We start from the raw sequence: 101810 nt of genomic DNA, 5'->3' as shown, positions 1-101810 counted from the left end.
GCTGACACTCTCATCATCGGGTCACCCCTAGAGAGCCGATATACAAGCTGCTTCGGTCGAATGACCAAACCGCCCGCATATCCCTTCAGATATCTCGCAATGTCAAACAGCAGAGAGAACAAACCAACCGTAGCCGCCAATCTTACTTGGCGAACAACAGCCAGGCCATCCCAAAATTCAGCGCCTCGTTTCCAAGGCAGGAACCCTACCTAGCGATCCCACAACACCCCGTCAAGCCCAAACCTGACAACCGCCGCAGACCACCGAGGCCCCTTCCGGTTCCGCCGCTTCCGGCTTCCCCGTCCCTCGCAGCGTTCCCGCCGTTCGGTGAAGCGGTATCTAGGCCGCGATTTCCGACCTCGCAACAGGAAAATACGATCTCCGTTAATAAATCTTATAAGTAACTGAAATATATATATAAATATCAGAGACGCCTTCGGTGCCCGCCCTGCCCTGCCGCCGACTCGACCTCGTCCAGGCCAGAATCACCGCCGCCAAGACCCGGAATCACCCGCCACGATTCCCCGCCCCCCGAATCCCGAAAACGAAAAAGGGCGCAGCCGAAGCTGCGCCCTTGCATCCGTCGATTCGAAGCCTGCTCAGCGCTTCGAGAACTGGAACGAGCGGCGGGCCTTGCGGCGGCCGTACTTCTTGCGCTCGACCACGCGCGGGTCGCGGGTCAGGAAGCCGGCGGCCTTCAGCGCGGGGCGCAGCCCCGGCTCGTGCAGCTGCAGCGCCTTGGAGATCCCGTGCTTCACCGCACCGGCCTGGCCCGACAGCCCGCCCCCGGCAACGGTGGCATAGACGTCGTACTGGCCGGCGACACCGGCGATGTCGAAGGGCTGGCGCAGGATCATCTGCAGCACCGGGCGGGCGAAATATTCCGCCATGTCCTTGCCGTTCACCACGACCTTGCCCGAACCCGGCTTGACCCAGACGCGGGCGACCGCGTCCTTGCGCTTGCCGGTGGCATAGGCGCGGCCCAGCTCGTCGCGCTGGGGTTCGCGCAGGACCTGGGGCTGCGCGGGGGCCGAGACGCCGGCATCGGCGACCGCAGCGGCGGCCCCGGCATTGGCAGAGACCGCTTCCTTCAGCTGGTCCAGCGACTTGATATCTTGGGCCATGATCAGGCGCTCCGCGTGTTCTTGGTGTTCATGGACTTGACGTCCAGCACTTCGGGCTGCTGGGCCTCGTGCGGATGCTGGTCGCCGGCATAGACGCGCAGGTTGGTCATCTGCTGCTTGCCCAGCTTGTTGCGGCTGATCATGCGCTCGACCGCCTTGATCACCACGCGCTCGGGGTGGGCGCCTTCCAGCACCTGGCGGGCGGTGCGGTGCTTGATCCCGCCCGGGTGGCCGGTGTGCCAGTAATAGCGCTTGTCGTCGCGCTTGTTGCCGGTCATCTGCACCTTGTCGGCGTTGATGATGATGACGTTGTCGCCCATGTCCATGTGCGGGGTGAAGGTCGGCTTGTGCTTGCCGCGCAGGCGGCTGGCGACGATCGTGGCAAGGCGGCCCAGAACGACGCCCTCGGCGTCGATCAGGATCCACTTCTTCTCGATCTCCGCCGGTTTCGCGGTGTAGGTCTTCATCGGTCGTCCCTTTCGGGGGAGTGTGAATTCGGATTGCGGGTCTATGCCTTTGCGGCGCGAAAAGGTCAACGGCAGCGCGTGCCGTTTTTCCGTTTGCAATCAACGCGGTGCGAGATAGGTAATATAATACCCTGCGGCAGCACCCCGATTCAGCATCACTTCGGCGGAATCGAATAGGTCAGCGCCGCCCGCGCCACCGGCTCGTCCTGCCCGTCGCTGCGGATCAGCACCTCGCCCACGGCCAATACCCGGCCCAGCTTCAGCAACCGGCAGTCGGCCAGCAGATCGCGCGAGGGCGCGGGCTTGCGCATGAAGTCGATGTTGCCGCCGGTGGTCACCGCCAGCGCCACCTCTCCGATCCGCGACAGCACCGCGGCATACATCACCAGATCAGCCAGCATAAACATGGTCGGCCCCGACACCGTGCCGCCCGGCCGCAGGTGCCGGTCCTCGATCGCCAGCCGCATCTGCAGGCCGTCGGGCCGCATCTCGGTCACGCTGTAGCCGCTGACCTGCGGAAACTCGCGCGCCAGGAACGACTCGATCTCATGCGCCTGCATCATGCTTTCCCCCCATGCCGTTGCGCCCTACAGTCTGGCCCAGGGGATACGGAGGATACAATGGCAGAGAGCTTGATCCGGCAGGAAAATCATGGGGCTGTGGCGCGGCTGGTGATGACCGGCGGCGCGAATTACAACGCGCTGTCGGTCCAGATGCTGGCGGCGCTGGGGCAGGCGCTGGACCGGATCGCCGCGGATGACAGCGTGCGCGCCGTGATCCTGGCGGCGGAGGGCAAGGCATTTTCCGCCGGCCACGACCTGCGCCAGATGCAGGCGGCGCGGGCCGACGCCGACGGTGGCCGCGCGGCCTATGAGGAACTGTTCGCCGATTGCGCGCAGGTGATGCAGAAGATCGCCGCCCTGCCCCAGCCGGTGATCGCCGAGGTGCAGGGCGTGGCCACCGCCGCCGGCTGCCAGCTGGTCGCCAGCTGCGACATGGCGGTCGCGGCCGAGGGCGTGCGCTTTGGCGTGAACGGCATCAACATCGGGCTGTTCTGCACCACGCCGATGGTCGCCCTGACCCGCGCCATCCCGCCCCGCGCGGCTTTCGAGCTGCTGGTGACGGGCGAGTTCATGGATGCGGCCCGCGCCCGCGAACTGGGGCTGGTCAACCGCGTCGTGCCCGCGGCCGAGCTTGCCGAAAGCACGATGGAACTGGCGCAGCTGGTCGCCTCGAAACTGCCCAGCGCCGTGCGTTTGGGCAAGCGCGGCTTCCGCGAACAGCAGGGGCTGTCGCTGGCCGATGCCTATCAGCGCGGCGGCGCCATCATGTGCGAAAACCTGATGCTACCCGAGACCGACGAGGGCATGGCCGCATTCCTGGAAAAACGCCCGCCCTCCTGGGCGAACTGAGCGGGCGGGGCGGGCCGGCCTAGCCGATCTGCCCCAGCGCCGGGAACGTCTCGAGCAGCCAATAGCTGATCACCCCCATCCAGCCGGTCAGCAGCAGCAGGCCCACCGCGATCAGCAGCACGCCCGACACCCGCTCGATCACGCCCATATGGCGCTTGAGCCGGTTCATCAGCCCCATCGAGCGCTCGATGAAGATCGCCGACAGCAGGAACGGGATGCCCAGCCCCAGCGCATAGGTGCCCAGCAGCGTGGTGCCGCGCGCCGGGTCGGTCGCCGCCAGCGTCAGGATCATCGACAGTTGCGGCCCGATGCACGGCGTCCAGCCGAACGCAAAGGCCAGCCCCAGGAAATACGCCCCCAGCGCCGAGCCGCCCTTGTCGCCGGTGTCCAGCCGCGCCTCGCGGTCCAGGATCGGGATGCGGAACACATGCAGAAAATGCAGCCCCAGCAGGATCACGAAGATCCCCGAGATCGTCACCAGCCACGGCTGGTACTGCAGGAACGCCCGTCCAAAGGCCGAGGCCGCATAGCCCATCAGCAGGAACACCGTCGACAGGCCCAGCACGAAGAACAGCGCCGGCAGCACCGCGCTGCGCTGGCCCTCGCGCAGGTCCGAGACCTTCACCCCGGTCATATAGGCCAGATAGGGCGGCACGATCGGCAGCACGCAGGGCGACAGGAAGGACAGGATCCCGGCCGCCACCGCGACAAGCATGGCGGGCAGGATGGCGGCATCGACGAGTTCAATTCCAAACATGGCGGCACCTTGGCGAAAACTTCGGGGCCGGGGAAGACCCCGGCCCCGCAACGAATGGTCACAGTGGCGTCATGTCCGCAGCGGCCCGATCAGCCGGCCGACCACCAGCCGCGGCGCTTGGGCCGCGCAGCCTCTTCCGGCTCGGCGGCGACGGGCTCGGGCTGGGCCTCGGCCGCAGCGAGCTCGGCCACAGGCTCGGCCACGGCTTGCAGTGCCGCGGCCTCCGCGTCGCCCTCGACCTCATCCTCAGCCTCGGCTTCCGCAGTCGCGGCTTCCACCGCTTCCGGGGCAGTTTCGGGGGCCGCAACCTCCACAGCCGCCTCGGCGGGCTCGTCCTGCGACAGCGACACGGCGGGCTCGGCCACAGCCGCAGCAGCCTCCCCGTTGCCATCACCGTCCGTCTCGGCGGCCTCCGCCTCAACGACCTCGGCCGCGTCGTCGCCGGCCGAGCGGCCCAGCAGATCATCGGTCAACCCGTCGGCATTGGCCGGGATGCCGCCGGTTTCGACCGGCACGCCTTCCCCAGCCGGGGCGTCGCGGCTTTCGTCGATCACCGTCGGGGTCGGGTTCTGACCGTCGGCCTCGCCCTCGCCATTGCCATTGCCCCGATCCTCGCCACTGCGCCGCGACCGCGAGCGCGAGCGGGACCGGCGCGAGCGTCCCGAACCCGTGGCCTCCGGCGCGGCTTCGCCCGCCCCGGCATTGGCCTCGGCCGCAGCGGTTTCACCGCTATCCTCAGCCTCGGATTCCCCATCCTCGCCCGACAGCGTGGCGTAATCCTCGTCCCCCGACTCCTCGCCGTTGCGCCGGCGGCGCCGGCGACGGCGGCGGCGGGTCGAGGAAGCCGCGTCCTCGCCGTTGCCCTCGTCCGGCGCGGCGGCAGATTCGGTCGCGGTCGCCTCGACCACCTCTGCCTCATCCTCGACCGAGCTGTCGGATTCGTCGATTTCCGCCATCAGCCGCGCATCCACCGACAGCGCCGCGGTCGATTGATCCGGGATCGCCCGCGTGGCGGTCTTGAACTTCTCGAGCGAGTAGTCGGGCGAGATCAGCGCCGGATCCGCCTCGATCCGCACCGACAGCCCATAGCGCGTCTCGATCCGGGCGATATGGTCGCGCTTCTGGTTCATCAGGTAGTTGGCGACCGCCACCGGCACTTTGACCAGAACCTCACGCGACCGCTTGCGGGTGCCCTCTTCCTCGATGGCGCGCAGGATGGTCAGCGCCATGGAATCGTCGGACCGGATCAGCCCGGTGCCGTGGCAATGCGCGCAGGGCTGGGTGGTCGATTCCAGCATCCCCGGCCGCAGCCGCTGGCGCGACATCTCCATCAGGCCAAAGCCGGAAATCCGCCCGACCTGGATCCGCGCCCGGTCGTTCTTCAGCGCCTCCTTGAAGCGTTTTTCCACGGCGGCGTTGTTCTTGCGCTCGTCCATGTCGATGAAATCGACGACGATCAGCCCCGCCAGGTCGCGCAGCCGCAGCTGCCGCGCGATCTCGTCCGCGGCCTCGCAGTTGGTCTTGAACGCGGTCTCCTCGATCGAGCCTTCCTTGGTGGCCCGGCCCGAGTTCACGTCGATCGCCACCAGCGCCTCGGTGATGCCGATGACGATATAGCCGCCGGATTTCAGCTGCACGACCGGGTTGAACATGCCGGCAAGGTAGCTTTCCACCTGATAGCGCGCGTAGAGCGGCGTCGAGTCGGTGTAATGCTTCACGTTGCGGGCGTGGGTCGGCATGATCATCGCCATGAAGTCGCGGGCGGTGCGATAGCCGCGCTCGCCCTCGACCAGCACCTCGTCGATGTCCTTGCTGTACAGGTCGCGGATGGTGCGCTTGATCAGGTCGCCTTCCTCGTAGATCGGCGCGGGGGCGATCGACTTGAAGGTGCGTTCGCGGATCTGTTCCCACAGCCGCATCAGATATTCATAGTCGCGCTTGATCTCACTGCGGGTGCGCTGGCTGCCGGCGGTGCGGATGATCAGCCCGGCGCCCTGCGGCACCTCAAGCTCGGCGGCGATCTCTTTCAGCTTCTTGCGGTCGGCGACATTGGTGATCTTGCGGGAAATCCCGCCGCCGCGCGCGGTGTTCGGCATCAGCACGCAATAGCGGCCGGCGAGGCTCAGATAGGTGGTCAGCGCGGCGCCCTTGTTGCCGCGTTCTTCCTTGACCACCTGCACCAGCATGATCTGCCGGACCTTGATGACCTCTTGAATCTTGTAGCGGCGGGCGCGGGGCTTGCGCGAGGGGCGGATTTCCTCGGTCACGTCCTCTTCGGCAATCGATTCGATATCGTCGTCCGAATCGCCGTGGTCGTCGCCGTGATCCTCGGCCTCTGCCGCAGTCGTATCACCTGCAACGTCCGCGGTTTCGACCGCTGCCCCGGCTTCCGGGGTCGCCACCGTGGTGCCCTGATCGGCCTCCGCACCACCCGCAGCCGCGGCGTCGTCAGAGCCGGCGTCGATGATCTCCATCCCCGGCACATCATCCGAGCGGCTCACCGCATCGTCCTGCACCGCCCGCTCGGCACGTTCCTCGCGGGCCCCGTCCCGACTGCCATCGCGCGAGCCGTTACGGCCCCGGCCCCGGCTGCGCGAGCTGCGGCGTTCCTGCGCACCCTCTTCGGCCTCGGCCTCGGCGGCGGCGGCGCGATCCTCTTCGATCAGCGCGGCGCGGTCGGCGGCGGGGATCTGGTAGTAATCCGGGTGGATTTCCGCAAAGGCCAGGAACCCGTGGCGGTTGCCGCCGTAATCGACGAAGGCCGCCTGCAGCGAGGGCTCGACCCGCGTCACCTTGGCCAGGTAGATGTTCCCGGCCAGCTGGCGCTTGTTCAGAGTTTCGAAATCAAAGTCTTCGACCTTGGTTCCGTCCGCCACGACCACCCGGGTTTCCTCGGGATGGGTGGCGTCGATCAGCATCTTCTTTGCCATGTAATGTTCTTTCACGCAGCCCGTCCGGACCTGTCACGCGACAGGACGACCGGGCGGGGCTGCGACATGATGCGGACGCCATGGTTGCGGCAGAACAGGCGGCACCCCCAACGGGTATGGGGGCGGACAGGATCGATTCCCGCCGCCCCCTTGCGTCACCTTGCCTTGCGCGATCCATCGCGTCTGTTTCCTTTTGGCCGCATGCGGACCCGCAGGGCCCGCCGCGACGGCTGATATTCAGGCCCGACGCACCAAGAGGATACGCCTGAGGACCGGCTTTCTTCCGCGCGGCCCGACCTGCTGCCCCCAAAGGGGTCCACGGCCGGCACCACGCTGCGAAACTGGCTGCGGCGCATGGTCGCCAGATCGGACGACCGCACCCGCATGGGGTGAACATAGGGGCATGGCATCTTGGATTTCAATGCGAAACTGTCGCGTCCCGCATCGAACTGCGCCCCGGGCGCCGCGATCAGCGGTTGTCCTGACAGGTTTCCGGGCTGAGCAGGCAGACGAACACGCCCAGAACCGCCCCCGTCCGGGCAAGGTCGTTCATGGTCGATTCATCGCGCGAGATCAGCCGATCGGCCGACACCCATTCCGACACCCCATCCGACATTCGCCGCACCTTCACTCGTCCGTTCGCCTGGTCGATTTCCTGAATGATCGAAGGTGAATCGCTGAGGATTCCCTGCACATGCACCCCGTCCCCGACTGCCAGCCCCCGCACGGTCGGCGGTCCGGTGTAAGCCGGCGGCGCAACGGGAACAGGTGCAGCCGGAGCAGGGGCGGCCGGAGCAGAAGGGACGCCAGCCGAACCCTGTCCGCGCCATGCCTCGAAACGCGCCAGAACCGCCGGCCGGTCCCGCTCTGCCACCAGCGCAAAGGAAACACGCTTTGTTTCAGGGGCAGCGAGGTGTCGGGCCAGATCCTCAAGATCCGACACCTTGGTCGGATTCGGCGGCTGAACCCATTCCACATGGGTGCTCCCGAACGAAAACGGGAAATACTGAAATCCTTGGCTTTCGCTGCCCGCGCTCGCTTCGGCCGGTGCCATGGCAACATAGGTGCGATCGGGAAAACTGGTGGACCCAAGCACGGCAATGATCGTGGCCGCCATGGGCGGCCATCCCTGCAATTGATAGCCCAGCGCGGCCTTGTCCGGCCCGACGACCAGCGCCAGGATGGCATCCTGCTCGGCAGTCTGGAACAGATATTCACCCTCGGGGTAAGCGCCGGTCACCGAATAGACAGAGGCCGCCGGCCTCAGGTCTGCAGTGCTTTCGTATCGACACCCGGCCAGCACCAGGGACAGCATTGCCAGAGCGATTCGCATCTGCATGATCCCCCTCCCGTTTCCCTGATGATAACAGAAACGAGAGCGCCACGGTCATGTTCCGGCCTGTCTTTTCGACGGGGCCACCGTTTTACAGGTAATCGCCGCGGCTCAGCCCGTATTTCGCCATTTTCTCGTTCAGGGTGCGGCGCGGCAGGCACAATTCGTCCATCACCGCGCTGATCGAGCCCTTGTGGCGGCGCATGGTGTTGTCGATCAGCATCCGTTCGAAGGATTCGACATATTCCTTCAGCGGCTTGCCCTCGGTGGTGGTGGCGTCGGTCTGCGCCTCCTCGCCGTCCCCCAGCAGCAGCGAGGTGATCGAGCCGGTGCCGCGGCGGTTCTGCAGCACCGCGCGCTCGGCCACGTTGATCAGCTGGCGCACGTTGCCCGGCCAGGGCGCCTGCAGCAGCTGCGCGGCCTCTTGCGCGGTGATCTGCGGCGGCTCGCAGCCGTATTCGTCGGCGAACTGCTCGGTCATGCGGGTGAACAGGGCCAGGATATCCTCGCCCCGCTGGCGCAGCGGCGGCAGGGTGATCTTCAGCGCCGACAGGCGATAGAACAGGTCCGGGCGCAGGCTGTCCTCGGCCCGCCGCCCCTCGCCGCGGGCGTTGGAAATGGCGATGATCCGGGTTTCGGCCGGGCTGCCCTGATCGGCGATAAAGGCCAGCAGCCGCGCCTGCAACGGGTCCGACAGCGCCTCGATATCCTCGAGGCACAGCGTGCCGCCGCGGGCTTCCTCGACCGCGGGCAGACCGTCCTCGACCGGGCCGAACAGCCGCGTCGCCAGCGCCTCATCGTTGTAGGCGGCACAGGAGATCGGCACGAACTTGCGCGAGGCCCGCGGCCCCACCGCGTGCAGCGCATGCGCGACCAGGGTCTTGCCGGTGCCGGTCTCGCCGTCGATCAGCACATGGCCGTCGGCCTGCCCCAGGTCCAGGATATCCTCGCGCAGCCGCTCCATCGCGGGGCTGGTGCCAACCAGCTTCGACATCACCTGCTGACCCTCGGACAGATCGCGGCGCAAAGCGCGGTTGTCCAGGGTGATCCGCCGCGCCTGCAGCGCCTTTTTCGCCAGCTCGGTCATGCGGTCGGGGTTGAAGGGCTTTTCCATGAAATCCATGGCTCCCAGCCGCATCGCCTCGACCGCCATCGGCACGTCGCCGTGGCCGGTGATCATGATGACCGGCAGCGCCGAATCCTGCCCCATCAGCCGCTTGAGAAACGCCATCCCGTCCATGCCGGGCATGCGAATGTCGGTGATGACCGCGCCGGGCCAGTCGGGGCCGATCACCTTCAGCGCCTCTTCGGCGCTGGCGAACACCTCGGTGGTGAAGCCCGACAGCGTCAACCACTGGCTGATCGATTCGCGCATGTCCGGTTCGTCGTCCACGATCGCCACGGTCATCGTCTGCGTCATGCCATTATCCTTTCGTCACTCGGCAGCCAGCGGCTTGGCGCCATGCCGGGCAGGTTCGTAAAGCGGCAGGTCGACGTCGAACACCGCACCGCCGCCCTGGCGGTTGTGCGCGGTCAGCCTGCCGCCGAAATCGGCCACGATCCCGGACGAGATCGCCAGCCCCAGCCCGGTTCCCTCGCCGGGGCTCTTGGTCGTCCAGAAGGGTTCAAAAAGTTTTTCCAGATCGTCTACGCCGGGGCCATTGTCCCGGACAGACAAATGCGCGTGTGACAGCTTGTTGACCACCAGCTCGATCGAGGCGTCGCGCACGGTCTTGGTGGCGTCCAGCGCGTTGCGCACCAGGTTGATGATGACCTGTTCCAGCCGGATGCGGTCGCAGAACACCATCACCGGCTCGGACGGGACGCTGCGCTGCAGCCGCACCCGCCGGGTGCGCAGCTGCGGCTCCATCATGGTCAGAGCGCTGGACAGCGCGGCGCGCAGGTCCACCGGCTCGAACGCCTCGCCGCCCTTGCGGGCATAGGATTTCAGCTGCTTTGTGATCGCGCCCATCCGGTCCAGCAGGTCGTCGATGCGCTGGAACGAGGTCATCGCCTCGGTATCCCGCCCCCGTTCCAGCAGCAGCCGTGAGCCGGCCAGATAGGTCTTCATCGCCGCAAGCGGCTGGTTCAGCTCGTGGCTGACGCTGGCCGACATTTCCCCCAGCGCCGCCAGTTTCGAGGCCTGCTGCACCGTCTGCTCGGCCACGCGCAGCTCGCGCTGCACCCGCTCGCGCTCGGCGATCTCGCGGGTCAGGCGGGTGTTCAGCGCCCGCAGGTCGGCGGATTCGCGGCGGTAGCGGGCGGACTGCACCCGGGCGCGGCGGGATAGCAGATAGAACCCCAGCGCCAGCAGGATCGCGAACCCCATGATTTCCAGCGCCAGGAAGGTGTTCACCCGGTCGCGGATCGAATCATAGGTGGTGAACAGGGTCATCCGCCAACCGCGGAACGGGATGCGAGTCTGGGTCTGCATCACCGCCTTGCCGCCGACATAGGCGTCGGCCGGGCGGTTGGTCCAGTCGGCGGTGACCTGATAGGCCCGCTCGATCGCCGAGGGGGCGGATCGCACCGCCAGCGCATCATCCAGCGTGCGCCCGCGCCAGCGCGATTCGGTCGCCAGGATGATCTGCCCCGAGCTGTCGGTGACTGCGACCGCATCCTGCACCCCGCCCCAGGACCGCTCCAGCCGCCCCAGATCGGCGCCGACCACGATCACCCCCAACGAGCGTCCCTCGCTGACCACGGCGCGGGAATAGGCGAACTCGAACCCGCCGCTGTCGGCAGGCGACACGGTGAACACGGTGTCGTTGGTGCGCAGCGCCTCGACGTAGAACGGCGACAGCACGTAATTCGCGCCCAGCAGCTTGCGGTCGGTGGCCCCCACCACCCGGCCCGAATTGTCCAGCAGCCGGATCGAGGCGACGGCGATTTCCTTTTGCGCCGCGATCAGCCGGGCCGAGATCGTCGCATAGTCCTTGTTGCTCAGCGACCCGATCAGCGCCGGGTCGCGCGCCAGCAGCAGCGGCACCACCGAGGTGCGCTGCAATTCCGACAGTAGGTTGCCGGTGAACAGCGCCGAACGCAGTTCGGCCCGCACCCGGGTGCTTTCGGAAAACCGGTCGGTCAGCCAGACGTTCGTCCACCAGATCGCGCCGATGGCGGCAATCAGCAGCCCCAGGATGCCGATGCGATTGACCAGACGCGCGCCCGCCGTCGCCCGGACACGTTGCGCGGCGGGATCGGTCGGTTCTTGCTCAATCTCTCGGCCGCTGGCTGCCATGGTAACAATCTAGGTAAAACCGGCTGGCCGCTCAAGCGGTTGCAGGGCTGCCGCGCCCCCCGGCGACAGCCCGCAGCGGCCAGAGCGCAAGTCGCGGCTCAGACCGCGACCGTGGAATCGATCAGGCCGCGGAACAGCCGCGCCCCGTCGGCGCCGCCATGCGCGGTCTCGGAGGCGCGCTCGGGGTGCGGCATCATCCCCAGAACCCGGCGGTTTTCCGACAGCACCCCGGCGATATCGGCGACCGAGCCGTTCAGTTTTCCCCGATAGGTCAGGGCGATACGCCCCTCGGCCCGCAGCCTTGCCAGCCCCTCGGGGTCGATCTGGTAATTGCCGTCGTGATGGGCGACGGGCAGGCTGATCTCTTCACCCTCGGCAAAGGCCGACAGGAAATCGTTCTCACGCGAGGCGACCCGCAGCGGCGCATCCTTGCAGATGAAGGTCAGCCCGGCGTTGCGCATCAGCGCGCCCGGCAGCAGCCCCAGCTCGGTCAGCACCTGGAAACCGTTGCAGACCCCCAGCACATAGCCGCCCCGCGTCGCATGGTCGCGGATCGCGCGGGCGACGGGCGAGCGCGCGGCGATGGCGCCGCAGCGCAGATAGTCCCCGAACGAGAACCCGCCCGGCACCGCCACCAGATCGGTGCCCTCGGGCAGGGCGTCGTCCTTGTGCCAGACCCGCGCCACCTCGGCACCGGCGGCCTCCAGCGCCACCGCAAGGTCGCGGTCGCAGTTGGAACCGGGAAATGTGATGACGGCTGCTTTCATCGGGCGCGCTCCACTCTGGCCATGGGATGCAGATAGCGTGTGCGGCCCTCCGGGAAAAGGGTGGCCGGGGAACTCGGACCGCCGCGCCGCGGTTTCCGCAAGCGGAGTTCCAGCCAAAGGACGACCCCATGGACCTGAATCGACGCCAGACCCTGGCCGGCGCGCTGGCCTGCACCGCCGCCGCCGCGCTGCCCGCGGCACTGCGGGCGCAGGCAGCAGCCCCAACCCCTGCCGCCGCGCCCGGTTTCCTGACCCCCTTCGAACATGCCAGCCTGATGCTGACGCTGGGCGGGCAGAATATCCTGGTCGACCCGGTGGGCGGGGCCGACCGCTATGCCGCGGCCGGGCCGATGGCCGCGGTGCTGGTCACCCATGAACACGGCGACCATTTCGACCCCGAGGTGCTGGCCGCGGTAGTGACCGACGGCGTGGCGCTGGTGGTGAACCCGGCGGTGGCCGAAAAACTGCCCGAAGACTTGCGCGCCCGCGCCACCGTCATGAAGAACGGCGACAGCGGCGAGATCGCGGGCATCAAGATCGAGGCGGTGCCCGCCTACAACATCACCCCCGAGCGCACCCAGTATCACCCGCAGGGGCGCGACAACGGCTATGTGCTGAGCTCGGCCGAACACGGCCGCATCTATATCGCCGGCGACACCGAGGCGACGCCCGAGTTCATGGCCCAGCAAGACATCGCGCTGGCCTTCGTGCCGATGAACCTGCCCTACACCATGAGCATCGACCAGGCGGTCGAGGGCGTGGCCGCGATGGCGCCGCGGCTGGTGATCCCCTATCATCACCGCGGCAACGACCCGGCCGAGTTCGCGGAAAAGCTGCGCGCTGCCGGCTCGCAGACGCAGGTCGCCATCGTGGACTGGTATCCCGGCAGCGACGACCCCAAGGGCCCCGCCGATTGAAACGCAAGACGGCCGGGCAATTGCCCGGCCGCCTGTCGCTTTTTGCCCGCCGGTCTCAGCCAGCCAGCGCCTTGTTCAGGTATTCGTCGACCTTTTCCAGGTAACCCATGGTCGACAGCCATTTCTGTTCCGGGCCGACCAGCAGCGCCAGGTCCTTGGTCATGTGGCCGTCCTCGACCGCCTGCACGGTCACCCGCTCCAGCGTTTCGGCGAACCGCATCAGCGCGTCGTTGCCGTCCAGCTTGGCGCGGTGCTTCAGCCCGCCGGTCCAGGCGTAGATCGACGCGATCGAGTTGGTCGAGGTTTCCTTGCCCGCCTGATGCTGGCGATAGTGGCGGGTCACCGTACCATGCGCGGCCTCGGCCTCGACGGTCTGCCCGTCCGGCGTCATCAGCACCGAGGTCATCAGGCCAAGCGAGCCGAACCCTTGCGCGACGGTATCGGACTGCACGTCGCCGTCGTAGTTCTTGCAGGCCCAGACATAGCCGCCCGACCATTTCAGGTTCGAGGCCACCATGTCGTCGATCAGCCGGTGCTCATAGGTGATGCCGGCCTTCTTGAACTTGTCCTCGAACTCGGCCTCGTAGACCTCCTGGAACAGGTCCTTGAAGCGGCCGTCATAGGCTTTCAGGATGGTGTTCTTGGTGGACAGGTAGACCGGATAGTTGCGCAGCAAGCCGTAATTCATCGAGGCGCGGGCAAAGTCGCGGATCGAATCGTCCAGGTTGTACATCGCCATGGCCACACCCGAGGACGGGGCGTCGAACACCTCGTGCTCGATGGTCTCGCCATCCTCGCCGACGAACTTGATCGTCAGCTTGCCCTTGCCGGGGAAGCGGAAATCGGTGGCCTTGTACTGGTCGCCGAAAGCGTGGCGGCCGACGATCACCGGCTGGGTCCAGTGCGGCACCAGCCGCGGCACGTTCTTGCAGATGATCGGCTCGCGGAAGATCACCCCGCCCAGGATGTTGCGGATGGTGCCGTTCGGCGACTTCCACATCTTCTTCAGGCCGAACTCTTCGACCCGCGCTTCATCCGGGGTGATGGTCGCGCATTTCACGCCGACGCCGTATTGCTTGATGGCGTTGGCGGCGTCGATGGTCACCTGATCCTCGGTCGCGTCGCGATGCTCGATGCCGAGGTCGTAGTATTTCAGGTCGATGTCGAGATAGGGCAGGATCAGCTTCTGCTTGATGAAATCCCAGATGATCCGGGTCATCTCGTCGCCGTCGAGCTCGACGACGGGGTTGTCTACCTTGATCTTGGTCATGTGGCGCCCCTTGCAGTGGAAGTCGGTCTGCGGCGCCTATAGCCCAGAACTTGCGCGAGGGGAAGGCTTGTATGCCGTGGTATACATTTATGCCGCAGCCCGTCGCGGCATGGGCCCGGGCAGGCGGGCGGCGCAACCTTGGGCTGCGCCGCCGCCGGTCCTCAGCGGGTGGTCTCGGTCAGCCGCCGCCGCACATAGGCCTGCACCGAATCGATCATCGGCTTCATGTGCGCCTCATCGTCGCGGAAGAAATGATCGGCGCCTTCGATGGTCTCGTGGGTGATGGTGATGCCCTTCTGCTCGCGCAGCTTGCCGACCAGCCCTTCGGTGTCCTTGGGGGGCGCCACCCGGTCGGCAGTGCCGTGGATGATCAGCCCCGAGGCCGGGCACGGCGCCAGGAAGCTGAAATCATACATGTTCGCCGGCGGCGCCACGCTGATGAAGCCGGTGATCTCGGGGCGCCGCATCAGCAGCTGCATCCCGATCCAGGCACCGAAGCTGAACCCCGCCACCCAGCAGTGTTTCGAGTTCGGGTTCATCGCCTGCAGGTAATCCAGCGCCGAGGCGGCATCGGACAGCTCGCCCACGCCCTGGTCGAATTCGCCCTGGCTGCGGCCGACGCCGCGGAAGTTGAAGCGCAGCACGGTGAAGCCCATGCGGTGAAAGGCATAGTGCAGGTTGTAGACCACCCGGTTGTTCATCGTGCCCCCGAACTGCGGGTGCGGATGCAGCACGATGGCCAGCGGCGCATCGGGCTTGGGTTGCGGATGGTAGCGGCCTTCCAGCCGACCCTCGGGACCGGGAAAGATAAGCTCGGGCATGACACTCCTAATCGGCTGGTCGCCGCGTGGACGGGGTGCGATCCGCGACCCGCCCGGTTTCCTTGACGCAGCAGAACGCAATCATTAGACCGCAATCTGGTGTGCGCGACCGGTTTTCGCAAGAAACGGCCCCAAGGGCTTAGCGCAGGCTCCGCGCAGGCGTCAACGCCCGCCCCCGGCCTGCGGCGGGGATCGGTCGGGCGGGGACTGGTAGTCGAGGGGGCGCCGATGAAGCTTTCCACAAAAGGCCGCTATGCCATGGTCGCGCTGGTGGATCTGGCCACCAGCCCGGGCAATCTGACGACCTTGGCCGAGATCTCGCGGCGGCAGAACATCTCGCTGCCCTATCTCGAACAGCTGTTCGTGCGGCTGCGCCGGGCGGGGCTGGTCGAAAGCGTGCGCGGCCCGGGCGGCGGCTACCGGCTGGCGCGCACTCCCGAATCCATCCGCATCGCCGATGTGCTGGGTGCGGTGGACGAGACCGTCAGCGCGCTGCATGTCGGCGCCGGGGCCTCGGGCGGCAGCAGCGGGACGCGTGCACAATCACTGAGCAACCGGCTGTGGGAGGGGCTGTCGGCGCATGTCTACGTGTTCCTGCACAGCAACACCCTGGCCGACGTGGCGGGCAACACCCTGCTGCCCTGCCCGGCCGTGCCCGCGATCCTGTCGGTCGAGGACGAGGCCGACGCCCCCGCCTGACCGCGCGCCCGGCCGCGGCCCCCGGCCGGGGGTGCAAGGATGCCACGCCCCGGCCGCAAGCGCGCCGGATCACGCAATCCTGCATTTGAAGCCCGGCGCGCAGCCCGATAATCGGGCGGAAGTTTCAAGGACGGATGCACCAAGATGACCAAGCTGACCCTTGCCGCCGGCATCGCGCTGATGATGACGCTGTCGGCCTGCGCCATCGCGCCCCCGCCCCAGATCGGCCCGGACGGCCAGCCGATCCCGACCGCCTATCGCATCACCCCGATGGATCAGGCGCAGATCCCGAACCGGGTGCTGACCCAGATCAACCTGCTGCGCAGCCAGCAGGGGATGCAGCCGCTGACCCTGAACCCGCAGCTGGCCGCCGCCGCCATGGCCCATTCCCGCGACATGTCGGCGCAGAACCGGGCTTGGCATTTCGGTTCGGACGGGTCGTCGCCGCTGGACCGGGTGCGGCGGCAGGGCTACGCCGGCTCGTTGCTGGGCGAGGATATTTCCGAAACCTACGAGAACGAGATCGCCACCCTGAACGCTTGGATGCAGACCCGCGACACCCGCGACCTGATCATGGACCCGGCCGCGCGCGAGCTGGGGATGGGCTGGTTCCAGGAGCCGTCGAACAAGATCTGGTGGACGATGCTGATCGGGGCCTGAGCCGCCCGCTTACGGCGGCGCCCGACCGGGGCGCGGCCCCGGACCCCGGGATATTTGGGCAAGGAAGAAGCGCGAAGCGTCAGGCGTTGCCCTTGCGGCGGCGGGTTTCCCAGCCTTTCTTCGCGGCTTTCGAGCGTTCCTCATGCGTGGACGAGCGGCCCGAGCCGGATTTCTTGCCGCCGCCGTCCTGCTTGTTGACCGTGGCCCAGGCAATCTCCTCGGCCCGTTTCTCGGACGCGCCGCGGTCCTCGTAGCTTTCGGCGATATGCTCGGCCTTGCGCTTCTGCTTGTCGGTATAGGCGTCCTTGTCTCCGCGTGGCATGGATGGTTCCTCCTGCTGCGGGCGGCATCTGCCGCCTGCGGGGGAAACCATCCGCCCGGGGGCGCGGTTCCGGCCTAGATGGTGACGTTCAGCGCGCCGCCGTCCAGCAGCAGGTTCTGCCCCACGATGAACCGCGCCTGCTGCGAACACAGGAAGGCGCAGGCGGCGCCGAAATCCTCGGCCCTTCCATAGTCGCGGGTCGGGATGGTGACCTCGCGCCGGGCACGGGCCTCGGCCGGAGTGATCCCCTGCGCATCGGCCACCCCCTGATCCAGCGAGGTGGCGCGATCGGTGTCGTGGATGCCGGGCAGCAGGTTGTTCACGCAGACGCCCTTTTCCGCCACCTGCCGCGACATCCCCGCCACAAAGCCCGTCAGCCCGGTGCGCGCGGTGTTCGACAGCCCCAGCTGCCCGATGGGCGAGCGCACCGCAGCCGAGGTGATGTTGACCACCCTGCCCCAGCCGCGATCCATCATCCCCGGCACCAGCGCCTGCATCAGCGCGATCGCCGACAGCATGTTGGCGTCGATGGCGCGGATGAAATCCTCGCGCGACCAGTCGGTCCAGTGGCCGGGCGGCGGGCCGCCGGCGTTGGTCACCAGGATGTCGGCCTGCCCGCCCAGCGCCTCGAGCACCTGCGCGCGGCCCTCGGGGGTGGTGATGTCGGCGGCGACCGGGGTCACCCGCACGCCATGCGCCGCGGCGATCTCCTGCGCGGTGCGGGCCAGGTCCTCGGCGCCGCGGGCGTTGATGACCAACTCGACCCCCTCGGCCGCCAGCGCCTCGGCGCAGCCGCGGCCCAGCCCCCTGGACGCCGCGCAGACGAGCGCCTTCCTGCCCCTGATCCCCAGATCCATCGCCGGTTCCCCCTTGTTGCGGTCGGTGGCACCCAAGCGCCGCGCCTTGCCGGGGTCAAGCCCCGGCGGGGGCGGCGTCAGAAACAGAGGATCTCGGCCTCGGCCTCGGCCCGGTGCAGCTCGGCCACCAGCGCCTCCATCACCGGGCTGCCGCGGAACATGGCGCTGCGCTCGCCTGTGGTCTGGCGCATCCGCAGCACGGTTTCCGCCTGCACGTAGGAATCATACGGCAACACATCGGCGATGGCGTCGATGGCGCAGGAACAGCGGCGCAGCGATTCGGGGGTTTCGCCGTTCACCGCCATGCAGGCCAGCGCGTATTCCACGCGCGTCTCGGTCGGGTAGTCGTTGACCGCCTGCGCGTGGGCGGGCAGCGCGGGCCAAAGCCCCGGCGCAGCCAGCAGGCAGGCGAAAAGCAGGTTGCGCATCATCATTCCAGCACCATGGCGTGGCGATAGGGGGCGGGGGCGATCGGCTGCGGCGCCATCCCCTCGGGCGGGACGGCGGCGACCGGGCCGTCGGTTTCGGCCACCAGCTCGCGGATCGGGTCGGAGGGGTCGTCGCCCAGGCGGAACCGCAGCCGCAGCGTCTCGAACCCCTTCATGCGGTCGCTGGCGGGGTCGCCGTCAAAGGGGCGCAGCTCGATCGAGATCCCGTCGTCGCCGCTTGTCGGCGGCCCGGCCTTGGCCAGCGCGTCCTTGATGCGGTTGCGGATATAGAACGGGCTGCCGCCGGTCAGCGTCGCCATGTCGCGGGCGGTGTTTTCCAGGAAGATCACCACCACCGGATCGGCCATCGAGACCGGGAACCGCCCCAGCAGCCGCGTTTCCTCCCCCGCGGTCTGGCGGACTTCCAGCAGCTTCTGCCCGTCGGCGGGGTCGGTGGTCTCGGCCAGCGTGACCCGCCCGTCGCTGATCTGCTGGAAGGCGGGCGACTCGGGGCCCTGATGGTCCAGCCGCCAGTTCAGCTCTTGCGCGCCCAGCACCCAGGGGCCGCGGTCGGTAAAGATCAGCTCGGCCGATTCGCCTGCCGCAGCCGGCGCCAGGGGCAGGGCCGCGCCCAGCGCCAGCACCAGCGCCAGCCGCCGGGCGATCCGCAGCGTCCCGCCGGCAATCGGGCCGGATGCGGGAACATTCCGAAGTCGTGTCATCCGCTCTCCTCTCTTTGCGGCAGCATGGGCGGGGCGGCGGCGCCTGCCAACCCCGGGCCGCCCCGCCTCGGCCATCAGGATGAGATGGCGCGCAGCAGGATCGCGCCCAGCTCGTCGGCACGCACCGGCTTTTCGACCAGCGGCACCCCCAGCGCGGCGCTGGCGCGGGCCGGGCCGGGGCCGCGCTGCGCCGTCACCATCACCGCGGGGATATGCTGGCCGGCGGCGGCGCGCAGCGCCTCGATGGCGCCGATGCCGGTGTCGCCATTGTCCAGGTTGTAGTCGGCCAGGATCACGTCGGGCGGATCATCCTGCCCCATCGCCGCCAGCGCCTCGGCGATGCCGCCGGCGGCGCGCACCACCATGCCCAGCCGGTCGCCCAGCATCAGCTCATACCCCCGCCGCATCGCCGCGTCGTTTTCGACGATCAGCGCCACCCGGGCACGCAGCCCGTGCAGCGCCACCTGGCGAAAGCCGTTCTCGGCCCCGCCCGGCGCTGCCGGGGCCAGCCCGACGCGGAACACCGTGCCGCCGCGGGGCCGGGCCGCGACCTCGAGCGGGTGGCCCAGCTTGGCGCAGGCGCGGCGCACGATGGACAGGCCCAGCCCCATCCCCTGCGGCCCGCCCTCGCGCACGGCGCGCTGGAACTCGTCGAAGATGCGGGCGCGGTCGGCTTCGCCGATGCCGACGCCGCTGTCGTGGATTTCCAGCCAGACCAGCCCGGCCCGGCGGCGCACCCCCACCACCACCCCGCCGGTCTCGGTATATTTGATCGCGTTCGAGACCAGGTTCTGCGCGATCCGGCGCAGAAAGGTCGGGTCGCTGTCCACCACCGCCGAGGTCGGGACAAAGCTCAGCCGCAGCCCCGCGGCCTCGGCCATGGGCGCGTATTCCGCGCCCAGCCGCCGGAACAGCGCGTCCAGCTCGACAGGCTTGCGGTGGAACTCGATGCGCTGGCTGTCCAGCCGGCTGATGTCGAGCACCGCGTGCATCAGTTCCTCGACCGATTCGAAGGCGCCGGCCAGCCGCCCGGCCAGTTCCTGCTGCAACGGGTCCAGTTCTGTATCCGACAGCGCCGACAGGAACAGCCGCGCCGCCGACAGCGGTTGCAGCAGATCGTGGCTGGCCGCACGCAGGAAGCGGGTCTTCGAGCGGTTGGCCTCTTCCGCGGCGGCGCGGGCCACGGCCAGGTCGCGGTTCTTTTCCGACAGGTCGGCCAGCGCCTGTTCCAGGTCGCGGGTGCGGGCCAGCGCCTCTTGTTCCAGCGCGACGGCCGCCTGGAACATCGACCAGGCCGAGCCGCGCCGTTCTTCCAGCCGGTCCACCCGGTCGATCAGCACCGAGACGATGCGTTCCAGCCTTGCGGCGCGGCGGGCGGGGTCTTCGTCGCGGGTCAGCATCAGGCGGCAGGGTCCGGTTCCATCAGCGCCAGCCCGACGAAGGTCTGGTTGACATGCATCGCACCCAGCTGCTCGCCGAAGGTGTTGAAGCCGAAGATGCGGTAGCGGTCGAACAGCTCGGCCATGGCGCCGGTCATGCCGGCCTGCTCGACCGCCAGCCGGCGCAGGATGCAGTCGAAGCCCAGCACCATCAGCGGCAGCCGCGGCAGCGCGTCCAGCGTGTCGGCGAAACCGGCGGTCACGTCGCCGGCCTGCCCCAGCGTCAGCACCGCGCCGGTCTCCACCGCCGACATCAGCTGCAGAGCGCCGCCCTGCCCCACGCCGCTGATCGCGCGGACATGGTGGCGGCGCCCGGTCTTCAGCAGCAGCGGATGGCGGGCGAAATCGGCCCGGCCCAGCCGCGCCGGGTCCAGCCCCGCCAGCCGCGCATATTCCTGCGCCGCCGGCTCGGCGTTCAGTTCGTGGATCACCCGCCCGCCGGGGTCGGCGCTGGTGACCACCGCGCGTTTCTCGGTGGGGGTGAAATGGGCAAAGCTGACCTCGGACACCGCCAGGCTGGTTTCCACCAGCACGAAGATCGCGGCGCCGGGGATCACCGCCCCGTCGAGGATCTGGCAGCTCTGCCCGAAATCCACCCCTTCGCCGGCCGAGCCGCCGACCACCGGCACATCCGGCAGCGCCGCATCCAGCGCGGTAACCAGCACATCCTCCTGGCTTGCGCTGCCGTCGGCCAGCAGGATGCCGAATTGCGACCAGCCGGGGCGGGGCGGAAACTCGTCGCGCAGCTGGCGCAGCTGCGACAGCCAGGCCGACACCGGGATCAATCGCTGATTGCGCAGCGCCACCGCGCCCACCCGGAACGAGCTGCGCGGAAACCCGACGGCGACCACGGTGTCGCGCTGATACCCCGCGGCGCCGATCTCTCCGGCCGAGGAACAGCCGGCGATCCGCACCCCCGCCAGCCGGTCGCCCAGCCGCTGCGCGATCGGCCCCAGCGCGGCGCGGGGCGAGCCGAACAGCAGCACCAGCGCCGGGTCGCATTCCGCCAGCCCCGCGACCAGCGTGTCGGCGCCGGCGGCATCCTCTGCCGCCACGCTCAGCGCCACCGGCGCCTGCGAACCGCCCGGCCCCGCGTCCTCCAACGAGGTTTCCGCCACGTCAGCCCGGCTCGAACAGGCGGGCGCTGTTGGCCAGCAGCACCGCCTGGGTGCGGCGGCGGGCGTTGATCTTGGACATGATCGCGGTGATGTGGGTCTTGACCGTGGCCTCGGCGATGGACAGCTCGTAGCTGATTTCCTTGTTCGCCTTGCCCTGGCAGATCAGCCGCAGGATCTTCATCTGCTGCGGCGTCAGCGTGGCAAAGCGGCGGGCCAGCTCGGCGCGGGCGTCCTCTTCCGACCCGGCGGCCTCGGGCTCGTAGCCCTCGGGGGTGACGCGCTCGCCCTCCCACATGCGGCGCAGGCTGTCGACCAGCGCCTCGCGGCCCAGCGACTTGGCGATATAGCCCTGCGCCCCCGCCGCCATCGCGGCCGAGATCATCGCGTTTTCCAGATCAGCCGAGATCATGGTGATCGGCACGCCCGGCAGCTGCCGGCGCAGGGTCACGATGCCCTCGGCCCCGCGGGCGTCGGGCAGGTTCAGGTCCAGGATCACCGCGTCGGGGGCGCCGTGGGTGCGGATCTGCTCGATCGCGGCGGCCAGGCTGCGGGCGGTGCGCACGGTCTTGCGCCCGAAGCTGATCTTGAGCGTCAGCGCCAGCGCGTCGCACATCAGCGGGTGGTCGTCCACGATCAGGATGTCCTGCACCTGATCGGCGGAACGGCGCGGCGCGGCTGGGGTTACGGCGGGCTCGGCGCCTTCGGCCCCGGCCGCCGGTGCCCGGATGGGTGTGGTCATGATGTCGTCCTCCCACCAAAGATGCGACACCGGGCCGCATCCTGGTGCCCCCAGTCTACGACCAAAGCCCCGTCGCGCAAGCCGCTTGCCGGTATAGACTGCCCCGGTGATTGCCAGCCCGGCGGGATGCTGCCACGCTGGTCCCGCCGCCACCCGCCGGAGGTTCCGCCATGATCCCGCTGCGCCGCATCGCCCTGTCCGCCTGCCTGGCCCTGGGGTTTTCGCTGCCCGCCGCCGCTGAAGAGCCGCTGCCCGAACTCACCGTCGGCACGCTGGAAGGCGGCACCGTGACATGGGAGCTGGAAACCATCCGCTCGCGCGGGCTGGACCGCGCCCACGGGTTTTCGCTGAAGCTGCTGGCGCTGGCCGGCAACCCCGCGACCCATGTGGCGATGCACGGGGCCGAGGTGGACAGCATCGTTTCGGACTGGCTGTGGGTGGCGCAGCAGCGGGCGGCGGGGGCGGATTACGTGTTCCTGCCCTATTCCACCGCGGTCGGCGGGCTGATGGTGCCCGGCGACAGCGCGGTGCAAAGCCTCGCCGATCTCGAAGGCCAGACCATCGGCGTCGGCGGCAGCCCGGTCGACAAGAGCTGGCTGATCCTGCGCGCCTGGTCGATGAGCGAGCACGGCCGGAATGGCGGCCGCGACCTCGCCGACACCACCCGCCAGCTGTTCGGCGCCGCGCCGATCATCCTCAACGCCTTTGAATCGGGCGAGGTCGCGGCGGCGGTGAACCTGTGGCATTTCCAGGCCAAGATGGAGGCGAGGGGCGCGCGCGAGCTGGTCGACGTGGTGACCGCGGCCCGCGACCTGGGGCTGGACCCCGACACGCCGCTGCTGGGCTATGTGCTGCGCGAAAGCTGGATTCAGGCGAACCCGCAGGCTGCGCGCGGGCTGGCGGAAGCCTCGGCCGAGGCCAAGCGCATCCTGTCCACCGACGATTCCGCGTGGGAGGCGCTGCGCCCGATCATGAACGCCGAGGGTGACGCCGAGTTTACGGCGCTGCGCGAGCGCTGGCGCGCCGGCATCCCCTCGGGCCGCGGCGTCGACCCCAAGGCGGCGCAGCAGATGTTCGCGGTCATGGCCGAGTTGGGCGGCGAAGAGCTGACCGGCGGGCTGACCGAACTGCCCGAGGGGCTGTTCTGGACGCCGGACCCTGCGTCTGAGTCTGGGTCTGAGCCCCTGCCCGAACCCGAAGCGAACCCCGACGCCAAGCCTTGAGCGACCGGCCGCCACCTGCCCCAACCGCCCCCGCCCGGCGCCCCCGCTGGGCGGCGCTGGCGCCCGGGCTGGTCTCGGCCGCGCTGGTGCTGGGGCTTTGGGCGGCGCTGGCCGCGATCGGCGACGATCCGCGGCGCCTGCCCTCGCCCATGGTGGTGCTGGAACGGTTGTGGGCGCTGGCCGCCAGCGGCGAGCTGTGGTTCCACACCGGCATGACTCTGGCGCGGGTGCTGGCGGCCTTTGCCGTGGCGATGGTCGCCGGCGGCGCGCTGGGGCTGTGGATGGGACGTTCCGCCACCGCCGACCGCTGGCTGAACCCGACGCTGGTGGTGCTGCTGAACCTGCCCGCGCTGGTGGTGATCGTGCTGTGCTATATCTGGATCGGCCTGAACGAGACCGCCGCGATCCTGTCGGTCGCGCTGAACAAGATCCCGGTGGTGGCGGTGCTGCTGCGCGAGGCCGGGCGGGCGCTGTCGCCCGATCTGGACGACATGGCGCGGGTGTTCGGGATGCGGCCGCTTTCGCGGCTGCGCCATGTGGTGCTGCCGCAGCTGGCCCCCGCCATCGCTGCCGCCGCCCGTTCCGGCATCGCGCTGATCTGGAAGATCGTGCTGGTGGTCGAGTTCCTGGGCCGCTCGAACGGGGTCGGCTTCAAGCTGCACATGCATTTTTCCAATTTCGACGTGGCGCGGGTGCTGGCCTGGGCGCTGGCCTTCGTCGTGGTGATGCTGCTGATCGACCTGATGATCCTGCGCCCCTGGCAGGACAGCGCCAACCGCTGGAGGCAGGATGCGGCTTGAGCTTGCCGGAAAGCAGTTCGACGGCCGCCCGGTGCTGGGGCCGATCACGCTGGAGCTGGCGCCCGCGCAGCGGGTAGCGCTGCTGGGGCCATCCGGCGTTGGCAAGACCACACTCATGCGGATCATCGCCGGGCTGGACACGCGGTTCCAAGGCCGCCGGCAGGTGCCGGAACGGCTGGCGATGGTGTTCCAGGAACCCAACCTGCTACCCTGGCGCACGGCGTTGCAGAACATCACCCTGCCCACCGGCGCCACGGCGCAGGCCGCGCGGGCGCTGCTTGCACAAGTGGGTCTGGCGGGGCGCGATGCCGCCTGGCCCCGGCAGCTGTCGCTGGGCCAGCAGCGGCGGTTGGCGCTGGCCCGCGCCTTTGCCGCGCGCCCGCAGATCCTGCTGATGGACGAGCCCTTCGCCTCGCTGGATGCGGACACCGCCGGGCGGATGCTCGACCTGACCGCCCGGCTGCTGGACGACAGCGGCGCCGGGCTGGTGCTGGTCACCCACGACCCGGCCGAGGCCGCGTTCCTGCGCGCGCAGCCGCTGCTGCTGCGCGGCAATCCGGCGACGCTGGGCGCGGACGAAGCGGGGGCGCTGCCCCCGCACCCCCGGGATATTTGAGCACCAAAGACGGGGCATGGCGGCGCAGTTACGCCGCCGGCCGGGTCAGAGCGCGGTCCAGCCGCCGTCCACGGAAATCGTGGTGCCGGTGATCTGGGCGGCGGCGTCCGAGCACAGGAACACCGCGGTGCCGCCGATCTGTTCGACCGTCGCGAACTCGCCCGAGGGCTGGCGCTGCAGCATCACCTTGGCGACGACTTCCTCGCGGCTCATGTTGTGGGTCTTCATCTGGTCGGGGATCTGCTTTTCCACGATCGGGGTCAGCACGTAGCCCGGGCAGATGGCATTGCAGGTGATCGGGTCGGTGGCGGTTTCCAGCGCCGTGACCTTGGTCAGCCCCACCACCCCGTGCTTGGCCGCCACATAGGCGGATTTATAGGGCGAGGCCGTCAGCCCATGCGCCGAGGCGATGTTGACCACCCGCCCCCACCCCGCCTGGCGCATCATCGGCAGCGCCACCGCAGTGGTGTGAAAGGCGCTGTTGAGGTTGATCGCGATGATGGCGTCCCATTTCTCGGCCGGGAAATCTTCCAGCGGCGCGACATGCTGGATGCCGGCGTTGTTCACCAGGATATCGCAGCGCCCGGCCTGCTGAATCAGGCGGCGGCAGTCGGCGGGCTTGCTCATGTCGGCCTGGATATAGCGCACGGCGACGCCGTGGTCGCGGGCCAGGCTCTCGGCCAGCGCGTGATCCTCGGGCGCATCGGTGAAGCTGTTGATCACCAGATCCGCCCCGGCCGCGGCCAGCGCCTGCGCCACCCCCAGCCCGATACCGCTGTTCGATCCGGTCACCACCGCCGTCTTGCCGGCCAGGATTTTCTCGACCATCTGCACGCCCCCTTCGTGTTGCTGCGGGGGCAGGATAGCGCGGCGCCGGCGGCTGCGCCAGAAACCGGCAGGCCGACCCGGGCGGGCAAAAAAAAGGCGCCCGCACAAGGCGGGCGCAAGTCATGAGGCAGGTTTCATACAGGCAAGAAACCTATCGAGCAGTGCCTTTGGTATACGCCCAAGCCGCCACGAGTCCAAGGGCCGAGTTTGCGTCAGGGTGAACGCATGGGTAGTCTTTTGCGACAGAACCGGGCCTGAACCCGGACGAAGCAGGACAGGCGCCCCCATGCGAATCTTCAAAATCGTTAACGATTCCGCGATTACGACCATGCTGCGCGTGATCTTTCTGGGGGCCGCGACTGTTGCAGGGATGCCGCTCACAAGTGCGGCGGAACCCTCTCATGCCCTTGCAATGTTTGGAAAACCCGCCCTTCCGGCGGACGCTGCACAGCTGCCCTACACCAATCCCGACGCCCGCAAGGGGGGGATGATTCGCTTTGCCGAACCGGGCAGCTTCGATTCGCTCAAACCTTGGGTGCTCAAGGGCAACCCAGTTTGGGCAGTAGGGGTCCATATTGCCGAACCGCTGATGCTCAGATCGCTCGACGAGCCGTTCACGCTTTATTGTCTGTTGTGCGAAACCGTCGAGACTGACGAGGACCGCAACTGGGTCGCCTTTACCCTGCGTCCCGAGGCGCGGTTTTCCGACGGCACCCCGGTTACGGTCGAAGATGTGATCTGGTCGTTCGAGGCGCTGGGGACCCAGGGCCACCCCCGCTACGCCGGCGCCTGGGGCAAGGTCGCCTCGATCATCCAGACCGGCGAGCGCGAGCTGCGCATCGAGTTTTCCGAGCCCGACCGAGAGCTACCGCTGCTGATGGGGCTGCGCCCGGTGCTGAAGAAGGCGCAGTGGGAGGGCAAGGATTTCCGCGCCTCGGGGCTCGAGGTGCCGATCGGCTCCGGCGCCTATGTGGTCGATCGGGTCGACCCCGGCCGCTCGATCAGCTTCCGCCGCAATCCCGATTACTGGGGCCGCGACCTGCCGCTGCTGCGGGGCGTCTATAATTTCGACGTGATCCGCTATGATTATTTCGCCGACACCAACGCCATGTTCCAGGCGTTCAAGGCCGGCGAGGTCGATGTCTGGCGCGAGACCAGCGCGGTGAAATGGGCCACCGAATACGATTTCCCGGCCATCACCGCCGGGCGGGTGGTCAAGTCGGAAATCCCCCATCGCCGGCCCTCGGGGATCATGGGGCTGGTGATGAACACCCGCTCGCCGCTGTTTCGCGACTGGCGGGTGCGCGAGGCGATGATCCTCGCCTTCAACCACCAGTTCATCAACGCGACGCTGACCGGCGGCACCGACCCGCGGATCACCAGCTATTTCGCCAACTCGGAGCTGGCGATGCGCCCCGGCCCGGCCTCCGGGATCGAGGCCGAGCTGCTGGCCCCCTTTGCCGACCAGCTGCTGCCCGGCACGCTGAACGGATACGCCCTGCCCGAGGGCGCGGCAAAGATGCTGGACCGCGATTCGCTGCGCCGGGCGGTGGCGTTGCTGGAAGAGGCCGGCTGGACCGTGCAGGAGGGCGTGCTGCGCAACGCCGACGGCGCAGCCTTCGCGCCGGAAATCCTGCTCAACCAGTCCGGCAGCGCCATGCGCGCGGGCAGCGAGATGCAGCAGATCGTCGACATCTACGTGCAGGCGCTGCGGCCGCTGGGGGTGGTGCCGCGGGTGACGGTGCTGGACAGCGCGCAATACATCCAGCGCACCAACCGCTTTGCCTTCGACATGACCTGGTACGAACGCGGGCTGTCGCTGTCGCCGGGCAACGAACAGGCGCTGTACTGGGGCAGCGCCAGCGCCGGACAAGAGGGATCGCGCAACTGGATGGGGGTGCGCGAGCCGGCGGTGGACGCGATGATCGCGGCAGCGGTGAACGCGCCCGATGATCAGACCCATGTCGCGGCGGTGCGGGCGCTGGACCGGCTGCTGACGGCGGGGCGCTATGTGATCCCGGTCAGCTATTCGCCGCTCAGCCGCATCGCCCATTCCGCCAGGCTGCATTACCCCGACACGCCCACCGCCTACGGCGACTGGCCGGGGTTCCTGCCCGATCTGTGGTGGGAACAGCCCCCGCGCCCCGACTAGACCCGGCCCAGATTGTCGCCGTCGTCGGGATATTCGTCGTCATCCCCGAAGCGGGCATCATCGGCATATTCGTCCTCGCCCTCGGAGACGTATTTCCCCGACAGCGCGATCGAGTGGTTGTCATGCGCCGGGTCCATCACGACATCGGCAGGAATTTCGCCGGCGAGCCATTCCTTGATCTCGTCGCGGGCCTCCGAGATGTCCTGCTCGGTCACTTCGGCGATATAGCGGACAAAGGCACGCTGGTCGCCGTCGATCTCGTCCAGCATTGCCTCGTCGACCTCTTCCCATTTTTCCTGGATCGCCTCGTAGAAGGCGCTCCAGTTCGCCTGGACATGTGACCATTTCATATTGCCGTCTCCTGCATCGCGAGCCTCTGGCCTATTCTACTGCCTCAAGCGACCGGCAGGGAACAGGGTTCCGATGACGCAGGCGACTTCGGCGCGGTTGCGTCAGACCGGCCGGATCAGCTTGCGCTCCAGCACGCGCAGCACCACCGCCAGATCGTGGCCGCGGCGCAGGATCTGCCCGTCCATGCCGACCACCGCATACATGCCCTGCGCATTGCGCAGCCGCGGCCGCTTTTCGATGCGGTAGAGCGGATGTTCCGCCGCGCGGCGGAACACCGAAAACACCGCCATGTCGCGCAGGAAGGACATGCCGTAGTCGCGCCACTCTCCGGCCGCGACCATGCGCCCGTAAAGCGACAGGATCACCGCCAGCTCGCGCCGGTCGAAGGCGACGACATCGGGGGCGGAAAACGGCGGGGCGGCGGGCTGGATCGTCATGGGGCCAGCGTGACACCAGCCAGGCCCCCGATCAACGGGCAAAACGCAGAGATGGGGGCGCTGCCCCCGCCGCGCTGCGCGCGGCTCCCCCGGGGTATTTTTCCAGAAAGAAGCGCGCCGCCTTGGTGACTTCTTTCTGGTCCAAATACCCATACGGCGGCGACGCCGGGCGGGCGCGGGCAGTTCATGCGCCGCCCGGAAGCGGGTCCGTCAGTAGCAGGCGACCCGGGCGATATTGCCGTCGGCGCCGATCTCGATGTTCAGCCGGTCGCGGCGCAGGTCGCGGGTCACCGGATCGCCCGGATTGATGATCCGCGTGCCCGCCGGCAATTGCATGGTTCGGGCGACCTCGGCCGGCTGGCCGACCAGCCCCGCCAGCGCCGCGGCGCCACAAAGATCGTCGTCGTCGGCGGCCGGCGACGGCGCCGTCTCGATACAGGCGGCCAGTGCCAGCATGGGCAGGGCGCGCAGCGCAAGTCGGGGAAGCTTGGTCATGGGGCGGTCCTTGGTCCAGCGGGCCCGCGCCTTCCCGAGCCTTGCCGGGAAGGGGCGGGAATTGCGTCAGTAGCAGCCGATCTTGGCGATGCGGCCGTCGGTGCCGATCTCGATGTTCATCCGGTCGGGGCGGAAGTCCATCGTCACCGCATCGCCGGGGTTGATCACCCTTGTGCCCGCGGGCAGCAGCATCGTCTTCAGCACGGTCGAGGGCTGCCCGATCAGCCCCGACAGGGACGAGGCGTTGCAGGCGTCGGCATCGGGCGCCGGGGTCACCGGCTCGGGCTGGACGCAGGCGGTCAGCGCTACCAGCGGCAGCGCGGCCAGGGCGAGTTTCGCAGAGATGGTCATGGCAGGCGGTCCCTTTCGATCAGCCGCAGTCAATGTTCTGGATGTTGCCCGCCGCATCCAGCCGGAACACGATCCGCAGCGGGTCGTATTCGGGCGGCTCGATTCCGCGGTATTCCACGACGCGGTAGTCCCGCGTCACGCCCAGCGAGGGGATGGCCGTGCCCGGCTGCCCCAGCGCGTGGCGATAGCTGCCGGCGTGGCAGGCGTCCGGTTCCCGCGACTGCAACCCGGCGATGCCGGTCACCTGCACCGGCGCCGGATCGAACACCGGGGCGGCGGCGGTCTGCGCCACGGGCGCGGTCTGCAGCGGGATCGCCATGCAGGCGCCAAGCGCCAGCGTGGACAGGGCAAGTGCGGTCAGTCTGATCATCGGGCAACCGTTCTTGAATCGAATGTCCTTCAGCGGGCACGGGGTTCCGCGCGTCTGAACTGGCCGCATCATAGGCCTGGCCGGCGCGCACGGAAAGCCGTCGCCGCATTGAAGCGCAAGCCCGGGGAAATGTCACCGCGCCACGGGTTCCCTGGCGATCACGTTCCCGCCAAGCCGCTGAAACCCCGGGACTTGTGCGGGTGCAGCAGCCCCCCGCGCCCGGGTCAGCGCAGGATCGGGACCGGCATGTCCTTGCGCGATCGCGGGCGCGGCGCGGCGGGCGCATCCTCGGCCGGGGCCTCCGGCGCGTGTTCCCAGGCCGCCATCGGCTGCATCCCCAGCCGCGCCAGCAGCTGCATGTCCCGGCCCTCCGAGGGGTTGGCCGCGGTCAGCAGCGTATCGCCCATGAAGATCGAGTTCGCGCCGGCAAAGAAGCACAGCGCCTGCATCTCGTCCGACATCCCGGTGCGGCCCGCGGAAAGCCGCACATGGCTTTGCGGCATCATGATCCGGGCCAGCGCGATGGTGCGCACGAAGTCGATGGGATCGACAGGGGCCGCGCCCTCCAGCGGGGTGCCGGGAATCGCGATCAGCATGTTGATCGGCACGGAATCGGGCGGCTCGGGCAGGTTGGCCAGCGTCACCAGCATCTCGACCCGGTCCTGCTGCTCCTCGCCCAGCCCCAGGATGCCGCCGGAACAGACCTTGATGCCGCTACCCCGCACCACCGCCAGCGTGTCCAGCCGGTCGGCATAGCTGCGCGTCGTCACGACGCTGGAATAATGCGATTCCGAGGTGTCGACGTTGTGATTGTAGTAGTCCAGCCCCGCGTCCTTCAGCCGCCGCGCCTGCCCGGCGTCCAGCATCCCCAGCGTCATGCAGGTTTCCATGCCCAGCGCCTTGACGCCCTCGACCATGGCGATCACGGCGTCCATGTCGCGTTCCTTCGGGCTGCGCCAGGCGGCGCCCATGCAATAGCGGGTAGCCCCGGCCTCCTTGGCCTTTTTCGCCTCGGCAATCACCCGCTCGACTTCCAGCAGCTTCGAGGCCGACAGCCCCGAGCCATGGCGGGCGGACTGGCTGCAATAGCTGCAATCCTCGGGACAGCCGCCGGTCTTGATCGACAACAGCCGCGACAGCTGGATGCGATTGGGATCGAAGTTCTGCCGGTGCACCGACTGCGCCAGATACAGCAGCTCCATGAACGGCAGTTCCATCACCTTGCGGGCCTCGTCGGCGGTCCAGCGGATGCGGCCGGTCGCGGCGGCAGGGTCGAGGTCTTTCATGGCGGTCTCTCAGCTCAGGATGTTGCCGGGCGAGTTTGCAACGGCGGTTAGCAGCGTTGCAACCACCTGTCCACGCACGGCCCCGGCGCCGCCCGCCCGGCCGGGCCGCACCTGGGCGGCAAATACCCGCCCTTTCCGGCAATCCGCCGCGCAAACCGGGCAAACCCGCAAAATCTTGTGGTTTGCCGTGACATTGCCCGGGCGGCGCTCTATATGATGCGCATCAATCGCAGGATACCAAGACGTATGAGCGCAGCCACCGCGCAGCCGGTCGAATACGGCGCCGACTCCATCAAGGTTCTCAAGGGCCTCGAAGCCGTCCGCAAGCGGCCCGGTATGTATATCGGCGACACCGACGACGGATCGGGTCTGCACCACATGGTGTATGAGGTCGTGGACAACGGCATCGACGAGGCGCTGGCCGGTCATGCCGATTACGTCCGCGTCACCATCCATTCCGACAGCAGCGTGTCCGTGCGCGACAACGGCCGCGGCATCCCGGTGGACATGCACCCGACCGAAGGCGTGTCCGCGGCCGAGGTCATCATGACCCAGCTGCATGCGGGCGGAAAGTTCGATTCCAACAGCTACAAGGTCTCGGGCGGCCTGCACGGGGTCGGGGTGTCGGTGGTCAACGCGCTTAGCGACTGGCTCGAGCTGCGGATCTGGCGCAACGGCAAGGAACATTTCGTCCGCTTCGAAGGCGGCGAGACGGTCGAGCATCTGCGCGTGGTCGGCGACGCCGAGCCGGGCGAAAAGGGCACCGAGGTGCGGTTCCTGGCCTCGAGCCGTGCCGATGGCGGCACGGGGACGTTCTCGAACCTCGACTATCAGTTCAAGACGCTGGAAAACCGGCTGCGCGAGCTGGCGTTCCTGAACTCGGGCGTGCGCATCCTGCTCGAGGACGAGCGCCATGCCGAGCCGCTGCGCACCGAGCTGTTCTACGAAGGCGGGGTGCGCGAGTTCGTGCGCTTCCTCGACCGCTCGAAATCGGCGTTGATCCCCGAGCCGATCTTCATGACCGGCGAACGCAGCGGCATCGGGGTCGAGGTCGCGATGTGGTGGAACGACAGCTACCATGAAAACGTGCTGCCGTTCACCAACAACATCCCGCAGCGCGACGGCGGCACCCATCTGGCCGGTTTCCGCGGCGCGCTGACCCGCGTGATCACCAAATACGCGCAGGACAGCGGCATCGCCAAAAAGGAAAAGGTCGATTTCACCGGCGACGACGCGCGCGAGGGGCTTACCTGCGTGCTGTCGGTCAAGGTGCCGGACCCCAAGTTCTCCAGCCAGACCAAGGACAAGCTGGTGTCCAGCGAAGTCCGCCCGGCGGTCGAGAACCTGGTAGGCGAGAAGCTGTCCGAGTGGTTCGAGGAAAACCCGGCCGAGGCAAGGATCATCGTCGGCAAGATCGTCGAGGCGGCGCTGGCGCGCGAGGCCGCGCGCAAGGCCCGCGAGCTCACCCGCCGCAAGACCGCGATGGACGTTGCCTCGCTGCCCGGCAAGCTGGCCGACTGCCAGGAAAAGGACCCGGCGCTGGCCGAGCTGTTCATCGTCGAGGGCGATTCGGCCGGCGGCTCTGCCAAGCAGGGGCGGGCGCGGCAGAACCAAGCCGTGCTGCCGCTGCGCGGCAAGATCCTGAACGTGGAACGCGCGCGTTTCGACCGGATGCTGTCCTCGGACATGATCGGCACGCTGATCACCGCGCTGGGGACCGGGATCGGGCGGGACGAGTTCAACCTGTCGAAGCTGCGCTACCACAAAATCATCATCATGACCGATGCCGACGTGGACGGCGCGCATATCCGCACACTGCTGCTGACCTTCTTCTTCCGGCAGATGCCGGATCTGATCGAGGCCGGGCATCTCTATATCGCGCAGCCACCGCTGTATAAGGTCGCGCGCGGGCGCTCCGAGGTCTATCTCAAGGACCAGGCCGCGCTTGAGGATTACCTGATCCAGCAGGGGGTCGAGGGCACCACGTTGCGGCTCGGCTCGGGCGAAGAGATCACCGGCGCCGACCTGGCCCGGGTCGTGGAAGAGGCGCGGCTGGCCCGGCGCATCATCCAGGCCTATCCCACCCATTACCCGCCCCATATCACCGAACAGGCGGCGATCGCCGGGGCGCTGCTTCCCGGTGCCGTCGATGCCGATGCGGCCGGGGTCGGCGCGGCGGTGGCGCAGCGGCTGGACCTGATCGCCGCGGAATACGAACGCGGCTGGACCGCCCGCCCCACCCAGGACGGCGGCATCCGCCTGTCGCGGGTGCTGCGCGGGGTCGAGGAATCGCGGCTGCTGGACGGGCCGATGCTGCGCTCGGCCGAAAGCCGGCGGCTGGGCCAGATGACCGACGCCCTGCGCGAAATCTATGCCGGCCGCACCCTGCTGGTCCGGCGCGACCGCGAACAGCCGGTCTCGGGCCCGCTGGCGCTGCTGGAGGCGATCTTTGCCGAGGGCGAAAAGGGCCTGTCGCTGCAACGCTACAAGGGCCTGGGCGAGATGAACCCCGAACAGCTGTGGGAAACCACGCTGGACCCCGATGCCCGCACCCTGCTGCAGGTCCGGGTCGAGGATGTGGCCGAGGCCGACGACATCTTCACCAAGCTGATGGGCGACGTGGTGGAACCGCGCCGCGACTTCATCCAGCAGAACGCGCTGAGCGTGGAAAACCTCGACGCGTGACATTCCGGCAACAGGAACGTTTCCGCGGATAAATGAAATTTTACCGGCGTAAATTCAACCTGTTGCCGGAAGTCGCGCGACTTTTTCCTTTTTAAGCCCGCAAAACGCCCGCCCATCCCCGCCATGTCGGCAGGGCGGGCGACGGCTTTGTCGCCGCATGTGCGCCGCTGGCGTTGTGAAATCGCGATTTCTGTGCAATTTTATATTTGTTAACAGGCGGAAGCCAGAAAACCACTGCATTTCTCGACTCGAGGTCCAACGTGCGTATCCAGTTCATCGCAGCCGCTGCCGCTGCCACCGTTTTCACGATTTCCGCGGCCCATGCCGGCGGCTATGTCGCCCCGGTGATCGAGGTCGAGCCGCTGGTCGCCGCCGCCCCTTCCTGGCAGGGCGCCTATGTCGGCGCGACGCTGGGCTATGCGTTCGGCGGCGACGACCGCATCGGCAACCGCCCGCCGGGCGCGGATCTGGGCAAGGCCGAGCTGTCGGGCGCCAATCTCGGGCTGCGGCTGGGCTATGCCTGGCAGCGCGACCGCTGGGTCTACGGGCCGGAACTGGGCATCACCGGCGGCAGCATCAAGGATTCCTTCGATTTCGGCAGCTACCGCTTTGAATCCAAGGTCAACCACATGCTCGCGCTGCGGCTCAAGGCCGGCTATCTGGTTCAGGAAGACCTGCTGGTTTACGGGATCGCCGGCTGGCAGCGGGGCGATTTCACCTATGATGTCGGCGGAACCGACGTCGATTACGACGCCGACGGCTATGTCATCGGGCTGGGCGTGGAAAAGCGCCTGTCCGAGCGCTGGTCGGTCACCGGCGAATATGAATACGCCAATTTCGGCAAGACCGACGTGACCCTGCCCACGACGACCGTGCCCTCTGGCGGGGTCTCGGTTGCGACGCCCGAACATTCCAACATCAAGCTGGGCGTGAACTACCGCTTCTGAAGCGGGCTGTCCGCGTTGCCACGGGCCGTCGGGACCATCCCGGCGGCCCGTTTTCCATTCGCTCAACCGCCGGAGGTGACGGGAATCGCCTCGGTCCGCGGCACCCGCGCCAGCTGCACCATCAGGATCCCCGCCGCCACTACGGCCGAGCCGATCACGTCCGACCAGCCGAAGCTCTCCTCCAGCCACAGCGCCGCGATGGCGACGCCCAGCGGCGGCGAAAGGAAATGGAACGCCGCCGCCCGCACCGCCCCGATGCGGGTGACCAGCCGGAACCAGATGAAGGTGGCGAAAATCCCCGGCACCAGCACCGAATAGGCCAGCGCGCCGATCAGCCGCCCGCTCCATTCCCACGGCCGGCCCCATTCCAGCACGGCCGAGGGCAGCGCCAGCGCCGCCGCCCCCACCGCCATCTGCAGCCCCACGATCATCAGCACATTGGCGCCGCCGCCGGCGTTGCGCACCGCCATCGTGGCCACCGCCAGCGCCACCACCGCCGCCAGGCACATCAGCAGCCCGACCAGATGCATTCCCTGCGACAGCCGCACGCTCATGATGATGACGACGCCGATCACGCCCACCACCAGCCCCAGCGCCGCCTGCCGGCGCAGCGGCTCGCCCAGCACCGCCCAGCCGGCAAACGCCACCATCAGCGGCATCATCGAGGCGATGATCGAGGCGGCCGAGGCCTCGACCCACTGCATCGCGGTCCAGTTGAGCCCCAGATACAGCGCGTTCTGGCACAGGCCGAACACGATCACCGTGCGCCACTCGGCCCGGCTCAGCCGCAGCGACTGCCCCATCGCCCAGGCCAGCCCCATCGCGATCACGGCCGAGGCGCCGAAGCGGATCACCAGCGCGAGAAGTGGCGGCATCTCGATCACCGCGATCCGCGTCGAGGTGAAGGCCGAGGCCCAGATCGCCGCAAAGCCCAGGCCCATCAGGGCGGATTTCAGGTCCATCGTCGGGCTTTCGTCATCGGCTCGGGGTCACGGCGTACCGGCCAGCATCGCGCGGGCGGTTTCCAGATCGGCGGGGGTGTTGATGTTGAAGAACGGATCCGCGCCCGCGGGTCCCGCCGGGAACTCGACCCGCGCCGCGCCCTGCGCGTCCATCCAGCCGCGCATCCGCCGCGTCCCCGCCAGCAGCGCCGCGCGCAGATCCTCGCGCAGCTCCACGTCCCAGGCGGCAAAGGCGGGGTGGTCCTGCCCGCCGCAAGTCGCCATCGCCACCGGCGCCTGCGTGCCCGCCAGCCGGCCGGCCAGGTCGGGCGGGAAAAACGGCGTGTCGGCGGCCGCGGTAACGATGCGCGCAATGCCCCGCGCCGCCGCCCAGTCCATCCCCGCCAGCACCCCGGCCAGCGGCCCGGGCCAGTCCGCGATGCTGTCAGGCAGCACCGCAAGCCCGAACCCCGCGTAGCGCGCCGGATCGCCGTTGGCGCTGATTGCCCGCGCGCAGCCCAGCCGCGCGATCACATGGCCGATCAGCGGCTGCCCGCCAAGGTCCAGCAGCCCCTTGTCGCCGCCGCCCATCCGGCGCGACTGCCCCCCGGCCAGCACGATTCCCGCAATATTCCCGTCCATGCGCGGCACTCTGCGCCGGGGCCGCGGGGGCTGCAAGCGGCTGCGGCCTCGCGTCCGCTTGCCGTGCCGCGGGGCGGGCCGTAGGATCGCCGCCATGCTGGGCTATGTGATCCACGACGATACCGACGGCAGCGACCGCATGGCCGCTCTTGCCCGCCTGCTGGCGGCGCGCGGGCTGCGGCTGGGCGGTGCGGTTCAGGTCAACAGCACCGGCGGCGATTGCACCATGGATCTGGCTGTGCTTGGCACGGATGCGGCCCCGATCCGCATCTCGCAGGCGCTGGGGCCGGGGTCGAAGGGCTGCCGGCTGGACCCGGATGCGCTGGAACGCGCGGTCGGGCTGGCGCTGTCGGCGCTGGCGGGCGCGGATCTGGTGCTGGTCAACAAGTTCGGCAAGCAGGAATCGCTGGGCCGCGGCTTTCGCGAGCTGATCGCCGAATCGCTGAGCCGGGGCATCCCGGTGCTGACCGCGGTCGCCCCCGACTACCTGCCTGCCTTTCACGATTTTACCGGCGGCGACGCCACCCTGCTGAACTGGGACGACGCCCCCGACTGGTGCCTGCGCCCCCGCGGCGCCGCGGCCTGAGCCCCCATGCCTGATCCCGTAACGACCCCCGACCCCACGGCCCGGATCGACGCCCGCCACCTGCTCTGCCCTCTGCCGGTGCTGCGGCTGCGCCGGGCGCTGCAAAGCGCCGCCCCCGGTGCGGTGGTGGCGCTGGAGGCGACCGACCCGGCGGCGGTGCTGGACGTGCCGCATTTCTGCGCCGAAGCAGGACACCAGCTGCTGTCCTCGGCCCCCCTGCCCGACGGCGCCCGCCGCTATCTGGTCCGCCGCGGCTGATCTTGCACCCGCGCGCGGGGAATGGTTCTGTGCGCCACCAAGTGACGGCCGAGGCGAAGGAGGGAACGCCATGCTGGCGATCTTTCTGCAGACCCTGCCGTTCTTTGCGCTGATCGGCACCGGCTGGGCCGCGGGCCGGATCGGCATGTTTTCCGAACCCGCCACCGCGGCGCTGACCCGCTTCGTGTTCTATTTCGCGCTGTCGGCCATGCTGTTCGGCTTTGCCGCGCAGCTGGACATCGCGGCGCTGTTCGACCTGCGATTCGCGCTGGCCTATGTGGGCGGCTCGGCCGCGGTGTGGCTGCTGGTGGCGGCGATCGCCCGCAACCGCGGCGCGGGCCCGGCGGAATCGGCGATGCTGGCCCATACCGGGATGATCGGGAACACCGGCTTTCTGGGGGTGCCGATGCTGGTGGTGCTGCTGGGGCCGGCGGCGGTCGGGCCGGTGCTGATGGTGCTGACGCTGGACCTGGTGGTGTTCTCGACCCTCATCACCCTGATCGTCGCCGTCGCGCGGCACGGGCGGATCGGGGTGGGGATGCTGCTGCCGGTGCTGCGCGGCATCGCCGGCAACCCGATGATCGTGGCGATGGCGGCGGGGCTGGCCTGGTCGGGGCTGCGCCTGCCGCTGCCAGAGCCGGCGGCGCAATACATGTCGCTGCTGGGGGCGGCGGCGACGCCGGGGGCGCTGTTCGCCATCGGCGCCTCGCTCGCGCATCGCCCGGCGCGGCGGGTCGGCCCGGCCGCGTGGCTCAGCGCCGCCAAGCTGGTGCTGCACCCGGTCATGGTGGCGCTGGCCGCCTGGGCGCTGGCGGTGGACCCGATCGCCGCGGGGGTGATGGTCGCCGCCGCCGCGCTGCCGGTGGCGGGCAACGTCTATATCCTCGCCCATCACTTCCAACTGGCCGAGCAGCGGGTCTCGGCCGCGATCCTGATCTCGACCGCGGTCAGCATCCTGACCATTCCCTATGTCATCCACCTGATTCCGAAAGGCTGAAACCATGCGCAACCTGTCCGATCTCAAGCTTGAAAACCTGGCTGTCACGGTGGACGACGACGGTATCGCCACGGTGTCGCTGAACCGCCCGACCAAGCGCAACGCGCTGGACGCCGCCACCATCGAAGAGCTGGTGGACGTGTTCTCGCTGCTGCCCCGCGCCGGGGTGCGCGCCTGCGTGCTGCGCGGCGAGGGCACGCATTTCAGCGCCGGGCTGGATCTGGTGGAACACTACCACGCCGACCGCAGCGCCGCGGATTTCATGCATGTCTGCATGCGCTGGCACGAGGCGTTCAACAAAATGGAATACGGCGGCGTGCCGGTGATCGCGGCGCTCAAGGGCGCGGTCGTGGGCGGCGGGCTGGAACTGGCGTCCTCGGCCCATATCCGGGTCGCGGACCAGACCACCTATTTCGGCCTGCCCGAGGGCCAGCGCGGGCTGTTCACCGGCGGCGGCGCCACCATCCGCGTGGCCGACCTGATCGGCAAGGCAAGGATGATCGACATGATGCTGTCGGGCCGGCTCTACCGCGGGCAAGAGGCGGTGGACGTGGGCCTTGCGCAATATCTGGTCGAGGATTCCGAGGCCAAGGCCTATGAGATCGCCCGCGCCGCCGCCCAGAACCCGCCGCTGTCGAACTTTGCCATCTGCTCGGCCATCAGCCACATGCAGAACATGAGCGCGCTGGACGCGGCCTATGCCGAGGCCGTGGTCGCGGGCGTGGTCAACACGCAAGAGGCCGCCAAGGCCCGGCTGGAGGCATTCGCCAAGGGCACCGCCGCCAAGGTCAAGCCGGAATGAGCATGGCCGGGACCGTCGCGCAGATCGCCGACTGGGACGACGCCTATGCCAATATCGCCCATATCCCGGGCGGCGCGGGGTTTCCCGATGCTTGGGCGCAGGCGGCCGCGGATTTCCGGGAGCGGCAGCGTGGAACCGGGGGCCAGCCCCCGGGCCCCCGGGATATTTTCGGACAGAAGAAAGAGCATCGCGATGCCGAGTTCTACCTGCCCGCCGGCCAGCCGCGCGGGATGATGGTGTTCGTCCATGGCGGCTACTGGATGAAGTTCGGGCCGTCGTGGTTCTCGCATCTGGCCGCGGGCGCGCTGGCGCTTGGCTGGGCGGTGCTGCTGCCCTCTTATCCGCTGGCGCCCGGCGCCGGCCTGCGCGAGATGCGGGACCGCATCGCCGCACAGATCGCGGCAGCGGCGGGCGAGGTTTCCGGGCCCATCGCGCTTTGCGGCCATTCCGCGGGCGGGCATCTGGCGGCGCGGCTGGTCTGCGGCGACAGCCCCCTGCCCGCGCCGGTTCTGGCACGGGTGGCGCGCTGCCTCCCGATCTCGGGGCTGTTCGACCTGCGCCCTCTGCAGCTGACCGCGATGCGCGGCGACCTGGGGCTGGACGATGCGGTGGTCCGCGCGGAAAGCCCCCTGTTCCACCTGCCGGCTGCGGGGTGCGAGCTGCATCTGTGGGTGGGCAGCGACGAACGGCCGGTGTTCATCCGCCAGTCGCAGCTGCTGCAGGCCGCCTGGGCCGGGATTCCCCGGCGCACGACCCTGACCGTCGAGCCGGGCCGCCATCATCTGGACGTGATCGCCGGGCTTGCCGACCCCGCACATCCGCTGACCGAGGCGCTGCTGGGCGGGTTGTGATCGGGGGCGCCGCAGCGCCCCCTTTTTGCCCCTGGTTCAGCCGCGGGCGGCGCGGATCGAATCTTCCAGAATCCCGAGCGCCTCGTCGAACACCGCGTCGGGCACGGTCAGCGGCGGCAGGAAGCGGATGACGTTGCCGTAGACCCCGCAGGTCAGCAGGATCAGCCCCCGCTCAAGCGCCTCTTCCCGCACCCGGTTCGTCATCTCGGGGTTCGGGCGGTCGCTGCCGGCCACGTTGAACTCGACCGCGTTCATCAGCCCCGGGCCGCGGATGTCCACGATTTCCGGCACGTCGTCGCGCAAGCTTGCCAGCCGCTGCTTGAGCCGCTGGCCCAGCCGCTCGGCCCGGTCGCACAGGCCCTCCTCCTCGATGATGTCCAGCACCGCATGGGCCGCGGCCACCCCCAGCGGGTTGCCGGCATAGGTGCCGCCCAGCCCCCCGGGGTTCGGTGCGTCCATGATCTCGGCCCGCCCGGTCACCGCCGAGATCGGCAGCCCGCCGCCCAGCCCCTTGGCCATGGTGGTGATGTCGGCGCTGACGCCGTGCAGCTCCATCGCGAACAGCCGGCCGGTGCGGGCAAAGCCGGTCTGCACCTCGTCGGCGATCAGCAGGATGCCGTTGTCGTCGCAAAGCGCCCGCAGCTTCTGCATGAAGCCCGAGGGCACCGGATAGAACCCGCCCTCGCCCTGCACCGGCTCGACGATGATCGCGGCGACGCGGGCGGGGTCGACATCGGCCTTGAACAGCTTGTCGAGCGCCGCCAGCGCGTCGTCCTGGCTGACGCCGTGCAGCTCGTTGGGGAACGGCAGGTGGAAGACGTCGGGCATCATCGCCCCGAAGCCGGCCTTGTAGGGCTGGACCTTGCCGGTCAGCGTCATCCCCATGAAGGTGCGGCCGTGGAACGCGCCGGTAAAGGCGATGATCGCGCTGCGCCCGGTGGCAAAGCGGGCGATCTTGACCGCGTTTTCCACCGCCTCGGCGCCGGTGGTGGCGAAGATGGTCTTTTTCTCGAAATCGCCGGGGACCAGATCGTTCAGCCGCTCGGCCAGGGCCACGTAGTTTTCATAGGGCACGACCTGGTGGCAGGTGTGGGTAAAGCGGTCGAGCTGGTCCTTGACCGCCTGCACCACCTTGGGATGGCGGTGGCCGGTGTTCACCACCGCGATCCCGGCGGCAAAGTCGATGTAGCGCCGGCCCTCGCGGTCCCAGATCTCGGCGTTTTCGGCGCGTTCGGCATAGATCTGGGTGGTCATTCCCACCCCCCGCGAAATCGCGGCGTTCTTGCGGTCGGTCATGGTGGTCATGGCGGCTCGGCCCTCCTCCGGCTGGGGTACACGCGCCATGTTTAGAACACCTGCCGGGTTGCACAACAGCCCCCTGCCGTGACACTCAGGCGCAGCGCCGCCCGGACCCCGCAGCACCATGTTCCCGATCCGCGACCACAACCCTTCGCAAAGCCGGCCGGTGGTCACCATCGCGCTGATCCTGGCGAATGTCGCGATATTCCTGCTGACCCTGCCGCTGGACGAGGCCGGGGCCCGGCTGTGGACCGAACTGGCGCTTTACCCCGCCGCGGTCGCGCAAGGAGAGCTGCTGTGGGGGCTGCTGACCCACATGTTCCTGCACGCCGGGCTGCTGCACCTGGCCGGGAACATGCTGTTCCTGTGGATCTTCGGCGACAATCTCGAGGATCAGTTCGGGCGGCTGGGGTTCCTGCTGTTCTACCTTGCCTGCGGGCTGGCGGCCGCAGCGGCGCAGATCGCGGCCGAGTCCGATCCCGGCGTGCCGATGGTCGGCGCCTCGGGGGCGATCGCCGGGGTGATGGGCGGCTATCTGCTGCTGTTTCCGCGGGCGCGGGTGGATGTGCTGGTCATCGTAGTGGTGCTGGTGCGGGTGGTCACCCTGCCCGCCTGGCTGATGCTGGGCGTGTGGTTCGTGCTGCAGCTGGCCTCGGGCTACGCCATGGCCGGGGTGGGACCGGGCGTCGCCTATTGGGCCCATGCCGGCGGGTTCGCCGCCGGGGTGGCGCTGACGCTGGCGCGGTTCCTGTGGCTGGGCGGCCCGGGCTACTGGCGCCGCACCCACGGACAGCCGCCGCATCCGCCCAGCCAGTTCGCGCCCAGCCGCATCCCGCCGGTGCGCCGCCCCTAGCGCAGGATGCCGCGGCTCATGTGGCGCTTGCCGGCAAAGCCGGAGCTACGCGCAACCTCGAACCCGGCGGCCGCCAGCGCCCGGCGGACATGGCCCGCGGCGGTATAGGTCGCGAAGCTGCCGCCCGGCGCCGTGTGGCGGCCGATCTCGGCCAGCAGCGCATCCGACCACAGCTCGGGGTTGCGGGCGGGCGAGAACCCGTCCAGGAACCACGCATCGGCCCGCCCCGGCCACGCAGGCAGGGTTTCGCGGGCATCGCCCAGGATAACCTCGGCCGTGACCTGCCCGACCTGCAGCCCCGCCGCACCCCAGCCGGCACGCAGCTGCGCCGACAGCGCGGCAAGCTCGGGGAAGGCCGCATGGGCGCGGGCCAGCTCGTCCACCCCCAGCGGGAAAGCCTCGAAACTGGTGAAGCGCACCGGCACCTCGGCCACCTGCGCCAGCGCCAGCAGGTTCAGCCCGGTGCCGAACCCGGTCTCGGCCACGTGGAACCCCGGGCGCAGCCGCTGCGGCAGCTCGTTGCCGGCCAGGAACACATGCCGCGTTTCCGCCAGCCCCCCGGCCAGGCTGAAATACGGGTCGTCGAAGCCGTTCGAGACCGGGACCGCGCCCCGCCATTCGATCCCGCCCTCACGGGGCATCTTTTCGTCGCCGCCCATAAGCGTTACCCCCTCGTGCCGACAAATCCTGATGACGGGGGACGACGGCCATGGCAAGACATCTGACGGTGGTCGGCGCCGGCATCTTCGGGCTGTGCTGCGGCTGGGAACTGGCGCGGCGCGGGGCGCGGGTGACGGTGATCGAGGCCGAGCGTATCGGCGCGGGCCCCAGCGGCGGCACGGTCGGCGCACTTGCCCCCCATGCGCCGGGGGCGTGGAACCCCAAGAAACAGACCCAGCTCGAGGCGCTGATCGCGGCGGAAAGCTGGTGGCAGGCGGTGCGCGATGCCGGCGGTGCCGATCCCGGCTATGCCCGCAACGGGCGGCTGCAACCCGTGGCCCCGGGCGCCGAGGATCAGGCACGCGCCCGTGTCGCGGCCGCGGCGCAGGACTGGCCCGCGCCCTTCCGCATGACGCTGACCGATGCACCGACGGGGGCGCTGGTGCCCGACAGTGCCTCGGGGCTGTGGCTTGCCGACAACCTCACCGCCCGGCTGTCGCCCCGCGCGGCCGGCGCTGCGCTGGCTGCCGCGATCCGCGCCAGCGGCGGCGAGATCATCGAATCCGCCGGCCGCCAGCGCCCCCAGGATCTGCCGCAGGGCGCGATCTGGGCCACCGGCGTGCAAGGGCTGGCGGATCTGGGCCGCGACCTCGGCCACAAGGCCGGCGACGGGGTCAAGGGCCAGTCGGCGCTGCTTGCCCACGCCGCCCCCGATGCGCCGCAGGTGTTCGCCGAGGGGCTGCATGTGGTCCCGCACGCCGACGGCACCACCGCCATCGGCTCGACCAGCGAGCCGGGACACGAGGATACCGCCACCGACGAGCAGCTGGATACGCTGATCGCCCGCGCCCGCGCGCTGTGCCCGCAACTGGCCGGGGCCGAGGTGCTGGAACGCTGGGCCGGCATCCGCCCCCGCGCCGCCAGCCGCGCGCCGCTGGTCGGCCCCTGGCCCGGCCGCCCCGGAAATTTCATCGCCAACGGAGGCTTCAAGATCGGCTTCGCCATGGCCCCCGCCGTCGCCGAGATGCTGGCCGATCTGATCCTCGACGGCACCGACCGCATCCCGACAGGCTTCCGCCCCGGCTGATCCGGCAAGGGCTTCTTTCTGGCCCAAATACCCGACTTGGGGCACCGCACGGGCCGCCCGGCACCACCGCCGGGCCCCCGCACGAATGGGCCTCACATCGCCCGCAGCTGCTCCAGCGCCGCGCGGGTGCGGGCGATTTCCTCGTCCAGCGCCGCCAGCTTGCCGCGGGTCTCCTCGATCACCTCGGCGTCGGCATTTTCCACGAAGCGCGGATTGCCCAGACGGCCGCGCAGGCCGCCGGCGTCCTTTTCGCTGCGCGCCAGCGATTTTTCCAGCCGCGCCGCCTCGGCACTCGCGTCGATCACCTCGCCGATGGGCAGCGCGAAGGACGCGCCCGGCGCCGCCACCGCGATCATCCCGCGCCCTGCCGTGCCGTCCACGGGCGCATTCACCCGCGCCAGCCGCTCGATCAGCGGCGCGTTCGCCGCCAGCGCCTCGCGCGCGGCCGCATCCGCCTGGGTCACGATCAGGTCGAGCCGTGCCGCCGCCGGAACCCCCATCTGCGCGCGGGCCGAGCGGATATCCTCGATCAGCCCGATCACCCAGTTCATCTGCCGGTCGGCACCGGTGTCGATCAGCTCGGCGCCGTATTCGGGCCAGTCGCCATGCACCAGCATCCGGTCGCGGGTGCCGGTCAGCGCCCAGATTTCCTCGGTCACGAACGGCATCACCGGATGCGCCATGGTGATCGCCTGCTCGATCACCCAGCGCATGGTGGCGCGGGTTTCCTCGGCGTGTTCGCCGTCGAACAGGGGCTTCGCGAACTCGACATACCAGTCGCAGAGCTTGCCCCAGATGAAGCCGTAAAGCCCCTGCGCCGCCTCGTTGAAGCGATAGCCCGCCAGCGCGTCGTCCAGCGCGATCCGCGCCCGCGCGGTCTCGCCGATGATCCAGCGGTTCACGGTGTGGGCGGGCTGCGGCCGGCCTGCGGGCGCGGCGAACACCCCGTTCATTTCCGCAAACCGCACTGCGTTCCAGATCTTGGTGACGAAATTGCGGTTCGCCTCGACATGCTTCGGGCCCAGCTTGGGGTCGCGGCCCATCGCGGCCATGCTGGTCAGGGTAAAGCGCAGCGCGTCGGCGCCATAGGCGTCGATCAGCTCCAGCGGGTCGATGACGTTGCCCTTGGACTTGGACATCTTGGCGCCTTTTTCGTCGCGCACCAGCCCGTGGACATAAACGGTGCGGAAGGGCACCTCGCCCACCACCGCCAGCTGCATCATCATCATCCGCGCCACCCAGAAGAAGATGATGTCGAAGCCGGTGATCAGCGTGTCGGTCGGAAAATATTTCCGCAGCTCTTCGGTATCCTCGGGCCAGCCCAGCGTGCCGATCGGCCACAGCCCCGAGGAAAACCACGTATCCAGCACATCCGGGTCGCGCCAGACCGGATAGACCAGCCGGGTCGGGTCCTGCGTCAGGTTATAGTCGGCCAGCGCCTGCGCGAAGGCATCCACCGCCGCCTCGCGGTCGGCGACCTCGATCACGCGGCAGACCTGCAGCGGATGCGGCAGCCCGGCGATATCGGCGCGGAAGGCCTCGACCAGATCCTCGAAATGGGCGGCGGCGTGATGCAGGTCGCCCGCCCTCACCAGCTGGTCGTCATTGAGCAGCCGCAGCAGCTCGATCGGGCTCAGCGCGTCGTCGCCCTCGTCGTCGGTGAAGCTGTCGGCGGCCAGGTTCAGCCCGTACCACACGGGGATCTGGTGCCCCCACCACAGCTGGCGCGAGATCGTCCAGGGCTCGATGTTTTCCAGCCAGTGGAAATACACCTTTTCATGCTGTTCCGGCAGGATGCGGGTGCGGCCGTCGCGCACGGCGTCGATGGCGGGCTGCACGATGGCGGCGGTGTCGACGAACCACTGGTCGGTCAGCATCGGCTCGATCACCACGCCCGAGCGGTCGCCAAAGGGCTGCATGATCTTCTTGCGCTCGACATAGGGGTTGCCGTCGGCGTCGGTGACCGCCAGCCCCTCGGCGTTGATCGCGGCGACCACGCGGGCGCGGGCCTCCAGCCGGTCCAGCCCGCGCAGATCCTCGGGGACGAGGTTGACCGCGGACACGTCGCCCACATTCACCCCGGCCGCGGCGCGGGTCGCGATGGCGGCGGATTCCGCATAGGACAGCCCATCGCTGCGCATCCGCGCCCGCCCGTCCATCAGCGCATACAGCGGGATGCCATTGCGCAGCGCCACGCCATAGTCGTTGAAATCATGCGCCCCGGTGATCTTGACCGCGCCCGAGCCGAAATCGGGGTCGGGGTAATCGTCGGTGATGATCGGGATCAGCCGGCGATGCGCCTGCGGCCCCACCGGAATCTCGCACAGCTTGCCGACGATGGGGGCATAGCGGGCGTCACCCGGATGCACCGCGACCGCGCCGTCGCCCAGCATGGTTTCCGGGCGAGTGGTGGCGATCGAGATATAGTCCCGGGTCTCGCGCAGGGTCACGTTGCCGTCGGCGTCGCGCTCCACGTATTCATAGGTCTCGCCCCCGGCCAGCGGGTATTTGAAATGCCACATCTGGCCGTCGACCTCGCGGCTTTCGACCTCGAGGTCCGAAATCGCGGTCTCGAAATGCGGGTCCCAGTTGACCAGCCGCTTGCCGCGATAGATCAGCCCCTTGTCGTACATGTCGACAAAGACCCGGATCACCGCGTCGTGGAAATTGCCCTGTTCGCCCGCGGGCGCGCCGGGGGCGCCCGACATGGTAAAGGCATTGCGCGACCAGTCGAGGCTGGCGCCCAGCCGCTTGAGCTGGCCGATGATGGTGCCGCCGGACTGCGCCTTCCAGTCCCAGACGCGGCGCAGGAACTCCTCGCGCCCCATCTCGGCGCGGATGGGGTTGGCGGGGTCTTTCGCAAGCTCGCGTTCGACCACCATCTGGGTGGCGATGCCGGCGTGGTCCTGTCCGGGCTGCCACAGCACGTCAAAGCCGCGCATCCGGTGCCAGCGGGCCAGGATGTCCTGCAGCGTGTTGTTCAGCGCGTGGCCGATATGCAGGCTGCCGGTGACGTTCGGCGGCGGGATCACCATGGAAAACGCGGGCTGCCCCGGCTTGGCGTTGGCACCGGCGGCAAAGGCGCCGCCATCCTCCCACGCTGCCGCGATGCGGGCCTCGGCGGTGGCGGCGTCGAAGGTCTTTTCCATGCTCATGCGTCAGGTCCCCTTGCTTGGTCCACGCAATAGCGTGCGCGCGGGCCGAGGCCAAGGGATCAGGGCAGGTCCGCGGCCGGCGGAATCGGGTGCAGATGCCGCCAGGGCCGGGCCTCGTCCACCGCCCGCGCGACCGAAGGCCGCGCCATCAGGCGGCGGAAATATCCGGCCAGCACCGGCAGCTCTGCGGGGATCGGCTGCAACCAATGCGCATAGAACAGCGCCGGGGCGGCGGCGCAGTCGGCCATGGAAAACCCCGCCCCCGCGGCCCAGTCGCGCCCGGCCAAGCGGGTGTTCAGCCAGCGATAGGTGGTTGCCAGATCCTGCCGCCCGCGTTCCACCCGCGCCGGGCTGCGCTGGTCGGGCGGTGCCAGCGCGTCGGCGACCGCCGCCTGCATCGGCCCCTGCACCCACAGGTCGAACACCCGGTCCATGAACCGCAGTTCCAGCGCGTCCGGCGGCACCAGCGGCGCCGGTCCGGGATGGGCGCGGTCCAGATACTCGATGATGATCGAGGATTCCGCGATTACCCGGTCCCCATCCTGCAGCACCGGGAACCGCGCCAGCGGCCACAGCTCGGCCAGCGCCGCGCGCTCTTCGGGCAGTTCCAGCCGCACCAGCCGCGGCTGGAACGCGGTGCCGTTTTCGTAAAGCGCGATCAGCACCTTCTGGCAGAAGGACGAAAACGGGTGCATCCACAGGGTCAGGGTCATTCCGGCGCCCCGTCCTGGGGGGCGAAATGCGCCATCTGGGCAGCGTGGGCGCGGGCGAATGCAGGCCGCGCGGTTGCCCGCGCCACATAAGCCGCGAGCGCCGGATATTCAGCCAGCGCGCCCGCGTCGTTCACGATGCGCAGCACGTCGGCCATGATCAAATCGGCGGCGCTGAAGCCTTCGTCCAGCAGCCAGTCGCGGCCGGCCAGCACCGTCTGCATCTGCCCGAGCCGCACGTTCATCTGCGGGACCGCCTTGCCGGTAGCGGCCTCGTCGCGCTGAAAACGCGCGATCAGCCACGGAAAGATCCAGCTCTCGACCGAGTTCAGCGCCGCGATCACCCATTGCGTGACCTCGGGTTCGCGGTCTTGCGGCATCAGCACCGCCGAGCGCCCGGCCAGATACAGCACGATGGCGCCGCTTTCGAACAGCACAAGCCCGCCGTCACGCAGGATCGGCACCTGCGCAAAGGGCTGGCGCGCGACATGATCGGGCGTGCGCGGGTCCAGTGGCACGGTCTCGACGCGATAAGGCAGCCCGGCTTCCTCGCAGGCCCAGCGGACCCGCAGGTCGCGGACATAGCCGCGCGCCGCCTGCGGCACGCGGTCAAAGGTGGTGATGGTCAGCATCCCGCCGCCTCAGCGTGGCCCGACCACGGCGAACCATGCGCCCTGCGGGTCGGTCGCCACCGCGATGAAGGCGCCGCCGGGGACCTCTTGCGGGCCATGGGCCACCCGCCCGCCCGAGGCGGTGATGCGGGCGATGGCGGCGTCCACGCCGTCGACGCCGAAATAGGGCAGCCACGCCGGCTGCGGCGCCTCGCCCAGGCCCATCACCGCGCCGATGTCGGTGCCGCCGCGGCGGAACAGCTGGTAGATGCCCATCTCGCCCATGTCCATCGCCTGCCCCTTGGTCCAGCCGAACAGGGAGGAATAGAACTCGAACCCCGCCTCGGGGTCCCGGGACATCAGCTCGATCCAGTTGCCGTGCCCGGCCTTGCGCTGGTTGAAGGCGCCGCCTTCGCGGGCCTTGCGCAGCTCGGCCTCGGACATGCTGCTCATGTCGGGTTGCAGGATGCCGAACACCGCCCCCTGCGGGTCGGTGGCGACGGCAAAGCGGCCGGTGCCGGGGATGTCGGCCGGCCCCTTCAGCACCGTGCCGCCGGCGGCGGTGATCAGCTCTGCGCTTTGGTCGCAGTCGTCGACGGCAAGGTAGATGGTCCAGTTCGGCGGCGGCGCGCCCGCCTGCCGCTCCAGCGCCATCATCCCGGCCACCATGTCGCCATCGGCCTGCGCCAGCAGATAGGTGAAGCCCTCCATCCCCGCATCGGCGATCTGCCAGCCCAGCACCTCGGCGTAAAAGCGCCGGGCGCCGTCCAGATCGCCGGTGCCCAGCTCGAACCAGCAGGGGTTTCCGTGAAAATCCGTCATGGTGCCCCCCTCAACCGCGGTCGCTGTCGAAGATCGGGGCAAAGCCGCCCCATATCATCCGCTGCCCGTCAAAGGGCATGTCGGGCATCTCCTGCCCCTGCATGGAGGCCTCCATCGCCTTGCCCGCGGCCTCGCAGGTGGCGCGGTCGGGCCAGGCGGTCCAGGAAAACACCACCACCTCGCCGTCCTCGGCCTCGACGGCGCGATACATGTCGGTCAGCTTGCCGCGGAGCACGTCCTCGCCCCAGGTCTCGAACGTGCCCATGCAGCCGTTGGGGGCGAACATCTGCTCATGCGCCTCGCGGGCCATGCTGGCATAGGCCTCGCGCTTGTCGGCAGGCACCGCCAGCAGGAAGCCCTGGAACCAGCCCGCGCCGCGGTCGGTGCCGTCGGCGGTCAGCGGTGCAAAGCCGCCGAAGATCATGCGCTTGCCGTCGAACGGCACCTCGCCCATCCGCTCGGGGAAGCTTTCGTCCGCCATCATCCGCTGGAATGCCGCGTCGCAGGTGGCGCGGTCGGGCCATTCCATCCAGGAAAACACCGGCACCTCGCCCTCTTGCGCCTGCACGGCGCGATAGAAGTCGGTGCGTTTGCCGTGGGGGACGTCCTCGCCCCAGGTCTCGACCATCCTGGTGACGCCCTGTTCGCGCATGAGCGGCCATGCGCGGCGGACATGTTCCAGATAGGCGTTGCGGTTCGCGGCCGGAACCGCAGCCACCGAGCCGCTGTAATAGGTCATGGCTGGTCCTCCCTTTGTCTTTCTACGCTGCCACAGTGCTTGCATTTTGCAAGCGAGAAATTGTAAAGCAGAACAAGAGAGAAAGGGGACCGGCAGGAAATGGCTGACCGCAAGACCTATGGCGAAGGCTGCCTGGCCGCCCATGCGCTGGACCTGATCGGCGACCGCTGGGCGCTGTTGATCGCGCGCGAGCTGATGCTGGGCCCCAAGCGATTCGGCCTGATCCGCGCCGGGCTGCCGGGCATCGCCACCAACATGCTGGCCCGCCGCCTGGAAGAGATGGAAGCCGCCGGGCTGCTGACCCACCGCACCCTGCCCGCCCCCGCCAACGCCCCGGTCTATGAGCTGACCGCCCACGGGCTGGGGCTGCGCCCGGTGCTGCTGGCGCTGTGCCAGTGGGGGGTGGCGGTACCGGGCCACGACCACCGGCTGCCGATCAGCCCGACCTCGCTGATGCTGTCGATGGAATCGATGCTGCGGCCCGGGCCGGGGGACCTGCTGCACGCCGGGTTCGACATGGGCGCCGAGATCTTCTCGACCACGCTGACGGGCGCCGGAATGCACACCCGCCGCAGCGACCGCCCCGAGGGCGATGCGATCTTTCGCGGCCCCGCCAACGCCATGGCCATCGCCGTCTATGGCCCGGCGCCGCTGGCGCAGCTGGTGGCGCAGGGGCTGATCGGTTTCGACGGCAACGAAGCACTGGGGCAGGCGGTCATCGACCGTTTCCGGCTGGGTCCGCCGGGCGAGGGCTAAAGCGCCCGGTCCAGCTTGGTCGACAGATGCACCAGGCTTTCCGACGACCGCACCCCGGGCAGATTGCCGATCCGGTCCAGCACCTCGTCCAGTTCCGTGGTCGAGGCGCAGCCCAGCTGCAGCAGCAGATCCACCCGGCCGCTGGTGGTATGCACCCGCTCGACCGCCGGCATCGCCCGCAGCCGCGCCAGAATCGCCGGCTGGGCGCGCGGCTCGATCGTCAACATGCAGGTGGCGCGGATGCGGGTGACGCGCGCGGCCTCGCCCAGGCGCAGCGTGTAACCCGCGATGGCGCCCGAGCTTTCCAGCCGTTCCAGCCGCGCCTGCACGGTGGAACGCGCCAGTTTCAGCCGCCGCGCCAGCACCGCCACCGACATGCGCGCATCCTGTCCAAGCTGCGCAATGATCGCGCGGTCGGTGTCATCCATGGTTTTCGTCGTCTTTTCGCCGGTGGTTCCGGTCATTTTAACCGAGCCCACGCGACAATCCATCCTTTCAATCGCAATATTTGCGCCCCATAGGGCGCGTCTCGCGTTGTGCGGTGGTATACCCCGGTCAGGGAACGAAAGGATTGCGCATGGGACTGAGCGAAGGCCAGCTGGCCGTGACCGTCTGGGACAACCCCGCCGAGATCATCCGCAGCCTGCAACCGGAAAACCCGGTGCTGGTCTTTGCCCCCAGCGTGCTGCAGCAGCGCGCGCGGGAATTCATCGCCGGCTTCCCCGGGCTGGTGACCTATGCGGTCAAGTCGAACCCCGACGCGGCGGTGATCCGCAATCTGGTCGCCGCAGGGATCACCGGCTTCGACGTGGCCTCGCCGTTCGAGATCGACCTGATCGGCCGGCTCGCCCCCCACGCAGCGCGGCATTACCACAACCCGGTGCGTTCCCGCGCCGAAATCGCCCATGCGGTCGCCGCCGGCATCAAGGCGTGGTCGGTGGACAGCCGCAGCGAGCTGGACAAGCTGTTCGAGCAGGTCCCCCCCGAGGGCTGCGAGATCTCGGCCCGCTTCAAGCTGCCGGTGCCGGGCGCGGCCTATGATTTCGGCTCCAAGTTCGGGGCCACGCCGGAACTGGCGGCCGAGCTGCTGCGCGAGGTGGCGGCGCGCGGCTATGTGCCGTCGCTGACCTTCCACCCCGGCACGCAATGCACCGACCCGGCCGCCTGGGAACAATATATCCGCACCGCGGCCGAAATCGCCGCCATGGCCGGCGTGACCCCGCGACGGCTGAACGTCGGCGGCGGGTTTCCGTCCTGGCGGGTGCGCGGGGTGGAACCCGACCTGCGCGCGATCTTCGACCTGATCCGGCGCACCACCGCGCAGGCCTTCGGCCATGACGCGCCCACGCTGGTGTGCGAGCCCGGCCGCGGCATCTGCGCCGACGCCTTTGCCATCATCACCCGCGTCAAGGCGGTGCGCGACGGGCAGGCGGTGTTCTTGAACGACGGCGTCTATGGCGCGATGAACGAGCTGCCGGTGATCGGCAACCTCGACCGCATCGAGGTGCTGACGCCCGAGGGCGAGCCGCGCGGCGAGAACGGCCCCGGCCGGGTGGTCTTTGGCCCGACCTGCGATTCGGTGGACCGGCTGCCGGGCGAGGTCTCGCTGCCCGAGAACATCGCCGAGGGGGACTACGTCATCTTCCACGGCGCCGGCGCCTATTCGGTGGTGACCAACACCCGCTTCAACGGTTTCGGCGAGCTTGCCCAGATGACGGTGCGCCGCTTCTACTAGGGCGCCCGGAATTGCCGCTCGGGTAAACCGAATCGCAATCTTCCGGGTTGATGATGGGATCATGCCGCTGCACCGCCCGCCCATCGCCCATGTCGTCCTGCTGGACGGAACCCTCGCCTCGCGCCGCGGGCGGCGGGCGACGCATATCGCCACGATCCGGCGGCTGGTGCTGCGGGCCGGCTCGCAGCGCGGGCCGGATGCCGGGCCGGGCAGTGGACTGGGCGGCGAACCGGGCGGACAGATGCCGGTGCGGGTGCATTACGGGCGCGGGCTGCAATGGGACGACTGGCGCTCGGTGATGACCGGCCGCGGGATCGAGGATCGCATCGCCACCGCCTATGGCTGGCTGGCCAGCAGCTGGCGTCCGGGCGACCCGATCTTCGTCTTCGGCTATTCGCGGGGCGCGTTCGCAGCGCGGTCGCTGGTCGGGATGATCGCCCGGGTGGGGCTGCTGCGCCCCCGCCATGCGACGGAACGCAACATCCGCGTCGCCTGGCGCATCTATCGCGACGGAGCCTCGGACGCGGTGCGCGCCGGGCTGCGCCGGCGCTGCCACCCGCAGGTGCCCGTCGACATGCTGGGGCTGTTCGACACCGTGGCAGCGCTGGGGGTGCGGCTGCCGCTGCTGTGGATGCTGACCGAGGGCAGCCACCGCTTTCACAACCACGGGCTGGCGCCGCATGTCCGCTTTGGCGCCCATGCGCTGGCGCTGGACGAAACCAGGGCGGCGTTCTTTCCGATCCTCTGGGCCGACCACCCGAAAGGGCGGGTCGAGCAACGCTGGTTCCGCGGCTCTCATGCCGATATCGGCGGCCAGCTGGACGGGTGCGAGGAATGCCGGCCGCTGGCCAATATCCCGCTGATCTGGATGCTGGAAAAGGCTGCGGCGCAGGGGCTGCCGCTGCCGCCGGACTGGCGCGAGGGGCTGGCGACGGACGTCACCGCGCCCTCGATGGGGACCTGGTATCGCTGGGGGCGGGTGTTCCTGCTGCGCGCGCCGCGCACCGTCGGCACCGCAGGCGACCGGCTGCACGAATCGGTGCCGCTGCCCTATGGCGGCCCGGCGCTGGTCATCGACCCCGAACGGATCCGCCGCAGTCCGCGCGGCGCGCCCGAGCGCGCGCGCACCCGCTTCGGCGGCCGGCTGCGGGCGATGCGCCACCGGCTGCGGCGCCGGTCCGGGGCAAAAGCGGCCGAGACCGCCGCGCCCTCGCCCGATCAGGCGACCTGAGCCTGCCGCGCCTCGATCCCCAGCGCCTTGCAGACCGCCAGCGTCATGTCGGGGCGGTTGACGGTGTAGAAATGCAGCCGCTCCACGCCGCCCTCGATCAGCCGCCGGCACAGCCCGGCCGCCATGTCGATGGCCAGCGCCCGCTCGCCCTCGGGGCCGGCGGCGGCAAAGGCCTCGTCCGCCCATTGCGGGACCGAGGCGCCGCAGCGCGCGGCAAAGCGTTTGGCGCCCGCCCAGCTTTGCACCGGCAGGATGCCCGGGATGATCGGCGCCGCGATCTCCGCCGCGTCGCAGGCGTCGCGAAAGCGGAAATACACGTCCGCGTCAAAGAAGAACTGGGTGATGGCGCTGCTGGCGCCCGCGTCGATCTTGCGCTTCAGCCAGCTCACGTCGGCGGCGGTATCCGGGCTTTCGGGATGCGGCTCGGGGTAGGCGCCGCAGCGGATGGTGAAGCCGCCGCGCGCGGCGATGGCGCCGATCAGCTCGACCGAATCCGCAAAACCCTCGGGGTGCGGGCGAAAGCGGTCGGCCCCCTGCGGCGGGTCGCCGCGCAGCGCCACGATTTCCGTCACACCCGCGGCGGCATAGTCGTCGACGATTTGCATGGTTTCGGCCCGGGTCGCCTCGACGCAGGTCAGATGCGCCGCCACGTTCAGCCCATAGTTCGACGCCAGCGCCGTCACCGCCTCATGCGTCAGTTGCCTTGTGGTGCCGCCCGCGCCATAGGTGACCGACACGAAATCCGGCCCCAGCGGCGCCAGCGCATTCGCGGTTTCCCACAGCTTGAAGGACTGGTCGAGGTTCTTCGGCGGGAAGAACTCGAAGCTGATGCGGGGGGCGGTGAGGGTCATGGGCGGGCTTCCTTTCGCAGCCCTTGTGCCACGCGGCGATGCGTGAGACAAATTCAACTTACACAAGTTTCACATGAATCCGATGCATCTTGAACTGCGCCATCTGCGGACGATCCGCGCCATCCATGACCAGGGCGGGCTGGCCCGCGCCGCCGAGGTGCTGAACATCACCCAGTCGGCGCTGTCCCATCAGGTGCGCGCGCTGGAGGAACAGGCCGGCACCACGCTGTTTCTGCGCCAAAGCAAGCCGATGCGCCTGTCCCCCGCCGGGCTGCGGCTGCTGGCGCTGGCCCGGCAGGTGCTGCCCATGGTCGAGGCCGCCGAGGCCGAGATCCGCGGCGTGACCCAGGGCCGCGTCGGCCGGCTGCATATCGCCATGGAATGCCACGCCTGTTTCAACTGGCTGCTGCCGGCGCTGGACGCGTTTCGCCACGGCTGGCCGCAGGTCGATATCGACGTGCGCGCCGGGCTGGCCTTCACCGCGCTGCCGGCGCTGGTGCGGGGCGAGGCCGATCTGGTGATCTCCTCGGACCCCGAGGAATTGCCGGGGGTGATCTTCGAGCCGCTGTTCGACTATCAGCCGCTGTTGGCGGTGGCCGCCGCCCATCCGCTGGCCGGGCGCGACTTTGCCGAGCCCGCCGATCTGGCGACCGAGACCCTGATCACCTATCCGATGGACCGGGCGCGGCTGGACGTGTTTTCCCATTTCCTCGGCCCCGCCGGGGTGCAGCCGGCGGCGGTGCGCGAGATCGAGCTGACCGACGTCATCCTGCTGCTGGTCGCCTCGGGGCGGGGGGTGGCGGTGCTGCCCGACTGGGTGATGCAGCGCGAGGTCGATAACCCCGACCTTGCCACCCTGCGCCTGGGCCGGCACGGCGTCACCCGCCGGCTTTATGCCGCCATCCGCGAGGAAGACCGCGACCAACCCTTCATGCAGGACATGCTGCGACTGGCGCGCGGCGCCCGGGGGGAAGCGTAGCGCCGGGGGTTTTCCACCCCCGGCCACTGCCGTGGCCTTCCTCGCTGAAAACAGTCCACCGGACTGTTTTCCGGGCGCTCGGAAGCCCGCGGGATATTTAAGCAAGGAAGAAGCTCCGCAGGCCCCCGCTTCACTTCCCCCCCGCTTCGGACTAAAGGGGCCTGCCCCAGATAGGACCGGACCGATGGCCAGCGCCAACCTCAACGTCATGATCAAGGCCGCGCGCAAGGCCGGCCGCAGCCTCGTCAAGGATTTCCGCGAGGTCGAGAACCTGCAGGTCTCCTCCAAGGGCCCGGGCGATTTCGTCAGCCGCGCCGACCGCGAGGCCGAGCGGATCATCAAGGAAGAACTGCGCGGCGCCCGCCCGAACTACGGCTGGCTGGGCGAGGAAACCGGGATGGAGGCGGGCGAGGATCCCACCCGCCGCTGGATCGTCGATCCGCTGGACGGCACCACCAATTTCCTGCACGGGCTGCCGCATTGGGCGGTGTCGATCGCGCTGGAGCACAAGGGCGAGATCGTCGCCGCCGTGGTCTATGACCCCGCCAAGGACGAGCTGTTCACCGCCGAAAAGGGCGACGGCGCCTTTGTCAACGACCAGCGGCTGCGGGTGTCGGGGCGGCGCGACATGGCCGGCGCCATCTTTGCGACCGGGGTGCCCTTTGGCGCCGGCAAGACCCTGCCCGCCACACTGAAGGACCTGGCGCGGCTGATGCCGGTCTGCGCCGGGGTGCGGCGCTGGGGCTCGGCGGCGCTCGACATGGCCTATGTCGCGGCCGGGCGCTACGACGGTTATTGGGAACGCGGCATCCGCGCCTGGGACGTGGGCGCCGGCATCCTGCTGGTGCGCGAGGCCGGCGGCTTCGTCGAGCCGCTGCGCCCCTTCGACGGCCCCATCGCCGACGCCGGCAACATCGTCTGCGCCAACCCCGCCCTGTTCGAGGGCTTCGCCGGGATCGTGCGCAGCCGTGACTGAGCCGGCGCTGCGCCCGGGCGCTTGGCGCCGATGGGCGACTTTTTTGCGCTGACCGCGGATTGGTGAACGGCGCGGGACTCGACTGCCCGGAGGACGTCGAGGCGGTCCCGCCTCGGCTCTGCTCCAAAGCGGGCCGCTTCTCCGCACGGACTGCGGATCGTTCGGCGTCGCGAGGCGCGACTGCCCGGAAGCTGTCGAGTCGGGCCCGCGTCGGTCAATGTGGGCGACTTCCCCCGTTCCGTCTTCAATGCGGACGATTTCTCTGCACTGACTGTGGATCGTCAAGCGCCGCGGGGCGCGACTGCCCGAGAGGCGTCGAGGCGGCCCCGCCTTGGCTCAGTTCCAAAGCGGGCCGTTTCTCCGTACCGACTGCGGATGGTTGGACGCTGCGGGAGTCGGCTGCCGAAGCGACGAGGCAGACTCGCCCGGTTCCGTTTCAAAACGGGCGGCTTCTCCGCACCGACTGCGCCTCGTTAAGCACCGCGGGGCGCGACTGCCCGGGGGCTGTCGAAACGGTCCCCGCCCGGTTCCGCCCATGTGGGCGGTTTCTCTACACCGATTGCGGATCATTGAACGCTGCGGGACTCGGCTGCCGAAGGCAGTCGAGGCGGTCGCGCCCTGTTCCGTTCAATGCGGGCGACCTCCCCGGGCGGACTGCCGCGCAGAGCCCGCCGCTGCCCACCCCCGGTGCCCGGCCAGCACCGCCGCGCCCGCTTTGCGCGGCGCGCAACCGGGCGCAGAGTTGCACGACTTCGGTCGTAGCTGCCGCAATCGAGCTTGACACCCCCTCGGCGCGGGGCGAGTCGCTGGGCGTGCGCCCGGATTCGTCCCGGCCAGTCCCCCCTGTCCCGCGGTGGTTCCAGATGCCTCACTCCGCCTCTTTTCCGCCTGCCGCCGTGCCGGCCCCGGCCGCGGTCTCGCCTGCGGGGCGTAGGGGCGACCGGCCGGCGCTGGCGATCCTGCTGATGATCCTGGTCAGCCTGATCTTTTCACTGCAGGACGCGCTGTCGCGGTATCTGGGGTCGAATTATCCGCCGGTGCTGGTGGTGATGCTGCGCTACTGGTTTTTTGCGCTGTTCGCGATCGCGCTGGCGGCGCGGCAGCCGGGCGGGCTGCGCGCCGCGGTCCGCACCCGCCACCCGTGGTTGCAGATCGCGCGCGGGCTGCTGCTGGTGACGGAAATCCTGGTGATGCTGGTCGCCTTCGTCAAGCTGGGGCTGATCGAGTCCCACGCCGTCTTCATCGCCCATCCGCTGATCATCGTCGCCCTGTCCGGCCCGGTGCTGGGCGAGCGGATCGGCTGGCGCCGCTGGGCGGCGGTGGCGGTGGGGTTCGTCGGGATCCTGATCATCCTGCAGCCGGGGGTGCGGGTGTTTTCCCCCTGGGCGGCGCTGCCGCTGCTGTCGGCGCTGATGTTCGCGGTCTATGTGCTGCTGACCCGGATGGTCTCGGCCAAGGATGACGCCACCACCAGCCTGTTCTGGACCGGCATCGCCGGGGTGGCGGGGATCACCGTGGCCGGGCTGGGGCAGATGCAGCCGCTGGCCCCGGCCGACTGGCTGCCGATGGCGACGCTCTGCGTGACCGGGGTGGCGGGGCATTACCTGCTGATCCGCGCCTACTCGCTGGCCGAGGCGTCCAGCCTGCAGCCCTATTCCTATACGCAGCTGATCTGGGTGTCGCTGATCGGGCTGCTGTTCCTGGGCGAAACCGTGGGGGCGAACGTCGTGATCGGGATGATCATCATCGTTGCCGCCGGGCTGTTCACCTGGTGGCGAGAGCGCCAGAAGCGCGCACAGCTTCCGCCGGCCTGAGCCGGTCCGGGACCGGCAGGATCGCCTCTGGCCGCTGGGGCGCGGCGGGGGATTGCGCTTCCGCTGGCGGGGCTCCGGTCGGGACAGCGGCAGAGGACGGCGGGGCGGGCGTGACAGTCGCGGCAGTTCCGGCCTCGGCAGTTCCGACGCGGGCAGCTGCAACCCCGGCAGCGGTTGTCTCGGCGCCAGCGGTGGCAGGCTCGGCCCCGGCAGTCAGGGCGGTCTCTGCACCAGCAGCAGCAGGAGCGGCGGTTGCAGCCTCGGAAACAGCCCTCGCGGCAGTAGCGGCCGCGTCAATTCCGACGCGAACGGACGCACCGCCGGCAACAGCAGCATCGGCGCCAGCGGTGGCAGGCTCGCCCCCGGCGGTCACGGCTGCCTCGCCATCAGCGGCTGTTCCGTCAGCGTCGGAAGCGGCGGGTTCCGCCTCGGCAGCGGCGGGCCCGGCAGGCCCGACGCCAGCAGCAGCGGCGGGAACGGCAGCATCCTCTCCGGCGGTCACGGCAGTCACGGCGCCAGCAGCGGTCCCGGTCGCGGCCACGTCAGGCACAGCCCCCGCAGCAGCCTCGCCCTCACCCGGCCGCGCGGGACGGCTGGGCGGCGCGGTCGAGGCCGTGATGGCGGGCGGGCCGATGGCGCGGGCGATCTCGGCGATCTGGGGGCCGGGGCGGGGGGCGTCCTCGTCCGGGGTGCCCGCGGCCTCGACCAGCCGGGCGATCCCCGCCGCATCCCCGTTCAGCGCCAGCTGCACCGCCTGCGCAAAGGCGCCGGTCACCCAGGCGGGCGCCGGGCGCGGGGGCGCCGATTGCGCCAGACCCAGCGGCCCCTGGTGGACCTGCGGGGCGGAAACCCCGCCGCTGAGGTCCCAGCTGGGGACAAAGGGCACGCTGTGGCCGGCGATGCGGGCGCGATAGATCGGCAGCGCCTCGGCCACGCGCATCACGTAGTTGCGGGTTTCGTCGAACGGGATCATCTCGACCCAATCCACCGGATCGGGGCCGCCCTCGGCGCGCAGGTCGCCGAAATCGCGCAGCCAGCGCGAGGACCGTCCCGGCCCGGCATTATACCCCGCCGCCACCAGCGCGATCGAGTTGCCGAAACGGTTGCGCAGCCCCGCCAGATAGGCCGCGCCCAGCCGCGCGTTATAGGCGGCGTCGCGGGTCAGCCGGGGCAGCTCAAAGGCCTCTCCGATCTCGCCGGCCATCTGGCGGGCGGTGTCGGGCATCACCTGCATCAGCCCGCGCGCGCCGACGCGGGACATGACGGTGTGGTTGAACTCGCTTTCCTGCCGGGCGATCGCCATCACCAGCTCGGGCGGCAGGCCGAAGCTGCCGCGTTCCAGCCCGGTCAGCGGGTAATGCAGCGCCGGGTGAACCAAGCCCTTGGCGGCCGCGGCCTTGGACAGGCGCAGCGCATCCCAGGGGCGGTGCATTTCCGCCATCAAGCGGCCCATGCGCAGGATGTCCTGCGGCTCGGCGGTCTGGGCCAGATGCAGGAAGAACCGCTGCGCCTGCGTGCCGTCGCCCGCAGCCAGCAGCCACAGCCCGGCCTGGAACAGCCGGTTGCCCAGCAGCGCCGAGCCGCGCCAGTCGGGCAGCGTCTCGGCCCCCGCCAGCACCAGCGCCGGGTCCATGGGGGCGCCGATCCGCTCGGCCGCGAGCTGGCCGTAATAGGTGGCCTGATGGGCGGCAGCGCGAGCGTAAGCGGCCGTGGCGGCGGCGCGGTCGCCCTGCGCCTCGGCGGCGCGGCCCTGCCAGTAATGGCTGCGCGCCAGGGTGATCCCGGAACGCCCCTCGACCGGCAGCCGGGCGAAATGCACGGCCGCACGGTCGGCAGCACCCGCCCGCAGCGCCGCATAGCCGGCCAGCCAGTCCAGATCGACGGCATCCGCATGGCCCTCGGGCAGGAAGTGGTTGGCGGCCAGCCGCTCGGCCAGCGCCCAGTCGCCGGCGCGCAGCGCCGCGCGGGCATGATCGCGCCGCGCCCCCGCCCAGGCGGCGGGATCGCGCAGCGCCTCGGCCGAGGTCGAGCGTTCCAGCATCAGCGCCCGCGCCAGATCGCCCTGTTTCGCCGCCACCCGCCAGCGGAACCGGTCCAGCGCCAGCCCGGCGTCGTCGCGCTGCGGCTGCGGCAGCGCCAGGATCAGCGCATCCACCCCCGGGCGCTTGGCCTGCACCGCGATGCGGGCGCGGGCCAGATCGGCGTCCGGGCCCGGGGGAATGCGCGGCAGCATCCGCTCGGCCGCGGCCCATTCGCCGGCGTCGAGCAGCGCGGCCAGCCGCGCCACATGATGGGGCGCCACCGCCTTGCCATGAGCGGCGAGGAACGAAGTTTCAGAGGTTTCGTCCAGCGGCAGGGGCTGGGTCCAGAACTGCACCGCGGCGGCGGCACGCTGCTTGCGCGGCTGCGCGGCGATCCATGCCTGCGCGGCGGCGACGGTTTCGGGCAGACGCTCGCCGAACCACGCCAGCACCTCGGCCGCGGGGGCATCGGGGGGCAGTGCAGCCTCGCCCCGGCGATAGAGCAGCTCCATCCCCGGCCAGTCGGGATTGCGCCGGGCAAAGTCGAGGTATTCCGCCCACACCCCCTGCCCGGCCCGCAGCCGCTGCCAGGTCACCAGATCGAGGGCCAGCGCGCCGGACTGTCGGGCGCTCGCCTCGGCGGCCACCCAGTCCTGCGCCCCTGCCGCGGCCAGCGCCCGCGCAACCGCGGCGCCATCCTCGGCCCTTGCCCCGGACAGCGGCGCGGTCACGCCGGCGACCGCCAGCGCCAGCACGGCCAGTCTGAATCTCGCGCGGTCCATGGCGGCCAATCTGGGGGGCGGGCCGCGGCATGGCAACTCACATCCGCGGCAGCCCTGCTTGGCATTGCCTGCGCGCGGTTGTATGCTGCAGGCAAACAGCATCGTCAGGATCGAGTCATGTTCCAAGGATCTCTCCCCGCCATGGTCACGCCGCTGACCGACAAGGGGGCAGTCGATTGGTCGGCGCTCGAGCAACTGGTGGACTGGCTGATCGAGCAGGGCAGCAACGGGCTGGTTCCCGTCGGAACCACCGGCGAAAGCCCGACCCTGACCCATGACGAACACCGCGAAGTGGTCGAGGCGGTGGTCCGCCACGCCGCCGGCCGGGTGCCGGTGATCGCCGGCGCCGGGTCGAACAACACGCAAGAGGCGATCGAGCTGGCCCGCCACGCCTGCGAGGTCGGGGCCGACGGGCTGCTGATCGTGACGCCCTATTACAACAAGCCGACCCAGGCCGGGCTGATCGCGCATTTCACCGCCGTGCACGACGCCACCGACCGCCCGATCATCATCTACAACATCCCCGGCCGCTCGGTGGTGGACATGACGCCCGAGACGATGGGCGAGCTGGCGAAGCTGCCGCGCATCGCCGGCGTCAAGGACGCCACCGGCCGGCTGGAACGCGTCAGTTGCCAGCGCATCACCTGCGGGACGGATTTCATCCAGCTGTCGGGCGAGGATGCGACCGCGCACGGGTTCAACGCCCAGGGCGGCGTCGGCTGCATCTCGGTCACCGCCAATGTGGCGCCGGCGCTAGTCGCGCAGATGCAGGCGGCCTGTCGCGCCGGCGACTATGCCGAGGCGCTGCGGCTGCAGGACCTGCTGATGCCGCTGCATATCGCGATCTTCCTGGAACCGGGGCTGGTCGGGGCGAAATACGCGCTGTCGCGGCTGGGGTGCTGCGGGGAAACCGTGCGGCTGCCGCTGGTGCCGCTGACCGACGCCACCCGCGCCCGCATCGACGCCGCCATGGCCCACGCCGGGCTGGTCTGAGGCACGCCATGGGTTATCCGGTCCTGCTGGTCGCAATCGTGCTCGAGGTGATCGGCACCTCGTTCCTGATGGCCTCGCAACAGTTCACCCGGCTGGTCCCGACCATGGTCATGGCGCTGGCCTATCTGGCCTCGTTCTATTTCCTGTCGCAGGCGCTGCGCTACATGCCGCTGGGCATCGCCTATGCGATCTGGAGCGGGCTGGGCATCGTCCTGACGGTGGCCATCGGCATGGTGGTGTTCCGGCAGGTGCCGGACTGGCCCGCCGTGGCTGGGGTGTCGCTGATCATCCTGGGCGTGGTGGTCATCAACGGGTTTTCCAGCGTCGCCGGGCATTGAGGAATGGTGCGTGCAAAGCACGCACCCTACGGCGCCGCATCGTTTGCCCTGACGCGCAGGGTGCGTGCTTTGCACGCACCACTCACCCAAGCGCGCTGGCGAGCGCCTCGGGCAGCGCCTCGGCAAAGGCATCGAGTTCGCCATCGGGGCCGCAACTGACCCGGATGCAGCGGTTCTGCGGCGCGACCCAGGGCATCCGCACGAATACCCCGCGCGCAGCCAGCCCCTCGACGATCCGGCGGGCGAAATCCCCGTCGCCGCCGCAATCGACCGCCACGAAATTGGTGGCCGAGGGCAGCGCCGCCAGCCCGTTTGCCGCGGCGATCTCCGCGATCCGCGCCCGCGCCGCGGCGACCTGCGCCCTTGTGGCGTCCAGATGGGCGGCATCGCCCAGCGCTGCCAGCGCCCCCGCCTGCGCGACGCTGTTGACCCCGAAATGGTTGCGCACCCGATCGAAGGCCGCGACCAGCGCCGGGACGCCGATGGCATAGCCGATCCGCGCCCCGGCCATGCCATAGGCCTTGGAAAAGGTGCGCATCCGCAGCACCCTCGGGTCGGCCGGGTCGATCCGCGGCAGCGCCGGGGCGAACTCGACATAGGCCTCGTCGAGGATCATCAGCATGTCGGCGGGCAGCGCGGCCACCGCGGCCTCGATCACCTCGGGCGGATGCCAGCCGCCCATCGGGTTGTCGGGGTTGCACAGATAGACCATGCGCGCGCTGGCGCTGGCCGCGCGCGCCACCAGCGCCGCGGGGTCCTGCATGTCGTCGCGATAGGGCACCCGCAGCAGCTGCCCGCCAAAGCCGGTGACGTGGAAATCGAAGGTCGGATAGCCGCCGGCCGAGGTCACCACCGCATCGCCCGCGTCGACCAGCAGCCGCACCGCCAGCCCCAGCAGCCCGTCGATCCCCTCGCCGACCACAATATTTTCGGCCGCGCAACCGCAATGCTGCGCCAGCGCCTGCTTCAGGTCGTGATTCGTCGGGTCGCCGTATTTCCAGACCTCGGCCGCCGCCGCCCGCATCGCCGCGATGGCCTGAGGCGAGGGGCCAAAGCCGTTCTCGTTCGCACCCAGCCGGGCGCGGAACGGGGCGCCGCGACGGCGCTCAAGCGTCTCGGGGCCGACGAAGGGGACCGAATCGGGCAGGCTGGCGGGGATGGGGGCAAGGCGCGGTGTCATGGTGGCAGGGAAAGCCGAAAGCCGCCGCTGCCGCAAGCCCCGCCACAGGACGCCGCCGCCGCGATGGCGGCAGGGTTGCATGGGTATTTGAGCCAGAAAGAAACCCCCGCCGCTTCTTTCTGGCCGAAATACCCCCGGGGTGAGCGCCGCAGGCGCGAGGGGCAGCGCCCCTCCCTGCCTCGCCGCCCCGACCACTGCTTTACACCGGGCGCGGCTCTGCCTATCTCTCGCCGATCATGGCCCAGGCAAAATCCGATCCGAACTACAAGGTGATCGCCGAGAACCGGCGCGCGCGTTTCGATTACTTCATCGAAAGCGATCTCGAGGTCGGGATCGTGCTGACCGGATCCGAGGTCAAGGCGCTGCGCACCGGCCAGTCCAACATCGCCGACAGCTATGCCAGCGTCGAGAACGGCGAGCTGTGGCTGATCAACTCCTACATCGCCGCCTACAAGCAGGCGGGTGTCTTCGGGCATGAAGAGCGGCGCCACCGCAAGCTGCTGGTCAGCCGGCGCGAGCTGGCGCGGCTGTGGCAGGCGGTCGGGCGCGAGGGGATGACGCTGGTGCCGCTGGTGATGTATTTCAACCACAAGGGCCGGGTGAAGCTGAAGCTGGGCATCGCCAAGGGCAAGAAGGCCCACGACAAGCGCGCGACCGAGGCCAAGCGCGACTGGGGCCGCGAAAAACAGCGTCTGCTGAAACAGGGCTGAGCCCACGGCGAGCCCGGCCAGGGTGGGCAGGATGCGGGCACAGGCCGCGACGGGTCCGCGCGGTTGCGCGTGGCGCGTTGCAGGGCCGTGCGCGGCGCGTTAAGGCATCAGGCAGACAGGCGGGCCAGCATACGGAGGAAGCCGTGACCGACGATTCCAGAACGGACGATCCCAGGACGCTGGTGTCCACCGACTGGCTGGCCGCGCATCTGCACGACCCCGACCTGCGCATCATCGACGGCAGCTGGCACATGGAGGCCACCGGCCGCGACGCCCATGCCGAATACATGGCCGCCCACATCCCCGGCGCGCGGTTCTTCGACATCGACGCCATCGCCGACACCCGCAGCCCCCTGCCCCACATGGCGCCGCAGCCGGAAATGTTCGTCAGCCGCCTGCGCGCCATGGGCATCGGCGACGGGCACCAGGTGGTGGTCTACGACAACTCGGACGTCCGTTCGGCGGCGCGGGTGTGGTGGACCTTCCGGCTGATGGGCAAGACCGACGTGGCGGTCCTGGACGGCGGTTTCGCGAAATGGCGGGCCGAGGGGCGCGAGGTCGAGGACCTGCCCCCGATCACCCGCGACCGGCACATGACCGTGCAGCGCCAGGCGGCGCGGGTGCGCGACGTGACCCAGGTCGCCGCCGCCGCCAAGCTGGGCGATCACGTGATCATCGACGCCCGCGGCCCCGGCCGTTTCCGCGGCGACGAGCCCGAGCCGCGCCCGGGGCTGCGCCAGGGCCACATCCCCGGCTCGAAGAACGTCCCCATAGGACAAATTTACAACGCCGACGGCACCATGAAATCCGTGCCCGAGCTGCGCGCCGTGTTCGAGGCCGCCGGCGTCGACCTGTTGCGCCCCGCGATCACCACCTGCGGCTCTGGCATCACCGCCGCCAGCCTTGCGCTCGCGCTCGAGCGGCTGGGCAAGCGCGACTGGTCCGTCTACGACGGCAGCTGGACCGAGTGGGGCAGCTACCCCGACCTCAAGATCGAAACCGGAGACGCCTGAATGTTCGGCACCCTCAAGCCCCAAGCCCCTGACAAGATCCTGGCCCTGATGGGCGAGTTCCGAGCCGACCCGCGGCAGGGCAAGATCGATCTTGGCGTGGGCGTCTACAAGGACCCGACCGGGCTGACCCCGGTCATGCGCGCCGTCAAGGAAGCCGAGCGCCGGATCTGGGAAGCCGAGACCACGAAAAGCTATACCGCGCTGTCGGGCGAGCCTGCGTATCTGGAAGCGCTGTCGGCGATGGTGCTGGGCGGCGTGCGCGACAGCGCCCGCACCGCGATGCTGTCCACCGTCGGCGGCACCGGCGCGATCCGGCAGGCGTTCGAGATGGCGCGGATGGGCAACCCCGACGTGACCGTCCATGTGTCGGACCCGACCTGGCCGAACCATGTCTCGATGCTCAAGTTCATGGGGCTGCCCTTCGTCGAGTACCGCTATTTCGACGGCGCCACCCGCGGCGTTGATTTCGAGGGGATGAAGGCCGATCTCGCCCGCGCGAAAAAGGGCGATCTGGTGCTGCTGCACGGCTGCTGCCACAACCCCACCGGCGCCAACCTGACGTTGGAGCAATGGGCCGAGGTGGTGGCGATCCTGGAACGCACCGGCGCGGTGCCGCTGGTGGACCTGGCCTATCAGGGCTTCGGCGACGGGCTGGACGAGGATGCGGCCGGCACGCGGCTGGTGGTGTCCTCGCTGCCCGACGCGCTGGTGGCGGCCTCGTGTTCAAAGAACTTCGGCATCTACCGGGAACGCGCCGGGCTGCTGATGGTGCAGGTGGCCGATCCGGCGCAAAAGGATCTGGCGCAGGGGGCGCTGGCCTTCCTGGGGCGGCAGACCTATTCCTTCCCGCCCGACCACGGCGCGCGGATCGTGCAGACCATCCTCGAGGACGGGGCGCTGGCCGCCGACTGGCGAGCCGAGCTGGAACAGGTGCGGCTGGGGATGCTGTCGCTGCGCCAGCAGCTGGCGGCCGAGCTGCGCAGCCTGACCGGCAGCGACCGCTTCGACTTCATCGAGCGGCACCGCGGCATGTTCTCGCGCCTGGGCGCCACGCCCGAGCAGGTGCAGAAGATCAAGGACGACAACGCCATCTATCTGGTCGGCGATTCGCGTCTGAACATCGCCGGGCTGAACCGCGACAGCGTGCCGGTGCTGGCCCGCGCCATCGTCGAGGCCGGCGTCTGAACAGGCTGGAACGGCAAGGGCCGGGCCGGGGATCATCCCCGCGCCCGGCCCTTGCCCCCGGCAGCTGCCTTGGGCCTTCATGGTCCCTGCAACCCGACTGCCGTCCCGGCGCCGGGCCGGATGCAGGCATGAAAAAACCGGGGCTCGCACTGCAACCGCGCAGGCGCACCCCGGCTTTTCTGGTTATGCGTGGATCGGCTTAGAGGCCGCGGGCCACGCGCTCGATATCCCCGCGGGTCAGGCCGATATCGCGCAGTTCGCGATCGGTCAGGCGGTTGAGCTCGTTGCGGGTCGCGCGGACATCCGCCCAGTAGCGGAGGGTCGCGGCGATGTTTTCGATGATCCCGGCGGGACGGTTGGCCGGAATGACGCGGATGGTGTCGATGGCCGACATTTTCTTGGAACCTGCTTTATTGTAGCCCGCATCTCAGCGGGCGGGGTACGGAAGTGACTGTGATATAGGCAGGAACTCCGGGAGCGACTACGGATAGGGTCAGGATGCTGCTATGCAGCAATCGCATGACACCGGGGCTCCGGGGCGGTGCTGGCACAGCTCGCAACCGCGTGAGGCTGCGAATATTCGCGCGTCGCCCCCACGCTGCACCGCAGAATATCTCGGCACCCGGCCGTTGCAGGACAGAATCTGTCACAACCCAGGCTTGGGGCGCGACAAGTGCGGTCACTTGTCGCGGGGCGGGTTCCAGTCGCCAAGTACCGCCTGCCACAGGGTCAGCGCCGCCACGGCCGCAGAATCAGCCCGCAAGACCCTTGGCCCCAGGCTGATCCGCTGCACGAAATCGAGCCCCCCGAGTCGCTGCCGTTCCGCCTCTGACCAGCCGCCCTCGGGGCCGATCAGGATCGCCCACGGCCCCCGCGGCAGCCCTTGCAGCATCCGGACCGGCGCCGCGGGTGCCCCCGCCAGCGCCTCGTCGGCCCACAGGATGCGGCGCGCGTGGTCCCAGCCGGCCAGCAGCCGCGGCAGCGCCACCAGATCCCCCACGGGCGGCACGAAGGTGCCGCCGCATTGCTCGGCCGCCTCGACCGCATGGGCCTGCAGGCGCTCGCGCGCGATGCGCTCGGTGTTGCTGTGGTCGGTCTGCACGGGCTGGATGCGGGCCGCGCCCAGCTCGGCGGCCTTTTCCACGATGAAATCGGTGCGCGTCTTCTTGATCGGCGCGAACAGCAGCCAGACATCGGGCGGGTCCACCTGCGGGGCGGTGGGGGCGATCAGCCCCAGCTCTCCGCCGCGCTTGCCCAGAGATTGCAGGCGCGCCGCCCATTCCCCGTCGCGGCCGTTGAACACCGCGATCTCGCCCCCGACCGGCTGGCGCATGACGCCGCCCAGGTAATGCGCCTGCGCCGCGTCCAGCGGCACGGGTTGTCCCGGGGCAAAGCCGTGATCTATGTAAAGCCTGATCTTTCCCATGCTGGCGGACCTTATGCAGTCTGACGATCCCACGCCACCGGTTACGCCATCGGCCGCGGGCGGAACAGCCCGCCCCGCCGCCGCCACGGTCGCCGACGCGCCCGGCGGCAACTGGGTCGACCGCCACGCCCCCCCGGCATGGCGCCCATGGCTGCGGCTGAGCCGCGCCGACCGCCCCATCGGCACCTGGCTGCTGCTGCTGCCCTGCTGGTGGGGGACGGGGCTGGCGATGATCGCCGACCGGCCGCGCTGGGTGGATCTGTGGGTGGTGATCGCCTGCGGCATCGGCGCGCTGGTGATGCGTGGCGCCGGCTGCACCTGGAACGACATCACCGACCGCGACATCGACGCCTCGGTGGCCAGGACCCGCTCGCGCCCGCTGCCCTCGGGGCAGGTGACGCTGCGGGGGACCTATCTGTGGCTGGCCGCGCAGCTGGCGCTGGGGGCGCTGATCCTGCTGACCATGAACGGGGCGGCGATCGCGCTGGGGTTTGCATCATTGGGGCTGGTGGCGATCTATCCCTTTGCCAAGCGCTTCACCTGGTGGCCGCAGGTGTTCCTGGGACTGGCCTTCAACTGGGGGGTGCTGCTGGCCTTTGCCGCCCATGGCGGCAAGCTGCACCCGGCGCCTCTGCTGGCCTATGCGGCGGGGATCCTGTGGACGCTGCATTACGACACCATCTATGCCCATCAGGACGCCGAGGATGACGCGCTGATCGGGGTGAAATCCACCGCGCGGCTGTTCGGCAACGACAGCCCGCGCTGGCTGCTGGGCTTTGCCGCGGGGTCAGTGCTGCTGCTGGCGGCGGCGGTGGCGGCCACGCGCCCCTCGGCGGTGCAGGCGGTGCTGGCGATGCTGGGGATCGCGGGGTTCGCCGCGCATCTGCTATGGCAGCTGCGCCGGTTCGACCAGCACGACAGCACCTCGTGCCTGCGGCTGTTCCGCGCCAACCGCGACGCCGGGCTGATCGTGGCGGGGGCGCTGCTGCTGGCGGGGCTCGCCCAGGTTTGATTGCGGCGCGGTCAGGGCGCACCCATCTGGGGCAGGACCGCTGACGACAAGGAAAGACCCGGCATGGCCGATACGGACCGAAACGCGACCCCCTCTCCCTCCGTCCGCCGCCGCCGCCGCTGGCGGGGACGGCTGGCCGGGCTGGGGCTGCTGGGGCTGGCCGCGGGCGCGGCCCTGGCGGCCGGGCAATGGGCCACCACCCGGATCGAGGACCGGCTGGCCGCAAGGGTCCGGGCCGAGCTGGCCCAGCAATCGCTGGACTGGGCCCGGATCGCGGCCGACGGGCTCGAGGTGCGGCTGACCGGCACCGCGCCGGACGAGATCCAGCACCTGCGCGCCGTCGCCGCCGCCTCGGGCGCCGCTGCCAGCGTCACCGGGCTGTCCCGGGTCAGCGATGCCGTCACCGTCGCCAGCGCCGACCGGCCCGCGCCGCCGCCCTTCCGGCTGGAGATCCTGCGCAACGAACAGGGCACCTCGGTAATCGGGCTGGCGCCCCGCGCCATGCAGCGGCGCCCGCTGATCGAGCGGCTGGGCCGCGCCGCCGGTCCCGCCCGGTTGACCGACCTGCTGGAACTGGCCGACCATCCCGTGCCCGACCACTGGGACGCGGCGGTGGGCTTTGCCGTGGCCGCGGCCGAGCAGATGCCGCGCGCCAAGATCGCGGTCACGCCCGGGCGGGTGGAAATCACCGCGGTGACCAACGGCCAGGCCGAAAAGACCCGGCTGGAACAGGCGCTGTCGCTGGCGCTGCCCGCAGGGGTGGTGCTGGCCACCCATATCACTGCGCCGCGTCCGGTGATCGCCCCCTTCGTTCTGGAAATCGCCCGCGATGCCCAGGGCACCAGCCTGAGCCGCTGTTCCGCCGACACCATCCCCAGCCGCGACGCCATCCTCGCCGCCGCAGCCGAGGCCGGGGTCGCCGGCACCCCGGGTTGCGAGGTCGGGCTGGGCGCCCCCTCGCCGCAATGGTCCGCCGCCGCGGTGGCGGGGATCGAGGCGCTGGCGGCGCTGCCCGCCGGGCGGCTGACGATCACCGACACCCAGGTGGTGCTGGATGCCCCCGCGCAGGCGGCCGAAGATTTCGCCGCCGCCCGCGACCGGCTGGCGCAGGCGCTGCCGCGCAGCTTCGCGCTGACCGCCACGCTGGCCCCGCCCGCGCCGGGCGATCCGGCGGCCGGGGACGGGCCGCTGCAACTGGTGGTCGACACCGGCCCGCAAGGGGTGCGGCTGCAAGGCGCGGTTCCCGACGAGCGCATGGGCGCGGCGCTGGCCAGCCTGGTGGCGGCGCGGCTGGGACCGGCGGATGCGGCCGGGCTGACGGTGCGCGACGACACGCCCCCCGGCTGGGCCGCCCGAGGCATGGCCGCAGTCGAGGCGCTGGACGTGCTCGACCGCGGCACCGCCACGGTGACGCCGGCGCTGATCGCGCTGGACGGCACCACCGGCAATCCCGCCGCCGCCGCCGAGATCGCCGCGCGGCTGGGGATGCGGCTGGGCGCCGGCGCCGCGTATGAGCTGGCGCTCAGCTACGATCCGCGGCTGGATCCGGCCTCTGACCTGCCCGACGGGCAGCAATGCGTCGATGCGCTGAACACCGCCATGCAGCAGGCCGAGATCGGGTTCGAGCCGAACCGCGCCGCCCTGGCCGGCGAGGTCGGCCCCAGCATCGCCGCGCTGGCCGAGCGGCTGGAGCCCTGCAGCGATTTCCGCATCGAGGTCGGCGGCCACACCGACTCGCAGGGCTCGGCCGAGTTCAACCGCAAGCTGTCGGCGGATCGCGCCCGCGCGGTGATCGCGGCGTTGGCCGAGGCGGGCGCCGACACGCGCCACCTGACCGCCGTCGGCCACGGCGCCGACCGCCCGGTGGCCACGAACGCCACCCCCGAGGGCCGCGAGGCCAACCGCCGCATCGAGTTCCGCCTGCTCTCGCCCGAGCCGGTGACGACCGAGCCGCCGGTGCAGATCACCACCCGCGGGGTAACCGTGGCCGTGGCAGAGACGAACGGGGCGGCAGCGCCCGACCGCGGCGCGGAGGGGCAGGATGCCTCGCCAAAGGGTGCAGTCGAAGGTGGGAATGAGGGGACGACGACGCCGGACAGCGACGCGGAGCGGCAGGATGCTCCGCCGGAGGGCGCAGTGGCAGATGGCGGTGACGCGTCACAGGCGCCGCCGGAGGAGACCGCGGAGGGTGATGGGGCAGAGGCGGCGTCGGAAGCTGCCGCGGAAGGTGACGGGGCAGAAGATGCGGCTGGAGCCACGGCAGAGGATACGGGTGGCGCGGCAGCAGATGATGCTCCCAGCGCCACCGGAGACGCAGGCGATACGCCGGACCCCGCAACTACCGCCCTGGCACCCGAGGCTGCATCGGGCGGCTCTGCACCCGAGGATTCTGCGCCGGAAGCCTCGGCAGCGGATGCACCTGCCGGCGAGGCTTCTGCAACAGACAGCCCTCAGCCAAGCGCACCGGAAGACGCCGGAGCGGACGACACCACCCCACCACAAGACAGCGCCGCCGCTGCCGCAACGACAACGCCCGCCGGGGAAGCCGGCGCAGCGGCGGACACCGGAGCAGACGGCACACTCTCACCGCAAGACGCTGCCGCAGCGGCACCCGCAGGAGCCGCGCCGCGGCCGCCGCCCGCGCGGCCATCGCGCTAGAGACCTGCCGCCGGGCCGGACCCCGTCGGCGGGGGTTTGCCGGGGCGGGGCGTCGAGCGGTCTTGGCTCTCGCCCGGCCGCGGCGGGCGGCGTAAGCTCGGGGCATGGACCAGACCGAATTGATGATCGCCATTGCCGGCGGATTGTTCGCGGCTTTTCTGCTGGGCTGGCTGGCCGGCTGGCTGGCGCTGCGGGCCGGCGACTCGGGCGCTGACCGGGAAGTGCCGCCCCCGCCCACGGGCCTTGCCGACATGGAAGCCCGGATCGCCACCGCCGAGGACGCCGCCACCCGCGCCGAGGACGACCTGCGCGTCGCCCAGATCGAGATCGAGGAGCTGCGCAACTATATCGAGCGCAAGCTGGCGCAGACCCCCGGCCAATCCTGACCGGCCGGCAGGCGCGGGAAAGGCGGCGGGCTCAGCCCTCGGCCGGGCGCCCCACCACCAGCGTCGCCCAGTCGCCCAGATCGTCGCGGCGGATCAGCGGCACCCCGGCCGCGGCATAGGCGGCGGCGACCTCATCCGCCTGTCCGGTCAGGATGCCCGACAGGATCGCCCGCCCGCCGGGCGCCAGATGCCGCGCCATTTCGGGCGCCAGGTCGATCAGCGGCTGCTTGAGGATATTGGCAAAGATCAGCTCATACGGTCCCGCGTCATGCAGCAGCGGGTGCGAGAACCCCTCGGCCATCACGCATTCCACCCGCCCGTCCAGCCCGTTGGCCAGCACGTTGGCCTGGGCGGTCTCGACCGCCACCGGGTCGATGTCGGACGCCAGCACCAGCCCCGGCAGCACCCGCGCCGCCGCCATCGCCAGCACCGCGGTGCCGCAGCCGATATCGGCCACGCGCTGCGGCGCCTCGCCCGCCGTCAGCATCCGGTCCAGCGCCAGCAGGCAGCCGCGGGTGGTGTCGTGGTGGCCGGTGCCAAAGGCCATCGCGGCCTCGATGCACAGCGATTCCGCCCCTTCGGGCACGCGGTCGGCGTCATGGGCGCCGTGGACGAAGAACCGGCCGGCCTCGACCGGCGTCAACTCGCGGCGGACATGGGCCACCCAGTCGACCTCGGGCAGTTCGGACACCGCAAAGGGCTGGGCGCCATAGGCGGCGGCCAGCAGCGCCAGCGTGATCTCGTCGGGGGATTCAGTGAAATAGACCCCGACCTCCCAGCGGTCGGAACCGTCTTCGATCTCGAACACGCCGCTGCCGACGGGCTCGGGGGTCAGCATGTCCTCGCACGCCTCGGCCAGCGCCTCGGCGGCGGCGCGGCCCTGGGCATGGGTCAGCGCGGTCCAGGTCGCCATCAGAGCGCCCCCGTCGCCACCGAGGACCCGCCCGCCGAGGAGGACGAGGGTTCCGGGTTCCCGTCGCTTTCGCCGCTTGCAGCCTCGTGCACCGCGGCGGCGCTGGAGGCCTGCACCCCGGTGCCGCGCAGCCCGCAATAGCCGTCGGGCACCTTGTGCAGATATTGCTGGTGATCCTCTTCCGGGGCGCGCCAGAAGCGGTCGAGCGGCGCGATCTGCGTGGTGATGCGCCCATAGCCGTTCACCGCCAGCCGGTTGTCATAGTCGATGCGGCTGGCCTCGGCCGCGGCCAGCTGGCTGTCGGAGGTGGTGAAGATCACCGAGCGATACTGGTCGCCGACATCGTTGCCCTGCCGGTTGCCCTGGGTGGGATCATGGTTTTCCCAGAAGATCTTGAGGATCTGTTCGGTGCTGATCCGGCTGGGGTCGTAGACCACGCGCACCACTTCGGCATGGCCGGTGCCGCCGGCGCAGACCTGGCGATAGGTCGGGTTCTCGGTGCTGCCGCCGGCAAAGCCGACCTCGGTCAGGAACACGCCCTCCTGCTGCCAATAGAGCCGCTCGACCCCCCAATAGCAGCCCATGCCCAGCACGATATCCTCGAACCCCTTGGGCGTGGGGGTGTCGAGCGGGCGGCCGAAAATGGCGTGGATCGGGGCTTGCATGGCGTGCTCCTGTCGGTTGGTCCCTGATCTAGGGCGCGGGGCGGGGTTTCACAACGCCTTGCGCGGCGGTCCGGTTCTGCGACAGGCTGGGGCCGCGGCGAGGCCGGACCGGGGGCCAGCCCCCGGGCCCCCGGGATATTTTCGTAATGGAGAATGGCATGAAGGCAGGACCGTTGAACCTGATTACCGATGTTGCGGGACTGCGGGTCGGCAATGCCGCGGATGCGGCGCTGAAATCGGGGGTGACGGTGCTGACCTCGGACGCGCCATTCGCCTGCGGCGTGCATGTGATGGGCGGCGCCCCGGGCACGCGGGAAACCGACCTGCTGTCCCCGGACCGGCTGGTGCAGGCGGTGGATGCGCTGGTGCTGGCCGGCGGCTCGGCCTTTGGGCTGGGCGCGGCCGAAGGGGTGATGGCCGGGCTGCGGGCGGCGGGGCGCGGCTTTGCGGTGGGGGATGCGCGCGTGCCGATCGTGCCGGGCGCGATCCTGTTCGACCTGCTGAACGGCGGCGACAAGGGCTGGGGCGACAGCCCCTACCCCGCGCTGGGGGGCCGCGCGCTGGAGGCGACCGGGGTCCGGTTCGCGCTGGGGTCCGAAGGCGCGGGGACCGGGGCCTTGACCGCGCAGTGGAAGGGCGGGCTGGGCTCGGCCTCGGCGGTGCTGGAGGACGGCACCACCATCGGCGCGCTGGTGGCGGTGAATGCGCTGGGGTCGGTGACCGCGCCCTCGGGGCAGTTCTGGGCCGCGCCGTGGGAGCTGGGAGACGAGTTCGGCGGGCTGGGCCTGGCGGGCCCCTATGATCCGGGCCATGAGCCCGCGCCGGAAAAGCGGCAGGGCGAGGCCACCACCATCGGCATTATCGCCACCGACGCGGCGCTGGACAAGGCGGCGCTGTCTCGGCTGGCGGTTGGGGCGCATGACGGGTTCGCCCGCGCTATCGTGCCCTCGCACACGCCCTTCGACGGGGATCTGGTGTTCGCGGTCTCGACCGGGGCGCGCAAGGGGGCGGACCCGTTCCGGCTGGGCCATGCCGCCGCCTGCACCATGGCGCGGGCCATCGCGCGGGCGGTGTTCCTGGCCACCCCGGCCCCGGGCGATCTGCAGCCCTGCTGGCGGGCGGCGCGGGGCTGAGAGGCGCGCTTGCGGCGGATGCACGCCCGCGCCCGGTCTTGCGGCCGCCGGCACTGGACAATGGCGGCGGCTGGTGGTCACGTCGCGCCTGACCGATGCCCGGCCAGTCATACCGGAGGAGACCATGACCGCCCATTCGACCGATCTGAAGACCCTGCTGCGCGACCCCTCGCTGCTGGAAACCCGCGCCTTCGTGGCGGGCGAGTGGGTGGAGGCCGACGACGGCGCGACCTTCGAGGTGAAAAACCCCGCCCGCGGCGACGTGATCGCCCGCGTGGCCGACCTGTCGCGGGCCGAGGTCGCCCGCGCCATCGAGGCCGCCCACCGCGCCATGAAGGACTGGGCCGCCCGCCCCGCCAAGGAACGCGCCCAGGTCATGCGCCGCTGGTACGAGCTGATGATGCAGAACCAGGACGACCTGGGCACCATCCTGACCGCCGAACAGGGCAAGCCCCTGCCCGAGGCCAAGGGCGAGGTCGCCTATGGCGCCAGCTTCATCGAGTGGTTCGGCGAGGAAGCCAAGCGCGTCTATGGCGAGACCATCCCCGGCCACATGGCCGACAAGCGCCTGACTGTGCTGCGCCAGCCGATCGGGGTGGTCGGCTCGATCACGCCGTGGAACTTCCCCAACGCGATGATCACCCGCAAATGCGGCCCGGCGCTGGCGGTGGGCTGCGGCTTCGTCGCAAGGCCGGCGGCGGAAACGCCGCTGTCGGCGCTGGCGCTGGCGGTGCTGGGCGAACGTGCCGGGCTGCCCAAGGGGATCCTGTCGGTGGTGACCAGTTCGCGGTCCTCGGACATCGGCAAGGAGTTCTGCGAGAACCCGCTGATCCGCAAGCTGACCTTCACCGGCTCGACCGAAGTCGGGCGCATCCTGCTGCGCCAGGCCGCCGACCAGGTGCTGAAATGCTCGATGGAGCTGGGCGGCAACGCCCCCTTCATCGTCTTCGACGACGCCGATCTGGATGCGGCGGTCGAAGGGGCGATGGCGTCCAAGTTCCGCAACAACGGCCAGACCTGCGTCTGCGCCAACCGCATCTATGTGCAAGCCGGGGTCTATGACGAGTTCGCGCGCCGGCTGGCGGCGGCGGTGGACAAGCTGACCGTGGGCGACGGGCTCGAGACCGGCACCACCACCGGCCCGCTGATCAACGCCGATGCCGTGGAAAAGGTCGAGGAACATATCGCCGACGCGCTGGACCGCGGCGGCAAGGTGGTCGCCGGCGGCAAGCGCCACGAACTCGGCGGGTCCTTCTTCCAGCCGACGGTGGTGACCAACGTGCCGGCCGATGCCAAGGTCTCGACCGAAGAAACCTTCGGCCCGCTGGCGCCGCTGTTCCGCTTCGAGACCGAGCAGGAGGTGATCGACAAGGCCAATGCCACCATCTTCGGCCTGGCCGCGTATTTCTATGCCCGCGACGTCGGCCGCATCACCCGCGTGCAGGAATCGCTGGAATACGGCATCGTCGGCGTAAACACCGGCATCATCTCGACCGAGGTCGCGCCCTTCGGCGGCGTCAAGCAGTCGGGGCTGGGCCGCGAAGGCTCGCGCCACGGCATCGACGATTATCTGGAAATGAAATACGTCTGCCTGTCGATCTGAACCGGAAAAAGAAGGGGGGCTGTCTGCCCCCCATCGCCTGACGGCGATTCCCCCCGAGGATATTTCTGCACCAAAGACCTCATGGAGCTGCAGGCGCGGTCTTTGGTGTGAAAATATCCCGGGGTCCGGGGCAGAGCCCCGGTCCGGCGCGGCCCGTGATCAGACCAGCTCGACCGCGATGGCGGTGCCCTCGCCGCCGCCGATGCAGATGGCGGCGACGCCGCGTTTCTTGCCCTGCGTCTTCAGCGCGTTGATCAGCGTGACCACGATGCGCGCCCCCGAGGCGCCGATGGGGTGGCCCAGCGCGCAGGCGCCGCCGTTCACGTTCACCACCTCGGGCGACAGGCCCATCTTCTGCATGAAGGCCATGGGGACGACGGCGAAGGCCTCGTTCACCTCCCACAGGTCGACGTCTTCCTTGCTCCAGCCCAGCTTCTCCAGCAGTTTTTCGGCGGCGGGGACCGGGGCGGTGGGGAATTCGGCCGGGGCCTGGGCGTGGCCGGCATAGCCCATGATGCGGGCGATGGCGCCCTCGGCCTTGTCCGACAGCACCAGCGCCGCCGCCCCGTCCGAGATCGAGGACGAGTTCGCCGCCGTCACCGTGCCGTCCTTGCGGAACGCCGGCTTCAGGGTCGGGATCTTGTCGGGGCGGGCGTTGCCGGGCTGTTCGTCGGTGTCCACCAGCGTCTCGCCGCCGCGGGTCGCGATCTTGACGCCCACCACCTCACCGGCAAAGCGGCCCTCGTCGATCGCGGCCTTGGCCCGGGTCAGCGAGCGCAGCGCGTATTCGTCCTGCGCCTGCCGGGTGAACTGGAACTCGGCGGCGCAATCCTCGGCGAAGGTGCCCATCAGCCGGCCCTTGTCATAGGCATCTTCCAGCCCGTCGAGGAACATCGAATCCATCACCTGCCCGTGGCCCAGCCGGGCGCCGCCGCGCATCTTGGGCAGCAGATAGGGGGCGTTGGTCATGCTCTCCATTCCCCCCGCAACGATGGTGCGGGCCGAGCCGGCGCGGATGGAATCGGCGGCCGACATCAGCGCCTGCATCCCCGAGCCGCACATCTTGTTCAGCGTGACCGCGGGCACCGACTGCGGCAGCCCCGCCCCCAGCGCCGCCTGGCGCGCGGGCGCCTGGCCCTGGCCCGCGGGCAGGACGCAGCCCATCAGCACCTCGTCGACCTGCTCGCCGCCCACCCCGGCACGGGCGATCGCCTCGGCGATGGCGGCGGCGCCCAGCTCGGGTGCGGTCAGGGGGGCAAGGGCGCCCTGCATTCCCCCCATAGGGGTGCGGACGGCGGCATGGATATAGACCTCGGGCATGGCACTCTCGGCTGTTTGCGATTTGGTAACGAGTTTCGGCTAACCATGGGGCAAAGGACGGATTCGCCGCAAGGGTCAGGGATGCAATTCCATACAGATCTCATCGACGACGGGGTCAGGGTGCGGGTCGAGGAACCGCGGCTGGACGCCGCGATCGCCATCCGCTTCAAGGACCGGCTGCGCGATGTGGCGGCGCGGCACGGGCCGCGGATCCTGCTGGACCTGACGCCGGTGCAGTTCATGGACAGCTCGGGGCTGGGGGCGGTGCTGGCGATCCGCCGCATCCTGCCCGACGGGCACCGGCTGGAACTGACCGGGCTGACCCCGAACGTGGACCGGGTGTTCCGCCTGACCCGGATGGACACGGTGTTCACCATCCACCGCGACCCGGATGCGCTTCTTCCCCCTCCCGCCCCGGACGACGAGGCCGACAGATGATCGACGACATGCCGTTCCCCGACTACGGCGACCGCCGGCCGTGCGGGGCGCCGATGTTCCACCGCATCCTGGCGGCCGAGCCGCTGACCGTGCAGCAGGCGCTGATCGACCTGCGGGTGCGCTTTGCCGGCGCCGTGCCCGCCGATGCCCTGGACCGGATGGAGCTTGCGATGGCCGAGGTGCTGAACAACATCGTCCAGCACGGGCGCCATCCCCCGGGCGCCGCGCCGCGGGGGCGGCTGCCCCCGGTCACCATCCACCTGACCGTGACCAGCCACGCCGGCGGCTTGGCCTGCGCGGTCGCCGACGACGGCACCCCGCTGCCGCCGTCCTGCCTGGTGCCGGCCCGGCTGCCCCCGCCCGAGATCGCGGCCCTGCGCGAGGGCGGATTCGGCTGGTTCATGATCCGCGACCTGACGCAGTCGCTGTTTTATTTCCGCGAGCAGCGGCGCAACGTGCTGTGCTTCCACATCCCCCCGGCCGAGGACGGGCGCCGCCCCTCGGGCACCGCGGTGGTGGCCTGAGGGATGCGCCCTGCCCCGGTCCTGGCCTGCCCCCGCCGTGCCCGCGGGCCGTCCGCGGCCACCGCCCGCACCCGCCGCAACAGGCGCCTGCGGCTGGGAATCGCGGGTTTTCAGGTGGCTGCCGGCGGCGCGTCGAAAATCCCACACTGCGGCCAAATGCGGCACTGGCGGCGCGGCTCGGTGCTGGACTGACGGAATGTTGACCGCTAGAAACGCGCCTGCGAGGGCTGTCCAGAGCGGCGGCCCGACCTGTCGTATCGGCCCGGCTCACCCGCGCTGGCCCCGAATTGGAGAATGACCGTGTCCCACGCTGAAGACCACGCAGGAGACCACGGCGCCACCCGGAGGGACTTCCTCTATTACGCAACCGCCGGTGCCGGCGCCGTTGCGGCCGGGGCAGCCGCCTGGACCCTGATCAACCAGATGAACCCCTCGGCCGACGTGCAGGCCCTTTCCTCGATCCAGGTGGATATCAGCGGCGTCGAAGAGGGCACCCAGCTGACCGTCAAGTGGCTGGGCAAGCCGGTGTTCATCCGCCACCGCACCCAAGAGGAAATCGACCGCGCCCGCGCCGACGACGGCGCCGCGCTGATCGACCATCAGTCGCAGAACCCCAACAAGCCGGGCTCGAACGCCGACGACATCAACCGCACGCTGGACGACGAGGGCCGCTGGCTGGTCCAGATCGGCGTCTGCACCCATCTGGGCTGCGTGCCGATCGGCGACGGCGCCGGTGACTACCAGGGCTGGTTCTGCCCCTGCCACGGCTCGCACTACGACGCCTCGGGGCGGATCCGCCGCGGCCCGGCCCCGCAGAACATGCATATCCCCGTCGCCGCCTTCCTGGACGACACCACCATCAAGCTGGGCTGAGGAGCGCGACGATGTCCGCCGGTATTCCGACCGATCACTACGAACCCAAGACCTCAGCCGAACGCTGGATCGACCGCCGCCTGCCGATCGTGCGGCTGCTGGTCGATTTCGTCACCCTGCCCACCCCCCGGAACCTGAACTGGTGGTGGATCTGGGGCATCGTGCTGACCTTCTGCCTGGTGCTGCAGCTGGCCACCGGCATCGTGCTGGCGATGCACTACACCCCCCATGTCGACCTGGCCTTCGGCTCGGTCGAGCATATCATGCGCAACGTCAACGGCGGATATTTCCTGCGCTACCTGCACGCCAACGGCGCCTCGCTGTTCTTCCTGGCGGTCTATATCCACATCTTCCGCGGGCTGTACTACGGCAGTTACAAGGCCCCGCGCGAGATCACCTGGATCGTCGGGATGCTGATCTACATCGCGATGATGGCGACCGCCTTCATGGGCTATGTGCTGCCCTGGGGGCAGATGTCCTTCTGGGGCGCGACGGTGATCACCGGCCTGTTCGGGGCGATTCCAGGCGTCGGCCCGGCGATCCAGACCTGGCTGCTGGGCGGCCCGGCCGTGGACAACGCCACGCTCAACCGCTTCTTCTCGCTGCATTATCTGGTGCCCTTCGTGATCGCCGCCCTGGTCGTGGTGCACTTCTGGGCCTTCCACACCACCGGCAACAACAACCCCACCGGGATCGAGGTGCGCCGCACCTCGAAAGAGGAAGCCAAGCGCGACACCCTGCCCTTCTGGCCGTATTTCGTCGTCAAGGACCTGGTCGGGCTGGCCATCGTGCTGGTGATCTTCTTCGCCGTGGTCGGCTTCATGCCGAACTACCTCGGCCACCCCGACAACTACGTCGAGGCAAACCCGCTGGTCACGCCCGCGCATATCGTGCCCGAATGGTACTTCCTGCCGTTCTACGCGATCCTGCGCGCCTTCACCGCCGACGTCTGGCTGGTGATGGCGGTGAACTGGATCACCTTCGGCATCGTGGACGCCAAGTTCTTCGGCGTGATCGCGATGTTCGGCGCGATCATCGTGATGGCGCTGGTGCCGTGGCTTGACACCTCGCGCGTGCGCTCGGGCCGCTACCGCCCGCAGTTCAAGTGGTGGTTCTGGCTGCTGGCCGTCGACTTCGTGGTCCTGACCTGGGCGGGGGCGATGCCGGCAGAAGGGATCTACCCCTATATCGCCCTTGCCGGCGCCGCCTACTGGTTCGCCTATTTCCTGGTGATCCTGCCCCTCCTTGGCGTGATCGAGCGGCCGCTGCCGATTCCGAACACGATCGAGGAAGACTTTGACGCGCACTACGGTCGCGCTACCCACCCCGCCGAGTAAGGAGAGGCGCGAATGTCCCTGAGAAACGTCACACTCACGGCGGTCGCGGCCCTGTCCCTCGGGATGGCGGCGAACGCGCAGAGCACGACCACCGTCACGGTGCCGCTGAACGAGCCCGGCACCCAGGCGCCGGTCCCGACCGGCCCCGGCACCACCGTCACCCGGCTGCCCGACGGCTCGAGCACGGTCGAGACCACCGGCGCGGCCCCGGCTGCCCCTGCCCCGGCGGCTCCGGCCGCCACCGCTGCGCCGGTCGCCGCGGAACCGGCGCCGGTGACTGCCGAACCCGAGCCGCAGACTGCGGCCGAGGTCACCGCCCAGGCGGCCGACACGGCTACACCGGCCACGACCGAGGAACCGGCCGCGGAAGAGGCTGCGGCCGAAGCCCCGGCAGAGGAACCCGCGGCCGAGGCACCGGCGGAAGAAGCTCCGGCGGAAGAAGCCGCGGCCGACGAGGCGCCGGCTGACGAGGCCCCTGCCGAGGAAGCCGCCGAAGCCGAACCCGCCGCCGAGGACGAAGCGGTCGAGGAAGCCCCCGCCGAGGAAGCTGCCGCCGACGAGGAAGCCGCCCAGGACGAGGCGACCGAGGACGAGGCCCCGGCCGAGGCTGTCGAGGACGAAGCCGCTGCGGAAGATCTGACCGAGGATGTCGCCGTCGCGGAAGACTCCACCGAGGAGGACGCCCCGCAGATCGACGAAGCCGCGGAAGCGACCGAGGCCGCCACCCACGACCAGGTCATCCACGACGTCTCCTTCAGCTTCGAAGGTCCGTTCGGCACCTACGACCAGCTGCAGCTGCAGCGCGGCCTGCAGGTCTACACCGAGGTCTGCGCCGGCTGCCACGGGATGAAGCAGGTGCCGCTGCGCACCCTCTCGGACCCCAACGGCCCCCAGCTGCCCGAAGATCAGATGCGCGCCTATGCCGGCGAGCTGTCGATCTTCGATCCCGAGCTGGACGACGAGCGCCCGCGCGAGCCGACCGACATGTTCCCGACCATCGAGGGCGAGGGCATGGGGCCGGACCTGTCGCTGATGGCCAAGGCCCGCGCCGGCTTCCACGGCCCCTACGGGACCGGGATCAACCAGCTGTTCCACGGCATCGGCGGGCCCGAGTACATCTACTCGATCCTGACCGGCTACACCGGCGAAGAGATGGAGCAGGCCGGCACGGTGCTGTACGAGAACACCGCCTTCCCCGGCGGCTGGATCTCGATGGCGCCGCCGCTGTCGGACGATCAGGTCACCTACGAGGACGGCTCGCCCACCGACCTGAACAGCATGGCGCAGGACATCTCGGCGTTCCTGATGTGGACCGCCGAGCCCAAGATGATGGAGCGCAAGCAGTCCGGCCTGGTCGCGGTCCTGTTCCTGATCGTGCTGACGGTGCTGCTGTACCTGACCAACAAGCGCCTGTGGTGGCCGATCAAGCACCGCGACGAAGTCGCCGGCAGCGACCGCTGACCCCTGCCCCAAGAAACCACCGAACGCGCCCCACCGGGGCGCGTTCTGCATTTCGGAGCTGACGGGCCCAGCCGGGGATACCTCCAGACGACAGGCGGGAGCGGGAACCTCCGGACCACAGACCGGACAGCACGGCTGCCTCCAGGCTCACCACGGCTGCACCGGCAACCCCACATCGCCGCCATCAGCTCCGTTTCGGGCCGGCGCAGCGGCGATGGACGCTCAAGAAGACGGCACGCCGGCAGAGACAGACGAAGCCGCAACCTGGTCCGCACCCCGATGGTCGCCAAAGCCCCCTCCGCTCCGACTCCGCATCCCCTCTTCTGCGCGTCGCACAACCAAGCCGCCCTCTTGGTAATGCTCCATCTGGCTACACCGATAGCCAGCCATTATCGGCCGCTATCCGCACAAGCTCGACGGCGATGGACGCCTGAGAAGACGATACGCCGCCAGTGGCGGACAACGCTGCAGCCGGCCTGCGCGTCGATGTTCGCCAAAGCACGCCTCGCTGCGGCGATGCATCCCACTCCTCCCAAGTCACAGCGCCAAGCGTCCTCTCGGCAACGCTCCGCATAACTGCACCGATAGCCGCATCAGCCACCATCGACCCCCATTTCGCACTGACACGGCGCCGATGGGCGCTTAAGAAGAACGGTTCACACCTGAAAACGATAGGCCACCGGCGACAGGCAACACTCCAGCCCGGCCCACGCCTCGATGGCCGCCAAAGCGCGCCCTCGACGGGCCGCATCCACCCTCGCACGTCGCGGCACCTAGCTTCCCTCTTGGCAATGTTCCGACACCGCTGGCACATTACCGCCCGCCCAGCCTCTCTCAGCGCCCCCGCCCACGCCCCTCCCCCACATCACGACGCTTGCGGGCAGCGCTGGTGGGGCTTATCTGGCTTGCCATGCGCATCCCGTTCCTGTCGCCGCGGCGGCCCGTCGTTTCTGTCATCCGCCTGCAGGGCGCCATCGGGGCCGCGGCCCGTGCGGGCGCGATCGGGCTGTCCGATGCCGGGCTGGCGCCGCTGCTCAACCGCGCCTTCAGGCGCCGCAGGCCGGCGGCGGTGGCCATCGCGCTGAACTCGCCCGGCGGGTCGCCGGTGCAGACCTCGCTGATCGCCGCCCGCATCCGCCGGCTGGCCGAGCGCCACAAGGTTCCGGTGCATGTCTTCGTCGAGGATGTGGCGGCCTCGGGCGGCTACTGGCTGGCGACCGCGGCGGACAAGATCTGGGTCGATCATTCCTCGGTCATCGGCTCGGTCGGGGTGATCTCCTCGAGCTTCGGCTTTGCGGATTTCATCGCCCGCCACGGGATCGAGCGGCGCATCCACACCGCCGGCACCGCCAAGGCCTGGCTGGACCCGTTCCGCCCCGAACAGCCCGAGGATGTCGCCCGGCTGCACCGGCTGCTGGAGCCGATCCACGCCGCCTTCAAGGATCAGGTGCAGTCGCGCCGCGGCGACCTGCTGCCCGCCGACCGCGACCTGTTCACGGGCGAGGTCTGGGTCGGCCAGCAGGCGGTCGACCTGGGGCTGGCCGACGGCATCGGCCATCTGGAGCCGGTCATGCGCGACCTGTTCGGCCAGGATGTGCAGTTCCTGACCTATGGCCTGCGCACCCCGTTCCTGCGCCGCTTCGGCATCTCGGCCGAGGATCTGCTTGACGCGGCGGCCGAGCGGGCGGCCTTCGCGCGCCTGACCCCGGGGGGTTGAGATGCTCAAGATCGTCGTCCTGTTCCTGCTGATCATGCTGGCCTTGGCGCTGGCCTTCGGCCCCGGTTTCCGCCGGGTGATCGCCCGTATCCTGGGGCTGCCCCTTGGCCGCTAGTGGGGTGGCGCTGGTCACCGGCGGCGCGCGGCGGCTGGGGCGGGCAATGGCGCTGGCGCTGGCCGGGCGCGGGCATGACGTGGCGATCCATTACCTGGGCTCGCAGGCCGAGGCCGAGGCGACCGCAGCCGAGGCCCGCGCCCTCGGCGTCAACGCCGGCATCTTTCGCGCCGACCTGCTGGACGAGGCCGAAACGCAAGGGCTGATCCCGGCCGTCGCCGCGGCGATGGGGTCGCTGACGGTGCTGGTCAACAACGCCTCGATCTTTGAATACGACAACATCGCCACCGCCACCCGCGACAGCTGGGACCGGCATCTCGGCTCGAACCTGCGGGCCCCGTTCATCCTGACCCAAGCATTCGCCCGGCAGCTGCCGCCCGCGCCACAGACGGGGCCCGAGCCGCAGGCCCATGGGCTGATCGTCAATCTGGTCGACCAGCGGGTGCTGAAGCCGACGCCCGAGTTCATCACCTATTCGCTGGCCAAGGCCGGGCTGTGGGCGCTGACCCGCACCTCGGCGCAGGCACTGGCGCCGCGGATCCGCGTCAACGCCATCGGCCCCGGCCCCACCCTGCAGGGCGCCCGCCAAAGCGCCGGGCATTTCGCCCGCCAGCGCGCCGCCACCATCCTGCAACGGGGCGGCGATGCGGATGACATTGCGCGCGCGCTGCTGTATCTTCTGGATGCGCGGGCGGTGACGGGGCAGCTGATCTGCGTCGACGGCGGCCAGCACCTGGCCTGGCAGACCCCCGACATCATCGGCGACTAGCCCGCCCGCGGCAGCACCCCGCGGCACTTTGTCCACCATCGCTGCGGCAGCCCGCCGATTGTCACGAATCCTTCAAGGGAATCATCCGCTTGTGGCGCATACAAAGAAAAACGATGAAAAACAGCCCCTTGCAACACTGCCTGTTTTTTGAGCAAACCCGGGAAAGCCTAGGAATCCCTGATCCGGGGACGATGGTTCCGCAGCCGTTCCACAGAGTTATCCACAGATTCCGTGGATGCATATCTGCTTGCATCCCACCCCGTCTTGCGGGCTGAAAACGGAATCACTTCGTTAACACCATGGACGATACCGCACCCCCTGCCGAACACCCCGTTCCGCCCCTGACCGGCCACCGGCTGATCGCGGATTACTGCCGCCGGCTCGATTCCAGCCCTGGGGTTTACCGGATGCTGGATGCGGGGGGCGCGGTGCTTTACGTGGGCAAGGCGCGCAACCTGCGGGCGAGGGTGTCGAACTACGCCCGCCCCTCGGGGCATTCGGTGCGGATCGCGCGGATGATCCGCGAAACCGCCAGCATGATGTTCCTCAGCACAAGGACCGAGACCGAGGCGCTGCTGCTGGAACAGAATCTCATCAAGCAGCTCAAGCCGCGCTACAACGTGCTGCTGCGCGACGACAAGTCGTTCCCGAACATTCTGGTCACCCGCAACCATCCGTTCCCGCAGATCAAGAAGCACCGCGGCGCGAAATCGGAAAAGGGCGATTACTACGGCCCCTTCGCCAGCGCGGGCGCGGTCAACCGCACGCTGAACCAGCTGCAACGGGTGTTCCTGCTGCGATCCTGTACCGATGCGACCTTTGCCTCGCGCACCCGGCCCTGCCTGCTTTACCAGATCAAGCGCTGCAGCGCGCCCTGTGTCGGACGCATCTCGGAAACCGATTATGCCGGGCTGGTCGCGGATGCCGAGCGGTTCCTGCAGGGGCGCTCGACCTCGATCCAGACCCGGCTGGCGGCCGAGATGGCCGAGGCCTCGGCGGCGATGGAATACGAACGCGCCGCGGCGCTGCGCGACCGGATCAAGGCGCTGACCGCGGTGCAGTCGGTGCAGGCGATCAACCCCAAGGGCGTCCCCGAGGCCGATGTAGTGGCCCTGCATCTGGACGCCGGGCAGGCCTGCGTGCAGGTGTTCTTCATCCGCGGCAACCAGAGCTGGGGGAACCGCGACTTCTACCCCCGCACCGGCGGTTCCGAATCCCCGGCCGAGATCATGCAGGCGTTTCTGGCGCAGTTCTACGCCGACAAGCTGCCGCCGCGGCTGATCCTGCTGAGCGATGCGGTCGAGGATGCGGATCTGATGGCGCGGCTGCTGTCGGACCGCGCCGGGCGGCGGGTGGTGCTGGGGGTGCCGCAGCGCGGGGAAAAGGCCGAGCTGGTGGCCAACGCGCTGCGCAACGCCCGCGAAAGCCTGGCCCGCCGGCTGGCCGAAAGCGCCACCCAGCGGCGGCTGCTGGAGGGTCTGGCCGAGGCGTTTGAACTGCCGGTGGTGCCGCGCCGGATCGAGGTCTACGACAACAGCCATATCCAGGGTGCGGCCCCGGTCGGCGGCATGATCGTCGCCGGCCCCGAGAGCTGGATGAAAAGCCAGTATCGCAAGTTCAACATCAAGGGCACCGAGATCACCCCCGGCGACGATTTCGGCATGATGCGCGAGGTGCTGACCCGGCGGTTTTCCCGGCTGCTCAAGGAAGACCCCGACCGCGCGTCCGAAGCCTGGCCCGACCTGCTGCTGATCGACGGCGGCGCCGGGCAGGTGTCGGCGGTGGCGGGGATCCTGGCCGAGCTGGGGGTCGAGGACATCCCCCTGATCGGCGTCGCCAAGGGCGAGGATCGCGACCACGGCAAAGAGGTATTCCACCGCCCCGGGATGCGTCCCAAGGCGCTGGCGATGAACGACCCGGTGCTGTATTTCACCCAGCGCCTGCGGGACGAGGCGCACCGCTGGGCCATCGGCACCCACCGCGCCCGGCGCACGAAACAGGCGATGGCGAACCCGCTGGACGAAATCCCCGGCGTTGGCGCCGCCCGCAAACGCGCGCTGCTGGCGCATTTCGGCAGCGCCAAGGCGGTGTCGAACGCGGGTCTGGCCGATCTGCAGGCGGTCGAGGGCATCTCAGGCGCGCTCGCCCGCACCATCCACGACCATTTCCACCCCGAGGGATGAGGCGGGGCAGGCCGCCTGCCGCGGGCGCCACAGCCACCTAGCCCTCGGCGGGCAGGTCCTCCCCGGCCGTATCCTCCGCAGGGGTCTCCTCTGCAGGGGGAACGGGTTGCGCTTCATCGTCTGGCGCTACCCCCGCGCCGCCCGCCGGCAGCTCGGCGGAACCGCCCGGCACCTCCGGTTCGGCAGGCAGGGCGCTGCCCTCGGCTGCAGCGGCCGGGGCGCTCGCATCTTCCTTGAGCTGGTCGTCGCGCCATTCGCCCTCGGTCACGCGGCCGCTGGCATAGCGCATCACCCCGGCCCCTTGCCGCTTGCCGGCGACGAAGCTGCCCTCATAGACGTCGCCGTTGGCGTAGCTGGCCACGCCCTTGCCGTCGATCTCGCCGGCCTTCCAGCCGCCTTCGTAGCGGAAGCCGTCCGGGGTCATCAGCACGCCCTGCCCCTCGCGCAGCCCGCCCGCGAAACCGCCGCGATAGGTGGTGCCGTCGGTATAGGTGGCCGCGCCTTCGCCGTGGCGCTGGCCGTTGACCCAGGCGCCGGTATAGACATAGCCGTCCGGGTGGGACATCGTGCCCAGCCCGTGGTTGCGCGCGTTCTTGAAGCCGCCCTCATAGGACATGCCGTTGGCATAGGTGGCGCGTCCCTGCCCCTCGATCACCCCCGCCACCCAGTCGCCTTCGTAGCCGGAGCCGTCGGGATAGGTGATACGGCCGCGGCCGTCGGGCTGATCGGCCTTGAGCGTACCTTCGTAGACCGAGCCGTCGGGATACTGGATGCGACCCTCGCCCTCCATCCGGTCGTCGACCCAGCCGCCCTCGTAGCGATAGCCGTCCTTGCCGGTGAACACGCCCTTGCCGTGGCGCTTGTCGGCGCGGAAGCCGCCCTCGTAGACGTCGCCGTTCACATAGGTGGCGCGGCCCTGCCCTTCGCGCCGGTTGGCGACCATGGTGCCTTCGTAGATGTCGCCCGAAGGCTGCACCAGCCGCCCCGGCCCCGACATCTGGCCGCTGGCCCAGACGCCTTCGTAGACCAGCCCGTCGGGCATGGTCAGCTTGCCCTGCCCCGCGCGCATCTCGGCCAGCATCCCGCCTTCGTAGACCGAGCCGTCGGGATAGGTGATCTTGCCGTGGCCCTCGCGCGCGCCGCGCACCCAGTCGCCGTCATAGCGATAGCCGTTGGGCTGGGTCAGCACCCCCTTGCCGTGGTGCAGCGCCTTTTCGAACCCGCCCTCGTAGACCGAGCCGTTGGCATAGGTGGCGCGGCCTTGGCCGGTGATCTCGCCCTCGACCCAGTCGCCTTCGTAGCTGCCGCCGTCGGCATAGGTGATCTTGCCCTTGCCATGCGGCTTGCCGCCGTCGAACTGCCCCTCGTAGACCGAGCCGTTGGGATAGACCGCCCGCCCATGGCCGCGGATCTCGCCGTCCACCCAGTCGCCTTCGTAGCGATAGCCCGAGGGCAGGCTGTAGCTGCCGCGCCCGTGCTGGCGGCCGTTGCGGAACGTGCCCTCATAGACGCCGCCGTCGTCATATTGCTTGGTGACGACCGCCGCGGCCTGCGCCACGGCAGGCGCGGGCACCTGGGAAAGCGCCAGACCGGCCAGCGCCGCGGCAAGGACTGCGGGTTTCATCGCCAGAGCCTCTCAAGCCTGTGGGTGGATGCGGGCCGCGCCCGCCGCTGCGCTTGGTTTAGCGCAGCCGCCGCCCGGCGCAAAGCCCAAGGCGACCTCTGCCGCCCCCGCGCGCGCTTTGGGCTTTCACCGTGCCGCAAATATCCTCCGGGGGTGCGGGGGTGGAAAACCCCCGCTCCGGCGGCGCCATCACCCTTTCCCTCGCCCCCCGCAGGCCCTATCTTTCCACAGCCCTGCACGGAGCCCTGCCATGACCGACCGTTTCCGCCTGACCATCGCCCAGCTGAACCCCACGCTCGGCGACCTGCCCGGCAACGCGGCGCTGGCATACGGGGCCTGGCAGCAAGCCCAAGCCGCCGGCGCCCAGATGCTGGCGCTGCCGGGGCTGTTCCTGTCCGGCAGCCCCTTGGGCGACCTGGCGCGCAAACCGGCGTTTCTGGACGACTGCCGCCGCACGGTGGAAAAGCTCGCCGCCGATTGCGCGGAGGGGCCGGCGATCGGCATCGGTGCGCCCTGGCGCGTGGGCGGGCGGGTGCATGACGCCTGGCTGGTGCTGCAATCCGGGCGCGTCACCGCGCAGGTGCTGCGTCACGGCGGCGACGCCAGCTTCGACCCAGCCCCGATCAGCGGCCCCTTTGCGGTGGACGGGCTGCGGCTGGGCTGCGCCCTTGGCGCGGATGCACTGTCCCCCGAAGTCGCCGAGACACTGGCCGAGACCGGGGCCGAGATCCTGCTTTGCCCCGCCGCCGACCCCTATCACCGCGCCCGCCACGACCACCGCATCACCCATATGGTGGCGCGGGTGGTGGAAACCGGGCTGCCGCTGGTGCATCTGAACCTGACCGGCGGGCAGGACGAATGGGTCCACGATGGCGCCTCGTTCGTGCTGAACCCGGGCGGGCACAAGCAGCTGCAACTGCCGCCGTTCGAGGATGCGGTGGCCCATGTCGACTTCATCCGCGGCGAGGGCGGCTGGCAGGCCGAGCCCGGGGTGATGGCCCCGCAGCCCGACGAATGGGAACAGGATTACCGCGCCATGTGCGTGGCCCTGGGCGACTACATGCGCAAATCCGGGTTCCGCCGTGCGTTGCTGGGGCTGTCGGGCGGGGTCGATTCGACGCTGGTCGCCACCATCGCCGCCGACACGCTGGGGCCGGAAAACGTGCGGGCGGTGCGGCTGCCCTCGGTCCATTCCACGCAGCATTCGCTGGACGACGCCGCGGAACAGGCGCAGCGGCTGGGCATCCGCATGGACACGCTGCCGATCACCCTTGGCCAGCAGGCGGTGACCGAGACGCTGGCCGAAAGCTTTGCCGGCACCACCCCCGACCTGACCGAGGAAAACATCCAGTCCCGCCTGCGCGGGGTGCTGCTGATGGCGCTGTCAAACAAGTTCGGCGATATGCTGCTGTGCACCGGCAACAAATCCGAGGTCGCGGTGGGATATGCGACTATCTACGGCGACATGGCCGGCAGCTATAACCCGCTGCGCGACCTCTACAAGACCCGGGTGTTCCAGACCTGCCGCTGGCGCAACGAAAACCATCGCGACTGGATGCGCGGGCCTGCGGGCGAGGTGATCCCCCCCGCGATCATCGCCAAGCCGCCCTCGGCCGAGCTGCGCCCGGGGCAGACCGATCAGGACAGCCTGCCGCCCTATGACCTGCTGGACGCGATCCTCGAAGGGCTGATCGAGCGCGACGAATCCACCGCCTCGCTGATCGCGCAGGGGTTCGACGCGGACACGGTGCAGCGGATGGTGCGGCTGGTGCAGTTCAGCGAATGGAAGCGCTACCAAGCCGCGCCGGGGCCGCGGCTGTCGCCGCGCGCCTTCGGGATGGACCGGCGCTATCCGCTGGTCAACGCCTGGCACGATCCAGGCTGAGCGGGCTGGGCTGAGCGGGCTGGGCGCCCTAGACGATCACGTCGAACCGCTGCCCCTCGGCCGCATCGAACACGCGGCGGTAATGCGCCACCAGCTCGGCCGGGCCGGTGGCCTTTTCCGGGTTGTCGGACAGTTTCACCGTCGGGCGGCCGTTCGCGGCCACCGCCTTGCACACCAGGCTGAACGGGGCCAGCCCGTCGCCGGGCACGAAGCCGCGGAAGTCGTTGGTCAGCAGCGTCCCCCAGCCGAAGCTGACCTTGACCCGCCCGTGGAACCGCGAAAACAGCATGGCGATGGTCTGTTCATCCAGCCCGTCGGAAAAGATCACCAGCTTGCCCTGCGGATCCTCGCCGCGGCTTTGCCACCAGCGGATCGCATATTCCGCCATCTCGACCGGATCGCCGGAATCGACGCGGATGCCGGTCCAGCGCGCCAGCCAGTCGGGCGCGTTGTCCAGGAACCCCGGCGTGCCATAGGTGTCGGGCAGAATGATGCGCAGATTGCCGTCGTGTTCCTCTTGCCAGTCGGCCAGCACGCGATACGGGGCCTGGCGCAGTTCCTCGTCGCTGTCGGCCAGCGCCGCATAGACCATCGGCAGCTCATGGGCGTTGGTGCCGATCGCCTCGATGTCGCGGCGCATGGCGATCAGGCAGTTCGAGGTGCCGGTGAAACAATCGCCCAGGCCCTCGATCATCGCCTGCACGCACCAGTCCTGCCACAGGAAGGAATGCCGCCGCCTTGTCCCGAAATCGGCGATGCGCAGGTCGGGGCCCAGCTTGCGCAGATGTTCGATCTTTTCCCACAGCCGGGCCATGGCGCGGGCGTAAAGCACCTGCAGCTCGAACCGGCCCAGATCCTTGAGCACGGCGCGCGAGCGCAGCTCCATGATGATGGCGAGCGCCGGGATTTCCCACAGCATCACCTCGGGCCAGCGGCCGTGAAAGGTCAGCTCGTACTGGCCGTCACGGCGTTCCAGCTGGTATTCCGGCAGGCGCAGATTCTCGAGGAACTCCATGAAATCGGGGCGGAACATCTGGCGCTTGCCGTAGAAGGTGTTGCCGCGCATCCAGGTGGATTCGCCCCGCGCCAGCGACAGGCCGCGCACATGGTCCAGCTGCTCGCGCAGCTCGCCCTCGTCGATCAATTCGGCCAGGCGGATGGATTTGCTGCGGTTGATCAGGCTGAAGGTGACGTCCACGTCGGGCCGGTTGCGGAACACCGACTGGCACATCAGCAGTTTGTAGAAATCGGTGTCGATCAGCGAGCGCACGATCGGGTCGATTTTCCACTTGTGGTTGTAGACCCGCGTCGCAATGTCGATATGGGGGATCATCATGCCAGCGTCACCCCGGCAGCGCGCATCGCATCGCGCGCGGCCTCCAGTGAGCCGTCCAGGTCGATGGCGCGGGTGGCGGTCTCGATGACCGTGGCCCCAAACCCCAGCCGCACCGCGTCCATCGCCGACCAGGCCACGCAGAAATCCTGCGCCAGCCCGACGAAATGCAGGTCGTCCAGCCCGCGGTCGCGCAGATAGCCGGCCAGCCCGGTGGCGGTGCTGCGGTCGTTTTCGAAGAACGCCGAATAGCTGTCGATCCCCGGCCGGAACCCCTTGCGCAGGATCAGATCGGCGCGCGACAGGTCCAGCCCGGCGTGGAAGGCGGCGCCGTCCGAGCCGATCACGCAATGCCGTGGCCACAGCACCTGCGGGCCGTAGGGCATCTGGGTGGTGGAAAACGGCGCGGCGCCGTGGTTGTCGGCAAAGCTGGCGTGGTCTGCGGGGTGCCAGTCCTGCGTCAGGATCACCGCGTCGAACCGGGGCATCAGCGCGTTGATCGGGGCGATGATCTCGTCCCCACTTGCCACCGCCAGCGCGCCGCCGGGGCAGAAATCGACCTGCATGTCGACGACGATCAATGCGCGCATGACGCTCCTCCTGCGGACGGGGAACCCTAGAAAGCCCGCCGGTCGAGGTCAACGGGAGGGCGACCTTATGCCCCTCCTCCACCCAACCGCTTGCCTTTTCCGCCGCGCCCGGATTACGCGGGCAGGATGTTCACCGTCGCCGCGCTTTACCACTTTGCCCCGCTTGCCGACCCCGCCAGCGCCCGCCCGCCGCTGCTGGCGCTGTGCCGGGCGGAAGGGGTGTGCGGCACGCTGATCCTAGCGCGCGAGGGGGTCAACGGCACCATCGCCGGCCCGCGCAAGGGGATCGAGGCGGTGCTGGCACATCTCCGCGGCTGGCCGGGGTTCGCGGCGCTGGAGTGGAAGGAAAGCGCCGCCGCCACCCTGCCCTTCGGCCGCATGAAGATCCGCGTGAAGCCCGAGATCGTGACCATGGGCCGGCCCGGCATCGACCCGACCGCCCGCGTCGGCCGCCATGTCGCGCCCGAGGATTGGAACGCGGTGATAAGCGACCCCGGCACGGTGGTGATCGACACCCGCAACGCCTATGAAATCGCCATCGGCAGCTTCCGCGGCGCCATCGACCCCGGCACCGCCAGTTTCCGAGAGTTCCCCGGCTGGTGGGCCGAGAACGCCCATCGCTTCGCCGGCAAGCGGGTGGCAATGTTTTGCACCGGCGGCATCCGCTGCGAGAAATCCACCAGTTTCCTCGTCTCGCAAGGAGTCCCCGAGGTGGTGCATCTGCAGGGCGGGATCCTGAAATACCTCGAGGATATCCCGGCGCAGGACAGTATGTGGGACGGGACCTGCTTCGTCTTCGACCGGCGGGTCAGCCTGACCCACGGGCTGGAACCGGGCGGGCATCTGCTCTGCCACGCCTGCCGCCGCCCGCTGTCCCCGGCCGACACCAGCCGCCCGGAATATGAGCCCGGCGTCTGCTGCCACCTGTGCACGGACGAATATTCCGACGCCGACCGCGCCCGCTTCCGCGACCGGCAACGCCAGGTCGAACGCGGCGAGCTGTTTGCGGACAGCGACCCGGGCTGAGCCACCCCGGCCGCGCAGCGCCCTCGTCGCCGCCGCATGGGTATTTAAGCCAGAAAGAAGCCCTCATCCCGCCGCAACGGCGTGTTTCTTTCTGGTCCAAATACCCATTGCAACGGCGCGACCCAACGCGACCGCGCCGGTGTCGCGCTACCTCGCCAGCCCCACCCCGCCCGCGGCGATCGCGGCCATGTTCAGGATGTCGTTCACCGTCGAGCTGGTCGAGCAGATCTGGATCGGCTTCGGCACTCCGGTCAGGATCGGGCCGATCACCGTGGCGCCGGCCATTTCCTGCATCAGCTTGACGCTGATCGAGGCCGAGTGTCGGGCCGGCACTACCAGCACGTTCGCCGGGCCGGTCAGGCGGCTGAACGGATAGCGCGCCGCCTGTTCGGGGTTCAGCGCCACGTCCACGGTCATCTCGCCTTCGTACTCGAAATCGGCGCCCATCGCGTCCAGCACCCGGGGCGCCTCGGCCATCTTGGTGGCGCGTTCGCTGACCGGATAGCCGAAGGTCGAGAAGGACAGGAAGGCGACCCGCGGGTCCATCCCCAGCGCGCGGGCGACCTGCGCGCCGCGGGTGGCGATCAGCGCCAGGTCCTCGGCCTCGGGCCATTCGTGAACCAGCGTGTCGCCCATCAGCACGATCCGGCCCTTGTGCAGGATCGCGGTGACGCCGACCGCGCCGTCCTGCGGGCGCACGTCGAACACCTGCCCGATCTGTTCCAGCACATGCGCCGATTTGCGGGTGACGCCGGTGACCAGCCCGTCGCCATGGCCATGCGCCAGCATCAGCGCCGCGAACACATGTCGGTCGCGGTTGGCGAGCTTCCCGGCATCCTCGCGATCGACACCCTTGCGCTGCAGCCGCGCGTAAAGCGCCTCGTGATAGCGGGACTGGTGTGGGGAGTTGGCCGCGTTCACCACCTCGATTTCCTGCAGCGCATCCGCAAGCCCGGCGGCCGAGAGTTTTTCCGCCACGTCGGCCTCGCGCCCCACCACCAGCGCGCGGCCCAGCCCGCTGCGCTGCCACCCCACGGCGGCGCGCAGCACGCGGGGGTCGTCGCCCTCGGCAAAGATCATCCGCGCCTGTGCCCGGCGCGCCCGGGCATGGATCCCCTGCAGGATCGAGGCGGTGGGGTCCATGCGCTGGCGCAGCGATTGGACATAGCCCTCCATGTCGATGATCGGGCGGCGGGCGACGCCGGTATCCATGCCCGCCCGCGCCACCGCCGGCGGCACCACGTGGATCAGCCGCGGGTCGAAGGGCGTGGGGATGATGTAGTCGCGGCCGAACACCAGCTTGCGGCCGTAGGCCACCGCCACCTCGTCCGGCACATCCTCGCGCGCGAGTTCGGCCAGCGCGCGGGCGCAGGCGATCTTCATCTCGTCGTTGATGGCGCGGGCGTGGATGTCCAAGGCGCCGCGGAACAGATAGGGGAAACCCAGGACGTTGTTGACCTGGTTGGGGTAGTCCGAGCGCCCCGTGGCGACGATGGCGTCGGGGCGGACCTCATGCGCCTCTTCCGGGGTGATCTCGGGGTCGGGGTTCGCCATGGCGAAGATCACCGGGTTCGGGGCCATGGTCTCGACCATCGCCTGCGTCACCGCCCCCTTGGCGGAAACGCCCAGGAACACGTCGGCGCCGACCAGCGCCTCGGCCAGGGTGCGCGCATCCGTCACCACCGCGTGGGCGGATTTCCACTGGTTCATGCCCTCGGTCCGGCCCTGCCAGATCACGCCCTTGGTGTCGCACATGATGCAGTTTTCCGGGCGCGCGCCCATCGCCTTGACCAGCTCCAGACAGGCGATGCCGGCGGCGCCGGCCCCGTTCAGCACGATCCTGACGTCCTCGATGCGCTTGCCGGACAGATGCAGCGCGTTGATCAGCCCGGCGGCGCAGATCACCGCGGTGCCGTGCTGGTCGTCGTGGAACACCGGGATGTCCATCAGCTCTTTCAGGCGCTGCTCGATGATGAAGCATTCGGGCGCCTTGATGTCCTCAAGGTTGATGCCGCCGAAGGTCGGGCCCATCAGCCGCACCGCCTGGATGATCTCGTCCGGGTCCTCGGTGTCCAGCTCGATGTCGATGGCGTTGACGTCGGCAAAGCGCTTGAACAGCACCGCCTTGCCCTCCATCACCGGCTTGGAGGCCAGCGCGCCCAGGTTCCCCAGCCCCAGGATCGAGGTGCCGTTCGACACCACCGCGATCAGGTTGCCCTTGGTGGTATAGTCGTAGGCGGTTTCCGGGTTGGCCGCGATCGCCTGCACCGGTACCGCGACGCCGGGGGAATAGGCGAGGCTGAGGTCGCGCTGGGTCACCATCGGGGTCGAGGGCACCACGTCGAATTTTCCCGGCCGCGGCTCCAGGTGATAGGCCAGCGCTTCTTCCGGTGTGATTCGCGCCTTTTGCGGCTGGTTCTTCGCGGTCATGGTTCCTCTCGTCGCTGGGTTCGGCCACAGCTTTGCCGGGACCGGCGGCAAAGCGCAACGTGCGGCGTGGCATGCGGGGGCCAGCCCCCGCGCCCCCGGGGTATTTTCACCAGAAAGAAGCAATGGCGGGCGGTTCTCTTTGCGGATGGCGCACCCTAGAAGAGGGGCGATCAGAAAGGACCGCCGATGACCGACCAGCCGACCCCGATGATGGCCCAGTATCTCGCGATCCGCGAGGCCAATCCGGGGGCGTTGCTGTTCTATCGGATGGGCGATTTCTACGAGATGTTCTTTGAGGACGCGGTGGCCGCCGCCGCGGCGCTGGACATCGCGCTGACCAAGCGCGGCACCCATCTGGGCCAGCCGATCCCGATGTGCGGGGTGCCGGTCCATGCCGCGGAATCCTATCTGCTGACCCTGATCCGCAAGGGCTTCCGCGTCGCCATCGCCGAGCAGATGGAGGACCCGGCCGAGGCCCGCAAGCGCGGGTCCAAGTCGGTGGTGGCGCGCGACGTGGTGCGGCTGGTCACCCCCGGCACCCTGACCGAGGAATCGCTGCTGGAAGCAAGGCGGCACAACTTTCTGGCCGCCTGGGCGCAGGTGCGGGACGAGGCGGCGCTGGCCTGGGTCGATATTTCCACCGGCGCGCTGCGGGTGGCGCCCTGCCCCCTGCCCCGGCTGGCGCCGGAACTCGCCCGCCATGCACCGCGCGAATTGCTGGCGCTGGACGGGTCGCGTCTGGACGACATCGCGCATGAGGCCGGCGCCGCCCTGACCGAGCTTTCGGCGGCGAGTTTCGATTCCACCGCTGCCGTGCGCCGGCTGGGGGATCTTTACGGCGTCGGCACGCTGGACGGTTTCGGCCAGTTCACCCGCGCCGAGCTGGCGGCGATGGGCGCGATCGCCGACTACCTGTCGCTGACCCAGCGCGGGCGGATGCCGCGGCTGTCGCCGCCGGTGCGGGAAAGCGGCGCCGGCGTCATGCAGATCGACGCCGCGACCCGGCGCAATCTGGAACTGACGCAGGCGCTGTCGGGCGGGCGCGAGGGCTCGCTGCTGTCGGCTATCGACCGCACGGTGACCGCGGCGGGGGCGCGGCTCTTGGAACGGCGCATCTCGGCCCCCTCGCGCGATCTGGCGCTGATCCATCGCCGACAACAGGCGGTGGCGGCGCTGGTCGATGATTCCCGGCTGACCGCCCGCCTGCGCGAGGCGCTGGCTTTGGTTCCCGACATGGACCGGGCGCTGTCGCGGCTGGGGCTGGACCGCGGTGGGCCGCGCGATCTGGCCGCGATCAGGGGCGGGCTGGCCGCGGCCGAGCGCATCGCCGCGATGCTGTCGGGGGCCGAGGGGCTGCTGGCCGAGGCCGCGGGCGATCTGGTCGGCCACGACGCGCTGACCGGGCTGCTGGACCGGGCGCTGGTGGCAGAACCGCCGCTGCTGGCCCGCGACGGCGGTTTCGTCGCCGCGGGGTTCGACGCCGAACTGGATGAAACCCGCGCCCTGCGCGACGAGGGCCGCGGCGTCATCGCACGGATGCAGGCCGATTACGTCGCGGAAACCGGCATCGCCAGCCTGAAGATCAAGCACAACAACGTGCTGGGTTATTTCATCGAGACCACCGCCACCCACGCGGAAAGGATGCTCGCGCCGCCCCTGAACGCGCGCTTCATCCACCGCCAGACCACCGCCAGCCAGATCCGCTTCACCACCGTCGAGCTGTCGGAACTGGAAACCCGCATCCTCAACGCCCGCGACCGCGCGCTGGAGCTGGAACGCGCGGTGTTCGCCCGCCTGCTGGCGGCGGTGCTGGACCAGTCCGCCCGCATCGGGCAGGCCGCCCGCGCGCTGGCGGAAATCGACGTGGGGGCCGCCTTCGCCGACTTGGCCACGGGCGAGGGCTGGACCCGCCCCCATGTGGACGACGGCCGCGCCTTCGTGGTCGAGGGCGGGCGCCACCCGGTCGTGGAACGGGCGCTGAAACGCAAGGGCGAACCCTTCGTCGCCAACGACTGCGCCCTGACCGAAGGCGACACCCCGGCGATCTGGCTGCTGACCGGGCCGAACATGGCGGGGAAATCGACCTTCCTGCGGCAGAATGCGCTGATCGCGGTGCTGGCGCAGGCCGGCGGCTTCGTTCCCGCCGCGCGCGCCCATGTCGGGCTGGTCACGCAGCTGTTCAGCCGGGTGGGTGCCGCCGACGATCTGGCGCGGGGGCGGTCGACCTTCATGGTCGAGATGGTGGAAACCGCGGCCATCCTGAACCAAGCCGACGCCGGCGCGCTGGTGATCCTGGACGAGATCGGGCGCGGCACCGCCACCTGGGACGGGCTGTCCATCGCCTGGGCGGTGCTGGAACATCTGCACGGTGCCAACCGCTGCCGGGCGCTGTTCGCCACCCATTACCACGAGATGACGCAGCTCGCCGCCAAGCTGGAGGGCGTGGAAAACGCCACCGTCGCCGTGCGCGAATGGGAAGGCGAGGTGGTGTTCCTGCACGAGGTCAGGAAGGGCGCCGCCGACCGCAGCTATGGGGTGCAGGTGGCGCGGCTGGCCGGGCTGCCGCCGGCGGTGGTCGACCGCGCGCGCGAGATCCTCGACGCGCTGGAAGCGGGCGCCCGCGACGGCGCCGCCCGCCCGGCGGCGCTGATTGACGACCTGCCGCTGTTCCGGGCCGCCCCTCCGCCGCCGCCCGCAGCACCCGCCCGCGAATCGGCGGTCGAGGCGCGTCTGCGCGACATCGACCCCGACCGGCTGACCCCGCGCGAGGCGCTGGATCTGGTCTATGAGCTGGCGGCGCTGGGGCGCGGCTAGGAAAGGCCGGCGCGGTGAACCAGCGCTTTATGCAGGATCCGCGACAGGGCGCCCTTGTCGGACCGGCGGCGCATCGGCGCCCGCCGGACCGGCATCGCGCTTAACGCTCGTCTTCGTCCTCGTCGTCGCCGTCCGGCAGGTTGAAGAAGCTTTCGGCGTCCAGGTTCGGTTCGGGCTTGTCGTCGTCGCGGCTCAGGCTGAAGTTTTCCAGCCCGGCGATGGAAGATGGCAGCCGCGGCTCGTCCGGCATCGACAGGCTGGACTGGGTGGACACCAGCTTGCGGCGCTCGTCATCCGACATCACCTCGGGCAGGGATTTCGCGGCCTTCTGCACGGCGGCGTCCAGTTCCGACTGCCGGCACAGCCCCAGCGCCACCGGGTCGATGGGCTGGATGTTCTGGATGTTCCAGTGGGTACGCTCGCGGATGGCGGTGATGGTGGGCTTGGTGGTGCCGACCAGCCGCGCGATCTGCGAATCGGCCAGTTCCGGGTGGAACCGCACCAGCCACAGGATCGCCGCCGGGCGGTCCTGCCGCTTGGACAGCGGCGTATAGCGCGGGCCGCGGCGCAGCTCCTCGCCCTCGGCGGCGGGGTTGTGCTTGAGCTTCAGCTTATAGGCCGGGTCCTTCTGGCCCTTTTCGATCTCGGCCGGGTCCAGCTGGTTCGAGGCCACCGGATCGAAGCCCTTGACCCCGGCCGCCACGTCGCCATCGGCAATGCCCTGCACCTCGAGCTCGTGCATCCCGCAGAAATCCGCGATCTGCTTGAAGCTGAGCGTGGTGTTGTCGACCAGCCAGACGGCGGTGGCCTTGGCCATCAGCGGCTTGTTCATGGGTTGCTCCTTCGCAATGACTCTGTGTCCGGGGAAACCGGGGCGGCCCGAGGACAGGCCATTCCGCAGATTTCGGGGGGAATTGCCTGTCCATATACGACCGCGGCGGCGTGGTTTGAACCCCCTTTTTCGCCGCACGCGGGCCGCATAGGCTGGCGCGCATGAAACGCCCGCTTCTTCGCGCCCTGATCTGCGCCGCCCTGATGCTGCCCCTGCCGGCCGCGGCGGAGGACGTGGCGGGCAGGTTCGACTATTACGTGCTGTCGCTCAGCTGGTCGCCAAGCTGGTGCGCGTCCGAGGGCGGCGACGCGCCGCAATGCGACCCCCGGCGGCGGACCGGTTTCGTCGTCCACGGGCTGTGGCCGCAATACGAACGCGGCTGGCCGGATTTCTGCACCACCGCGCAGCGCGACCCCACCCGCGGCGACAGCCGGGGGATGGAGGATCTGATGGGCTCGGCCGGGCTGGCCTGGTACCAGTGGCAGAAACACGGGCGCTGTTCGGGGCTGTCGGGGCCGGACTACTACCGCGCCACCAGCGAGGCCGCGGCAACGGTGGCGATCCCGCCGGTGCTGGCGCAGCTGCCCCGCGACGTGCGGCTAGACGCGGCGGTGATCGAGGATGCGTTCATCGAGGCCAACCCCGAACTGACCCGCGACGGCATCACCGTCACCTGCAAGGACGGCCGCCTGCTAGAGGTCCGCATCTGCCTGACCCGCGAGATGGAACCCCGAGACTGCGGCCCTGACATCCGGCGCGACTGCCGCAGCCCGATGCTGGTCGAGGCGCCCTGAGGCGCTGCCGCAGCGGGGGATTTTCCATCCCCCGCACCCCCTGGAGGATATTTTCCGACAGAAGACTTTCCTTAACCGAATCGTAAGCTTTTCCTGCCAGAACGGTGAGGCGGTACAGGCGGGGACGCCGATGACCGTGACAGGAGACGCCACACCCCGGCCGGACGAGCGCCGGGCCGGGGTGTGTGCGGTTTCGGAGCGCCCACACCCCGGCAGGCATCTTCTGTCCTTAAATATCCCCGCCGGAGGCTCCGGCCGCGCCGTCAGGCGATGCGGCGCCTGTATGGGCGCGACGGCACAAGCCGGCAGACGGAAACCCGCTCAGCCCGCCACCCGCAGCACGATCTTTCCGATATGCTCGCCCCCTTCCATATGGGCGTGGGCGGCGGCGGCGTCAGTCAGTGGGAACTCGGCGTCCATCACCGGGCGCAGCTTGCCCGCGGCGATCAGCGGCCAGACATGGGTGCGCAGCTCATCCGCGATCCGCGCCTTGGCGAGGTCGGACTGCGGGCGCAGGGTCGAGCCGGTGATCGTCAGCCGCCGCGTCATCACCGGCGCAAGGTTCAGCGTCACCTTGGGCCCGCCGAGGAAGGCGATGAACACCAGCCGCCCCTCGTCCGCCAGCGCCTTGAGGTTGCGCGCCACATAGTCGCCGGCCACCATGTCGAGGATCAGCTCGGCCCCGCCCTCGGCACGCAGGATCTCGACGAAATCCTGCGTGCGGTAATTGATCGCGGTGGCGCCCAGCCGCTCGCAGGCGGCGCATTTCTCGTCCGAGCCGGCGGTGGCCCAGACCCGCGCCCCCAGCGCCGCGGCGATCTGGATCGCGGTGGTGCCGATCCCGGACGAGCCGCCGTGGACCAGGAAGCGCTCGCCCGCCTGCAGGCCGCCGCGCATCACCACGTTGGACCAGACGGTAAAGCAGGTCTCGGGCAGGCAGGCGGCCTCGGCCAGGCTCAGCCCCTCGGGGACCGGCAGCGCGTGGTCGGCGGGGGTCAGCACGTATTCGGCATAGCCCCCGCCCGGCAGCAGCGCGCAGACCGCATCGCCCACCGCCCAGCGGGTCACCCCCGGCCCGACCGCCGCCACATGGCCCGAACACTCCAGCCCCGGCAGATCCGATGCCCCGGGCGGCGGCGCATAGCCCCCCTGGCGTTGCAGCACGTCGGGGCGGTTCACCCCGGCATAGGCCACGCGGATCAGGATCTGCCCGGCACCGGGGGCCGGCACCGGACGGCGGGCCGGGGTCAGCACCTCGGGGGCGCCGGGGCGGGCGATCTCGATGACCTGCATGTCGTGGGGAATGGACATCACGCTTCCTTCTGATGGCCGGGCGCGGGGGCGCGCTGCGGCTTGCGGATCCAGCCGGTGGCCAGCCCGGCCAATGCGCCTGCCCCCGGCAGCTTGCGGGCGGCGGCCTTGAGCTTTTCGACCCGCATCACGTCGTCGATGCGGCGGTCGATGAAGCCGCGGGTGTCCTCGTGCCCCGGTGAGGCATCGCCCAGCCAGTAGAGCACCACCGCTCCCCAGACCGAGGCCAGCGTCGCGCGCTTGGTCCACCAGTTCACGTCCTCGGAGCCGTCGCCCAGCGCCGTCCAGATCGTATCGGCGGTTTCCCACATCAGCCGCGCGCCAAGGCCGGCGTTCTGCGGCAGCGCCATCACCGCGGTGCCGGCGCGCACCAGCTCCGGGTCCGACAGCGCCAGCCGCGTCCAGATCGCGCCGGCGATGCGGTCGCGGATGCGCCCCGAGGGCGGGGACAGCGCCATCGCCCGCGCCAGCGCCGCATCCGAGCGGCGGTGATAGGC

The 101810-nt window shown here is 69.7% G+C and carries 95 protein-coding genes (1 of these 95 running past the window's edge); 45 read left to right on the top strand and 50 right to left on the bottom strand.

Features of this window, described 5'->3' with window-relative positions; all coding sequences use genetic code 11:
• Positions 1-599: 599 nt before the first annotated feature.
• From rpsI to BUB57_RS12635, 3 genes are all read right to left on the bottom strand, one after another.
• Complete coding sequence (gene rpsI, locus BUB57_RS12645; protein WP_073067546.1) at positions 600-1124, bottom strand: 30S ribosomal protein S9; 525 nt, start codon at positions 1122-1124, stop codon at positions 600-602.
• Positions 1125-1126: 2 nt separating this feature from the next.
• Positions 1127-1591, bottom strand: coding sequence for a 50S ribosomal protein L13 (rplM, locus tag BUB57_RS12640; protein WP_073067543.1), 465 nt, complete (start codon positions 1589-1591; stop codon positions 1127-1129).
• A gap of 155 nt (positions 1592-1746) precedes the next feature.
• Positions 1747-2151 (bottom strand): PaaI family thioesterase, encoded by a 405-nt coding sequence (locus BUB57_RS12635; protein WP_073067601.1) that lies wholly within the window; start codon positions 2149-2151, stop codon positions 1747-1749.
• A 60-nt stretch (positions 2152-2211) separates the two neighbouring features.
• Here BUB57_RS12635 and BUB57_RS12630 point away from each other — a divergent pair, with 60 nt between their 5' ends.
• Positions 2212-3003 (top strand): enoyl-CoA hydratase, encoded by a 792-nt coding sequence (locus BUB57_RS12630; protein WP_073067541.1) that lies wholly within the window; start codon positions 2212-2214, stop codon positions 3001-3003.
• Positions 3004-3022: 19 nt separating this feature from the next.
• Here the strand turns inward: BUB57_RS12630 and BUB57_RS12625 are convergent, their stop codons facing one another.
• From BUB57_RS12625 to purQ, 6 genes are all read right to left on the bottom strand, one after another.
• On the bottom strand, positions 3023-3760 hold the full coding sequence (locus tag BUB57_RS12625) for a cytochrome c biogenesis CcdA family protein (protein ID WP_073067539.1): 738 nt from the start codon (positions 3758-3760) through the stop codon (positions 3023-3025).
• An 89-nt stretch (positions 3761-3849) separates the two neighbouring features.
• Positions 3850-6690 carry an Rne/Rng family ribonuclease gene (locus BUB57_RS12620; RefSeq protein ID WP_073067532.1) on the bottom strand — a complete coding sequence of 947 codons (2841 nt, stop codon included), beginning with the start codon at positions 6688-6690 and terminating at the stop codon, positions 3850-3852.
• 469 nt (positions 6691-7159) lie between these two features.
• Positions 7160-8029, bottom strand: a complete 870-nt coding sequence (locus tag BUB57_RS12615) for a hypothetical protein (RefSeq protein WP_143159719.1) — start codon at positions 8027-8029, stop codon at positions 7160-7162.
• Positions 8030-8114: 85 nt separating this feature from the next.
• The gene (locus tag BUB57_RS12610; protein ID WP_073067529.1) at positions 8115-9443 is read right to left on the bottom strand and encodes a sigma-54-dependent transcriptional regulator; all 1329 of its coding nucleotides are present in this window, start codon (positions 9441-9443) and stop codon (positions 8115-8117) included.
• 15 nt (positions 9444-9458) lie between these two features.
• The gene (locus tag BUB57_RS12605) at positions 9459-11264 is read right to left on the bottom strand and encodes a sensor histidine kinase (RefSeq protein WP_084732126.1); all 1806 of its coding nucleotides are present in this window, start codon (positions 11262-11264) and stop codon (positions 9459-9461) included.
• Positions 11265-11362: 98 nt separating this feature from the next.
• Positions 11363-12031 (bottom strand): phosphoribosylformylglycinamidine synthase subunit PurQ, encoded by a 669-nt coding sequence (gene purQ, locus BUB57_RS12600; RefSeq protein WP_073067526.1) that lies wholly within the window; start codon positions 12029-12031, stop codon positions 11363-11365.
• A 128-nt stretch (positions 12032-12159) separates the two neighbouring features.
• On the opposite strand from purQ, the gene BUB57_RS12595 reads away from it, so the two are divergent.
• Entirely contained in the window at positions 12160-12948 is a 789-nt protein-coding gene (locus BUB57_RS12595; RefSeq protein WP_073067524.1) for an MBL fold metallo-hydrolase, read from the top strand.
• A gap of 55 nt (positions 12949-13003) precedes the next feature.
• Here BUB57_RS12595 and BUB57_RS12590 read toward each other — a convergent pair whose 3' ends face one another.
• Positions 13004-14218, bottom strand: coding sequence for an NADP-dependent isocitrate dehydrogenase (locus tag BUB57_RS12590; protein WP_073067522.1), 1215 nt, complete (start codon positions 14216-14218; stop codon positions 13004-13006).
• 161 nt (positions 14219-14379) lie between these two features.
• The gene (locus BUB57_RS12585; RefSeq protein ID WP_073067520.1) at positions 14380-15039 is read right to left on the bottom strand and encodes an alpha/beta hydrolase; all 660 of its coding nucleotides are present in this window, start codon (positions 15037-15039) and stop codon (positions 14380-14382) included.
• A gap of 228 nt (positions 15040-15267) precedes the next feature.
• Between BUB57_RS12585 and iscR the strand changes: the two genes are divergently transcribed.
• Together iscR and dalA are read left to right on the top strand one after the other, a co-directional pair.
• Entirely contained in the window at positions 15268-15738 is a 471-nt protein-coding gene (gene iscR, locus BUB57_RS12580) for a Fe-S cluster assembly transcriptional regulator IscR (protein ID WP_073067518.1), read from the top strand.
• Positions 15739-15882: 144 nt separating this feature from the next.
• Positions 15883-16398 carry a divisome-associated lipoprotein DalA gene (dalA, locus tag BUB57_RS12575; protein ID WP_073067516.1) on the top strand — a complete coding sequence of 172 codons (516 nt, stop codon included), beginning with the start codon at positions 15883-15885 and terminating at the stop codon, positions 16396-16398.
• 79 nt (positions 16399-16477) lie between these two features.
• On the opposite strand, the gene BUB57_RS12570 is transcribed toward dalA, so the two are convergent.
• The 7 genes from BUB57_RS12570 to BUB57_RS12540 form a co-directional block, all read right to left on the bottom strand.
• Entirely contained in the window at positions 16478-16720 is a 243-nt protein-coding gene (locus tag BUB57_RS12570) for a plasmid stabilization protein (protein ID WP_073067513.1), read from the bottom strand.
• Positions 16721-16794: 74 nt separating this feature from the next.
• Entirely contained in the window at positions 16795-17577 is a 783-nt protein-coding gene (locus tag BUB57_RS12565; RefSeq protein ID WP_073067597.1) for an SDR family oxidoreductase, read from the bottom strand.
• A 77-nt stretch (positions 17578-17654) separates the two neighbouring features.
• On the bottom strand, positions 17655-18011 hold the full coding sequence (locus BUB57_RS12560) for a hypothetical protein (protein WP_327082967.1): 357 nt from the start codon (positions 18009-18011) through the stop codon (positions 17655-17657).
• Positions 18008-18727 carry a hypothetical protein gene (locus BUB57_RS12555; protein ID WP_073067511.1) on the bottom strand — a complete coding sequence of 240 codons (720 nt, stop codon included), beginning with the start codon at positions 18725-18727 and terminating at the stop codon, positions 18008-18010. Before BUB57_RS12555 ends, BUB57_RS12560 begins: the two co-directional genes overlap by 4 nt.
• 74 nt (positions 18728-18801) lie before the next feature.
• Positions 18802-20127: an ATP-binding response regulator gene (locus BUB57_RS12550; protein ID WP_073067509.1), complete on the bottom strand. Its 1326-nt coding sequence runs from the start codon at positions 20125-20127 to the stop codon at positions 18802-18804.
• Positions 20127-21269: an FIST N-terminal domain-containing protein gene (locus tag BUB57_RS12545; RefSeq protein ID WP_234952074.1), complete on the bottom strand. Its 1143-nt coding sequence runs from the start codon at positions 21267-21269 to the stop codon at positions 20127-20129. The genes BUB57_RS12550 and BUB57_RS12545 overlap by 1 nt, the downstream gene beginning before the upstream one ends.
• 16 nt (positions 21270-21285) lie before the next feature.
• Positions 21286-22023, bottom strand: coding sequence for a response regulator transcription factor (locus tag BUB57_RS12540; protein WP_084732132.1), 738 nt, complete (start codon positions 22021-22023; stop codon positions 21286-21288).
• Positions 22024-22193: 170 nt separating this feature from the next.
• Here BUB57_RS12540 and BUB57_RS12535 point away from each other — a divergent pair, with 170 nt between their 5' ends.
• Genes BUB57_RS12535 through BUB57_RS12525 form a run of 3 tightly spaced genes read left to right on the top strand, consistent with a single transcriptional unit; the run spans position 22194 to position 24662 of the window.
• Positions 22194-23246 (top strand): ABC transporter substrate-binding protein, encoded by a 1053-nt coding sequence (locus BUB57_RS12535; RefSeq protein WP_073067505.1) that lies wholly within the window; start codon positions 22194-22196, stop codon positions 23244-23246.
• Entirely contained in the window at positions 23243-24046 is an 804-nt protein-coding gene (locus BUB57_RS12530) for an ABC transporter permease (RefSeq protein WP_234952073.1), read from the top strand. The genes BUB57_RS12535 and BUB57_RS12530 overlap by 4 nt, the downstream gene beginning before the upstream one ends.
• On the top strand, positions 24036-24662 hold the full coding sequence (locus BUB57_RS12525; RefSeq protein ID WP_073067503.1) for an ATP-binding cassette domain-containing protein: 627 nt from the start codon (positions 24036-24038) through the stop codon (positions 24660-24662). Before BUB57_RS12530 ends, BUB57_RS12525 begins: the two co-directional genes overlap by 11 nt.
• Positions 24663-24707: 45 nt before the next feature.
• Here BUB57_RS12525 and BUB57_RS12520 read toward each other — a convergent pair whose 3' ends face one another.
• On the bottom strand, positions 24708-25490 hold the full coding sequence (locus BUB57_RS12520) for a 3-hydroxybutyrate dehydrogenase (protein WP_073067501.1): 783 nt from the start codon (positions 25488-25490) through the stop codon (positions 24708-24710).
• Between the two features lie 286 nt (positions 25491-25776).
• Between BUB57_RS12520 and BUB57_RS12515 the strand changes: the two genes are divergently transcribed.
• Positions 25777-27642: an extracellular solute-binding protein gene (locus BUB57_RS12515; protein ID WP_073067499.1), complete on the top strand. Its 1866-nt coding sequence runs from the start codon at positions 25777-25779 to the stop codon at positions 27640-27642.
• On the opposite strand, the gene BUB57_RS12510 is transcribed toward BUB57_RS12515, so the two are convergent.
• From BUB57_RS12510 to bioB, 6 genes are all read right to left on the bottom strand, one after another.
• Positions 27639-27992, bottom strand: a complete 354-nt coding sequence (locus tag BUB57_RS12510; protein WP_073067497.1) for a hypothetical protein — start codon at positions 27990-27992, stop codon at positions 27639-27641. The two genes, BUB57_RS12515 and BUB57_RS12510, sit on opposite strands and share 4 nt — an antisense overlap.
• 102 nt (positions 27993-28094) lie before the next feature.
• A complete protein-coding gene (locus tag BUB57_RS12505; RefSeq protein WP_073067495.1) occupies positions 28095-28430 on the bottom strand; it encodes a DUF2794 domain-containing protein in 336 nt (111 codons plus the stop codon).
• 210 nt (positions 28431-28640) lie between these two features.
• Positions 28641-28925: an I78 family peptidase inhibitor gene (locus BUB57_RS12500; protein ID WP_073067493.1), complete on the bottom strand. Its 285-nt coding sequence runs from the start codon at positions 28923-28925 to the stop codon at positions 28641-28643.
• 66 nt (positions 28926-28991) lie between these two features.
• The gene (locus tag BUB57_RS12495) at positions 28992-29276 is read right to left on the bottom strand and encodes an I78 family peptidase inhibitor (protein ID WP_073067491.1); all 285 of its coding nucleotides are present in this window, start codon (positions 29274-29276) and stop codon (positions 28992-28994) included.
• Between the two features lie 19 nt (positions 29277-29295).
• Positions 29296-29646: a hypothetical protein gene (locus tag BUB57_RS17145; RefSeq protein WP_234952072.1), complete on the bottom strand. Its 351-nt coding sequence runs from the start codon at positions 29644-29646 to the stop codon at positions 29296-29298.
• Between the two features lie 224 nt (positions 29647-29870).
• Complete coding sequence (bioB, locus tag BUB57_RS12485; RefSeq protein ID WP_084732125.1) at positions 29871-30932, bottom strand: biotin synthase BioB; 1062 nt, start codon at positions 30930-30932, stop codon at positions 29871-29873.
• A gap of 246 nt (positions 30933-31178) precedes the next feature.
• On the opposite strand from bioB, the gene gyrB reads away from it, so the two are divergent.
• On the top strand, positions 31179-33617 hold the full coding sequence (gyrB, locus tag BUB57_RS12480; RefSeq protein WP_073067489.1) for a DNA topoisomerase (ATP-hydrolyzing) subunit B: 2439 nt from the start codon (positions 31179-31181) through the stop codon (positions 33615-33617).
• Between the two features lie 260 nt (positions 33618-33877).
• Positions 33878-34564 carry an outer membrane protein gene (locus tag BUB57_RS12475; protein WP_073067487.1) on the top strand — a complete coding sequence of 229 codons (687 nt, stop codon included), beginning with the start codon at positions 33878-33880 and terminating at the stop codon, positions 34562-34564.
• Positions 34565-34626: 62 nt separating this feature from the next.
• Here the strand turns inward: BUB57_RS12475 and BUB57_RS12470 are convergent, their stop codons facing one another.
• Together BUB57_RS12470 and mobA are read right to left on the bottom strand one after the other, a co-directional pair.
• Entirely contained in the window at positions 34627-35526 is a 900-nt protein-coding gene (locus BUB57_RS12470) for a DMT family transporter (RefSeq protein ID WP_073067485.1), read from the bottom strand.
• 27 nt (positions 35527-35553) lie between these two features.
• A complete protein-coding gene (gene mobA / locus BUB57_RS12465) occupies positions 35554-36147 on the bottom strand; it encodes a molybdenum cofactor guanylyltransferase MobA (RefSeq protein ID WP_073067483.1) in 594 nt (197 codons plus the stop codon).
• Positions 36148-36241: 94 nt separating this feature from the next.
• Here mobA and BUB57_RS12460 point away from each other — a divergent pair, with 94 nt between their 5' ends.
• From BUB57_RS12460 to BUB57_RS12440, 5 genes are all read left to right on the top strand, one after another.
• Positions 36242-36733, top strand: coding sequence for a DUF2478 domain-containing protein (locus BUB57_RS12460; RefSeq protein WP_073067481.1), 492 nt, complete (start codon positions 36242-36244; stop codon positions 36731-36733).
• A 6-nt stretch (positions 36734-36739) separates the two neighbouring features.
• The gene (locus BUB57_RS12455) at positions 36740-36991 is read left to right on the top strand and encodes a sulfurtransferase TusA family protein (RefSeq protein ID WP_073067478.1); all 252 of its coding nucleotides are present in this window, start codon (positions 36740-36742) and stop codon (positions 36989-36991) included.
• A 70-nt stretch (positions 36992-37061) separates the two neighbouring features.
• Positions 37062-37988, top strand: coding sequence for an AEC family transporter (locus tag BUB57_RS12450; protein WP_073067476.1), 927 nt, complete (start codon positions 37062-37064; stop codon positions 37986-37988).
• 4 nt (positions 37989-37992) lie between these two features.
• Entirely contained in the window at positions 37993-38790 is a 798-nt protein-coding gene (locus BUB57_RS12445) for a crotonase/enoyl-CoA hydratase family protein (protein ID WP_073067474.1), read from the top strand.
• Positions 38787-39641, top strand: coding sequence for an alpha/beta hydrolase (locus tag BUB57_RS12440; protein WP_234952071.1), 855 nt, complete (start codon positions 38787-38789; stop codon positions 39639-39641). The genes BUB57_RS12445 and BUB57_RS12440 overlap by 4 nt, the downstream gene beginning before the upstream one ends.
• A 36-nt stretch (positions 39642-39677) precedes the next feature.
• Here the strand turns inward: BUB57_RS12440 and BUB57_RS12435 are convergent, their stop codons facing one another.
• Entirely contained in the window at positions 39678-40946 is a 1269-nt protein-coding gene (locus tag BUB57_RS12435; protein WP_143159718.1) for a 4-aminobutyrate--2-oxoglutarate transaminase, read from the bottom strand.
• A gap of 118 nt (positions 40947-41064) precedes the next feature.
• Between BUB57_RS12435 and BUB57_RS12430 the strand changes: the two genes are divergently transcribed.
• Positions 41065-41793, top strand: a complete 729-nt coding sequence (locus tag BUB57_RS12430; RefSeq protein WP_073067470.1) for a rhomboid family intramembrane serine protease — start codon at positions 41065-41067, stop codon at positions 41791-41793.
• Here BUB57_RS12430 and mnmD read toward each other — a convergent pair.
• Positions 41790-42452 carry a tRNA (5-methylaminomethyl-2-thiouridine)(34)-methyltransferase MnmC2 gene (gene mnmD, locus BUB57_RS12425; RefSeq protein ID WP_073067468.1) on the bottom strand — a complete coding sequence of 221 codons (663 nt, stop codon included), beginning with the start codon at positions 42450-42452 and terminating at the stop codon, positions 41790-41792. The genes BUB57_RS12430 and mnmD overlap by 4 nt on opposite strands.
• A gap of 50 nt (positions 42453-42502) precedes the next feature.
• Between mnmD and BUB57_RS12420 the strand changes: the two genes are divergently transcribed.
• On the top strand, positions 42503-43540 hold the full coding sequence (locus tag BUB57_RS12420; protein WP_073067466.1) for an NAD(P)/FAD-dependent oxidoreductase: 1038 nt from the start codon (positions 42503-42505) through the stop codon (positions 43538-43540).
• Between the two features lie 92 nt (positions 43541-43632).
• Here the strand turns inward: BUB57_RS12420 and BUB57_RS12415 are convergent, their stop codons facing one another.
• Genes BUB57_RS12415 through BUB57_RS12395 form a run of 5 tightly spaced genes read right to left on the bottom strand, consistent with a single transcriptional unit; the run spans position 43633 to position 49577 of the window.
• Positions 43633-46695, bottom strand: coding sequence for a valine--tRNA ligase (locus BUB57_RS12415; RefSeq protein WP_073067463.1), 3063 nt, complete (start codon positions 46693-46695; stop codon positions 43633-43635).
• A 59-nt stretch (positions 46696-46754) separates the two neighbouring features.
• Positions 46755-47408: a glutathione S-transferase family protein gene (locus tag BUB57_RS12410; RefSeq protein WP_073067461.1), complete on the bottom strand. Its 654-nt coding sequence runs from the start codon at positions 47406-47408 to the stop codon at positions 46755-46757.
• On the bottom strand, positions 47405-48037 hold the full coding sequence (locus BUB57_RS12405) for a glutathione S-transferase family protein (protein ID WP_073067459.1): 633 nt from the start codon (positions 48035-48037) through the stop codon (positions 47405-47407). Before BUB57_RS12405 ends, BUB57_RS12410 begins: the two co-directional genes overlap by 4 nt.
• 9 nt (positions 48038-48046) lie before the next feature.
• Positions 48047-48838 carry a VOC family protein gene (locus BUB57_RS12400; protein WP_073067458.1) on the bottom strand — a complete coding sequence of 264 codons (792 nt, stop codon included), beginning with the start codon at positions 48836-48838 and terminating at the stop codon, positions 48047-48049.
• A gap of 10 nt (positions 48839-48848) precedes the next feature.
• A complete protein-coding gene (locus tag BUB57_RS12395; protein WP_073067456.1) occupies positions 48849-49577 on the bottom strand; it encodes a DUF1428 domain-containing protein in 729 nt (242 codons plus the stop codon).
• Positions 49578-49676: 99 nt separating this feature from the next.
• On the opposite strand from BUB57_RS12395, the gene BUB57_RS12390 reads away from it, so the two are divergent.
• Positions 49677-50333, top strand: coding sequence for a winged helix-turn-helix transcriptional regulator (locus BUB57_RS12390; RefSeq protein WP_073067454.1), 657 nt, complete (start codon positions 49677-49679; stop codon positions 50331-50333).
• On the opposite strand, the gene BUB57_RS12385 is transcribed toward BUB57_RS12390, so the two are convergent.
• The gene (locus BUB57_RS12385; RefSeq protein ID WP_073067584.1) at positions 50330-50761 is read right to left on the bottom strand and encodes an Lrp/AsnC family transcriptional regulator; all 432 of its coding nucleotides are present in this window, start codon (positions 50759-50761) and stop codon (positions 50330-50332) included. The genes BUB57_RS12390 and BUB57_RS12385 overlap by 4 nt on opposite strands.
• Positions 50762-50910: 149 nt before the next feature.
• On the opposite strand from BUB57_RS12385, the gene BUB57_RS12380 reads away from it, so the two are divergent.
• Together BUB57_RS12380 and BUB57_RS12375 are read left to right on the top strand one after the other, a co-directional pair.
• Positions 50911-52068, top strand: a complete 1158-nt coding sequence (locus BUB57_RS12380) for a type III PLP-dependent enzyme (protein ID WP_073067452.1) — start codon at positions 50911-50913, stop codon at positions 52066-52068.
• Positions 52069-52129: 61 nt separating this feature from the next.
• Positions 52130-53299 (top strand): DUF2235 domain-containing protein, encoded by a 1170-nt coding sequence (locus tag BUB57_RS12375; protein ID WP_073067450.1) that lies wholly within the window; start codon positions 52130-52132, stop codon positions 53297-53299.
• Here BUB57_RS12375 and metF read toward each other — a convergent pair.
• Positions 53287-54150 carry a methylenetetrahydrofolate reductase [NAD(P)H] gene (gene metF / locus BUB57_RS12370; RefSeq protein WP_073067448.1) on the bottom strand — a complete coding sequence of 288 codons (864 nt, stop codon included), beginning with the start codon at positions 54148-54150 and terminating at the stop codon, positions 53287-53289. The two genes, BUB57_RS12375 and metF, sit on opposite strands and share 13 nt — an antisense overlap.
• Positions 54151-54232: 82 nt before the next feature.
• On the opposite strand from metF, the gene BUB57_RS12365 reads away from it, so the two are divergent.
• From BUB57_RS12365 to BUB57_RS12355, 3 genes are all read left to right on the top strand, one after another.
• Entirely contained in the window at positions 54233-55129 is an 897-nt protein-coding gene (locus BUB57_RS12365; protein ID WP_073067582.1) for a LysR family transcriptional regulator, read from the top strand.
• Between the two features lie 184 nt (positions 55130-55313).
• Positions 55314-56105: an inositol monophosphatase family protein gene (locus tag BUB57_RS12360; RefSeq protein ID WP_073067446.1), complete on the top strand. Its 792-nt coding sequence runs from the start codon at positions 55314-55316 to the stop codon at positions 56103-56105.
• A gap of 863 nt (positions 56106-56968) precedes the next feature.
• Positions 56969-57919, top strand: coding sequence for a DMT family transporter (locus BUB57_RS12355; protein WP_084732124.1), 951 nt, complete (start codon positions 56969-56971; stop codon positions 57917-57919).
• Here BUB57_RS12355 and BUB57_RS12350 read toward each other — a convergent pair.
• A complete protein-coding gene (locus tag BUB57_RS12350) occupies positions 57870-60722 on the bottom strand; it encodes a lytic transglycosylase domain-containing protein (RefSeq protein ID WP_073067442.1) in 2853 nt (950 codons plus the stop codon). The two genes, BUB57_RS12355 and BUB57_RS12350, sit on opposite strands and share 50 nt — an antisense overlap.
• Positions 60723-60839: 117 nt before the next feature.
• Here BUB57_RS12350 and dapA point away from each other — a divergent pair, with 117 nt between their 5' ends.
• Positions 60840-61715: a 4-hydroxy-tetrahydrodipicolinate synthase gene (gene dapA, locus BUB57_RS12345; RefSeq protein ID WP_073067440.1), complete on the top strand. Its 876-nt coding sequence runs from the start codon at positions 60840-60842 to the stop codon at positions 61713-61715.
• 8 nt (positions 61716-61723) lie between these two features.
• Positions 61724-62053, top strand: coding sequence for a DMT family transporter (locus BUB57_RS12340; RefSeq protein ID WP_073067438.1), 330 nt, complete (start codon positions 61724-61726; stop codon positions 62051-62053).
• A gap of 82 nt (positions 62054-62135) precedes the next feature.
• Here BUB57_RS12340 and BUB57_RS12335 read toward each other — a convergent pair whose 3' ends face one another.
• Positions 62136-63233: a pyridoxal phosphate-dependent aminotransferase gene (locus BUB57_RS12335; RefSeq protein WP_073067580.1), complete on the bottom strand. Its 1098-nt coding sequence runs from the start codon at positions 63231-63233 to the stop codon at positions 62136-62138.
• Between the two features lie 236 nt (positions 63234-63469).
• On the opposite strand from BUB57_RS12335, the gene smpB reads away from it, so the two are divergent.
• The 3 genes from smpB to BUB57_RS12320 all read left to right on the top strand — a co-directional run bounded on the left by smpB (position 63470) and on the right by BUB57_RS12320 (position 66141).
• Positions 63470-63943, top strand: coding sequence for an SsrA-binding protein SmpB (gene smpB, locus BUB57_RS12330; protein ID WP_073067437.1), 474 nt, complete (start codon positions 63470-63472; stop codon positions 63941-63943).
• A 143-nt stretch (positions 63944-64086) separates the two neighbouring features.
• Positions 64087-64956: a 3-mercaptopyruvate sulfurtransferase gene (gene sseA / locus BUB57_RS12325; protein ID WP_073067435.1), complete on the top strand. Its 870-nt coding sequence runs from the start codon at positions 64087-64089 to the stop codon at positions 64954-64956.
• A complete protein-coding gene (locus BUB57_RS12320; protein WP_073067433.1) occupies positions 64957-66141 on the top strand; it encodes an amino acid aminotransferase in 1185 nt (394 codons plus the stop codon).
• Between the two features lie 199 nt (positions 66142-66340).
• On the opposite strand, the gene BUB57_RS12315 is transcribed toward BUB57_RS12320, so the two are convergent.
• The gene (locus BUB57_RS12315; protein WP_073067431.1) at positions 66341-66535 is read right to left on the bottom strand and encodes a DUF1127 domain-containing protein; all 195 of its coding nucleotides are present in this window, start codon (positions 66533-66535) and stop codon (positions 66341-66343) included.
• Positions 66536-66820: 285 nt separating this feature from the next.
• On the bottom strand, positions 66821-67567 hold the full coding sequence (locus tag BUB57_RS12310) for a 16S rRNA (uracil(1498)-N(3))-methyltransferase (RefSeq protein ID WP_073067429.1): 747 nt from the start codon (positions 67565-67567) through the stop codon (positions 66821-66823).
• A 13-nt stretch (positions 67568-67580) separates the two neighbouring features.
• Here BUB57_RS12310 and ubiA point away from each other — a divergent pair, with 13 nt between their 5' ends.
• The 3 genes from ubiA to BUB57_RS12295 all read left to right on the top strand — a co-directional run bounded on the left by ubiA (position 67581) and on the right by BUB57_RS12295 (position 71623).
• Positions 67581-68579 (top strand): 4-hydroxybenzoate octaprenyltransferase, encoded by a 999-nt coding sequence (ubiA, locus tag BUB57_RS12305; RefSeq protein WP_073067578.1) that lies wholly within the window; start codon positions 67581-67583, stop codon positions 68577-68579.
• Positions 68580-68642: 63 nt separating this feature from the next.
• Complete coding sequence (locus BUB57_RS12300; protein WP_073067426.1) at positions 68643-71237, top strand: OmpA family protein; 2595 nt, start codon at positions 68643-68645, stop codon at positions 71235-71237.
• Positions 71238-71341: 104 nt separating this feature from the next.
• A complete protein-coding gene (locus tag BUB57_RS12295) occupies positions 71342-71623 on the top strand; it encodes a hypothetical protein (RefSeq protein ID WP_073067424.1) in 282 nt (93 codons plus the stop codon).
• A 31-nt stretch (positions 71624-71654) separates the two neighbouring features.
• Here the strand turns inward: BUB57_RS12295 and BUB57_RS12290 are convergent, their stop codons facing one another.
• A complete protein-coding gene (locus BUB57_RS12290; protein WP_073067422.1) occupies positions 71655-72536 on the bottom strand; it encodes a 50S ribosomal protein L11 methyltransferase in 882 nt (293 codons plus the stop codon).
• Positions 72536-73201 carry a peptide-methionine (S)-S-oxide reductase MsrA gene (gene msrA / locus BUB57_RS12285; RefSeq protein ID WP_084732123.1) on the bottom strand — a complete coding sequence of 222 codons (666 nt, stop codon included), beginning with the start codon at positions 73199-73201 and terminating at the stop codon, positions 72536-72538. The genes BUB57_RS12290 and msrA overlap by 1 nt, the downstream gene beginning before the upstream one ends.
• A 158-nt stretch (positions 73202-73359) precedes the next feature.
• Here msrA and BUB57_RS12280 point away from each other — a divergent pair, with 158 nt between their 5' ends.
• Positions 73360-74334 carry a P1 family peptidase gene (locus BUB57_RS12280; protein WP_073067575.1) on the top strand — a complete coding sequence of 325 codons (975 nt, stop codon included), beginning with the start codon at positions 73360-73362 and terminating at the stop codon, positions 74332-74334.
• Between the two features lie 124 nt (positions 74335-74458).
• Complete coding sequence (locus BUB57_RS12275; protein WP_073067420.1) at positions 74459-75937, top strand: NAD-dependent succinate-semialdehyde dehydrogenase; 1479 nt, start codon at positions 74459-74461, stop codon at positions 75935-75937.
• Between the two features lie 159 nt (positions 75938-76096).
• Here the strand turns inward: BUB57_RS12275 and BUB57_RS12270 are convergent, their stop codons facing one another.
• Positions 76097-77257, bottom strand: a complete 1161-nt coding sequence (locus tag BUB57_RS12270; RefSeq protein WP_073067418.1) for a thiolase family protein — start codon at positions 77255-77257, stop codon at positions 76097-76099.
• 81 nt (positions 77258-77338) lie between these two features.
• Here BUB57_RS12270 and BUB57_RS12265 point away from each other — a divergent pair, with 81 nt between their 5' ends.
• The 8 genes from BUB57_RS12265 (at position 77339) to uvrC (ending at position 86674) form a co-directional block, all read left to right on the top strand.
• The gene (locus tag BUB57_RS12265) at positions 77339-77695 is read left to right on the top strand and encodes an STAS domain-containing protein (RefSeq protein ID WP_073067416.1); all 357 of its coding nucleotides are present in this window, start codon (positions 77339-77341) and stop codon (positions 77693-77695) included.
• The gene (locus BUB57_RS12260; RefSeq protein WP_073067414.1) at positions 77692-78219 is read left to right on the top strand and encodes an ATP-binding protein; all 528 of its coding nucleotides are present in this window, start codon (positions 77692-77694) and stop codon (positions 78217-78219) included. The genes BUB57_RS12265 and BUB57_RS12260 overlap by 4 nt, the downstream gene beginning before the upstream one ends.
• Before the next feature lie 300 nt (positions 78220-78519).
• A complete protein-coding gene (gene petA / locus BUB57_RS12255; protein WP_073067573.1) occupies positions 78520-79092 on the top strand; it encodes a ubiquinol-cytochrome c reductase iron-sulfur subunit in 573 nt (190 codons plus the stop codon).
• An 11-nt stretch (positions 79093-79103) separates the two neighbouring features.
• Entirely contained in the window at positions 79104-80429 is a 1326-nt protein-coding gene (locus BUB57_RS12250; protein WP_073067412.1) for a cytochrome b, read from the top strand.
• 690 nt (positions 80430-81119) lie between these two features.
• Positions 81120-81890 (top strand): cytochrome c1, encoded by a 771-nt coding sequence (locus BUB57_RS17140; protein WP_073067571.1) that lies wholly within the window; start codon positions 81120-81122, stop codon positions 81888-81890.
• Positions 81891-82800: 910 nt separating this feature from the next.
• On the top strand, positions 82801-83607 hold the full coding sequence (locus tag BUB57_RS12240; protein WP_073067569.1) for a S49 family peptidase: 807 nt from the start codon (positions 82801-82803) through the stop codon (positions 83605-83607).
• A gap of 104 nt (positions 83608-83711) precedes the next feature.
• A complete protein-coding gene (locus tag BUB57_RS12235; protein ID WP_268801862.1) occupies positions 83712-84491 on the top strand; it encodes an SDR family oxidoreductase in 780 nt (259 codons plus the stop codon).
• Between the two features lie 299 nt (positions 84492-84790).
• Complete coding sequence (gene uvrC / locus BUB57_RS12230) at positions 84791-86674, top strand: excinuclease ABC subunit UvrC (RefSeq protein WP_073067408.1); 1884 nt, start codon at positions 84791-84793, stop codon at positions 86672-86674.
• Between the two features lie 37 nt (positions 86675-86711).
• On the opposite strand, the gene BUB57_RS12225 is transcribed toward uvrC, so the two are convergent.
• Positions 86712-88298, bottom strand: coding sequence for an MORN repeat-containing protein (locus tag BUB57_RS12225; RefSeq protein WP_073067406.1), 1587 nt, complete (start codon positions 88296-88298; stop codon positions 86712-86714).
• Between the two features lie 250 nt (positions 88299-88548).
• Between BUB57_RS12225 and BUB57_RS12220 the strand changes: the two genes are divergently transcribed.
• The gene (locus BUB57_RS12220; RefSeq protein WP_073067403.1) at positions 88549-90183 is read left to right on the top strand and encodes an NAD+ synthase; all 1635 of its coding nucleotides are present in this window, start codon (positions 88549-88551) and stop codon (positions 90181-90183) included.
• Between the two features lie 28 nt (positions 90184-90211).
• Here the strand turns inward: BUB57_RS12220 and pncB are convergent, their stop codons facing one another.
• Together pncB and pncA are read right to left on the bottom strand one after the other, a co-directional pair.
• Positions 90212-91519 (bottom strand): nicotinate phosphoribosyltransferase, encoded by a 1308-nt coding sequence (gene pncB / locus BUB57_RS12215; RefSeq protein WP_084732121.1) that lies wholly within the window; start codon positions 91517-91519, stop codon positions 90212-90214.
• Positions 91516-92106: a bifunctional nicotinamidase/pyrazinamidase gene (gene pncA / locus BUB57_RS12210; protein ID WP_073067401.1), complete on the bottom strand. Its 591-nt coding sequence runs from the start codon at positions 92104-92106 to the stop codon at positions 91516-91518. Before pncA ends, pncB begins: the two co-directional genes overlap by 4 nt.
• 126 nt (positions 92107-92232) lie before the next feature.
• Here pncA and trhO point away from each other — a divergent pair, with 126 nt between their 5' ends.
• Positions 92233-93132, top strand: a complete 900-nt coding sequence (gene trhO, locus BUB57_RS12205) for an oxygen-dependent tRNA uridine(34) hydroxylase TrhO (RefSeq protein WP_073067399.1) — start codon at positions 92233-92235, stop codon at positions 93130-93132.
• A gap of 147 nt (positions 93133-93279) precedes the next feature.
• Here the strand turns inward: trhO and BUB57_RS12200 are convergent, their stop codons facing one another.
• Positions 93280-95562 (bottom strand): NADP-dependent malic enzyme, encoded by a 2283-nt coding sequence (locus BUB57_RS12200; RefSeq protein ID WP_073067397.1) that lies wholly within the window; start codon positions 95560-95562, stop codon positions 93280-93282.
• Positions 95563-95748: 186 nt separating this feature from the next.
• Here BUB57_RS12200 and mutS point away from each other — a divergent pair, with 186 nt between their 5' ends.
• Entirely contained in the window at positions 95749-98376 is a 2628-nt protein-coding gene (gene mutS, locus BUB57_RS12195; protein ID WP_073067394.1) for a DNA mismatch repair protein MutS, read from the top strand.
• A gap of 100 nt (positions 98377-98476) precedes the next feature.
• Here the strand turns inward: mutS and BUB57_RS12190 are convergent, their stop codons facing one another.
• Positions 98477-99208, bottom strand: coding sequence for a DUF1013 domain-containing protein (locus BUB57_RS12190; protein ID WP_073067392.1), 732 nt, complete (start codon positions 99206-99208; stop codon positions 98477-98479).
• Between the two features lie 161 nt (positions 99209-99369).
• On the opposite strand from BUB57_RS12190, the gene BUB57_RS12185 reads away from it, so the two are divergent.
• The gene (locus tag BUB57_RS12185) at positions 99370-100002 is read left to right on the top strand and encodes a ribonuclease T2 family protein (protein WP_073067389.1); all 633 of its coding nucleotides are present in this window, start codon (positions 99370-99372) and stop codon (positions 100000-100002) included.
• Positions 100003-100323: 321 nt separating this feature from the next.
• On the opposite strand, the gene BUB57_RS12180 is transcribed toward BUB57_RS12185, so the two are convergent.
• Both BUB57_RS12180 and BUB57_RS12175 read right to left on the bottom strand, forming a co-directional pair.
• Positions 100324-101313 (bottom strand): NAD(P)H-quinone oxidoreductase, encoded by a 990-nt coding sequence (locus BUB57_RS12180; RefSeq protein ID WP_073067387.1) that lies wholly within the window; start codon positions 101311-101313, stop codon positions 100324-100326.
• Positions 101313-101810 carry the 3' portion of a COQ9 family protein gene (locus tag BUB57_RS12175; protein WP_073067565.1) on the bottom strand. It continues 159 nt past the right edge of the window, so 498 of the gene's 657 nt are visible here — the last part of the coding sequence; its start codon lies off the right edge, out of view; it ends in the stop codon at positions 101313-101315. Before BUB57_RS12175 ends, BUB57_RS12180 begins: the two co-directional genes overlap by 1 nt.

The organism is Paracoccus solventivorans, from assembly GCF_900142875.1.
GTDB lineage: Bacteria > Pseudomonadota > Alphaproteobacteria > Rhodobacterales > Rhodobacteraceae > Paracoccus > Paracoccus solventivorans.
Note: the sequence above shows the minus strand (reverse complement) of the source record. Positions and strands in the feature narration are given on the sequence as shown.

Coding starts and splice junctions, on each gene's coding strand:
- rpsI (WP_073067546.1), bottom strand. CDS start 1,124: ATGGCCCAAGATATCAAGTCGCTGGACCAGCTGAAGGAAGCGGTCTCT.
- rplM (WP_073067543.1), bottom strand. CDS start 1,591: ATGAAGACCTACACCGCGAAACCGGCGGAGATCGAGAAGAAGTGGATC.
- BUB57_RS12635 (WP_073067601.1), bottom strand. CDS start 2,151: ATGCAGGCGCATGAGATCGAGTCGTTCCTGGCGCGCGAGTTTCCGCAG.
- BUB57_RS12630 (WP_073067541.1), top strand. CDS start 2,212: ATGGCAGAGAGCTTGATCCGGCAGGAAAATCATGGGGCTGTGGCGCGG.
- BUB57_RS12625 (WP_073067539.1), bottom strand. CDS start 3,760: ATGTTTGGAATTGAACTCGTCGATGCCGCCATCCTGCCCGCCATGCTT.
- BUB57_RS12620 (WP_073067532.1), bottom strand. CDS start 6,690: ATGGCAAAGAAGATGCTGATCGACGCCACCCATCCCGAGGAAACCCGG.
- BUB57_RS12615 (WP_143159719.1), bottom strand. CDS start 8,029: ATGCAGATGCGAATCGCTCTGGCAATGCTGTCCCTGGTGCTGGCCGGG.
- BUB57_RS12610 (WP_073067529.1), bottom strand. CDS start 9,443: ATGACGCAGACGATGACCGTGGCGATCGTGGACGACGAACCGGACATG.
- BUB57_RS12605 (WP_084732126.1), bottom strand. CDS start 11,264: ATGGCAGCCAGCGGCCGAGAGATTGAGCAAGAACCGACCGATCCCGCC.
- purQ (WP_073067526.1), bottom strand. CDS start 12,031: ATGAAAGCAGCCGTCATCACATTTCCCGGTTCCAACTGCGACCGCGAC.
- BUB57_RS12595 (WP_073067524.1), top strand. CDS start 12,160: ATGGACCTGAATCGACGCCAGACCCTGGCCGGCGCGCTGGCCTGCACC.
- BUB57_RS12590 (WP_073067522.1), bottom strand. CDS start 14,218: ATGACCAAGATCAAGGTAGACAACCCCGTCGTCGAGCTCGACGGCGAC.
- BUB57_RS12585 (WP_073067520.1), bottom strand. CDS start 15,039: ATGCCCGAGCTTATCTTTCCCGGTCCCGAGGGTCGGCTGGAAGGCCGC.
- iscR (WP_073067518.1), top strand. CDS start 15,268: ATGAAGCTTTCCACAAAAGGCCGCTATGCCATGGTCGCGCTGGTGGAT.
- dalA (WP_073067516.1), top strand. CDS start 15,883: ATGACCAAGCTGACCCTTGCCGCCGGCATCGCGCTGATGATGACGCTG.
- BUB57_RS12570 (WP_073067513.1), bottom strand. CDS start 16,720: ATGCCACGCGGAGACAAGGACGCCTATACCGACAAGCAGAAGCGCAAG.
- BUB57_RS12565 (WP_073067597.1), bottom strand. CDS start 17,577: ATGGATCTGGGGATCAGGGGCAGGAAGGCGCTCGTCTGCGCGGCGTCC.
- BUB57_RS12560 (WP_327082967.1), bottom strand. CDS start 18,011: ATGATGATGCGCAACCTGCTTTTCGCCTGCCTGCTGGCTGCGCCGGGG.
- BUB57_RS12555 (WP_073067511.1), bottom strand. CDS start 18,727: ATGACACGACTTCGGAATGTTCCCGCATCCGGCCCGATTGCCGGCGGG.
- BUB57_RS12550 (WP_073067509.1), bottom strand. CDS start 20,127: ATGCTGACCCGCGACGAAGACCCCGCCCGCCGCGCCGCAAGGCTGGAA.
- BUB57_RS12540 (WP_084732132.1), bottom strand. CDS start 22,023: ATGACCACACCCATCCGGGCACCGGCGGCCGGGGCCGAAGGCGCCGAG.
- BUB57_RS12535 (WP_073067505.1), top strand. CDS start 22,194: ATGATCCCGCTGCGCCGCATCGCCCTGTCCGCCTGCCTGGCCCTGGGG.
- BUB57_RS12525 (WP_073067503.1), top strand. CDS start 24,036: ATGCGGCTTGAGCTTGCCGGAAAGCAGTTCGACGGCCGCCCGGTGCTG.
- BUB57_RS12520 (WP_073067501.1), bottom strand. CDS start 25,490: ATGGTCGAGAAAATCCTGGCCGGCAAGACGGCGGTGGTGACCGGATCG.
- BUB57_RS12515 (WP_073067499.1), top strand. CDS start 25,777: ATGCGAATCTTCAAAATCGTTAACGATTCCGCGATTACGACCATGCTG.
- BUB57_RS12510 (WP_073067497.1), bottom strand. CDS start 27,992: ATGAAATGGTCACATGTCCAGGCGAACTGGAGCGCCTTCTACGAGGCG.
- BUB57_RS12505 (WP_073067495.1), bottom strand. CDS start 28,430: ATGACGATCCAGCCCGCCGCCCCGCCGTTTTCCGCCCCCGATGTCGTC.
- BUB57_RS12500 (WP_073067493.1), bottom strand. CDS start 28,925: ATGACCAAGCTTCCCCGACTTGCGCTGCGCGCCCTGCCCATGCTGGCA.
- BUB57_RS12495 (WP_073067491.1), bottom strand. CDS start 29,276: ATGACCATCTCTGCGAAACTCGCCCTGGCCGCGCTGCCGCTGGTAGCG.
- BUB57_RS17145 (WP_234952072.1), bottom strand. CDS start 29,646: ATGATCAGACTGACCGCACTTGCCCTGTCCACGCTGGCGCTTGGCGCC.
- bioB (WP_084732125.1), bottom strand. CDS start 30,932: ATGAAAGACCTCGACCCTGCCGCCGCGACCGGCCGCATCCGCTGGACC.
- gyrB (WP_073067489.1), top strand. CDS start 31,179: ATGAGCGCAGCCACCGCGCAGCCGGTCGAATACGGCGCCGACTCCATC.
- BUB57_RS12470 (WP_073067485.1), bottom strand. CDS start 35,526: ATGGACCTGAAATCCGCCCTGATGGGCCTGGGCTTTGCGGCGATCTGG.
- mobA (WP_073067483.1), bottom strand. CDS start 36,147: ATGGACGGGAATATTGCGGGAATCGTGCTGGCCGGGGGGCAGTCGCGC.
- BUB57_RS12460 (WP_073067481.1), top strand. CDS start 36,242: ATGCTGGGCTATGTGATCCACGACGATACCGACGGCAGCGACCGCATG.
- BUB57_RS12455 (WP_073067478.1), top strand. CDS start 36,740: ATGCCTGATCCCGTAACGACCCCCGACCCCACGGCCCGGATCGACGCC.
- BUB57_RS12450 (WP_073067476.1), top strand. CDS start 37,062: ATGCTGGCGATCTTTCTGCAGACCCTGCCGTTCTTTGCGCTGATCGGC.
- BUB57_RS12445 (WP_073067474.1), top strand. CDS start 37,993: ATGCGCAACCTGTCCGATCTCAAGCTTGAAAACCTGGCTGTCACGGTG.
- BUB57_RS12440 (WP_234952071.1), top strand. CDS start 38,787: ATGAGCATGGCCGGGACCGTCGCGCAGATCGCCGACTGGGACGACGCC.
- BUB57_RS12435 (WP_143159718.1), bottom strand. CDS start 40,946: ATGACCACCATGACCGACCGCAAGAACGCCGCGATTTCGCGGGGGGTG.
- BUB57_RS12430 (WP_073067470.1), top strand. CDS start 41,065: ATGTTCCCGATCCGCGACCACAACCCTTCGCAAAGCCGGCCGGTGGTC.
- mnmD (WP_073067468.1), bottom strand. CDS start 42,452: ATGGGCGGCGACGAAAAGATGCCCCGTGAGGGCGGGATCGAATGGCGG.
- BUB57_RS12420 (WP_073067466.1), top strand. CDS start 42,503: ATGGCAAGACATCTGACGGTGGTCGGCGCCGGCATCTTCGGGCTGTGC.
- BUB57_RS12415 (WP_073067463.1), bottom strand. CDS start 46,695: ATGAGCATGGAAAAGACCTTCGACGCCGCCACCGCCGAGGCCCGCATC.
- BUB57_RS12410 (WP_073067461.1), bottom strand. CDS start 47,408: ATGACCCTGACCCTGTGGATGCACCCGTTTTCGTCCTTCTGCCAGAAG.
- BUB57_RS12405 (WP_073067459.1), bottom strand. CDS start 48,037: ATGCTGACCATCACCACCTTTGACCGCGTGCCGCAGGCGGCGCGCGGC.
- BUB57_RS12400 (WP_073067458.1), bottom strand. CDS start 48,838: ATGACGGATTTTCACGGAAACCCCTGCTGGTTCGAGCTGGGCACCGGC.
- BUB57_RS12395 (WP_073067456.1), bottom strand. CDS start 49,577: ATGACCTATTACAGCGGCTCGGTGGCTGCGGTTCCGGCCGCGAACCGC.
- BUB57_RS12390 (WP_073067454.1), top strand. CDS start 49,677: ATGGCTGACCGCAAGACCTATGGCGAAGGCTGCCTGGCCGCCCATGCG.
- BUB57_RS12385 (WP_073067584.1), bottom strand. CDS start 50,761: ATGGATGACACCGACCGCGCGATCATTGCGCAGCTTGGACAGGATGCG.
- BUB57_RS12380 (WP_073067452.1), top strand. CDS start 50,911: ATGGGACTGAGCGAAGGCCAGCTGGCCGTGACCGTCTGGGACAACCCC.
- BUB57_RS12375 (WP_073067450.1), top strand. CDS start 52,130: ATGCCGCTGCACCGCCCGCCCATCGCCCATGTCGTCCTGCTGGACGGA.
- metF (WP_073067448.1), bottom strand. CDS start 54,150: ATGACCCTCACCGCCCCCCGCATCAGCTTCGAGTTCTTCCCGCCGAAG.
- BUB57_RS12365 (WP_073067582.1), top strand. CDS start 54,233: ATGCATCTTGAACTGCGCCATCTGCGGACGATCCGCGCCATCCATGAC.
- BUB57_RS12360 (WP_073067446.1), top strand. CDS start 55,314: ATGGCCAGCGCCAACCTCAACGTCATGATCAAGGCCGCGCGCAAGGCC.
- BUB57_RS12355 (WP_084732124.1), top strand. CDS start 56,969: ATGCCTCACTCCGCCTCTTTTCCGCCTGCCGCCGTGCCGGCCCCGGCC.
- BUB57_RS12350 (WP_073067442.1), bottom strand. CDS start 60,722: ATGGACCGCGCGAGATTCAGACTGGCCGTGCTGGCGCTGGCGGTCGCC.
- dapA (WP_073067440.1), top strand. CDS start 60,840: ATGTTCCAAGGATCTCTCCCCGCCATGGTCACGCCGCTGACCGACAAG.
- BUB57_RS12340 (WP_073067438.1), top strand. CDS start 61,724: ATGGGTTATCCGGTCCTGCTGGTCGCAATCGTGCTCGAGGTGATCGGC.
- BUB57_RS12335 (WP_073067580.1), bottom strand. CDS start 63,233: ATGACACCGCGCCTTGCCCCCATCCCCGCCAGCCTGCCCGATTCGGTC.
- smpB (WP_073067437.1), top strand. CDS start 63,470: ATGGCCCAGGCAAAATCCGATCCGAACTACAAGGTGATCGCCGAGAAC.
- BUB57_RS12320 (WP_073067433.1), top strand. CDS start 64,957: ATGTTCGGCACCCTCAAGCCCCAAGCCCCTGACAAGATCCTGGCCCTG.
- BUB57_RS12315 (WP_073067431.1), bottom strand. CDS start 66,535: ATGTCGGCCATCGACACCATCCGCGTCATTCCGGCCAACCGTCCCGCC.
- BUB57_RS12310 (WP_073067429.1), bottom strand. CDS start 67,567: ATGGGAAAGATCAGGCTTTACATAGATCACGGCTTTGCCCCGGGACAA.
- ubiA (WP_073067578.1), top strand. CDS start 67,581: ATGCAGTCTGACGATCCCACGCCACCGGTTACGCCATCGGCCGCGGGC.
- BUB57_RS12300 (WP_073067426.1), top strand. CDS start 68,643: ATGGCCGATACGGACCGAAACGCGACCCCCTCTCCCTCCGTCCGCCGC.
- BUB57_RS12295 (WP_073067424.1), top strand. CDS start 71,342: ATGGACCAGACCGAATTGATGATCGCCATTGCCGGCGGATTGTTCGCG.
- BUB57_RS12290 (WP_073067422.1), bottom strand. CDS start 72,536: ATGGCGACCTGGACCGCGCTGACCCATGCCCAGGGCCGCGCCGCCGCC.
- msrA (WP_084732123.1), bottom strand. CDS start 73,201: ATGCAAGCCCCGATCCACGCCATTTTCGGCCGCCCGCTCGACACCCCC.
- BUB57_RS12280 (WP_073067575.1), top strand. CDS start 73,360: ATGAAGGCAGGACCGTTGAACCTGATTACCGATGTTGCGGGACTGCGG.
- BUB57_RS12275 (WP_073067420.1), top strand. CDS start 74,459: ATGACCGCCCATTCGACCGATCTGAAGACCCTGCTGCGCGACCCCTCG.
- BUB57_RS12270 (WP_073067418.1), bottom strand. CDS start 77,257: ATGCCCGAGGTCTATATCCATGCCGCCGTCCGCACCCCTATGGGGGGA.
- BUB57_RS12265 (WP_073067416.1), top strand. CDS start 77,339: ATGCAATTCCATACAGATCTCATCGACGACGGGGTCAGGGTGCGGGTC.
- BUB57_RS12260 (WP_073067414.1), top strand. CDS start 77,692: ATGATCGACGACATGCCGTTCCCCGACTACGGCGACCGCCGGCCGTGC.
- BUB57_RS12250 (WP_073067412.1), top strand. CDS start 79,104: ATGTCCGCCGGTATTCCGACCGATCACTACGAACCCAAGACCTCAGCC.
- BUB57_RS12240 (WP_073067569.1), top strand. CDS start 82,801: ATGCGCATCCCGTTCCTGTCGCCGCGGCGGCCCGTCGTTTCTGTCATC.
- uvrC (WP_073067408.1), top strand. CDS start 84,791: ATGGACGATACCGCACCCCCTGCCGAACACCCCGTTCCGCCCCTGACC.
- BUB57_RS12225 (WP_073067406.1), bottom strand. CDS start 88,298: ATGAAACCCGCAGTCCTTGCCGCGGCGCTGGCCGGTCTGGCGCTTTCC.
- BUB57_RS12220 (WP_073067403.1), top strand. CDS start 88,549: ATGACCGACCGTTTCCGCCTGACCATCGCCCAGCTGAACCCCACGCTC.
- pncB (WP_084732121.1), bottom strand. CDS start 91,519: ATGATGATCCCCCATATCGACATTGCGACGCGGGTCTACAACCACAAG.
- pncA (WP_073067401.1), bottom strand. CDS start 92,106: ATGCGCGCATTGATCGTCGTCGACATGCAGGTCGATTTCTGCCCCGGC.
- trhO (WP_073067399.1), top strand. CDS start 92,233: ATGTTCACCGTCGCCGCGCTTTACCACTTTGCCCCGCTTGCCGACCCC.
- BUB57_RS12200 (WP_073067397.1), bottom strand. CDS start 95,562: ATGACCGCGAAGAACCAGCCGCAAAAGGCGCGAATCACACCGGAAGAA.
- mutS (WP_073067394.1), top strand. CDS start 95,749: ATGACCGACCAGCCGACCCCGATGATGGCCCAGTATCTCGCGATCCGC.
- BUB57_RS12190 (WP_073067392.1), bottom strand. CDS start 99,208: ATGAACAAGCCGCTGATGGCCAAGGCCACCGCCGTCTGGCTGGTCGAC.
- BUB57_RS12185 (WP_073067389.1), top strand. CDS start 99,370: ATGAAACGCCCGCTTCTTCGCGCCCTGATCTGCGCCGCCCTGATGCTG.
- BUB57_RS12180 (WP_073067387.1), bottom strand. CDS start 101,313: ATGTCCATTCCCCACGACATGCAGGTCATCGAGATCGCCCGCCCCGGC.